This is a genomic window from Nonomuraea sp. NPDC003560 (genome assembly GCF_042878785.1).
Classification (GTDB): domain Bacteria; phylum Actinomycetota; class Actinomycetes; order Streptosporangiales; family Streptosporangiaceae; genus Nonomuraea.
Genome location: NZ_JBIAOF010000018.1, coordinates 1 through 111,243 on the forward strand (window position 1 = coordinate 1; position 111,243 = coordinate 111,243).

The following is a 111,243-nucleotide window of genomic DNA, read 5'->3' on the forward strand; positions in this document are numbered from 1 at the left end:
TTTCAGCCGTTCAAGTCTCTGTCAAATTGACCGGACTTGCTCGACCTGCTGGAATTAAGTCGCGCCCCGCTTCCGGGACAACCCCTCTAACTTACCAGCCTGTCGCTCGGTTAGCGAACCGATCTTCAAACCCGCGAGCCAGAAGGGATTGCCGACGTTACGCGTCGCAACGCACCAAAGTCACCGGAGTGAAGGGAGTGGGTTGCGCCGCACCTCGTCGGCTTCTAAAGATTAGCAGCGCTCCCGACCACTCGGGACGCGTTCCGCAGCTCTCCCGGCCACAGAACGATCACGGCCGAACATAGACTCCCCCCGTGAGCAGCAACACGCCGCCAGTGGCGAAGAAGGTACCGACTGAGCGCATCCATCACGGCGACACGTTCATCGACGAGTACGCCTGGCTAAGCAACAAGGACGACCCGGACACAACGGCGTACCTGGAGGCAGAGAACGACTTTCTCAAAGAGCACACCGCGCATCTCGCCGAGCTCCAGGAGCAGGTCTTCCAGGAGATCAAGGGGCGCACCCAGGAGACCGACCTGTCGGTGCCGAGCCGCAAGGGGGCGTGGTGGTACTTCACGCGTACCGAGGAGGGCAAGCAGTACGCGGTGTCCTGCCGGGTGCCGGCCGACAGTGACGCGCCGCCGCAGATCACGCCGGGCGAGCGCCTTGAGCGCGAGCAGGTCGTGCTCGACGGCAACGAGCTCGCCGGCGACAGCGCGTTCTTCTCCGTCGGCACCAGCGCCGTCACGCCCGACGGGACGATGCTGGCCTACTCGACCGACTACAAGGGCGACGAGCGTTTCACGCTGAGGTTCAGGAACCTTGAGACGGGCGAGGTGCTGCCCGACGAGATCAAGGACATCTTCTACGGCGGCGCCTGGTCGGCCGACGGGTCGGCGTTCTTCTACACGCGGGTGGACGACGCCTGGCGTCCCTACCAGGTCTACCGGCACACCCTCGGGACGGAAGAGGACGTCCTGGTCTACGAGGAGACCGACGAGCGCTACTGGGTGGGCATCGGGCTGACCCGCAGCGAGCGGTACCTCGTGCTGGGCGCGGGCAGCAAGATCACCAGCGAGGTGCGCATCCTCGACGCCGCCGACCCCACCGGCGAGTTCCAGGTCGTCCGGCCCAGGAAGACCGGCGTGGAGTACGGCGTCGAGCACGCGGGCGACTTCTTCTACGTCCTGCACAACGAGAACGCCGAGAACTTCGAGCTGGCCACGGCCCCCATCGACGAGCCCGGCACCTGGACCCCGCTGATCGGGCACCGCGAGGACACCCGGCTGCTGGAGATCGACGCCTTCTCCGACCACGCCGTCGTGCACTTCCGCCGTGACGGCCTGACCGGCCTGCGGGTGCTGCCCTACAGCGCCGCGGGCGCGGGCTGGCGGGAGCGGATCGAGGCCGCCGAGCGGAACGCGTACGAGATCGACTTCCCCGAGCCCCTGTACGACGTCGGCCCGGCGGGCAACCCCGAGTTCACGACGACGCGGCTGCGGCTGGCGTACACGAGCATGGTGACGCCGCCGAGCGTCTACGACTACGAGCTGGACTCGCACGAGCTGATCCTGCTCAAGCAGCGTCCGGTGCTGGGCGGCTACGACGCGGGCGACTACGAGCAGTTCCGGGAGTGGGCCACGGCCGAGGACGGCACGCGCGTGCCGATCTCGATCGTCAAGCGCAAGGACACCACGACGCCGGCCCCGACCCTGCTCTACGGCTACGGCAGCTACGAGACCTCGATCGACCCCGCGTTCTCGGTGCCCCGGCTGTCGCTGCTCGACCGCGGGTTCGTCTTCGCCGTCGCGCATGTCAGGGGCGGCGGCGAGATGGGCCGTCACTGGTACGAGGACGGCAAGCTGACCAGGAAGCGGAACACGTTCACCGACTTCGTGGCGGCGGCCCGGCATCTCAAAGCGGGCGGCTGGAGCGGGCGGATCGTCGCGCGCGGCGGCTCGGCGGGCGGGCTGCTGATGGGCGCGGTGACGAACCTGGCTCCCGAGGAGTTCGCCGGGGTGGTGGCCGAGGTGCCGTTCGTGGACGCGCTCAACACGATCCTCGACCCGTCGTTGCCGCTGACGGTGATCGAATGGGACGAGTGGGGCGACCCGCTGCACAACCCGGACGTCTACGCGTACATGAAGAGCTATTCGCCGTACGAGAACGTGGACGGCAGGGTGTACCCGCCGATTCTGGCGATCACCAGCCTGAACGACACGCGGGTGCTCTACCACGAGCCGGCCAAGTGGATCGCGCGGCTGCGGGCGACCGCGTCCGGCGGGCCGTTCCTGCTCAAGACGGAGATGGGCGCGGGACACGGCGGGCGCAGCGGCCGGTACGACGCCTGGCGCGAGGAGGCGTTCGCGCTGTCCTGGATCATCGAGAGGGGGACGGCGTGAGCTTCGTGGCCGACGAGCGGCGTTACGAGCGTCAGCCGTACAACCGCAGCGGGCGCAGCGGGCTGCGGTTGCCGGCGGTGTCGCTGGGGTTGTGGCACAACTTCGGCGACGACCGGCCGATCGAGAGCTCGCGGGCGGTGCTGCGGCGCGCGTTCGACCTCGGGGTGACGCATTTCGACCTGGCCAACAACTACGGCGTGCCGTACGGGTCGGCGGAGCGGAACTTCGGGCGGATCCTGCGGGAGGACTTCGCGGCGTACCGGGACGAGCTGGTCATCTCGACCAAGGCCGGGTACGACATGTGGCCGGGGCCGTACGGGGAGTGGGGGTCGCGCAAGTACGTGCTGGCCAGCCTCGACCAGTCGCTCGCCCGCATGGGCCTGGAGTACGTGGACGTGTTCTACAGCCACCGTCCGGACCCGGAGACGCCGCTGGAGGAGACGATGGGGGCGCTGGACCGGGCGGTGCGCTCGGGCAAGGCGCTCTACGCGGGCGTCTCCAACTACTCGGCCGAGCAGACCGCCCAGGCCGCGCGGATCATGCGCGAGCTGGGCACGCCGCTGCTCATCCACCAGCCGTCGTACTCGATGATCAACCGCTGGATCGAGGACGACGGGCTGCTCGACGTGCTGGAGGAGGCGGGCATGGGCTGCATCGTGTACTCGCCGCTGGCGCAGGGGCTGCTCACCGACCGCTACCTGGAGGGCGTGCCCGAGGGCTCGCGGGCGGCGACGAGCCGGTTCCTGAGCGCCGAGCAGATCGACCGGGACCTGGCCCGCGACCTCAACGAGATCGCCAGGGGCCGGGGTCAGACGCTGGCCCAGATGGCGCTGTCGTGGACGCTGCGCGACCCGCGGGTGACGAGCGTGCTGATCGGGGCGAGCAGCGTCCGGCAGCTGGAGGACAACGTGGCGTGCGTGGACGGCCCGGTGTTCACCGAGAGCGAGCTGGCGGCGATCGACAAGGTCACCGAGGCGGTCACGTCGGCCCGCTGATCATCCGCGGCGCACGGGGTCCTGTGCCGCCCGAGGGCGGGTCACAGGGCCTCGTGCCGCTGGAGGTAGGTGAAGGCGGCCCAGCCCGGCAGCACCGGCAGCCAGAACGTGAGCAGCCGGTGCAGCAGCACGGCCGAGGCCGCCAGGTCCCATTCGAGGCCGGCCGCGACCAGGCCGAGGGTGAGCGCGTACTCGACGGCGCCGAGGCCGCCCGGCGTGGGGGCGGCCGAGCCGATGGCGTTGGCCGTGAGGTAGACGACGGCGACGGCGGTGAAGCTCAGCTGACCGCCGAACGCCGCGACGCAGGCGTCGAGGCAGGCCACGAAGGCGATCGTGATCATGAGCGTGCCGAAGGCGGCCTCGATCATCTTGGCCGGCGACTGGAGCACGTCGAGCAGGCGGGGCAGCACGTTCGAGAACAGCCTGCGCATCCGCACGGTCACCATCCTGCGCAGCGGCGGCACGCCGAGCACCACCGCGACCAGCAGCGCGATGGCGAGCATCGCCACGACCAGGCCGCGCGAGGGGGTGAAGGAGGTGGCGGCGTCGGAGCCGGTGATGTAGGCGAACAGCAGCAGCAGGGCGATGTGGAAGACCAGCATGATGAGCTGCGAGGCGCCCACGCTGGCCACCGCGAGCGCCGGCGCGATGCCGCGCTTCTGCAGGTAGCGGGTGTTGATCGCGACGCCGCCGACCGCGGCGGGCGCGACCAGCTTGACGAATGACGACGCGAACTGCACCAGGACGGTACGCCACAGCGGCAGGCGTTCCGGGACGAACCCGCGCAGCATGAGGGCGGCGGCGACGAAGCTGGTGAACGAGGCGATCAGCGCCAGGCCGGACCACCCCCAGTTGGCCGTGGTCACCACCTTGTAGAGGTCGACCTTGCTGAGCTGGGACAGCACGACGTAGGCGGCGACCGTGCTGGCGATGATCGTGATCAGGGTGCGCGGGCGGAAGCGCTCCAGGCGTACCTCTTCGACCTTGCCCTGGGGCTTGAGGGCGACGATGTGGTCGCGCAGGCTCGTGAGCACGTTCTTGGCCTTGGACAGGGCCGAACGGGTCTCCCTGGTCAGGGCGATGCGCTGGAGCAGCGGCATGGCGGCGGCGAGGGCGTCGGGGCCCATCACGGCGGCGGCGGCCCGGACCGAGCGCTCGGCGCCGACGCGCAACGCCAGGTAGGTGAGGAGCTGGGCGATGTCGAGCCGGAGCAGCAGGTCGCCGGCGGCGATCTCGCCGCTGCGGGCGTCGGTCAGCACGACCCGGCCGGCGCGGTCGAGGTGGATGCTGTCGCCGGTGAGCCGCCGGTGTGCCAGCCGCTGGATCTGCAGCAGCTCGACCTGCTCCCAGATCTGGGCGAGCAGGGCGTCGTCGATCTCGGCGTCGGGCACCTCGTCGAGCGGGCGGGTCTCGATGTGCTCGTAGGCGAGCAGGGCGGCCTCGGTGCCGATCTCGCTGGTGCCGAGCAGGCGCGGCGTGCTGGCGCCGGCGGCCTGGGCCGCGTACGCCATCAGGGCCTCGCGTTCCAGCTCGGCCCGGAGCGAGCGGATGGCCCGGCGCCTGGTCTCGGAGTTGAGCCTGATGCGCCGCCACAGCCGGTACGGCAGCCCGGCCACCTGGCGGTCGCGGTCGAGGACGGTGACGTCGAGGCTGGTGCCGTCCTTGAGGCCGATGGCGTAGCGGCGGCTGCCCTGGTGGTCGTCCTCGATGCGGCGGGCGGAGACGGGCGAGAAGGACAGCTTGCGCAGCGCGGCGACCACGGCGCTGCCGGGCGGTCGGGTGTTGGGGCTGCCGACGCCGTAGAGGGTGGCGTAGCCGATGGCCATGCCGACCAGGACGGTCACGATGGCGCTGGGCAGGGTGATCTGCCTACCGGAGAAGTAGGTGAGGATGTAGAGGGCGATCGAGGTCCACATGAGCATGCGCCACGTGGGGCGGCGGGCGATGCGCACCGCGGTGGTGTAGGCGATCACCGAGGTGAGCAGCGTGTTCAGCGGCTCGATCGCGCGGTCGCCGGTGAGCAGGATGCGCAGGTCGGTCAGGCTGCTGGCCTCGATCCACTGGCCGAGCAGGAACGACCCGGCCATGCCGATGATGGCCGCGATCAGCCCTTCCGCGACGCGCAGGCCGTCGCGGTGGAAGACCCGCTCGACGGCGAACGCGGCGGGCACGATCAGCACGGCCGCGCTGCCGATGAAGGCCGCGACCCGGCTGAGCAGCGGGACCATCTCGGCGCCGACCTTGACGTCCTGCTCCAGGCCGTTGAGCGTCTGCTTGGCGACGAGGGCGAGCAGGATCACCGCCGCGAGCACCGCCAGCGTCGCGAAGAAGCGCAGCAGGTCGGACGGCCGCCGCAGCCGCTGGGGAAGGAGCGGCTCGACTACGTAGACGCCGCCGTCGGCGCGTGGCTCGGACACGGCTGGATCCCCTTCCGCGAGGTCCTCCGTGTCATCGTCTCGTTCCCTGATTTCGGCCACCGACAGTGATTCTGCACCTTCCCGGCCGGACCGTACGATCTCTGTTCTCCAGTGTCCTCGTTCGCCGCTCCGGCGCGCGCATCGGGTGAGGACCCGACCGGCATTGACCTGCCCGCGTGTCTGGCATGTTCACTCTCGCGATGCCGGTGCCGGCCCTCGTCGCCCCCGACGCCCGGCGCCCACGGGTGGAACCGCGCGGCCGGGCGGCCCGGTCACGACGCGTCGGCCGAGAACGCCGCGGCCAGGCTGCGCGAGGCAGGGTACACGGTGGAACTCCAACCGTTCACCTTTGGCTTCTTTCACGAGGTCGGCTCGGCGGTGTCGCGGGGACGGCGGGCGCGGGCCTCTCGACGTAGGCTGTGCGTATGTCGGGTGATTTGAGGGTTTTGGGGGCATGTCCGCTTGACTGCCCGGACACCTGCTCCTGGGTCGTGACCGTACGGGACGGGCAGGCCGTCAAGATGCGCGGCAACCCCGACCACCCCTACACCCGCGGCGCGCTGTGCGTGAAGGTCAACCGGTACCTGGAGCACACTCAGGCGGACGACCGCATCCTGTACCCGATGCGGCGCACCGGGCCGAAGGGATCGGGGCAGTTCGAGCGCATCACCTGGGACGAGGCGCTCGACGAGATCTCGACCCGGCTGCGCGCCATCGTGGACGAGCACGGCGGCGAGGCGATCTGGCCCTACCTCGGCACCGGCTCGCTGGGTTACCTCCAGGGCTGCGAGGGCGTGGCGGGCCGCCGGTTCTGGAACGTGCTGGGGGCGTCCAAGCACTGGCTGAACATCTGCTCGGCGGCCGGCAGCAGCGGGCTGTTGAAGGCCAACGGCACCGCCGGCGGCATGGACCCGGAGAACTTCGCCCAGGCCAGGCTGATCCTGCTCTGGGGCACGAACACGCTGACCAGCGGCCACCACCTGTGGAAGTTCATCCAGGACGCCCGCGCGGACGGCGCGCACGTGGTCGCCATCGACCCCATCCGCACCAGGACCGCCGACCAGGCCGACCAGCACCTGGCGATCAGGCCGGGCACGGACGCCGCGCTCGCGCTCGGGCTGCTCAACGTCGTGCTCGCGGAGAACGCCCAGGACGAGGAGTTCCTGGCCGAGCACACCGAGGGCTGGGCGGACTTCCGCAAGGAAATCCTGGAGTACCCGGTGGAGCGGGTGGCGGAGATCACCGGCATCCCGGCCGAGGACGTCCACGGCCTGGGGATGCGTCTGGCCCACACCCGGCCGACCGCGATCCGCGCCACCATGGGCATCCAGCGGCACGCCGGCGGCGGCGCCGCGATGCGCACGATCGCCGCGATCCCCGGCGTGACCGGCGACTGGCGGCATCCGGGCGGCGGCGTGGCGTACTCGACGAGCGGTCACGTGCGCGTGACCGTCGACACCCGCGACGACCTGCTGGCCAAGCCGGTGCGCACGCTGGTCATGACCAAGCTCGGCTCCCAGCTCGACGACGTCAAGTGTCTGTGGGTGTACGCCGCCAACCCGCTCGGCTCGACCCCCGACGCCAACACGATCAGGCGGCAGCTCGCCCGCGAGGACCTGTTCACGGTCGTCATGGAGCAGTTCCCGACCGACACCGTGGACTACGCCGACATCGTGCTGCCCGCGACCATGCAGACCGAGCACATGGACCTGCACGCCGGCTACGGCCACATGTACCTGCTGTGGAACGAGCCCGCCGTGCCGCCGCCGGGCGAGTGCCTGTCCACGACCGAGACCTTCCGCCGGCTGGCCGCGCACATGGGGCTGACCGAGCCGTCCCTGTACGACTCCGACCTGGAGCTGGCCGAGTCGCTGCTGTCGGGCGGGCACCCGTCGCTCGAAGGCGTCACGCTGGACCGGCTGCGCAAGGAGGGGTGGGTGCGGATGAACTACCCCAAGCCGTTCGCGCCGTTCGCCGAGGGCTTCCCGACGCCTTCCGGACGGCTGCGCTTCCCGCCCGCGGGGAAGGCGTACGTGCCCTCGCACACGGCGGTCGCCGACCGGTCGGCGTACCCGCTGACGCTGGTCACGCCGGCCTCGCACACGTTCCTGAACACGATCTTCGCCAACAATCCGGAGCTGCGGCGGCGGGCCAAGGGGCCGGCCGTACTGGTCAACCCGGCCGACGCGGCGGCCCGGGGGCTGGTGGCCGGGCAGCGCGTACGGGTGCACAACGACGGCGGCGAGTTCCTGGCCGACGTGGAGATCAGCGACCGGGTCGCGCCCGGCGTGGTGGCCTCGCCCAAGGGCCGGTGGCCGAAGCTGACCCCAGGCGGCGCGAACGCCAACGCGGTCGTGGCCGAGCGGGACGGCGACATGGGCCGGGGCCCGGCCTTCCACGACAACCTGGTCGAGATCAGCCCTTGTGCCGGTCCATGAACGCCACGACCGCGTCGAGCACCTTGGCGGAGTAGGGGCTGCCGAGCAGGGCCGAGGCGTGCAGCGACTCGCCGGGGATGACCAGCACCTGGTTGTCCGGGGACCTGGTCGCGGCGGCCTCGGCCGCGCGCATCGACTCGGCGCCGCCGTAGGAGTCGTGCTCGGAGCCGATCTGCAGCAGCGGCACGGTGAGCGCGGCGGCGTCGCCCTCGTCGATCTCGCCTGACAGGGCGACGACGCCGGCCACCTCGGCGCCCAGCCGCTCGGCCGCCGGGACCGAGGCCGTGGCGCCGATCGAGCCGCCGACCAGGAACAGCCGCTCGACGCCCTTCTCCTTGGCCAGGCGCTTGCCCATGGCGACCGCGCCGTCCTCGGGGAGGAGGCCGGCGTCCCTGGCGTACAGCAGGACGCGGTATCCGGCGGCGACCAGGCGGTCCGACAGCGGGCGCCAGGAGCACACGGTGCCGCGGCGCTCGTAACTGATCACCACGCCCACCGGGCCGTCGCCGGCGATTACGCCGGGCAGGCCGCGGACGTGGGTGAAGATCTTGCCGTCCTGCTCGGTGAAGCAGCCCGAGACGTTGGGGCCGGTGGGCGGCGCGCTCGGGGCGGGGGTTGTCTCGCTGACATGGGCGGGGGACTCGGCGGCCGTCGTGCGGACGGCGGTGGTGCCGGTGCCGACCGTGCCCCCGCAGCCGGTCAGCCCCATGGTGAGGAGTGCCATCCATCCGACGATCTTTCGCATGGCCGCCGCGCCCTTCTCCTGACTATGTCTGAACTGACATAGTGCCGCAAGCACCATATCCTTGGACCCACCATGACCTCAACGCTCGGATACGCGATCCTGGCCGTGCTGGCGCGCGGCGATCGCACCGGTTACGACCTCGCGGCGGCCATGCGGCGCCCGGTCGGCTACTTCTGGACGGCCGGCCACAGCCAGATCCACGCCGAGTTGCAGAAACTGCGGGCGGCCGGGCTGGTCGGGTTCGAGAGCGCGCACGGGCCCGGCCCGCAGGCCAAGAAGGTCTACCACCTGACCGCCGAGGGCCTGGCGGCGCTGCGGGCATGGGTCACCGAGCCGCCGCGCGAGCGGCCGGAGCGCGACGAGCTGGTGCTGAAGACGTACGCGGCGTGGCTGGCCGAGCCGGAGCTGCTGCGGCGGCTGTTCGCCGGCCAGCTCGCCGCGCACGAGGAGCGGCTGGCCGACTACGAGCGGCAGGAGGCGTCGTTCGGCGGGCGGCCGGCCTTCGGCGACCCCGGGTTCGGCGGCTACGCGACGCTGCGCTGCGGGCTGAGCTACGAGCGGCACCGGGCCGAGTGGTGCCGCTGGATGCTGACCCAGCTCGCCGACGGCCAATCAGCCGAGTGAGAGCTTGTAGCCCTCGTGGGAGGCGGTGAAGCCGAGCGCGTCGTAGAAGCGGTGGGCGTCGGTACGCGACTTGTCGGAGGTGAGCTGGACGACGGCGCACCCCCGGGCCCGCGCCCGGTCGACGGCCCACTGGATCATCTTGCCGCCGAGCCCCTGGCCGCGCGTCGAGGCGGCCACCCTGACGCCCTCGATCTGGCACCGCTCGGAGCCCAGCCGCGACAGCCCGGCCAGGTACGTGAGCTGCATCGTGCCGACCACCTCGCCCTCCCGCTCGGCCACGATCAGCTCGTCGTGCGGGTTGGCCTCGATGCGGTCGAAGGCCATCAGGTAGCGGGTGTCGTCGGGGGCTCCCTCGCGGGCCGCGCCGAGCGGGTCGTCGGCCAGCAGCCGGACGATGGCCGGGACGTCCTCCTTGCGCGCCTGGCGGAACAGCAGGGACAACACGTAGTGGGACTCCATCAGGGACGGGTTGGAGGGCAGGGCCATGACCTTGCCGCTGCGCACGAAGCCCTTGGCCGCGTAGAGCGCGCGGGCGGCGTGGTTGCCGTCGACGGCCCAGAGCTGCACCTGCTCGGCCCCGGCCGAACGGGCCCACTCCACGGACCGGTCGACCAGCCGGGAGGCGAGCCCGCGTCCCCTGGCCTCGGGGGCGACCCACATGGACAGCAGGTGGGCGCCGGACTCCTCCATGAGCATGCACACCAGTCCGACGTCGCCCAGGACATCGTCCTCGGCCACCCACCAGCGCGAGTGCGGGTTCTTCAGCCGCTCGGCCCAGTCCTCGGCGGAGAACGCGACCTCGCGCGCGTATGAGGAGCCGAACGCGTCCGGTGACTCCTGGAGCGCCCGCAGCCGGACGTCCCTCAGCCGTTCCCCTTCGTCCGGCCCCAACTGCACAATGGCGATTTCCGTCATATGGGAATCATGTCAGGGACAGGTCAGGGTCCGTCCCCGATGCCTCATGGGGGCCCGCGGCGGCACCATGAGGACATGAACGAAATCAGTAGACGCGACGAGGTCTCACTGTCCGCGGCGGCCCTGCGGGGCGCCCCTTGGAAGACCGCCGCCATCGGCGGCGTCGTGGTGTCGGCCACCAGTTTCGGGATGGGCCTGGTCACCGGCGGCGGTGACCTGGTCTGGGCCCTGGGCCTCGGCATCAGCCTGTTCGCGCTGATCGCCGCGATCGGCGCGGTCGCCAAGCCGCACGAGGGCGACCGCGTCACCCGCCAGGCCCGGCTCTGGTCGCTGCGGCACCCGTGGAAGTTCGCGCTCCTGCCCGCCGCGATCACGGCGGTGCTCGACTACCCGGTGCAGCTCGTGCTCGACGACGAGGGCGTGTTCGGCTCGGCCGTGCAGGCGATGTGGCACGGCGCGCTGGTCTACCTGATCGCCGCGATCCTGACCCTCACGATGAAGGGACGAGCACGATCTTCCCAGTGACCCGCCGCTCCAGCAGGTCGTCCATGGCCCGGCCCGCCTCCGCCGGCGGCCTTACCTCCGGCGCCGCCGGGACGATGCCCGGCATCGCCGGCAGACCTTCGAGCACGGCCCGGTGCTCCATGGCGTGGCGCAACCCGCGAAGGGCCTGCTCGGACAGCTCGCCGCCGACCGGGTCGACGGCCACGTCCACGGCCCACGCCCTGGCCGCTTCCTTCAGCCCGTCGTAGCCGATCACGTCGTCGGCTCCCGCCCGCCGGGCGCGCTCCCTCTTCTCGCCGGTGGACGCCGCCGCCAGCAGACGACGGCCCTCCACGCTCATGGCGCCGGCATCACCGACGGAACATCATTCCGGCAAGGCCCTCTCCGCCTCGCTCCGGCACACGCAGAACTCGTTCCCCTCGGGGTCGAGCATGGTCACCCAGCCCGTGCCGTCGGGCCTGCGCTGGTCCTGGAAGACGGTCGCGCCGAGGCCGAGCAGCCGCTCGACCTCCTCGTCACGCGTACGGCCCTCGGTGCCGTTGACGTCGAAATGCACCCGGTTCTTGCCGGCCTTGCCCTCGGGCACGCGGATGAACAGCAGGAACGGGTCCTGCGGCGTACGCAGCATCACCTCGTCGGCTCCCGGCTTGTCGCCCTCGGCCAGCGGCCACCCGGTGGCCTGGCTCCACCAGCTCGCGATCTCGTAGGGGTCGGTGGCGTCGACGGTGATGGCATGGATCTCAATCATCGCACTAGTGTCCACCAGCCAGATTGAGCCCCACGACACCGGCCAGGATGAGCGCGATCGAGGTCAGGCGCAGCGGCGACACGTCGTCGCCCATGGCGACCATGCCGAGGATCGCGGTGCCGACGGCCCCGATGCCGGTCCACACTGCGTACGCGGTGCCGACCTCCAGGGACTTGAGCGCGTAGGCGAGCAGGCCGAAGCTGAGGGCGGCCGTGGCCAGGAAGGACAGGGTCCACCCCAGGTTGCTGAGGCCGTTGCTGAGCTTGAGCGACAGTGCCATGGCCACCTCGAACAGGCCGGCCAGCACGATGAGGATCCACGCCATGATCAGTACTCCTGAGGACGAGACGTACAGGTACGTGCGTCGTCTTGGCGTTTCCGGGTACGGCGCGTCTCGTCCGGGAGCGGTCAGCTCAATGCGTACAACGGCTCAGTGAAACGGATCATTCCCACCAGACGGTGACCCACCGGTCACGCGGCACCGGCCACATGCCCAGCTCGACGGCGGTCTCGGCCACCTCCTCCACCCTGGACGGGTCGAGGCACACCCGGCGGCAGGCGCTCTCGGCCAGCTCCTCGACGGTCGTGAAACGTTCCAGGGGCGCCTCCCGCTCCTCCACGCGCACGGGGAAGCCCAGCGCCGCGGCCAGGGCCACGCAGTCTTCGGCGATGGGCCGGACCGGACGGTCGACGCCGTGGAAGTGCCGCCAGAGCGGCGTCATCCAGCTCATGGGATGGCGGTGGGGCAGTTCGAGCACCACCCGGCCGCGGGTGCGGCGGTCGAGCGCCTGGAGGAACTCCGCCAGGTCGGGCACGTTGTAGACCACGTGCGCGGCGACGGACACGTCGACCACCGGCACCTGGTCGGCCACGTCGGGCCAGCGCCCCTCGACGGTGGTGGCGGGCACGCCGAGGTCCATCGCGCGGACCTTCAGGCCCTCCAGCATGGGCGCGGATGTGTCGACCGCATAAAGGTGGCCGATGCGCTCGCGCAGCGGCAGCGACGCGGCGCCGGGGCCCGAGCCGACGTCGAGCAGCGTGCCCTTGTCGGGCAGCGCCTCGGCCAGCCGGGTCATGGTCGGGCCGTCGTCGGGCTCGGCCAGCGCCCGGTCGGTCCGCGTGGCGAACCGGGCCGGCGAGTGGCTCCACGGATCGGCCGGAACCTTGGCCAGGATCTCCTCGGGGATGGCCCAGGATTCCAGTCGCTCCCGCCATCTTGTGGCGAGTTCTTCGGCGTCCATGGAGTCGAGCATGCCACGCATGGGCGGGGTTACCCGCGGGTAGCATTGCAGGTAAGGTTACTGGCCAGTACATGAAGACCTCGGTTCAAGGAGATCTGCACCCATGGGCCACTACAAGAGCAACGTGCGTGACCTGGAATTCAACCTCTTCGAGGTGTTCGGTCGACGCGAGATCCTCGGCACCGGGCCCTTCGGCGAAGTGGACGAGGACGTCGCGCGGAGCATCCTGGACGAGGTCAACAGGCTGGCGACCGGCGTGCTCGCCGACTCCTTCGAGGAGGGCGACCGCACCCCGCCGGTGTTCGACCCGGCGACGAGCACGGTGACCGTCCCGGACGGCGTCAAGAAGTCGTTCAAGGCGCTGGTGGACGGCGGCTGGGCGCACCTCGACCTGCCCGCCGAGCTGGGCGGCCCCGGCATCCCGCGCAGCCTCGCCTGGGCGACGGCCGAGATGGTGCTCGGCTCCAACCCGGCCCTGTACATGTACGCCGCCGGCCCCAACTTCGCCTACACCCTGTGGAAGCTGGGCACGCCGGAGCAGAAGCGCTTCGCCGAGCTGGCCATCGAGAAGAACTGGGGCGCCACCATGGTGCTCACCGAGCCGGACGCCGGCTCGGACGTCGGCGCCGGGCGGGCCAGGGCGGTCCAGCAGCCCGACGGCACCTGGCACATCGAGGGCGTCAAGCGCTTCATCACCAGCGCCGAGCACGACATGGCCGACAACATCTTCCACCTGGTCCTGGCCCGTCCCGAGGGCCACGGTCCGGGCACCAAGGGCCTGTCGATGTTCCTGGTGCCCAAGTTCCACGTGGACCTGGAGACCGGCGAGCTGGGCGAGCGCAACGGCGCCTACGTCACCAACGTCGAGAAGAAGATGGGCCTGAAGGTCTCCACGACCTGCGAGCTCACCTTCGGCGACAAGCACCCGGCGATCGGCTGGCTGGTCGGCGACGTGCACGAGGGCATCAAGCAGATGTTCATGGTGATCGAGCACGCCCGCATGATGGTCGGCACCAAGGCCATCGCCACGCTCTCCACCGGCTACCTGAACGCCCTCGACTACGCCAAGTCCCGCTACCAGGGCGCAGACCTGACCAAGATGGCCGACAAGTCCGCCCCCCGGGTGACCATCACCCACCACCCGGACGTGCGCCGCGAGCTGATGCTGCAGAAGGCGTACGCCGAGGGCATGCGCGCCCTGGTCCTCTACACGGCGACCTTCCAGGACGCCCTCCTGATCGACCCGGCGGACCGGCACGCGGAGGCCATGAACGACCTGCTGCTGCCCCTGGTCAAGGGCGTCGGCTCGGAGCGCTCGTACGAGCTGCTGGCCCGCTCGCTGCAGACCCTGGGCGGCTCGGGCTACCTGCAGGACTACCCGATCGAGCAGTACATCCGCGACGCCAAGATCGACTCCCTGTACGAGGGCACCACCGCGATCCAGGGCCTGGACCTGTTCTTCCGGAAGATCCTGCGCAACCAGGGCGCCGCGGTCGGCGCGCTGCTCGCCGAGATCAACGAGTTCGCCGCCTCCGAGGCGGGCAACGGCCGGCTCAAGGAGGAGCGCAAGCTGCTCGCCGAGGCCGCCGCCGAGGTCAAGGTCATGGGCGACACCATGGCCGGCTGGGCGCTCGGCTCGCTGGAGAAGCCGGAGGAGGTCTACAAGGTCGGCCTGAACAGCACCCGGTTCCTGCTCTCGCTGGGCGACCTGGTGATCGGCTGGCTGCTGCTGCGCCAGGCCGAGGTGGCCCTGGCCCGGCTGGCGGAGTCGGAGGACCCGTTCTACCAGGGCAAGGTGGCCGCGGCGTCGTTCTTCGCCACGACCGTGCTGCCCAGGCTGACGGCCGAGCGGCGCGTCCTCGCCGCCACCGGCCAGGACCTCATGGAGCTTCCCGAAGAGGCCTTCTGAGCCACCGCTCGTGACGCCCGCCTCCCGTCCGGGGGGCGGGCGTCGCTGTTAGGTTCCGGGCATGAGCTCCTCACCTCATGACCACCCCCTGCCCCCGCCGCGCGTCGAAGAGGTCTCCGAGGGCGTCTACGCCTACGTCCAGCCCGACGGGAGCTGGTGGATCAACAACACCGGCTTCCTGGCCGGGCGGCGCGGCGTGATCTGCGTGGACGCCTGCTCGACCGAGCGCCGCACCCGCGACCTGCGGGCGGCCGTCGGCAAGGTCAGCGGCGGGCCGATCACCACGCTGGTCAACACCCACCACCACGGCGACCACACCTTCGGCAACTGGCTGTTCCCCGAGGCCACGATCGTCGGGCACGAGGGCGTACGCGCCCAGATCCTGGCCGACGGGGTCCCGGCGTACCGGGGGGCCTGGTCGCCGGAGGTGGTGTGGGGGGCGATGGAGGTCGCGCCGCCGTTCCTGACGTACACCGAGGGGGTCACCCTCCACTCCGACGACCTGCGCTGCGAGGTGCGGCACGTCGGGCCGGCCGCGCACACGACCAGCGACTCGATCGTGTGGATCCCGGAGCGGCGGGTGCTGTTCTCCGGCGACCTGGTCTTCAACGGCGGCACGCCGTTCGTCCTGATGGGCTCGGTGGCCGGGACGATCGCCGCCCTGGACACGCTCAGGGCGCTGGGCGCGGAGACGATCGTCCCCGGGCACGGCGAGGTGTGCGGGCCCGAGGTCTACGACCGGGTCGAGGGCTACCTGCGGTTCGTCCAGGAGACCGCCCGGCGGGGCCACGCGGCGGACCGGACGCCCCTGGAGGCGGCGCGGGAGACCGACCTCGGCGAGTGGGGCGCGCTGCTCGACCCCGAACGGATCGTGGGCAATCTCCACCGCGCCTACGCCGAGCTGGACGGCCGCCCGCCGGGCGCGCCGATCGACGTCGGCGCGGCCGTCCAGGACATGATCGCCTACAACGGCGGGCGGCCACTGTCCTGTCTCGCCTGACGCGGCGGGGGTGTGATCACCGATACCCGGGTATGACCGTGGGCACATCTCGCCTTTGCCTGGAGGTCGTCATGGGTGTCGGGGTCAGCATCTTCTTCCTCACGCTCGGCGCCATCCTGCGGTTCGCCATCGAACCCGACGTGTTCGGCCAGAGCGTGCACATGGACATCGTCGGCGTCATCTTCATGATCGTCGGAGGCGTGGGCGTCGTGCTCAGCATCGTGCTCGCGCCCCGGCGCGGGCGCACCTCCGAGGACCGGCTGATGCACCGCGAGAACCACCCGCCCGAGCTCTAGAGGCTGAGCTGCACGGCGGCGCGCGTGGCCAGGATCGGCTTGATGTACTCCGCGATCACGGCCTGGTGCCGGGGATGGTCGCGGTAGATCACGAAGTCGTCCACGCTGTCGAGGTCGGCGACCACGGCGAACTCGTGGTTGCCGGGGGTGATGCCGGCGTCGGGCCCCACCGTGTACGCCCGTAGCTGCGGGATCTCGCCCGGCAGCTTGCGCAGCTCGGTCGCGACCGCGGCCTTCTGCTCGTCGGTGGCGTCGTCGGCCCAGGTGAACAGCACAATGTGACGGATCATGCGCCAACCCTATCGACACACACCCGTCGGCGGAGTTATTCTCAAGTCGAGATTGACTCGAACTGAGAAGGACTTGGGGATGGAAGAGTTCCTGGCCGGCTACAACCCCCGGCTCTACGCGCCGGTCGCGGTCACCGTCGACGTCGTGGCGCTGACCATCCGCGACCGGCGGCTGCACGTCCTGATCGTCGAGCGCGGCGTGGAGCCGTACGCGGGCCGCTGGGCCCTGCCCGGCGGTTTCATCAAGCCGGACGAGGACCTGGCCGAGGCGGCGGTGCGCGAGCTGGCCGAGGAGACCGGCGTGGCCACCCGCCCGGCGCACATCGAGCAGCTCGCCAGCTACGGCGGCCCCGGCCGCGACCCCCGCATGCGGGTGGTGTCGATCTCCTACCTCGCCTTCGCCCCCGACCTGCCCGACCCCCGGCCCGGCACGGACGCCGCCGCGGCCGTCTGGCACCCGGTCGACGACGTGCCGCCGCTCGCCTTCGACCACGCCCGCATCCTGGCCGACGGCGTCGAGCGGGCCCGGTCGAAGCTGGAGTACACGCCGCTGGCCACGGCCTTCGCCGGGGCCGAGTTCACCGTCTCCGAGCTGCGGCTGATCTACGAGACCGTGTGGGGCACGCCGCTGCACGCGGGCAACTTCCACCGCAAGGTCCTGTCCGTCCCCGGGTTCGTCGAGAGCACCGGCCAGACCACCGAGACCGGCGGCCCCAGAGGCGGCCCGCGGGCCAAGCTCTACCGCGCGGGCGACGCCCGGCTGCTCCACCCCGCGCTGCTGCGGCCCGCACGGGAGGAGGAGGTGCGATGAACACCGAGCGGGCGGCGGCGATCGTCATGGGGGCGCGATCGGCCCAGGAGCTCTTCGCCGGCGGGTCCGCGGCCCGCGTCTACCGGCGGCTGGCCAGGGCGCTGCATCCCGACCTCGCGCCGGGCGGCGAGGAGGCGTTCAAGCGGCTGGTCGCGCTCTGGGAGATCTACCACCGGGGCCGGCGGGTCGGCGACTTCCTGGTCGGGCCGCCGCTGCACAAGGGCGGCACCGCCGTGCTCTACCCGGCCGGGCGCGGCGCCGAGCGCGACTCGCTGCTCAAGGTGGCCCGCGCACCGGCCGCCGACCGGCTGCTGGTCCGCGAGGCCGCCGCGCTGCGGAAGATCGCCGCTGACGGCGACCCGCGTTTCCTGCCGTACGTCCCCCGCCTCGTCGCGAGCTTCCGCTACCGCGCCGGCGAGGTGGTCCGGCAGGCGAACGTGGTCAGCCGGGCGCCCGCCGGGTTCGTCACCCTCGACCGCGCCGGCACCGGCCTCGACCCGCGCGACGTGGCGTGGATCTGGCGGCGGCTGCTCGTGGCCGCCGGGCTCGCCCACCGGGCCGGCGTCGCGCACGGCGCCGTGCTCCCCCGCCACGTCCTCATCCATCCGCTCGACCATGGGCTCGTGCTGGTCGACTGGTGCCACGGCGACCGGCTCGACGAACGCGCCGACATCGCCGCCCTGACCCGGTGCGTCGACCACCTGATGGGCGAGTGCCCGCGCCGGATGCGCGCCTTCGTCCGCGGCTGCCTGCTGCGGCCGCCGTCCGACGCGTGGGAGCTGCTGCGCGAGCTCGACGACCTGCTCGACGATCTCTACGGGCCCCGTACGTACCGTCCGCTCCACCTTTGAGGGAGGCTGCCATGGGCAGCGGAATCTGGTCCACGAACGTCTACGACTCCGCCGCGCGCTACCGCGCGGCCACCGGCTCCAGCGCCTTCGCCTACAGCGACGGCGGAGCCCGGCGCGTCCACCCCGACCTCGACCCCTTCGGCGTGACGCGGGAGAGCCGCGACTCGGCCGAGCACCCCGACTCGCTGGCCATCGCCGTGCTCTTCGACGTGACCGGCTCGATGCGCGCGGTCCCCCGCACGCTGCAGACCCGCCTGCCCGACCTGCTCGGGCTGCTGCTGCGCAAGGGCTACGCCACCGACCCGCAGATCATGTTCGGCGCGATCGGCGACGCCACCTGCGACCGGGCGCCGCTGCAGGTCGGCCAGTTCGAGTCCGACAACCGCATGGACGACCAGCTCGGCCTGATCCTGCTGGAGGGCGGCGGCGGCGGGCAGAAGCGCGAGTCCTACGAGCTGGCCATGTACTTCATGGCCAGGCACACCTCCATCGACTGCCACGACAAGCGCGGCAAGCGCGGCTACCTGTTCGTCATCGGCGACGAGATGCCCTACCAGCGGGTGTCCAGGAACCACGTCAAGGACCTCGTCGGCGACCGGCTGACCGCGCCCCTCGGGGTGGACGACGTCGTGGCCGAGCTGACCCGCAAGTACGACGTCTACTTCATCCTCCCGCAGGGGGCCAGCTACGCCGGCGACCCCGAGGTGCTGGACTCCTGGCGCCGTCTGCTCGGCCAGAACGTGCTGGAGCTGGACGACCTCGACGCCGTGTGCGAGACGATCGCGCTCACCGTCGGGCTCGGCGAGGACGCGATCGGCCTGGACGAGGGCCTTGAGGACCTGGCCGAGCTGGGCTCGACGGCCGGCGCGTCGGTGTCGCGGGCCCTGGCCAGGCTCGACCGCGGCACGGTCGTCACCGCCGAGCCGCTCGACGGGCTCGACGGGTTCGGCGGGTTCGGCGGGTTCGGCGGGCTCCGGGCGTGAACGAGCACCTGGTCGTCGTCGACCTCGGGTACGGCGACGCCGGCAAGGGCACGGTCGTGGACTGGGCGTGCGCCACGCTGCCCGTCCACGCCGTGGTCCGGTTCAACGGGGGCGCCCAGGCGGGGCACAACGTCGTCCTGGACGACGGGCGGCACCACACGTTCGCGCAGTTCGGCGCCGGGACGTTCCGGGGGGTTCGCACGCATCTCTCGCGGTTCGTGGTGGTCGATCCGCTGGCGTTGTCGGCCGAGGCGGAGCACCTGGCCCGGCTCGGCGTGCCCGACCCCTTCGGGCTGCTCACGGTGGACCGGGACTGCCTGCTGGCGACGCCGTACCACGTCGAGGCCGGGCGCAGGCGGGAGCTGGCGCGCGGGGAGGCGCGGCACGGGTCCTGCGGGATGGGCGTCGGGGAGACGATGGCGTACCACCTGGAGCACGGCGCGCTCGCGCCCCGGGCGGGCGACCCGCCGCGCGAGCTGACGCGGAAACTGACCGTGCTGCGGGAGGCGCTGGGGGTCGAGGGGCCGCCGGTGGCGGACTGCGTGGCCGTCTACCGGGCGTTCGCCGAGCGGGTGCGGCTGGTGGACTCGTCGTACACCGTCGGGCTGGTCAGGCGGGGGCCGGTGGTGTTCGAGGGCGCGCAGGGCGTGCTGCTGGACGAGCGATGGGGGTTCGACCCGTACACGACGTGGAGCACGACGACCTTCGCCAACGCGCTGGAACTGCTGGACGGGTCCGGGGCGGCGCGGCTCGGCGTGCTGCGGACCTACACCACCCGGCACGGCCCCGGCCCGCTGGTGACCGAGGACCCCGGCCTGGAGCTGCCCGAGCCGCACAACGTGACCGGGCCGTGGCAGGGGGCCTTCCGCCGCGGGCACTTCGACGCGGTCGCCCACCGGTACGCGGCCGAGGCGGCCGGCGGCGTGGACGGTCTCGCGCTGACCCACCTCGACGCGGACGTCACCCGCATGTGCGTGCGCTACGACCGGCCCGTCACGTTCGCCGAGCCGGACCGTACGGCCCGGCTGCTGCGGGCGACGCCGGTCTACGAGGAGGGTGTATCAGACTGGCCCGCGGCGGTCTCTCATGTCGTGGGCGCGCCCGTGTGGCTGGAGTCGTACGGCCCCCGCGCGCGGGACAAGAAGGCGCCCTGGCCGAGCCTGCGGTGACCGCCGGGGAGAGGGGTCCTCCCGGCGGTCGCCGCCCGGCTTCGGCTCGCTTCGGCTCGGCTTCGGCTCGGCTTCGGCTCGGCTTCGGCTCGGCTTCGGCTCGGCTTCGGCCCGGTTTCAGCTCCAGGCGAGCATGCGGAGCGGGTCCTCCAGCATCGCGCCGACGTCGCGCAGGAACATCGAGCCCAGCTCGCCGTCGACGATCCGGTGGTCGAAGCTGAGCGCGAGGGTGGTCACCTTGCGCACCGCCAGCTCGCCGTCCACCACCCACGGCATGTCCCTGACCTGGCCGAAGGCCAGGATGGCGGACTCGCCCGGGTTGAGGATGGGGGTGCCGGCGTCGACGCCGAACACGCCCACGTTGGTGATGGTGATCGTCCCCCCGGCCATCTCGGCCGGCTGGGTGCGGCCCGCCCTGGCCGTCTCCGCCAGCGCGCCCAGTTGCCTGGCCAGCTCGGGGAGCGGGAGGGCGTGGGCGTCCTTGATGTTGGGCACGACGAGGCCGCGCGGGGTGGCGGCGGCGATGCCCAGGTTCACGTAGTGCTTGACCACGATCTCCTGGGCCGCCTCGTCCCAGGACGAGTTGATCATCGGGTAGCGCCTGACCCCGGTGAGCAGGGCCCGGCAGACCAGCAGCAGCGGGGAGACCTTGACCTCGGCGAAGTCGGGCAGGGTCCGCAGCCGCCGGACCGCCTCCATGGTCTCCGTCACGTCGACCTGGAGGAACTCGGTGACGTGCGGGGCCGTGAAGGCGCTGGCCACCATCGCCTGGGCGGTCATCTTGCGCACGCCCTTGACGGGGACGCGCTCCTCCCGCCGCTGGGGCTCGGCCTGCCGGACGGGCTCGGGCGCCGCCTGAAGACCACCCTGGAGGCCGCCCTGCGCGGCGGCGTGCACGTCGTCGCGGGTGATGGAGCCCTGGGGGCCGGTGCCGGTGAGCGTGGCGAGGTCGACGCCCAGGTCCTTGGCCAGCTTGCGGACCGGCGGCTTGGCCAGCACGGCCACGCGGCCCCGGCCGACGGCCGCGACGACGGGCGGGGGGCCGGCCGGCTCGGCCGGGCGGGCCGTCGGGGCCGGGCCGGGCACCTCCACGCGGGCCGGGTTGGCCACCGGCGCGGCCGGGATCGGCTCCGCCGGCTGCTTGCGGGGACGGCGCTTGGAGGCGCCGGTCTTGACCCCGTAGCCCACCAGGACCGCCTGCCGCTCCTCCTTGGGCGCGGGGCTGCCGTGGGCGCCGGGCTCGACCGCGCCCTCCTCCGGCGGCTTGGGAACCATGTCGTCGGCCAGCGCCTTGAGGCCCTGGTCAACGGGGCCCTGGTCGGCGCGGCCCTGATCAGCGGGGCCCTGGTCGGCGCCGCCCGCCTCGCCGCCGGTGTCCACGGCGACGATCGGCGTGCCCACGTCGACCGTGCGGCCCTCCTCGACCAGCACGCCCGCGACCACGCCGTCCCAGGGGATCGGCAGCTCGACGATGGACTTGGCGGTCTCGATCTCCACCACGATCTGGTTGACCTTGACCTCGTCGCCCGGCCGCACGTGCCAGCGGACGATCTCGGCCTCGGTCAGCCCCTCCCCGACGTCGGGAAGCTTGAACTCGCGTCGCATGGAAGCGCGTCCCCCTTTCAGAACCCGAAGGCGCGGTCGACGGCGTGCAGCACCCGGTCCAGGTCGGGCAGGTAGTGCTCTTCGAGCTTCGACGGCGGGTAGGGGGTGGAGAAGCCGCCGACCCGCAGGACGGGCGACTCCAGGTGGTAGAAGCACTGCTCGGTGATCCGGGCCGCCAGCTCGGCGCCGAAGCCGCTGTAGACGGGCGCCTCGTGGACCACGACCACCCGGCCGGTGCGGCGGACGGACTCCATGACCAGCGGCTCGTCCAGCGGATTGAGCGAGCGCAGGTCGATCACCTCCAGCGAGCGGCCGTCGTCCTCGGCGGCCGCGGCGGCCTCCAGGCAGGTCTTGACCATCGGGCCATAGGCCAGCAGCGTGAGGTCGGAGCCGGGCCGTACGACCGTGGCCTTGTCGAACGGCGTCCACCAGTCGGTCGAAGCCGTGTCGATGTCGGCCTTCTCCCAGTAGCGGCGCTTGGGCTCGAAGAAGATGACCGGGTCGTCGCTCCGGATGGCCTGCTGGATCATGGTGTAGGCGTCGGCCGGGTTGGAGCAGGCGACCACGCGCAGGCCGGCCGTGTGCGCGAAGTACGCCTCGGGCGACTCGCTGTGGTGCTCGACCGCGCCGATGCCGCCGCCGCACGGGATGCGCACGACGACGGGCAACTTGATCGCGCCGAGCGAGCGCATCGGCATCTTGGCGAGCTGCGTGATGATCTGGTCGGCCGCCGGGAAGACGAACCCGTCGAACTGGATCTCGCACACCGGCCGGTAGCCGCGCAGCGCCAGGCCGATCGCGGTGCCGATGATGCCGGACTCGGCGAGCGGCGTGTCGATGACCCGGTCTTCGCCGAAGTCCTTCTGCAGGCCGTCGGTGACGCGGAACACGCCGCCGAGCTTGCCGACGTCCTCGCCCATGATGAGGACCTTGGGGTCGTCCTCCATGGCGCGGCGCATGCCCTCGTTAAGCGCCTTGGACAGGCTCAACACCGTCATTTCTCGAAGCCCTCCAAGTAGGCGGCGAACTGAGCGCGCTCTCCGTCGATGAGCGCGTGGGGCTCGCGATAGACGTGGTCGAAGATATCGAGCGGCTCGGGGTCGGGCATCGCCAGGCACCGCCTGCGCAGGTCGGCGCCGAGCTGGTCGGCCTCGGCGGTCACGGCGTCGAAGAAGCCCTGGTCGGCCAGCTCGTTGCGGAACAGGTACGACTTGACCCGCTCGATCGGGTCCTTCAGCTTCCACGCCTCCAGCTCGCTGGCCACCCGGTAGCGGGTCGGGTCGTCGGTCGTGGTGTGGGCGCCCATCCGGTACGTGAACGCCTCGATCAGCGTCGGCCCCTGGCCCGTACGGGCGGCTTCGAGCGCCTTCCTGGTCACCGCGAGGCAGGCGAAGACGTCGTTGCCGTCGACCCTGATGCCCGGGAAGCCGAAGCCCGAGGCCCGGCGGTAGAGGGGGATGCGGCTCTGCTTCTCCAGCGGCTCGGAGATGGCCCACTGGTTGTTCTGGCAGAAGAAGACGACGGGCGCGTTGAACACGCTGGCCCAGATGAACGACTCGTTCACGTCGCCCTGGCTGGTGGCGCCGTCGCCGAAGTAGACGATCGTGGCGGCGGAGGCGTCGTCGCGCTGGATGCCCATGGCGTAGCCGACCGCGTGCAGGGTCTGGCTGCCGATCACGATCGTGTACAGGTGGAAGTTGTGCTCCTCGGGGTCCCAGCCCCCGTGGTTGACGCCCCTGAACAGGCCGAGCAGCTTCACCGGGTCGACGTCGCGGCACCAGGCGACGCCGTGCTCGCGGTAGGTGGGGAAGGCCATGTCGGAGTCGGTGAGCGCGCGGCCGGAGCCGATCTGGGCGGCCTCCTGGCCGAGCAGCGAGGCCCAGATGCCCAGCTCGCCCTGGCGTTGCAGCGCCACGGCCTCCAGGTCGATGCGCCGGACGAGCACCAGGTCGCGGTAGAGCGACCTGACCTCTTCGGGCGTCAGGTCTATGTCGTAGTCGGGATGCTCGACCCTCACTCCTTCGGGAGTGAGCAACTGCACGAGCTCAGGGGGTGCTTCGGCACCACGAGAGGCGTCGACTGTCACGTGCCGCTCCTGTGCGATCGGGGCCGGTGTCGATGGGGTCGCCACCTGAGGCCAGCCGTGTGTGCGTGCGAACCATGTGGTGGTGGTTCATACGCGTTTGGGGACATCGTGGCAGACGTCACAGCCCTCCGCGCAAGCCCCATGTCCTCCCCGTTCCCGTTGTGTTGACGGCCATGCGCGCCGGTAGGCTTGCTTTCCCAAGCACCCACTCCACCCAGGAGGAACGTAGTGGCGCGCGTCATCGTCGACGTCATGCTCAAGCCCGAGATCCTCGACCCGCAGGGCCAGGCCATCGCCAGGGCGCTGCCCAGGCTCGGTTTCTCCGGCGTCTCGGCGGTCCGTCAGGGCAAGCGGTTCGAGGTCGAGCTGGAGGGCCCGGCCGACGAGGCGGCCCTCGACGAGGTACGGAAGATGGCCGAGACACTCCTGGCCAACACCGTGATCGAGGACTACAGCGTCCGGGTTGAGGGGTAGAAGGCACATTTGATGCCTGGTTTTACCCCTGGTGAGTTAAAGTCGCGTTCGGGCATGCCACAATGCCACGGGCGTGCCAACACTAAATAACAACAACGTGATTTTGCGGTTAGCCCCGATTTCACAGGGAAACCTACTCCAGGTGACATTCCGGAGCCCGGAGGAGTCCGGTGGATATTGAGTTCTCGTTGGCGCTGCCTCGGGATGCGATCGGCATACCGATGGTCAGGCGAGTGCTTGGCGACGCGATGCGGTCACTCAACGTGAGTGAGACCTGCATCGCCGACATGCTGCTCGCCGTCTCCGAGGCGTGCTCCAACGCGGTGCGACACGGCGGCCCCGCCAACCGTTACGAGGTCTCGGCGTCGATCGGCTACGGCCGCTGCGACGTGCGCGTCGCCGACAACGGCGACGGCCTCCCGTCGATGCCGCTGCACTTCCCTCCGCCGGACACCGAGAACGGCCGCGGGCTGCTCATCATGCGGTCCGTGGTGGACGAGATCTCCTTCGGCACCACGCCCGGCCGCGGCACGACGGTCCACCTGCGCAAGATGCTCGCCTGGGACGACGAGGCCGAGGGCGCCCGTCACCGCGAGCTGGCCGCCGTCTGACCGCCGTCCGACCCGCTGCCCGGAACACAGCCGCGCACCCGATAATCTGAGTACACCGCCGTAGACCGCCGTCCGACCCCAAGGAGACGGTGGCACGCGCGTGCGCATTCCTCGGAGGGGACGACTGTCATGAGCGCTGCCCGTGTGGGCGTAGTCACGTTTCCAGGAACTCTCGACGACCAGGACGCCGCCAGAGCCGTGCGCCTCGTGGGCGCGCAGGCGGTCCCGCTGTGGCACGCCGACCACGACCTGAAGGGAGTCGACGCCGTCTTCCTGCCCGGCGGCTTCTCCTACGGCGACTACCTGCGGTGCGGCGCGATCTCCAAGTTCGCCCCGCTGATGGACGAGCTCGTCCCGGCCGCCAAGGCCGGTCTGCCGGTCATCGGCACCTGCAACGGCTTCCAGATCCTCTGCGAGGCCCACCTGCTGCCCGGCGCGCTCACCCGCAACGCCTCGCTCCACTACGTCTGCCGCGACCAGCGGCTCACGGTGGAGCAGACCGCCACCGCCTGGACCGGCTCCTTCGAGCGCGGCCAGGAGATCGTGCTGCCGGTCAAGCACGGCGAGGGCCGTTACGTCGCCTCCGCGGAGACGCTGGCCGAGCTGGAGTCCGGCGGCCACGTCGTCGTGCGTTACGCCGGGGGCAACCCCAACGGCTCGCTCAACGACATCGCCGGCATCCGCAACGAGGCGGGCAACGTGGTCGGCCTCATGCCGCACCCCGAGCACGCCGTGGAGGAGCTGGTCGGAGCGCCGAGCACCGACGGGCTCGGCTTCTTCACGTCCATCCTGAAGAATCTGGTGAACGCATGAGCACCGACAACGTCAAGCGGGCCGCCGAGACCCCCGACGAGCCGATGCCCTTCGCCGAGCTGGGGATGAAGCAGGACGAGTACGACCGGGTCAAGCAGATCCTGGGTCGCCGTCCCACCGGCTCCGAGCTGGCCATCTACAGCGTCATGTGGTCCGAGCACTGCTCGTACAAGTCGTCCAAGGTGCATCTGCGGCAGTTCGCCACCAAGGCGCCCAAGTCCGAGGCGCTGCTCGTGGGCATGGGCGAGAACGCGGGCGTCGTCGACATCGGCGACGGCTGGGCGGCCACGTTCAAGATCGAGTCGCACAACCACCCGTCCTACGTCGAGCCGCACCAGGGCGCGGCCACCGGCGTCGGCGGGATCGTGCGCGACATCATGTCGATGGGCGCCCGCCCGATCGCCGTCATGGACGCGCTGCGCTTCGGCGGCGCCGACGCCGTGGACACCCGGCGGGTGCTGCCCGGCGTGGTCGAGGGCATCAGCCACTACGGCAACTGCCTGGGCCTGCCCAACATCGGCGGCGAGGTCGTCTTCGACCCCTGCTACATCGGCAACCCCCTGGTCAACGCGCTGTGCGTCGGCCTGCTGCGCAAAGACCAGATCAAGCTGGCCACCGCGCCGGGGCCGGGCAACCAGGTCGTGCTGTTCGGCGCGTCCACGGGTCCCGACGGCATCGGCGGCGCGTCCGTGCTGGCCTCGGCGACGTTCGAGGACGAGTCGCAGGCCAAGCGGCCCGCCGTGCAGGTGGGCGACCCGTTCATGGAGAAGCTGCTCATCGAGTGCTGCCTGGAGCTCTACGCGGCCGACGTGGTCGTCGGCATCCAGGACCTCGGCGCGGCCGGCGTCTCCTGCGCCACGACCGAGCTGGCCGCCAAGGGCACCGGCGGCATGAAGGTCGACCTCAACCTGGTCCCGCTCCGCGACTCCTCGCTCAAGCCCGAGGAGATCCTGATGAGCGAGTCCCAGGAGCGGATGATGGCCGTGGTCCGGCCCGACGACATCCCCGCGTTCATGGCGATCTGCGCCAAGTGGGACGTCCCGGCCACCGTCATCGGCGAGGTCACCGACACCGGCCGCCTGGTCATGACCTGGGACGGCGAGGTCATCGTGGACATCCCGCCGGGCACCGCCGCCGACGAGGGCCCGGTCTACGAGCGTCCCTACCACGAGCCGGCCGGGCAGGCCGCGCTCAACGCCGACGCCCCCGACCGGCTGGCGCGCCCCGACGACCTGCGGGCCACCCTGCTGCAGCTCCTCGGCTCGCCCAACCTGGCCTCCAAGGAGTGGGTGACCTCCCAGTACGACCGCTACGTCCGCTCCAACACCGTGCTGGCCCAGCCCGCCGACGCCGGGATGCTGCGCATCTCCGAGGTCATCGCCGGAGCCGAGCCGACGACCCGGGGCATCGCGCTGTCCACCGACGGCAACGGCCGTTACGCCAAGCTCGACCCCTACGCGGGGGCGCAGCTGGCGCTGGCCGAGGCGTACCGGAACGTGGCCGTGACCGGCGCCAAGCCGCTGGCCGTCACCAACTGCCTCAACTTCGGCTCGCCGGAGGACCCCGAGGTGATGTGGCAGTTCGCCGAGGCCGTACGCGGGCTCGCCGACGCCTGCCGCACCCTCGGCGTGCCGGTGACCGGCGGGAACGTCTCCTTCTACAACCAGACGGGCTCGACGGCCATCAACCCCACGCCGGTCGTGGGCGTGCTCGGCGTCATCGACGACGTGGCCAAGCGGGTGCCGTCCGGCTTCACCGCCGAGGGGCTGCGGGTGGTGCTGCTCGGCGACACCGCCGAGGAGTTCGGCGGCTCGGAGTGGGCGCACGTGGCCCACCGCCACCTGGGCGGCCTGCCGCCGCACGCCGACCTGGAGGCCGAGCAGGCGCTGGCGACGGTGCTGGTCGAGGCCGCTGCCCGTGGGCTGCTGGAGGGGTCGCACGACCTGTCCGACGGCGGGCTGGCCGTGGCCCTGGCCGAGTCGTGCCTGGCCCGCGGCATCGGGGCCACGGTGGCACTGAGCGGCGAGCCGTTCACCGACCTGTTCAGCGAGTCGGCGGCGCGGGCCCTGGTCGCGGTGCGGCCGGAGGCGTTCGAGGAGTTCGCGGCGCTGTGCGGGCGGCACGAGGTGCCGTGCTACGGGCTCGGCGTCACCGGCGGGGCGTCGCTGGTGGTCGAGGGCGTGTTCGAGGTGGGGGTCGAGGAGATCCGCGAGACCCACTCGGCGACGCTGCCGGCGCTGTTCGGCTGACGTTCAACGAAAGGGGCCGGTGCGGGGTGATCCCCCGAACCGGCCCTTTCCGCTTTGTCAGACCTTCTTGATGCAGATGACGTACACCTTGCCGGAGACACTGGTGCCGTTGTTGCCGCCACCGTGGCTCTGGGTGCTCTGGGTGGTCTGCGTGTCGGCGGTGAGGTTGTTGCCGCCGCCGTTGTCGTCCTTGGCGACGGTCACCGTCCAGCCGCCGGCGCCGGGGTAGCTGCCCAGGACTTCGGCGTTCTTCAGGGTGCCGAAGGAGAAGCCGCCGCCGGTGGGGGTGCCGCCGTTGTTGCAGGTGGCGGTCTCCGAGCCGAGGCCGGTGATGGACACGCTGTTGGTGTAGGTGGTGTAGGCGGCGCCGGCGCCGTCCTTGCCGGGCTCACCCTTGGGGCCCTGCGGGCCCTGGGGGCCGGCCGGGCCGCGCTCGCCGTCCTTGCCGTCCTTGCCGGGGAGGCCGTTCTTGCCGTCCTGGCCGTTCTTGCCGGGGAGGCCGTCCTTGCCGTCCTGGCCGTCCTTGCCGGGGAGGCCCTGCTTGCCGTCGTCGCCCTTCGGGCCCTGGGGGCCCGCCGGGCCGCGCTCGCCGTCCTTGCCGTCCTGACCGTTCTTGCCGGGGAGGCCGTCCTTGCCGTCCTTGCCGGGGAGGCCGGGCTTGCCCTGGGGGCCCACCGGACCCGTCTCGCCCTGCGGGCCCTGCTTGCCCTGGGGGCCCTGGTCGCCCTTGGGGCCGGACGTGCCGCCGTTCAGCTGCGTCGTGCTGCCGCCGATCACGATGCGCTCTTCGGTCTTGCGGCACGGCGTGGTCGGGTTGACGATGCGGACGTACCGCGTCTTCTTGTGCACGCAGGCGTACACCTCGCTCGCCGCCGACGAGGCGGTGGCCACGCCACCGACGGCGAGGAGCGAGGCGGCGAGCGCTCCGACAGTGGCGAGGGTGAGCGTACGCCCACCGCGAACGTTGATAGCCACGGCTTTCCTTCCAGGAAACAAGTGATGCTCATGTGGTGCATGAGATTCACGTTTCGACCGTTCCAAAGGTTGACAGAAACTACATAACGTATTTGTCACGAAACGGAGGGTTACTGACCGGATTGACCGACTGTCGCCCTCGCAGTGGGTAAAAGGACGCATTGGCGGCGGCGATCCCGCGTGCATAATCGGGTCTGTGCCCAGCACCTACCTGCCGCCGGCCACGCAGCCCGTCCGAGGCGTGGTCTGGGTCATCCACCTCGCCCTTCCCCTGCTGGGGCTCTGGTTGCTGCTCGCCCAGCCACACCTCAACGTCGTCTGGCAGCACAACGCGAGCCACTTCTGGATGATCGTCGCGGTGGCCGGGATCAACGTGGCGCTCGGCGGGCTGATCACCGAGGCCGCGCGCCGCCGTCAGGACGCCCGGCTGTTCCTGGTCTCCATGGTGTTCCTCAGCAGCGCGGGCTTCTTCCTCCTGCACGGCCTGGCCACGCCGGGCATCATCCTGCCGACCGGCTCGCTGGGCTTCGACCTGGGGCAGCAGGTGGGGCTCACGATCGCCTCGATGTTCGCGTTCGCCTCGGCCCTGCCGCTGGGCGAGCGGGCGGCCAGGAGCGTGCTCGCGGGGCAGCACTTCGTCCGGGCGGTGTTGTTCGGGTTCATGCTGCTGTGGGCGCTGGTCTCGCTGGTGCCCGAGCTGACCGAGCTCAGTCAGCCGCCGCCGGTCGCTCCGGTGAGCTGGCTGGGCGCGGCCTCGATCCCCGGCGTCCTGCTGTACGGCGCGGCCGGCGTGCTGATGTTCCTGCTCCACCGCCGCCGCCCCTCGGCCATGCTGGTCAGCCTGATCACCGCGTACGCGCTGCTGGCCGAGGCGATGGTCGCCGGGATGTCGCAGCTCAACTGGCACCTGACGTGGTGGGAGTGGCACGCGCTGCTCACCCTCGCCTTCGTGTTCGTGGCCTACAGCGCCTACCTGCAGTTCCGGCGCGAGGGGTCGAGCGCGGGGCTGTTCGACTCGGTGACGCTGGCGGCGACCGTCGCCCGCCTCCAGCAGGACTACGACCAGGCCCTGGAGGAACTGGTCGAGCACGTACGCCGGGGCGAGCCGCTGGCCGCGGCCCGGTTGTCGGGCAAGTTCCGGCTGAACGAGAGCCAGACCGCCGTGCTCGACCGGGCCGGGACGGCGCTGGCCCACGAGCGGGAGCTGTCGGAGCGGCTGGCCGCGCTGGTGGCGGTGAGCGCGCAGACCCGCGTGGGCCTGCCGGAGGGCGAGCTGCTGACCACCGCGCTCGACCGGGTCAGGCAGGCGTACGGCGACGTCAAGATCGCACTGGTGTCGGAGGGGAAGACCCAGATCGGCTCGCGCGCGTACGAGTTCGAGGGCGACGGCCCGATCCGCCGCGACCACCGGCTGGCCTACCCGCTCACGGTCAGGGGCCACCTCGCCGGCGTGCTGGAGGTGCCGGTGGGCCGCGGCGGCCACGACGAGGCGCTGGCCGCCACGCTCGCCGGCCAGTTGTCCATCTCGCTGGAGAACGCCCGCCTCTACCAGGAGCTGGACACCCTCTTCCGCCAGTACATGTCGCCCGACGTGGCCAACGCCCTGCTCGCCGACCCGGCGCGGGCGGCGCTCGGCGGCGAGCTGCGGGAGCTGACCGCGCTCTTCGCCGACCTCAAGGGGTTCACCACCTTCTCCGAGCAGGTCGCGCCCGGCGAGATCGTCGAGATGCTCAACCGCTACCACACGGCCGCCGTCCCGTGCGTGCTGAACAACGGCGGCACGATCGTGCAGTTCGTCGGCGACGCGATGCTGGCCCTGTTCAACGCGCCCGCCCCGCAGGCCGGTCACGCCAGGGCGGCCTGCCGGGCCGCGCTGGAGATGCAGCGGGCCGCCGCCGAGGTGGCCGAGGAGATGGCCTGGAAACGCGTCGGCGAGGTGGAGTGGCCGACCTTCCGGGTGGGCGTCAACACCGGCCCCGCGCTGGTCGGCAACATCGGCAGCCCCGAGTTACGCGGCTTCAACGCGATGGGCGACTGCGTCAACGTGGCCGCCAGGCTCCAGGCCCTGGCCGAGCCGGGGACGGTGGTGATCGGCGAGACGACCCTCAGGCAGCTCGGCCGCGACGCCTCGGTGAACGCCCTCGGCCGGCTCAGCCTGAAGGGCAGGGAAGAACTCGTGGCCGCGTACGTTCTGACTGGAATGCCATAGAACGGCAATAGCCGTACGTACATAATCGGCGCATGGATCCAGAGCCCGGCGAGTTCCTTTCCCTGCTCACCGCCGAGGAGGTCGAGGCGCTGCGAGCCGCCGGGCGCCCGCGCCGATGGGACCGCGGCACGACGGTGATCACCGAGGGCGACGCGGCCGACTGGGTGCTCGTGCTGACGCAGGGCCGGGTCAAGGTGTCCTCGCACACGAGCAGCGGCACCGAGGTGGTCCTCGCGGTCCGCGGCCCGGGGGCGCTGCTGGGCGACATGTCGGCCGTGGACGGCTCACCGCGCTCGGCCACCGTGACCGCGCTGGAGCCGATCCAGGGCATCGTGGTCCGCGACTTCAGCGGTTTCCTGGCCGCGCACGGCCGCATCGCCGTCCTGCTGCTGCAGCTCCTCGTCGGCCGGCTGCGCGACGCCGACCGCAAGCGGGTCGAGTACGGCGCGTTCGACACCACCGGCCGGGTGGCGACCCGGCTGCTCGAACTGGCCGACCGGTACGGCGAGCCCACCAGCACCGGCGTGCGGGTGGCCCTGCCGCTCAGCCAGGACGAGCTGGCCGGCTGGACGGGTTCCTCGCGGGAGGCGGTCAGCAAGGCGCTGCGGACCCTGCGCGACCGCGGTCTCATCGAGACCGGCCGGCGGCGGGTGGTCATCCACGACGTCGAGGGGTTACGCAGGCGAGCCAGGTGACCCCTGGTACAAAACGGACGTACGACGTACGTCATAGTGGGAGGCATGGTCGCGGTCACCCCCGAAGCCGGCACCCGCATGCGCTACGCCTGGCGCGTGTGCTCGGTCACCAGCCTGGGCCTCGTCCTCATCGGCATCGCCGGCAGCACGCTCAACGTCGCGCTGCCGACCGTCGTGCGGCACTTCCACGCCGACGCGACGCAGTCGGGATGGATCCTGCTGGCGTTCCTGCTGGTCAACACCGCGAGCCTGGTGTTCTTCGGGCGGGTCGCCGACCTGCTCGGCCGGCGCGAGGTGTACCTGGCGGGTTTCGCCCTGTTCACGGTGGCCTCGCTGCTGGCCGGGCTGTCGCCGGACGTCTGGTTCCTGGTCGGCATGCGCGTGCTCCAGGCGATCGGCTCGGCCATGATCCTGGCCAACGGCACGGTGATCATTACCGACGCGTTCCCGCCCGAACGGCTCAGCCAGGGCATGGGCGTCTACATCGGCACGCTGTCGGTGGCCCAGCTCGCCGGTCCGACGCTCGGCGGCCTGATCGCCGAGACCGCCGGCTGGCAGTGGATCTTCTGGGTGAACGTGCCCGCCGGGCTGATCGCGCTCGGCTGGGGCGCGGTGATCTTACGCAAGATGCCGAAGAGGCCCAGGCAGCCGGTGGACGCGCTCGGCAACGTGCTGGTGTTCGCCGCGCTGTCGGCCGTGCTGCTGGCGGTCAACGAGGCCGGGTCGGGCGGCCTGACCAGCCCGGTCGTCCTGACGGGGGCGGCGCTGTTCGTGCTGCTGGTGCCGCTGATCGTGCTGGCCGAGCGGCGCTCGACCAACCCGGTGCTGGACCTGCGGCTGTTCGGCGGCCGGCTGCTGGCCTACGCCAACCTGGCCTCCTTCTGCAACGCGCTCGCGCGTTCCGCGCTGATCCTGGTGGTCGCGCTCTACTTCCAGGCGGCGCGCGGGCTCGACGCGTTCTCGGCCGGCCTGAGCGTGCTGCCGGTGCCGGTGGGCATCGGGCTGGCCTCGCCGATCGCGGGGCTGCTCGGGCCGCGGGTCTCGCCGTACGGGCTGTCGATCGGCGGCGCGGCGATGAGCGCGCTGGGGCTGGGCGCGCTCATGCTGACGGCCGACCCGGCGACGCCGTACTGGGTGACGGGGATCGCCCTGTTCGTGGCCGGCTGCGGCAGCGGGACGTTCCTGACCGGCAACACCACCCAGGTCATGGCCGCCCTGCCGAGCGGCAGCCTGGGCGTGGTCAACGGCTTCCGAGTCATGATCATGAACGTCGGCATCGTGATCAGCGTGGGCCTGTCGCTCAGCGTCGTGACCAGCTCCGTGGGCCCGGAGCTGCGCGCCCAGGTGTACGCGGGCACGCTGTCCACGCTCTCCCCGGTGGCCGTCGGGCAGCTCATGGACGGCTTCCAGCGGGCGTACGCGGTGCTGTTCGCCGTGGCGCTGGCCGGCGCGGTGCTGGCCGCGCTCGCCCGGTCTCAGAGGGCTCCGGCGAGCCTCGACTCCACGTCGCGGTAGCGCGAGACCGGGATGAGGTGCACGCCGTCGAACGCGCCCGAGTCGCGCAGCGCGAACACCTGCTCGCAGGCCGCATCGACGCCCGCCATGCGGTCGGCGGCCACCCGCTCGACCAGCTCGCCGGGCAGGGCGATGTCGGGGATGGCGGCGGCCAGCGTACGGGCGTGGCGCTCGCTGGCCAGCACCATGACGCCCGCGTAGACCGGCACGTCGACCTGGTTGGCCTCGCGCCACCGGACCTGCGCCTCGACCGAGAAGCTGACCTGGGCGAACAGGAAGTCGGCCGCGCGCTTCCAGGCGGGCAGCGGGCGCAGACCGGCCGCCGCGCCGACGCGGAAGGCCGGTGAGAAGCCCCTGGCCTCCTCGATCATCGAGCGGACCGTCAGGTCGCTGGTCCGGCTGCCGCTGGCGGGCTTGTCGCCGTGGACGAACAGGAACTGGTCGACGCCGTACGCCGCGGCCGTCAGCAGGTCGCGGTGGAAGCCGAGCAGGTTGCGGTCGCGGGAGTTGAGACAGGCGATGCTGCGCCCGCCCATCGCCTCGACCTCGTGGGCCACGGCCACGCTGGAGACGGTGGCCCGGCCGATGTGGTTGTCGGGGATCAGGAAGGAATGGGCGACCTGGCTGAGCGTGCCGATCTGGTGGCGTACGCGCTTCAGATCGGGCTTGGTGGGCGGTTCGATCTCGCAGACCAGCTCGAAAGGCATGATCCCGACCCTAACGCTCGGCGGCCAGCGCCTCGATGCCACGCAGCACGAGATCGACGCCGAAGGAGTCGTAGAAGGCCGGGTCGGCGCCCGCGACCAGCGGTGAGGCCATCTCGACCAGGTACGGGTACCTCTCGGGCGGCAGCGACTGGAGGCCGGCCCGCTTGACCCTGACCATCTCGGCGATCTCCTCGCCGGTCCGGCCGGCCTTGAAGTGCACGGGCGCGTCGGCGATCGACAGGGCGCTCTGCAGCAGGTACTTGGTGATCAGGCAGCTCTCCTCCACGTCGAACCCGGCCGTACGGGCCAGGCCCAGCGCCTTGTCCCAGACGACCAGGAAGTTGGGGACGGAGATCGGGTCGATCTGCTCGATGACGTTCTTGGCGCAGGGATGGGTGCGCAGGGTCCTGATGAGCCCGTGGGTCAGGTCGCGGAGCTGCTCCCGCCAGGGCCGCTCGTCGGCCGGCTGCGGCACGAAGCCGCCGACCAGGTGGTCGGCCATGCCGACCAGGAGCTGGTCCTTGTTCTTGAAGTGCCAGTAGAGAGCCATCGGCGTCACGCCCAGGTCGGTCGCCAGCCGGCGGATCGTCACGGCGTCGAGCCCTTCGGTGTCGCCGATCTCCAGCGCCCGCTCGGCGATGGTCCGCGCGTCCAGTTTTCCCATCACGGTTGACAACTATACGCCGTACAAGTTCAACTGTACGACGTACAAGTACGGCGTATAGGAGGTTGGCGACATGCGATGGTGGGCGCTGGGTGCCGTGACATTGGGCACCTTCATGACCTATCTCGACAACAACGTGGGGAACGTCGCATTGCCGACGATCCAGCGGGAGCTCGGGCTGACGATCTCCGGGCTGGAGTGGATCGTGAGCTCGTACATCCTGGTCTTCGCCGGGCTCATGCTGGTCGGCGGCCGGCTCGCGGACCTGTTCGGGGCCCGCGTGGTGTTCCTCGCCGGGCTCTCCGTCTTCACCGCGGCCTCGCTGGGCGCCGGGCTGGCCACCTCGGGCGGCGCGCTGATCGCGGCGCGGGCCGTCCAGGGCGTGGGGGCGGCGCTGCTCACGCCCACGTCGCTCACCCTGATCAGCCAGATCTTCCCCGAGCCCGCCGAGCGCGGCAGGGCCGTGGGCATCTGGAGCGCGTCCGGGGCGCTGTCCATGGCGCTCGGCCCGGCGGCCGGCGGTTTCATCAGCGAGCACCTGCATTGGGGCTGGATCTACCTGATCAACGTGCCGATCGGGATCGCCACCCTCGGCCTGGCCCTGTGGGCGGTCCGGCCCGACTTCACCCGCCGCCGGCACCGGCTCGACCTGCCCGGCCTGGCCACCTCGGCGCTCGCGCTGGTCTCGCTGACCTACGCGCTCATCGAGGGCGACCGCGCCGGATGGACGTCGGCCGAGATCCTGGCCGCGTTCGGGCTCGCGGCGGCGGCCGCCGTGGCGTTCGCGCTGGTCGAGACGCGGTCCGAGCGCCCGATGATCGACCTGTCGCTCTTCCGCTCGCGGGTGTTCACCGGCGGCGCGCTGACCATGGGCATCTGGTCGTTCGGCGTGTTCGGCATCTACTTCTTCAGCGCCCTGTGGCTGCAGAACGTGCTCGGCTTCTCCCCCACGCAGGCCGGCCTGGCGTTCGTGCCGATGGCCCTGGTCATGGCGGTCGTCGCCATCACCTCGCAGCGGATCTCCGCGCGGCTCGGCACCGGCCGCACGGTGGCCCTCGGCATGGCGCTCATGGGCGCGGCGATCTACCTGATCTCCGGCGTCGGGGCCGACGGCGACTACGCCGACGTCGCCCCCTGGTTCCTGCTCTACGGAATCGGCGGGGGCCTGCTGGTGCCGCTGACCTCGGCGATCCTCGGCGGCCTGCCCAAGGACAGGGCCGGCGTGGCCTCAGGCGTGCTGAACGTCTCGCGCGAGGTGTTCGGCCTGCTCGGCATCACCGTGCTGGGCGCGATCCTCAGCTCCCGCCAGAGCGGGAGCGACCGGCCCCCGCTGGCCGCCTTCCTCGACGCCTACCAGTTCACGCTGGTCATCGCGGCGGTGATCGTGCTGGCCGCCGTCCCGCTCGGCCTGTACGCGCTGCGCCCGTCCCGCCGCCCGCCGGTGCCGGACGAGCCTCAGGCCACCGCCCCGGCGACCGTCGGCTCGTCGAACTGAGTGCGGTACAGCTCCTCGTAGCGGCCGCCCATGGCCAGCAGTTCGGCGTGCGTGCCCCGCTCGGCCACGCGGCCGTCCTCGATCACCAGGATCTGGTCGGCCGCCCGCACGGTCGACAGCCGGTGCGCGATCACCACGGCGGTCCGGCCCGCCAGCGCCTCCCCCAGGGCCTCCTGCACGGCCGCCTCGGAGGTGGAGTCGAGCGCGGCGGTGGCCTCGTCCAGGATCACCACGCGCGGCCTGGCCAGCAGGAGCCGGGCGATCGTCAGCCGCTGGCGCTCGCCGCCGGACAGCCGGTAGCCGCGCTCGCCGACCACGGTGTCCAGGCCGTCGGGCAGCGACTCGATCAGCGTCCGCAGCCGGGCCCTGGACAGGGCGTCCCAGATCTCCTCCTCGCTCGCCGCCGGCCTGGCCAGCAGCAGGTTCTCCCTGATCGTGTCGTGGAAGAGGTGGCCGTCCTGGGTGACCATGCCGAGGGTGTCGCGGATGGCGTCGAAGGTCAGGTCCCGTACGTCCACGCCGCCGAGGCGGACCGCGCCGGAGTCGACGTCGTACAGCCTGGGCAGCAGCTGGGCGATCGTGGACTTGCCGGCCCCCGACGAGCCCACCAGCGCCACCATCTGGCCCGGCAGGGCCGTGAACGAGATGCCGTGCAGCACCTCCTCGCCGCCCCGCGAGTCCAGCGTGGCGACCTCCTCCAGCGAGGCCAGCGACACCTTGTCGGCGGCGGGGTAGGCGAAGCGCACGTCGTCGAACTCGACCGCGACCGGGCCCTCGGGGACGTCGCGGGCGTCCGGGCGCTCCTGGATCAGCGGCTTGAGGTCGAGCACCTCGAAGACGCGCTCGAAGCTGACCAGGGCGCTCATCACGTCCACCCGGGCGCTGGCCAGGGCGGTCAGGGGCGCGTAGAGGCGGGTCAGCAGCAGGGCCAGCGACACCACGGCGCCGGGTTCGAGCTGGTCGCGCAGGGCGTAGAAGCCGCCGAGGCCGTAGACGAGGGCCAGCGCGAGCGCCGAGACCAGGGTCAGGGCCGTGACGAACACCGACTGGTTCATGGCCGAGCGCACGCCGATGTCGCGCACCCGCCGCGCCCGCGCGGCGAACTCGGCCGACTCGCGCGCCGGACGGCCGAACAGCTTCACCAGGGTCGCGCCCGGCGCGGAGAACCGCTCGGTCATCTGGGTGCCCATGGCGGCGTTGTGGTCGGCGGCCTCGCGCCGCAGCCGTGCGATCCGGACGCCCATCCGGCGCGCGGGCAGCACGAACACCGGCAGGAGCAGCAGCGCGAGCAGCGTGATCTGCCACGAGATGCCGATCATCACGGTGAGCGTCAGCACGAGCTGCACCAGGTTGCCCGCCACGCTGGACAAGGTGTCGGTGAAGGCCCGCTGCGCGCCGATCACGTCGTTGTTCAACCGGCTCACCAGCGCCCCGGTGCGCGTCCGCATGAAGAACGCGACCGGCATGCGCTGCACGTGGTCGAAGACCGCCGTGCGCAGGTCGAGGATCAGCCCTTCCCCGATGGTGGCCGACTGCCAGCGGTTCAGCAGGCCGAGCCCGGCCTCGGCGAGCGCCAGGCCGGCGATCAGCAGCGCGACCACGACCACCACGCCGAGCGGCTCACCGTTGAAGATCGCGTCGACCACCCGTCCCGCGAGCAGCGGCGACACCACGGCCAGACCCGCCAGCACCACGCTGAGCACCAGGAACAGCACGATCCTGCGGCGGTGGGGACGGGCGAACCCGCCGATACGCCGAAGCGTCGCCCTGTTCAGCGGGCGACGCTCCGGCCGGTTGTTCATCGAGTAAAGCTGATGCCAGGCGGTCACTTCCATGCTCATGCACGGGAGACTATTTCCTCAAGTTAACTTGAGGTCAACTGGTTTGACCGGGGATCAGCTGCCGATCTTCTTGCCCCTGCCGTGCCAGACCACCGCCACCGACGGGCGCGGCTGGTCGCCGTCGGGCCAGCGGCTGGCCGGGTTCTCCGGGGTCGCGCCGTCGATCTCGCCCGGGTGCTGCACGGCCACGAACACGCTCTTCTGGTCCGCGGTGACCAGCGGGCCGCAGGTCTCGGCACCGAGCGGGACCGTGAGGAACTGGCGCAGGTGGCCGCGGTCGGAGCCGCGCACCGGCATGACGAACAGGCCGTCGTTGCTGCCGAGCTGGTTGCCGTCGGTGGAGATCCACAGGTTGCCGTCGGCGTCGAACGTCACGTTGTCCGGGCACGAGATCGGCGAGACCTTGGTCTTGTCGAAGCCGGCGAAGTAGGTCGCGGGGTCGTTCGGGTCGCCGCAGACGAGCGGGAGCGACCAGGCGAAGGTGGTCTCGCCCGCGTCGTTGTTCCGCTCGGCCACCTCCAGGATGTGACCGTGCTTGTTGGACGGGCGCGGGTTGGCCTCGTCCACCTGGGCGGCGGTGCGGTTGGAGTTGTTGGTCAGGGCCACGTAGACGCCGCCGGTGACCGGGTTGCGCTCCATGTCCTCCGGACGGTCCATCTTGGTCGCGCCGCCCTTGACCCTGTCGGCCGCGCTTCGCGTGTAGATCAGCACCTCGGCGGCGGTCATGCCGTCCACGTACGACTTGTCGCCCGACACCAGCGGGAGCCACTCGCCGGAGCCGTCGAACAGCCCGTCGGAGGGCAGCTTGCCGGAGCCGTCGATCTCGGCGGCCGGGCTGTCCCCGGTGAACCTGGCGACGTACAGGGTGCCCTCGTCCAGCAGGGTGCGGTTGTGGCGGTCGAAGCCCGGGATGTACCGGTCCTTGGAGACGAACTTGTAGATGTACTCGAAGCGCGAGTCGTCACCCATGTAGACGACCAGCCGGCCGTCCGCGGCCAGGGTGGTGTTGGCGGCCTCGTGCTTGAACCTGCCGAGCGCGGTGCGCTTGATCGGCGTGGAGTCGGGGTCGAACGGGTCGATCTCCACGATCCACCCGAACCTGTTGGCCTCGTTCGGGTGCTTGGCCAGGTCGAAGCGCTCCTCGACCCGGTCGAAGCGGCGGTTGCTCGCCGGGGTGCCCGTCGTGATCGTGTAACGCGAGATGTACGGCCGCTGCGCCTCGGGCACCTTGTCGCCGTTGACGAAGTACTGGTCGAAGTTCTCCTCGGCGGTCAGGACCGTGCCCCACGGGGTGGAACCGCCCGAGCAGTTGTTCAGCATGCCGACTGGCGCCAGGCCCTTGGGGTCGGCGGCCGTCCTGAGCAGGGCGTGACCGGCGGCGGGGCCGGAGAAGCGCATCGGCGTCTGCGCGGTGACGCGCCGGTTGTAGCGGCGGCGGCCCTTGGTGGTGAGCTTCCACTCGCCGGTGCCGTGCGCCCGCTCGATCTCCACGACCGAGCCGCCGTGCGCGGCCAGCGCGATCCTGATCTGCTCCTCGGTCGCGGCCGCGCCGCCCGTGTACCCGCGGAACATCAGGTTCTCGTCGGTGTACTCGTGGTTCACCCACAGCAGGCCGCGGTTCTGGCCCATCGGGAAGAACGTCACGTAGTCGCAGTTGTAGCCGAACTGCTTGTTCTGGGCGTCGGCCGTCTGGTGGTCGAAGTCGAAGGCCGGCGCGTCGTGCAGCACCGGGTCGCCCCAGCGCACGACCACGGAGGATTTGTAGCCGTCGGGGATGCGCAGCGCGTCGTCCTTGTTCGGCGGCACCGGGGTGAAGGCGATCTCAACCGGGCCGCGCCCGCCCACCGCGACCGGCGCGGCGGCGGTCTCGGCCACCGGCTCGTCGGCGAGCGCCGGGACCGCGCCCGCCACGCCCACGCCCGCCACCAGCGCGCCGAGCGCGCCCGCGCGCAGCACGCCGCGGCGCGTCAGCGCCTCCTTCACCACGTCGCCGAAGTAGGCGTTGCCCGTCGTGTTGGCCACGTCGTGCGCGCACGCGTTCCCGCAACGGAACTGACAGGTCAGAGCGGATCGGCCACCTTTGTGCGGGGTGGAAAGCAGCGGCAGCAGCCGCCCCGCCTCAGGGTTCGCCACAGGTCCTCCAGATATGTGCGCGGTTGTACGGCGGGGACGTTACGGTCGTCAACGAAACCCGGGGTGAACGACGACCTCCGCCCCGATGAACGCTTGCCGCGAGACAATGGACCCGTGCCACCACGCAAGATGGACCCGGAGAAGCTGCGCGCGGCCCTCGACGGCCAGCTCGTCGCCCTCGACGAACCGCCCTACGACGGCCCCGCCTCCGCCCTGCCCGACGCCCTGGTCGCCGCGGTGCTGACCGCCTACGACCGCGGGCTCGCCCCCGAGCGCGACGCGGCCAGGCAGGCGGTGCGCCACCTGCTGGAGAAGCTGGCCGCCGCGGCTCCCGGCCGCACGGTCGAGGTGCGCGTGCCGCCCTACGCGGCCGTCCAGGCCGTCCCCGGCCCCCGCCACACCCGCGGCACGCCGCCGAACGTGGTGGAGACCGACGCCCGCACCTGGCTGGAGCTCGCGCTCGGCCGGCTGACCTGGGACGAGGCCATGGCCAGGGGCTCGGTGGCGGCGAGCGGCTCCCGCGCCGACCTGTCAGCCCATCTGCCGCTCTAGCGGCCCTTGCCCATCCAGGGGAACCTGCTCTCGAAGCACTCGTCGGCGAGCTGGCCGGGAAGCTGGCCGCACTCCTGGACCACCTTCCAGAACCAGATCGCGACGATCGCGAACAACACCAGCGACAGCGCGCTGATCACGATCCCGGCGATGGCCCGGCCCCTGCCCACCCGCTTGGCGAGCGCCACACAGCCGAAGACGATCGACAGGATCGCCGTGAGCACGCCGGTGAAGCAGACGAACACCAGGAACGGGCTCGCCACGCCCAGCACCAGCGAGGCGGTGGCCAGGCCGCTGCCCGGCGGCGCGGTCGGCTGGGCGCCGTAGGGGCCGTACTGGCCGTAGGCGGGGGCTCCCGGCGGCGGGCCGTAACCGGGCGGGCCGCCGTAGGGGCTGGAGGGCGTGGTGCCGGGAACGGACGCGTCCCGGCCCCCGGCCTCGTACGCCCCCGGAGCCCCCTCATAGGACCCCCCGGCCGCCGGCCCCCCATAGGCCCCCTCGCCGCCGCCAGATCCCGGCCCCCCATGGGGCCCTTCGCCACCGGATCCCGGCCCCCCATAGGGCCCCTCCCCGCCGCCGGACGCAGTCGGCCCGCCATATGCTGTCGGCCCGCCATAGGGGCCCTCGCCGCCTCCGCCGGACGCCGTCGGCCCGCCATACGCTGTGGGCCCGCCGGATGCCGCGGGGCCGCCACCGCCGCCGGGCGCTGAGGGGCCGCCGTAGGCTCCCTCGCCCCCGTACGGCGCCCCCGGCCCGCCGTAAGCTCCTTCGCCCCCGTAAGGCGCCCCAGGTCCTCCTGGCGGCACACCCGCGCCTCCGGGGGTCGGCGTCACGCCTCCCGCGCCGGCTGTGGCACCTGGGCCTACAGCGCCGCCACGGCCTTCCGCATCTCCTGGGCCTACAGCGCCGCCACGGCCTTCCGCACCTTCTGGGGCTTCCGCACCTCCTGGCGCAGGGGTGCCGGTCTGGCCCGGTGTGCCCTCGCCCGGCGGGCGCCGGAAGTCCGGCGCGCCTGCGATGCCCCCGGCCCCCTCAGCCAACTCAGCGCCCTCCGCGCCGCCCGGCTCCTCGGGGCCCCTGGCCGCGCGGGTGCCGGTGGGCGGGGGCTCGAAAGTGGGCACGTCGCCGTATTCGTACCGGGAGGGCGCGGGACGGCTCGGCTCCTCGTCCGGTTGCGTGCCCCAGCCCGGATAGGCCGGGGTGCCGCCGGGCACCGGATAGACCTGCGTCTCCTCGGCGTCCCCGCCGGACCACCGCGTCCTGCCGGCGCCGCCCTCGGCCGGTCCCGGCGTCTCGGGCGAGGTGGGCAGGTCGGGATGGTCGGGACGGCCTCCGGGCCTGGGCTCGTGCGACGGCGGCACATCAGGTGGCGGCGGTGGCACCACGGGCGGCACGGGCGCGATCGGCTCCTCGCCCTCCCGCTCCTCCTCGAACGGCCACTCATCCGCCCACCGCCCACCCCCGGGCTGCCCCCCAGCTCCTTCACCCTCAGACCGCCCACCCTCGTGCCGCCCGCCGCCCGACCGGCCTCCCTCTCCGGGACCGGCTCCTTCGCCGGATGCCGCGCCCTGCGGAGTGTCCGCATGACCAGCGCCGTGCTCGTGTCCAGCGCCGTGCTCGTGTCCAGGGGCGTGTTCGTGGTCGGGGGCGGTCCAGCCCTCCGGGGTGCCCGCGCCGCCGGTCGGCCCGGCGCCGGGCGGGCCGCCGACGGCCCACTCGCTCGGACGCCACTCGTTGCTCGTCGGCCCGCCCTCGTACGGCCCGATCTCCGGCGGCTCCTCCTCAGGCGCAGGCGGCTCCTCCTCGGCCGTTCCCTCCCGCCACCATTCGGGCGTGTGCTGCGGCGGCGCGGATTCGGGCCGGCCCTCGCGGGGGTGGCCTTCGGGGTGCTGCGGGTCCTGCCCCTCGCGGGGTTCGTTGGGGTCCCCAGGTGTGGTCACGTCTGCGTCTCCCGACGGGTCTGCATGCCGGATACTTCACCTTTTCGCGGAGGGCATCGGCTAAAGCGCACGACACGGTAAGACGGGCGCCATCCTTGGGTCACCATGCGCCAAAGCGGCAGGCGGCGGGCAAGATGAGTGCATGCTGGACGAGACCCTGACGTACGCCCTGATCATGGTCATGAAGACCCACCGCAACCGGATGGCCGCCGCCCTGGCGCCACTGGGCCTGCACACGGGCCAGGAGCTGCTGCTCAACCAGCTGTGGCGGCAGGACGGCCTCACCCAGGGCGAGCTGATCGCCCGGCTGGGCGTGGAGCCGCCGACCGTCACCAAGACCCTCCAGCGCCTGGAACGCGCGGGCTTCGTCCACCGCTCCCCCGACCCCGACCGCCCGCGGGTGGGCCGCGTGCACCTGACGGAGGCGGGCAAGGCGCTGCGTGAGCCGGTCGAGGAGATCTGGGCCAGGACCGACGAAGAACTCCAGCACGGCCTGGACGACACCGAACGCGCACTGCTCTCCCGCCTGGTCCGCGCCATCCCCCAGTAACCCTCTTCACCGAGAGCGAAACCCCCTTGCCTCCAGCGCCCAAAAGCCACTTAGCTGGCTAATTAGTCGGCTAATCAAGAGAGGCAACCTCATGCACGCGTTCATCACCGGCGGCTCCTCCGGCATCGGCGCCGCCACCGCGCTCGCCTACGCCAGGGCCGGCGCGCGGGTCACGATCACCTACAACACCGGCCCCGGCCGCGCCGCCGAGGTCGTCAAGCGCATCGAGGAGGCGGGCGGCCAGGCGGCGGCCGTCCACCTGGACCTGGAGGACCACGCCACCATCGCGCCCGCCGCCGCCCAGGCGGGCCCGGTGGACGCCCTCGTGCTCAACGCCGTCCGCTGGGGCACGATCATGCCCAACAGCATGAGCTTCGAGGACGTGCCCGCCGCCGAATGGACGGCCGCCCTGCACGCGAACGTCGTCGGCAACGCCCTGCTCGTCCAGGCCCTCCTGCCCGGGATGCGGAGGAACGGCTTCGGCCGGATCGTCTTCGTCTCCTCGGGCGCCGCCGAGGAGGGCCAGCCGGGCCCCGGCCCGTACGGCACCGCCAAGATGGCCCTGCACGGCATGGCCCGCGCCCTGGCCTGGGAGGCCGGCAGGGACGGCGTGCTGGTCAACGTGGCCGTGGCCGGGCTCACGATCACCGAGGCCGAGCGCCCGGTCACCCAGGAGGCCCTCGACCGCGTCGCGGCCCGCACGCCGAGCCGCCGGCTCTCGACCGCCGACGACATGGCGGCGCTGATCCATTTCCTCGGATCGGCGGCGAACCGCAACGTCACCGGAGAGTTCGTCCGCGACGGATCCAACGCCGGCAGATCGTCCCACGCCGGCTGATGGAGCACCCGGGTGTGCGAGCACGGAAGCCCGCAACCTAAACTGAGGCATGTGCTGAAGGGCGACGGCCGGCTCGGCCATGACCTGGACCCCCACGACCGCGCACCCAAAGACGCCTGTGGCGTCTTCGGCGTCTGGGCGCCAGGCGAGGAAGTTTCCAAACTCACCTACTACGGGCTGTACGCGTTGCAGCACCGCGGCCAGGAGTCCGCGGGCATCGCGGTCAGCGAGGGCAGCCGCATCCTCGTCTACAAGGACATGGGCCTGGTGGCCCAGGTCTTCGACGAGTCGGTGCTGGGCACCCTCCGCGGCCACCTGGCCATCGGCCACTGCCGTTACTCCACCACCGGTTCGAGCGTGTGGGAGAACGCGCAGCCGACCCTCAGCTCCACCGAGGTCGGCGGGCTCGCGCTCGCGCACAACGGCAACCTGATCAACACGCCGGAGCTGGCCGAGCGCCTGGCTCCCGGCTCCACCCGGGCGACCACCGACACGGAGGTCCTGGCCTCGCTGCTCGCCCAGGATCGCACGCGTTCCATCGAAGACTCGGCGGCCGAGCTGCTGCCGCAGGTCAAGGGCGCGTACTCGCTGGTGTTCATGGACGAGAAGACGCTCTACGCGGCCCGCGACCCGCAGGGCATCCGCCCGCTGGTCCTGGGCCGCCTGGAGCGCGGCTGGGTGGTGGCCTCCGAGACGGCGGCCCTCGACATCGTGGGCGCCACGTTCGTCCGCGAGATCGAGCCCGGCGAGCTGCTCACCATCGACGAGGACGGCGTCCGGTCCCGCCGGTTCGCCCTGCCCGACCCCAAGGGCTGCCTGTTCGAGTACGTCTACCTCGCCCGTCCCGACACCACGATCGCGGGCCGCGGCGTGCAGGTCACCCGGGTCGAGGTCGGCCGCGTGCTGGCCCGCGAGCACCCGGTCGAGGCCGACCTGGTCATCCCCACGCCCGAGTCCGGCACCCCGGCCGCCGTCGGCTACGCCGAGGAGAGCGGCATCCCCTACGGCCAGGGCCTGGTGAAGAACTCCTACGTGGGCCGCACGTTCATCCAGCCCTCGCAGACCATCCGCCAGCTCGGCATCCGGCTCAAGCTCAACCCGCTGCGCGAGGTCGTCGCGGGCAAGCGCCTGGTGGTCGTCGACGACTCGATCGTGCGCGGCAACACCCAGCGCGCCATCGTGAAGATGCTGCGCGAGGCGGGGGCGCGCGAGGTGCACGTCCGCATCTCCTCGCCGCCCGTGGCCTGGCCGTGCTTCTACGGCATCGACTTCGCGACCCGCGCCGAGCTGATCGCCGGCTCGCTGTCGGTCGAGGAGATCCGGGCCTCGCTGGGCGCCGACTCGCTGGGGTACATCTCCCTGGAGGGCCTGACCAAGGCCACCACCATCCCCGCCGAGCGGCTCTGCCGGGCCTGCTTCGACGGCTCGTACCCGATCCCCATCGACCAGGACAACGTGGGCAAGTTCGTGTTGGAGAGCAAAGCGTGAGTACCTACGAGGCCGCCGGCGTCGACATCGAGGCGGGCGAGCGCGCCGTCACCCTGATGAAGGACAAGGTGGCGCGGGCCCGCCGGCCGGAGGTGGTCGACGACGCCAGCGGCTTCGCCGGGCTCTTCGACGCCTCGGCGCTGCTGCGTTACCGGCGTCCGCTGCTCGCCTCCTCCACCGACGGCGTCGGCACGAAGGTCATGATCGCCCAGCGCTACGGCAAGCACGACACGATCGGCATCGACCTGGTCGGCATGGTCCTCGACGACCTGGTGGTCTGCGGGGCCGAGCCGCTGTTCATGACCGACTACATCGCCGTCGGCAAGGTCGTGCCCGAGCGCGTCGCCGAGATCGTCGGCGGCGTGGCCGAGGGCTGCCGGCTGGCCGGCGCGGCGCTGGTCGGCGGCGAGACCGCCGAGCACCCGGGCGCCATGGGCCCCGACGAGTACGACCTGGCCGGAGCCGGCACCGGCGTGGTCGAGGCCGACGCCATGCTGGGCCCCGACCGGATCCGCGAGGGCGACGTGGTCCTCGGGCTGGCCTCCTCCGGCATCCACTCCAACGGCTACTCGCTGGTTCGGCACGTGCTGCGCGAGGCGTCGCTGTCGCTCGACGCGGTGCTGCCCGAGCTGGGCCGTCCGCTGGGCGAGGAGCTGCTGGAGCCGACCCGCGTCTACTCGCTCGACTGCCTCCACCTGGCCCGCACGACCGAGGTGCACGCCTTCGCGCACATCACGGGCGGCGGCCTGGAGGCCAACCTGTCGCGGTCGCTGCCCGGCCACCTCGACGCGCTGCTCGACCGGTCGTCCTGGACCCCGCCGGCGATCTTCGGCGTCCTTGCCGGGCACGGGCAGATCGCCCAGAAGGACATGGACCGTACGTTCAACCTCGGCGTGGGCATGGCGGCCGTGGTGGCGCCCGGCTCGGCCGACGAGGCGATCCGGCTGCTCGCCGAGCGCGGTCTGCACGCGTGGGTGCTGGGCGAGATCGTCCAGGGTTCGGGCCAGGCCCGCTACCGCTGACCCGAAGGGGGCCGGCTCGACCCCGGCCCCCCGTTCAGCCGGTCTTGTGCCGCTGGTAGTGGCGGGCGACGCGCACCCGGTTGCCGCACAGCTCCGGTGAGCACCAGCGCCGCCGGGGGTGGGCGGGCAGGAAGATCATGCGGCACCGGGGCCCCTCACAGGCCCTGATCCGGCTCGCCGCCGGATCGGTGAGCAGGTCGGCCGCGGCCTCGGCGAGCTGCGCGAGCAGGCGGGCGAGCCGGTCGCCGTCCCTGCGCGCGCCCTTGGTGAGCCCGCCGTCCGTGACGTCCAGCTGCCCGTACGCGGGCGCGGCGCGCATCGCGTCGTTGATCGCCCCGACCGCCTCGCCGGCCGGCCGCTCGCCCCGGCGCACGGCGTCGACCGCCGCCGCCACGTGCGCCCGCAACTCCCGGACCGCGCCCAGATCGTCCGCCGTGTACGGCCCCCGGACGGAGATCAGCCGGCCCGCCTGACGATCGAGCCAGTTCCCGAACACCTCGGGCGTGTCGAGGACGTCGAAGTCCTCGGCCCGGGTGTTCACCAGGTCCAGCGCGAGCGGCTCACCGATCAGGAACTCCATGGTTCCTAATGCTACATCTCCCCCTTGACGCGTTAGAAGTCTACTCGCTATAACTAACGCATCATTGCGCGAGAAAGGCATTAGGCATGGAGATCCCGGAGATCCGCCACGGTTTCGTGGACGTGGCAGGCGTGCAGGTGTTCTACCGGGAGGCGGGCCCGCGCGACGGCACCCCCGTGCTCCTGCTGCACGGCTTCCCCTCGGCCTCCCACCAGTACAGACGCCTGATGGACGCCCTGGGCACGCGTTACCGCCTGATCGCGCCGGACTATCCCGGCTTCGGCCACACCGAGGCCCCCGGCGACTTCGTCTACTCCTTCGACCGCCTGGCCGACGTGGTCGAGGGTTTCGTGCAGAAGATCGGGCTCGACCGCTTCGTCTGGTACGCCTTCGACTTCGGCGGCCCCGTCGGCTTCCGCCTGGCCACCCGGCACCCCGAATGGATCGCCGGCCTGATCGTCCAGAACGCCAACGCCTACGACGAGGGCCTGTCGGACCTGGCGCGCACCACCATCCACGCGCCCGCGGAGAGCCTGGGCGACCTGTTCACCCTGCCCGTCACGCGCGGCCAGTACGAGGGCGGCGCGTCGGACGTCTCAGCGGTCGCACCCGACGGATGGACCCTCGACCAGCACTTCCTGGACCTGCCCGGACGCCGGGAAGCCCAGCTCGCGCTCGCGCTCGACTACCGCTCCAACCTCGCGCTCTACGCCGACTGGCAGGCATGGCTGCGCCGCCACCGGCCGCCCACGCTGATCGTGTGGGGCCGCAACGACGCCTTCTTCCCGGAACCGGGCGCGCACGCCTACCTGCGGGACCTGCCGGACGCCGAGCTGCACGTGCTCGACACCGGGCACTTCGCGCTGGAGGACAGGCTCCCTGAGATCGCGCCGCTGGTCGCGGGCTTTCTCGACCGCACGCAAGCGTGACGAAAGCCCCACGGTTGCCCGTGGGGCCCGACGCTCATGAACGAGGATCCGGCACACGCCGGACCCTCGGCCACGTCACTCTGAAGAACGGCTATCGGCGGCCGGAAGAACGGCCGTCTTCGTCGTCCCCGGAACCGTAGTCATCGGCGTAATCGGCATAGCGATCCGCCAGCTCATCGTTGAGGTCGTCGGCGTCGTCGTTGCCGGAGTCGCTGACCCCGAGTTCGTCGCGCAGACGGTCAAGATCCGTGCCACCGCTGTTGTACTTCAGCTGGCGAGCAACCTTGACCTGCTTGGCCTTTGCTCGGCCGCGCCCCATTGGCTCGACCCCCTCGTGTGGGGTCGTCCCCGACCCCTCGTCGCTAACGCACCACACACTGACGCCGCCTGACTTTGGACGTCAGCCTATCGTTCGCCTATTACCGTACCTGTTTTGTGCCCAGCTCGGTACGTCGTATGGGCGCGGGGCGTCAGTGGCCCAGCCAAATGGCCCTAATACGCCCGACTTCCGACATTCTGCGCTCAGCTAGCCTATCCGCTGCCACAGCCGGCGGAACGCCCTCGTCCGCCGCGATCCCGAAGATCTTCAGAGTCGTGTCGTAGATCTGGGCCGCCTTCGCCCTGGCCCGGTCCATGCTGAAGCCCTCGATCTCGTCGGCGACCTGGATGACGCCGCCGGAGTTGACCACGTAGTCGGGCGCGTACAGGATCCCGCGGTCGGCCAGCTGCTTCTCGACGCCGGGATGCGCGAGCTGGTTGTTGGCCGCGCCGCAGACGATCTTCGCCCGCAGACCGGCCACCGTGGCGTCGTCGAGCGCGCCGCCCAGCGCGCAGGGCGCGAAGACGTCGATGTCGGACGTGGTGAGCGCCTGGGCGTCGGCGACCACCTCGACCTCCGGATGCCGCTGGCGCACCCGCTCGACGGCCCGCGGGTCGACGTCGCAGATCACGACCTCGGCCCCGTCCTCGCGCAGGAGGTCGACCAGGCGGTGGCCCACCTTCCCGACCCCCTCGACGCCGACCCGCCTGCCGTGCAGCGACGGCGTGCCGAAGACCCGTTCGGCCGAGGCGCGCATGCCCTGGAAGACGCCGAACGAGGTCAGCACCGAGGAGTCGCCGGCGCCGCCGTGGGCCAGGGTGCGGCCGGTGACGTGGCGGGACTCGCGGGCGACGACGTCCATGTCCTCGCTGAAGGTGCCGACGTCGCAGGCGGTGATGTAGCGCCCGCCGAGCGACTCGACGAACCTGCCGTAGGCGCGCAGCAGCGCCTCGCTCTTGACCTTGGCCGGGTCGCCGATGATGACGGCCTTGCCGCCGCCGAGGTCGAGGCCGGCCAGGGCGTTCTTGTAGGACATGCCCTTGGCCAGGTTGAGCACGTCGGCCAGGGCCGCCTGCTCGTTCTCGTACGGATAGAACCTGGTGCCGCCGAGCGCGGGCCCGAGGGCCGTGCTGTGGACGGCGATGATCGCACGCAGGCCGCTCTGCTCGTCGGCGCAGAAGACGACCTGCTCGTGGACGTCCTTGTGGGACGTGCCGAAGACGTCGGTCACGGTAGTGACTCCCTGTCCGGTCCACCGCTCCTTCGCGGCGGAGGTCACTCTCAGACTAGTAAGCCCGACGGTGCGCGCAGGTGCTCTTCGTGACACGATGCCTCCGTGCTGCCCTATGCCGCCTACCTCCGCGTCTATGAGCCACTGACCGCGTTCGCCGAGTCCGAGCGCAAGCTGTGGGCCGACTACGCCGACTCACGCGACCGTCCGCGCCGGGCGAACGCGCTCAACGCGGAGCACAGCGAGTCGGTCATGCGCCTGCTCGGCATGCCCCCTCAGCCCGTTCCCGCCCAGGAGAGCCCCAATGCCTATCTGCGGCGTGTTGAGGACCGTTTGTACGTATGTCCCTGGCAGACCCGTCTGCGGTCGTGGCTGGCCTTCTCAAGGCTTCGTGGCGCCACTCCGGTGAAGCTGATGGACCGGCTCGTGCCCAAGGCCATCGCCGAGCAGACGGCCGACGACTTCGACCGGTTCAAGCGCCGGGCCGGTTCGTCCGCCTTGCGTACGCACATTCGCACCACGGCGTGGCATGTGCCGCCATCGTGGTTCGTGCCGTTTGATGGGAACGAGCGCTGGCTGGTGCTCGGCTCCTCCACCCCGGGACAGGACGTGACGACCACTACGGGCCGTAACCTCATCTACGTCACCTCCATGGCGCAGGCCAGGAGGCGGGCGGCCCGCGCCCTCAACGTGATGCGCCGGCACCTCGGCGACGCGTCCTCCAACTTCGACGTGGAGGACATCGCGCGCTGGCTGGAGGAGTTCCACCCGCACTCGCTGGTCGAGCTCGACTACGGCGGCCTGGTCCACCTGATGAACGACGACGCCCTCCAGGCCGACCAGTCGGTTGCTGAGCTTTCGGCCGCTTTGACCGGTCTGGACACGGGTCAAGAAGAACTTGCCTATGCCATGTACCAGCGCGTCATCCTTCGGTGGAAGTCAATGCAACAGCTGGAATCCGCCAACTGATTCCCAAAACAACCGTCTGACCTGCATGAGTAGGTCACGTCTCGCGGCTGCTCTCTTCTGCGAACTGAGTAGTTTGCCGTTTTCACTGCGATACCACGAACCGTGTCGCTAGAATCACCGAGCGTGACATCGCCATGGGGGCGGGCAGTTGGGTCAAAGAAGGGCTCGCCAATCGCTCTGCGTGGCGGTATGGTCACATCGGGTGATGCCGCATATGGCTCAGAAAAGCCGCACGCTCTGCGCCATAGGGGGACATCCGTGACACGCGCAAAGGCAGTCACAGGATCGCTAAGCCGGTCCACACGGAGGAGAGGCCGCACAAATGTCAGCTCGTACACCCGAGGCCGAGCCACTGCTCACGCCCGCTGAGGTCGCGACCATGTTCAGGGTCGACCCCAAGACCGTTACGCGGTGGGCCAAGGCGGGCAAGTTGACGTCGATTCGTACCCTCGGCGGTCATCGGCGTTACCGGGAGACCGAGGTTCGCGCACTGCTCGCGGGCATTCCGCAGCAGCGTTCCGAGTAGTCGCAAGGGTCGTCACGAACCTCAGGGGGGTTGAGGGTGGACCAGGTACGCTTGCCCGGTCCACCGACGTGACGTCGCACGGGGAAGTTGGCGTCGCCCGCCCGGCGCCACTCTTCCCCCGCTACCCCAGTTGCTCGCCGGTGAGCACGTCGAGCAGCTCGCCGACCTCGCCGTCGTAGGCGGCGGCCACGCCGAGCAGGGCCACCATGTGGTCGACGAGCATCTTCTCCAGGATCGGCCGCTCGACGTCGCGGTGCTCCAGCCAGTCGAGGCCGGCCGTCTCCACGGAGGCGATCCACGAGCGCAGCGTGGTGCGCAGCACCGGGCTCGGCTCCTCGACGCGCATCTGCTTCTGGATGAGGCGGAACAGCCTCCGGCGCACGCCGTCGACGATCTCCCCGACCTCGCCCGCCCGGTTGGCGGGCCCCCCGCGCAGCAGCGCGGCGAAGCCGGCGGCGTGCTCCTCGACGAAGTCGAAGTAACGCCCGAGGCCCGCGGCCAGCTCGTCGAGCGGCCTGCCGCCCTCGGCCGGGCGCAACCGCGACTCCAGCTGCTCGGCCGCGCTCCTCAGCGCGGCCACGTAGAGCTCCTGCTTGCCGCCGAAGTAGTGGTAGACCAGCGCCCGCGAGGCGCCTGCCGCGGAGGCGACGTCGTCGATCGAGACGTCCTCGGCGTCACGGGTGCTGAACAGCTCCAGCGCGGCCGCCATGAGCTCCTCGCGACGGCGGTCCACACTCAGCCTTCGGCGTGCGGGGCGTGCCGTCTCGGCTGACTTCCCGGGTGTCACACCTGCACAGTATCCGACGGCATGCCCAATAGCGGACGTGTGGCGAATGGGTCAATATCAGGCTTCCCTAACCCGAAGCCGTACCCTGCGGCTTACTCGATCGTTTGGTGAGACAGGTGCCCATATCCGCATCGCGGGGGAGACACATGTCAGGACCGCCCGTCAACACTTCAACCATCGCCGAGCTCCGCGAGGTAGAGCCATTGCCTCGGCCACGACCCACCATCCGCAACGTCGCCGAGCGAGCCGGCGTCTCGAAGTCGCTGGTCTCACTCGTGCTGCGCGGATCCCCGCACGTGAGCGAGCATCGGCGGCAGGCAGTGCTCCAGGCGGCGCGCGAGCTCGGCTACCGGCCGAACGCCGTCGCGCGCAGCCTGGTGGAAGGACGTACACATCTGGTCGGGGCGCTCGTCGCCGACCTGCACAACCCGTTCTACGCCGAGTTCCTCGACGGCCTGCAGGAGAGCCTGCACGGCGACGGGCTGCGCATGCTGATCGGGAACAGCCAGTGGGACCCGGCGTTCGAGGACGAGGCCGTCGAGGCCTTCCTGGAGCTCCGGGTCGACGGGCTGGTGCTCTTAGGCATCGCGCCGACCAGCGAGACGCTGATCGAGGCCACCGCCTACACTCCGACCGTCGTCGTAGGGGAACGTGACATCGAGCTCGACGGCGTCGACATCGTGGTCGACGACGACCGGCTCGGCGCCCGCCTGGCCATCGACCACCTGGTGAACCTGGGGCACAAGCGGATCGCGCACATCGAGGGGCCCCGGTCCTCGCGCTGCGAGGGCTACCTCGTGGCGATGCGCAGGCATTCGCTGGCCCCGTACATCATGGTCGAGGCGGCGGACGCGACCGAGGAGGGCGGCCGCGAGGCGGCGATCGCCCTGCTGACCCGCGACCCGCGGCCGACGGCCGTGTTCGCGGCCAACGACGTGGTGGCGCTGGGCGTGCTGGCCGCCGCGGCCGAGCTGGGGCTGCGGGTGCCGGACGACCTGTCCGTGGTCGGCTACGACAACACCCACCTGTCGGCCTCCCGGCACATCTCGCTCACCTCGGTCGACCAGCCGCGCCGTGCCATGGGCAGGTCGGCGGCCGCGCTGCTGAGCGACAGGATAGGCGAGCCGGCCAAGGGCGCCCGGCTGCGCGAGATCCAACCCGAGCTGATCGTGCGCCGCAGCACGGGACCCGCCTGAGGGGATATCTGCCGGTTGCGCTGCCGTTGCGGGCCTTTATGGGCGCCGCAATGGCACGGCGGGCCAATGCGCAGGTCTCTCGTCAGCAAGCCCGCCCAAAGCCTGGGTCAAGCCGTACGGCAGCGTCGCCGGACGGCGGTTTACTCGTCAGGGTCATGCTAATTGTGGCCGAATCTGGTTCGGTCACGATCTGATCCGGGGGACAGTCATGCGTGATCCAGAACTGGTGTCCTGCGCCCAGCGCGCGGCGGCCGAGCTCGAACGCGCCTGGGGGCACTGGCGGGCGGGCAGGGGGCGGGGCACCGACGTCGGCGCCGAGTCCGTCGCCAGCTACGTGGCGCATTCCCTCGACCATCCGTGGGGCCGCCCCCGCGTCGTCCTCGGCCTCGACGCCGAGGACGCGCGGGAGCTGGCCGCCCTGCTCGAACGGCAGGAGGTTGGCGAGCACGTGTGGTGAGGCGGACGGCGAAACCGCCAGGCGGACCGTCGCAGCGGTCCCGGTCCGGCACTTCGGCAGGGTCGCGAGCCGACTCGCAGGATTGCTGTTGATACGGGCCTGAACGCGTGGCTTCACGTAAGTTGGAGCTCATGCGTGCTCTACCAGCCACCGTCCTCGCCGTCTGCGGCCTGATCGCCTCCGCGTGCGGCGGCACCGAGCCTGGTGGCGCCGCGGCAGGTCAGGCCCCCTCCACCGTCCAGGAGACCGGCAAGGCGTCCGTCCAGGACGGGCCGACGGAGACGGCCACGGCGAAGCAGGCACCGCCCGGCGCCAAACCGCTCGCCGGCAAGATCATCGTCATCGACCCCGGGCACAACGGCGCCAACTACCGCCATCCGGCCGAGATCAACCGCAAGGTCAACGTGCTGACCCAGATGAAGGAATGCGACACGACCGGCACGGCCACGAAGAGCGGTTACAGCGAGGCCGCCTTCACCTGGGACGTCTCCAACCGCATGGCGAAGATCCTTGAGCAGCGCGGCGCGACCGTCAAGCTCACCAGGTCGAGCAACGACGGCGTCGGCCCGTGCATCGACAAGCGGGCCGCGATCGGCAACAAGGCCCGTGCCGACGCCGCGATCTCGGTCCACGGCGACGGCTCGGACAACCCCTCGCACCGGGGATTCCACGTGATCCTCCCGAAGAAGATCAACGGGCCGGTCGACAAGGTCGTGGGCGCCTCGACCAAGCTGGGGATCGACGTGCGCGACGCCTACCTCAAGGGCACCGGCATCCCCTACTCCAACTACGTCGGCACCAAGGCGCTGAACTTCCGCAACGACATCGGCGGGCTCAACCTCTCGACCGTGCCGAAGGTCCTCGTCGAGTGCGGCAACATGCGCAACGCCGTCGACGCGGCCAAGTTCCAGGACCCGAAGTTCAGGCAGCGGATCGCCTTGGCACTCGCGAACGGGATGCAGCACTATCTCGAACCATGATTCCTCGCCCCAAGCTGCTCAGTGATCTTTCCGGCTCCTTCGAGCTGACCTCGGGCGCGACCGTCGCCGGTCCGTACGCGGACGCGGTACGTCGCGCGCTGCCCCTCCTCGACCTGCGCCCGGGAGACTCGGGCGAGATCGAGGTACGCCAGGATCCCGCGCTCGGCGCGGAGGCCTACCGGCTGACCACCGGGTCGCGGGGGATCGAGATCGTCGCCGGCGGGGCGGCGGGCGCGTTCTATGCCGCGCAGTCGTTGCACCAGTTGCTGCCGGACGCCTCCTACCGGTTCGCCGAGGGCGCGTCGTGGCCGGTGCCCGGGGTGCGGATCGAGGACGCGCCGCGGTTCGCCTGGCGGGGGCTGCACCTCGACGTGGCCCGGCATTTCTCCCCCAAGCGGGAGGTGCTCCGGCTGATCGACCTGATGGCCGTGCACAAGCTGAACCGGCTGCACCTCCACCTGGTCGACGACCAGGGCTGGCGGGTGGAGAGCCGGGCCTACCCGCTGCTCCACGAGGTCTCCTCGCACCGGCCGCGCACGGCCACCAACTACTACCGGGAGCCGGAGGCGTACGACGACATCCCGCACGGCGGCTACTACACGCTGGAGGACCTGGCCGAGATCGGCGCGTACGCGCGGTCCAGGTTCGTCACGGTGGTGCCCGAGATCGACGTGCCGGGGCACGCCTCGGCGATCCTGGCCGCCTACCCGGCGCTCGGCGCCACCGGCGAGCCCTACGACGTGCTCGACCGGTGGGGCATCTCGCCGGCGATCCTGTCGCCGCTGCCGCCGACCGTCGAGTTCCTGATCACGATCTTCGACGAGATCATCGGCGCGCTGGGCGAGGTGCCCTTCTTCCACATCGGCGGGGACGAGGTCGTGCTCGACCACTGGGCGCAGTCGGCGCAGATCACGGCCTACCGCGAGTCGCTGGGGCTGTCCACGGTGCCCGACCTGCAGGCGTGGTTCCTGCGCAAGCTGGCCGACGCCCTGGCCGAGCGCGGCGCTCGGGCCGTGGTGTGGGACGAGGCGTTCGTCAGCGGCGGGCTGCGCGAGGACACCGTCGTCATGCCCTGGCGCGGCATGGGCGTCGGGCGGCGCGCCGCCGCGGCGGGCCACGACGTGGTCGCCACCCCGGTGTTCCCGCTCTACTTCGACTACGCCGAGGCGGCCTCCGCCGACGAGCCGATGGCCATCGGCGACACCACCACGGTGGCCGACGTGGCCGCGTTCGACCCGGCCCCCGCCGACTGGACGGACGAGGAGCGGGCGCGCGTCCTGGGCGTGCAGGCCCAGCTGTGGACCGAGCGGGTGCCCGACCCCCGGACCGTCGACTACCGGCTCTGGCCGCGGTCGTGCGCGCTGGCGGAGGTCGCCTGGGCCGGCTCGGGCAGCGACGGGTTCGCCGAGCGGCTGGAGAGTCACCTGCGGCGGCTCGACGCCATCGGCGTGGAGTACCGGCCGGCGGCGGGCCCGCATCCGTGGCAGCGGCGGCGTCCGCACCGGCCGAGCGGCGTGAAGGTGAACGAGGTGATGGAGCGCATCGACGCCATGACGCACGACGCGGAGTCGACCAGGCCGAGCGTCTGACCGTCGGTCAGATGGGCGCGGGACGGTCGTTGAGTATGCGCTGGAACAGCACGTGGTCCTGCCACGCGCCGTCGATGCTGACGGCGCGGGGGGCCATGCCGTACTGCTCGAAGCCCGCCTTGCGCAGGACCGCCTGCGAGGCCTTGTTGTGCAGCAGCGTGCCGGCCTCCACCCGGTGCAGGCTCAGGTCCTCGTCGGCGGCCCGGCACGCCTCCAGCACCGCCCTGGTGGCCAGCCCCCGCCCGTTGTAGGCGGCGTCCACCCAGTAGCCCAGCGACGCGCTCTGGGCGGCGCCGCGGATGATGCTGTTCAGGTTCATCCTGCCCACGACGCGGTCGCCGTCCGTGAGCACCCACGGCATCACGAAGCCGGCCGCACGGTCCTCGGCCAGTCGTTCGAGGCGTGCGGCCTGGCCCGCGGGGGTGAAGAAGTCGGCCGGCCTGCGGGGCTCCCAGGGGCGCAGGAAGTCGCGGTTGCGGCGGTAGGCGTCGGCCAGCGCCCGCGCGTCGGACCTGGCGACGGGACGCATGACGACGTCGTCGGTGAGCTTCACCTCGGCATTGATCACGATTCCACGATAGGGGCCCTAGGCGGTGCGGCCGATCGCCTCGGTGACGGAGGACAGGCCGTGGCGGCGGACCCGGCGGGCGAGCTGCCGGTGGATGCGGGCGGCCCACAGCGGGCCGCCGTAGATCCAGCCGGTGTACCCCTGGACCAGGGTGGCCCCGGCCAGCAGGCGCTCCCAGACGTCGTCGACGTCCTCGACGCCGCCCACGGAGACCAGCGTGAGGCGGTCGCCGACCTTGGCGCGCAGCCGGCGCAGCACCTCCAGCGAACGGCCCTTGAGCGGACGCCCGGACAGGCCGCCGGTCTCGCCGCCGTGCCGGATGGTGGTGTTGGTCGCGATGATGCCGTCCAGGCCCAGCTCCACGGCCAGGTCGGCGACCGCGTCGACGTCTTCGTCGGCCAGGTCGGGGGCGATCTTCACCAGCAGCGGCGTACGGCGCGGCGTCGCGTCGGCGACCTCCTTGACCGCGACCAGCAGCGGGCGCAGCAGCTCGACCGCCTGAAGGTTGCGCAGGCCGGGCGTGTTGGGCGAGCTGACGTTGACCACCAGGTAGTCGGCCAGCGGAGCCAGCTCCCTGGCGCCGGTCACGTAGTCGGCCACCGCCTCGGACTCCGGCACCACCTTGGTCTTGCCGATGTTCACCCCGACCACGACCGGCACCCCGCGCGTACGGCGCAGCCGCCGGGCGGCGGCGCGGGCGCCGGAGTTGTTGAAGCCCATCCGGTTGATCACCGCCCGCTCCCCCACCAGCCGGAACAGGCGTGGCTGCGGGTTGCCGGGCTGGGCGTGCGCGGTGATGGTGCCGACCTCGACGTGGCCGAAGCCGAGCGCGGCGATCGCCTCGGCGCAGGCCGCGTCCTTGTCGAACCCGGCGGCCAGGCCGAACGGGCCGGGGAAGTGCACGCCGAACGCGGTCACCCGCAGGACCGGGTCGTGCGGGGCGAACGCTCGGTGGAGCAGCCGCTTGAGCAGGGGCAGCCGGGCGAGCACGGCCAGGCCCTTGACGGTGAGACGGTGCACGGCCTCGGCGTCGAAACGCCGCAAGACCTGCATGAACACGAGGCGATACATCACGGGTCAGGCTACCAATCCCGCCTCGTGGGCGATGATCGCGGCCTGGACGCGGTTGCGCACGTCGAGCCGGGTCAGGATCGTGCTCACGTACGCCTTCACGGTGCCCTCCACGATGTGCAGCCGCTTGGCGATCTCCGCGTTCGACAGGCCCGAGCCGAGCAGCGCGAGGACCTCCCGCTCGCGGTCGGTGAGCACGCCGACGCGGTCGCGGGCCTCGGCCTCGCGGGCCATCCGGCCGCCGGCGAGCTGGGCGATCACGCGCTGGGCCACCTTGGGCGACAGGTACGCCGCGCCGTCGGCGACCGCGTGGATGCCGGCGATCAGCTCGCGCGGGTCGCCGGACTTGAGCAGGAACCCGGCGGCCCCCACCTCCAGCGCCCTGGCGATGTAGTCGTCCTCGCCGAACGTGGTCAACATCACCACGGCCGTGGCGGGCGCGACGCGGCGCAGCTCGGCCGCGGCGGCCAGGCCGTCGAGGCGTGGCATGCGGATGTCGAGCAGCGCGACGTCGGGACGGTGGCCGATGGCCAGGTCGACGGCCTGTCTGCCGTCGCCTGCCTCGGCGACCACCTCCAGGGACGGGTCGGAGTCGAGGATCGCCTTGACCCCGGCCCGGATCATGGCCTCGTCGTCGGCGAGGAGTACGCGGATCACGCCCTCTATATTGCCGACATGGCACAGGTGAAGGTTTACGGGCGTCGTGACGTGTGGGCCGGACGGCAGCGGGAGATCTCCGATCTGCTGCAGTCGTGCCTGGTCAGCGCGTGGGGCGTGCCCGAGGAGAAGCGGTTCCACCGGTTCCTGCTGCTGGACGCCGACGACTTCGTCTGCCCGGGGCGCAGCGCGAACTACCTGATCATCGAGGTCGTGTGCTTCACGGGACGCAGCGACGACGCCAAGCGCGCGCTGATCCGGTCGATCTACGAAAAGTCGGGATACGACCCCGAGGATGTGGAGATCACGATCATTGAGATGCCCAAGGTGAACTGGGGAATCCGGGGCGTTCCGGCCGACGAGCTGACGCTGCCGTACAAGGTGGAGGTCTAGCGTCAAGGGTGGCCTGAGGCGGGCGGTATGGTCCGAGTCATGAGCACTCACTATGACGTCGTCGTTCTCGGCGCGGGTCCGGGAGGATACACGGCCGCCGTCCGCGCCGCCCAGCTCGGGCTGCGTACCGCGGTCATCGAGGAGAAGTACTGGGGTGGCGTCTGCCTGAACGTGGGCTGCATCCCGTCCAAGGCGCTGCTGCGCAACGCCGAGCTGGCCCACATCTTCCACAACGAGGCCAAGACGTTCGGCATCAGCGGCGAGGTGAGCTTCGACTACGGCGCGGCCTTCCAGCGCAGCCGCAAGGTCGCCGACGGCCGGGTCAAGGGCGTTCACTACCTGATGAAGAAGAACGCCATCACCGAGTACGACGGGCGCGGCACCTTCCTCGACGCCAACACCCTGCAGGTCAACGATGAGACGATCACGTTCGACCACTGCATCATCGCGGCCGGGGCCACCACCAGGCTGATCCCGGGCACGCAGTTGTCTGAGCGGGTGGTGACGTACGAGGAGCAGATCCTCACCGAGAACCTGCCGCGCAGCATCATCATCGCGGGCGCGGGCGCGATCGGCGTGGAGTTCGCGTACGTGCTGCACAACTACGGCGTCAAGGTGACGATCGTGGAGTTCCTCGACCGGGTCGTGCCGCTGGAGGACGAAGAGGTCTCGGCCGAGCTGGCCAAGCGCTACAAGCGGCTCGGCATCGAGGTGCTGACCTCGACCCGCGTCGACGGCATCGAGGACACCGGCGGCTCGGTCAAGGTCACCGTCACCCGCGACGGCCAGACCCAGGTGCTCGAGGCCGACAAGGTCATGCAGGCCATCGGCTTCCAGCCGCGCGTCGACGGCTACGGTCTGGAGAAGACCGGCGTGCAGCTCACCGAGCGCGGCGCGATCGCCGTCGACGGCCGCTGCCGCACGAACGTGCCCCACATCTTCGCCATCGGCGACGTCACCGCCAAGCTCATGCTGGCCCACGCCGCCGAGTCGATGGGCATCATCGCCGCCGAGACCATCGGCGACGCCGAGACCATGGAGCTCGACTACGTGATGATCCCGCGGGCCACGTACTGCCAGCCGCAGGTGGCCAGCTTCGGCTACACCGAGGCGCAGGCCCGCGACCTGGGCTACGACGTCAAGGTGGCCAAGTTCCCCTTCACGGCCAACGGCAAGGCCCACGGCCTGGGCGACACCGCCGGGTTCGTCAAGATCATCAGTGACAACACCCACGGCGAGCTGCTCGGCGCCCACCTGATCGGCCCCGAGGTCACCGAGCTGCTGCCCGAGCTCACGCTGGCCCAGCAGTGGGACCTGACCGTGCACGAGGTCGCGCGCAACGTGCACGCGCACCCGACGCTCGGCGAAGCGGTCAAGGAGGCGATCCACGGCCTCGCGGGCCACATGATCAACATGTGATCCCGTCGCGCGGATGCGCATCCCGGTGCTCGTCCATCGGGATGCATCCGGCGGGGTCAGGCCCAGACGTACAGGGCGACGCCCAGCAGCGCCACGGCCAGCGCCGAGGCCCAGCCGCGCAGCGTGTTCCACCGGGTCCAGCGCGGCGCGTACGCCTGCCAGGCCAGGTCACCCGCCTCCAGGGCGTTGTTCATCGGCACGTTGATCGCGGCCGTGACGGCGATCGAGCCCACGAAGTAGACGACGGCCGCCGCGAACGCCAGGACGGCCGGCCCGCCGTCGCCGCCGATCAGCAGGAACACGCCGGCCAGCAGCGAGGCCACGGGCGCCAGCGTGAACGTCGACAGGAACCCCGGGTTCAGGATCTTCCGGTTCATGCTGCGCATGGCGGCCGCCGCGCCCTCCTTCCCCACGGACTCCCCCACGGCGTCCAGGCCGGGCATGACGGAGGTGGAGAAGGCGAAGAACACGCCCGCCATCAGCCCGTTCAGGACGAGGGCGAGCACCGAGGAGACGACCGCGAGTACGCTCACGTCCCTATGATCCCTTAAGTCACAGTTGTCCGGAAACGGCGGACGATCCGCGATTCTCATTGAACGTTCATGTATTCCTGAGATGTCTCTGAGACCGGAAGCACACCGTGGTGCCCGTGCCTCCAACGAACGCGCAAACACAGATCGGACGGCTCGGGGCCGTCACGGTACGCCTGGGGCTCTTCGGGCTGATCGCGCTGGGCATCCTGGGCGCCGGCCTGGAGCTGGCCTTCGAACGCCACTGGCAGTCCTGGCAGCAGTTCGTCCCCTGGGTGGCGCTGCTGGCGCTCGGGGCCGCGCTCGTGCTGCTGGCCCTGGACGCCTCGCCCCTCACGCTCAAGGTCGTCCGCGGGATCGCACTGGTGGTGCTGCTCGCCTCCGCCTACGGCGTGTACGCGCACATCTCGGCCAACCATGACATGGGCGCCTTCGACCCGCGCCACGCCGACACCTGGCAGACCCTCTCGCCCCTCACCCAATGGTGGTACGCGCTGACCAAGTCCGTCGGCCCGGCCCCGCCGCTCGCGCCCGGCATGCTCGCCCAGAGCGCGCTCCTGCTGCTGCTGACCACGCTGGCCCCCGCCAGGGCCAGGGAGAACGCCTGATCACACCCCGCAGGCGGCCCGCACGTCGGCGATGAGCCGTTCGGCGGCGGCCACCGTACGGGTGATCTCCTCCGGCGTGCCGCCGACGGAGGCGAGCAGCGCCTGGGCCCGCTCGCCGAAGCCGGGGGGCGCCGAGGGCAGCCGGTCGGCGGCGGCGACCATGCCCTTCTCGTTGATCAGCCAGGCGCCGTCGGCCGCGTGCAGGGCGTGGCAGGCGACGCCGATCGCGCGGAACAGCGCCCCGGCGGCGTACACCGGGTCGCGCCCGGCGGCGCCGTATTGGGCGATCGTCAGCGAGAAGCCGGCCTCCCACAACCCCTGGACCAGCGCCTCGCGCAGCGCGGGCGGGTACGCGGCCGTCTCGGCGCGCAGGGCCGCCAACTCGCCGGACGGGTCGGCCAGCACCTTGCACAGCGCCACCTCGCCCGCGTAGGCGTGGGAGTAGAAGCCCAGCGGGTGGCCCGGCTGGACGCCGATCTCGTACCGTCCGGCGCGGCAGTCCTGCCAGACGCGGCGCACCCGGTCGAGGTCGCGGTAGATCCAGTCCACCCGCCACCCCTCGACGGTGAGCCAGCCGCCGCCGTCGACCCATGGCCCCCAGCCGCCGGGCCCGGTCACCTCGGTCGGCTCGCCGGTCATCTCCCGGGCGAGGGCGCGCAGGTCGCCGACGGCGAGCGGCCCCCGGTAGTACAGGCCCAGATCGATGTCGGAGTCCGGCCGGTGCGTGCCGCGCGCCCGGCTGCCACCGAGCGCGACCGCCACCACGCCGGGCACCTCGGCCAGCTTCGCCGCGATCTCCCGCAGCCGTTCGTCACGCATGCCGGTCCGCCATCCGTCCAACCTACCGAAGGCCCAAATCGCATATTTCCGAACCACTCCGGCATTTTCCGCGTCACACTCAAGCACAGCCCGGTGTGTGATCCATGAGACTGGAGAGACCGAAGTGGCGTCAGGTCGCAAACTCGTAGCCATGGCCGTGATGACGGCCGCCGCGCTCACCACGGGAGGGGCCGTGGCCCGGGGCGAGGCCCGCCCGGCCGCCGCCGCCGTCCAGGAGCCGGCCCCCGTGACCACCACCGCTCTGACCACCACCCCCGCCGCCGTCGCCGAGCCCGCCTGCATGCGGGTCAAGGGCGCCGAGGTGTGCGTGGGCCCGGACGGCAGCGACCGGCCCGGCATCTGGGTCGAGGACACCCGCAACGACAAGCTGCACGCCGCCGTCGAGTACCACCTGAACGAGTACCTGGGCACCAAGTACGTCATCCACAACCTGGCCGGCAAGGGCGAGATCCGGGGCAACCGCGAGATCGGCAGGACCGTGACGTTCCGGGCCGCCGTGTACGAGGGCAACCACCGCGTCCGGGTGGGCCGTTGGAAGACCGTCCGCAACCTCACCAAATACCCGGTCAAGCGCGACACCGGCGTCACCCCGGCCGCCGCTCGGGGCCGTGCGGAGCTGTGCTCGTACACCAAGGGCGGGGCCAGCGTGTGCTTCCACGAGCGCGACACGTACGTCTTCGCCTGCGACACCAGGGCCGACGAGTACCAGGCACGCGCCGAGTACTTCGTGGCCGGCGACCCGACCGCCCGCTACGAGATCCACCAGCTCGCCGGCCTCAACACCTGCGGCAAGGCCGAGCACGGCGACCAGTCGATCAGCATGTACCGCGCGTCGGTCTACAACGGCTCCCACCGGGTCGCGACGCGGCAGTACAAATACAACTAGCTTGCAAGCGGCCCCGCAAGCCGGTTGAAATCGGGCCAATGCACTGTGTGGTCATCCCAGAGAGGAAGGAACCCCTCGATGACCGCCTCCCGTACCGCCGCCGTCCTGACCGGTGTCGCCGCCGCAGCCCTGGTCGCGCTCGCCTCCTCCCCCGCCCAGGCCGCCTCGGCCGCCCCCTGGGGTCCCTACTACGCCCCCGGGCACGCCGCCAAGGCGACCGGCACGCTGAGCGCGACCGGCGAGGACCACGCCGACCTGCCGACCGCCGACGTGGTGCGGATCTCCGGCAAGCTGACCGACTCGACCCGCAAGGACTCCGCCTGCGGCTGGGCGGTGTTCCGCATCACCTACCGCGACGGGAGCAACCTGCCCAACAAGGAGCGCGGCATCCGCAACTGCTCCGCCGGCTCCGCCAAGCGGTTCTCCTTCGAGTACCACGACGTCTACCAGGTCGAGCTGAAGGTCTGCGCCGAGGGCAAGGGCTCCAAGCCGTCCCTGAACTGCCTGTACGCCGGCACCTGGAAGACCCTCTACCTGTCGAAGTGACCACCCCCGGCGGCGGCGTCCCGCGTGATCCTCGGATCATGACAGTCATCGAGATCGACGACCTGCGCAAGAGCTACCGGCACACCCGGGCCCTCGACGGCCTCTCCCTGACCGTGGAACGCGGCGAGATCTTCGGGCTCGCCGGGCCCAACGGCGCCGGGAAGACGACGGTCGTGGAGTGCGTGTCCGGGCTGCGGCGTCCCGACGGCGGCCGCGTGCGCGTGCTGGGCCTCGACCCGCAGGGCGACCGGCGCGCGCTGCTCCAGCGCGTCGGCGCCCAGTTGCAGGAGGCCGCGCTCCCCGACGGCATCAAGGTCGGCGAGGCCCTGCGGCTCTACGCCTCCCTGTACGACCACCCGGCCGACTGGCGGGCCATCATGGACGAATGGGGCCTCACCGGCCGGAAGGACGCCCGCTTCGGCGGCCTGTCCGGCGGCTGGAAGCAGCGCCTGTTCATCGCGCTGGCCCTGGTCGGCGACCCCGAGGTGGTCCTGCTCGACGAGCTGACCACCGGCCTCGACCCCGACGCCCGCCGCACCACCTGGGGGCTGATCCGGGCCATGCGCGACCGCGGGATCACCGTCGTCCTGGTCACCCACTTCATGGACGAGGCCGAGGCGCTGTGCGACCGGATCGCCGTCGTCGACCGCGGCCGGGTCGTGGCCGAGGGCAGCCCGCGCGAGCTGATCGGCCGGACGCGGGCCGCCTCCCTGGAGGACGCCTACTTCACGCTGACCGGGAGGGCCGAGGCATGAAGGGCTTCACGAGAGTCGTCGCCGTCGAGCTCAGGCTGGGGTTGCGCGACCCGATGTCGGCGTACTTCGCGCTGGGCTTCCCGCTGGTCATGCTCTGGGTCAAGCTGCGCGGCGGCGACCGGCCGCTGCCCGGCGGCGAGCGGCTGGTGGACGCCACCGTGCCGATGCTGACCGTCTTCGTCGTGGGGCTGGCCGCGCTGGTCGTCCTGCCGGCCACGCTGGCCCAGTACCGGGAGCGCCGGGTGCTCAAGCGGCTGCGGGCCACGCCCGCCACACCGTTCATGCTGTGCGGCGCCCAGTGGGCCGCGCACATGCTGCTGGCGGTGCTCGGCAGCGTGCTGCTGGTCGTCCTCGGCGTGGCCGGCTACGGGCTGAGCGCGCCCGCCAGCCTGCCCGGCGTGCTGCTGGCCTGGCTGCTCGGCGCGCTCAGCCTCGGCGCCGTCGGGCTGCTCCTCGGCGCGCTGGCCCCCAGCGGGCGGGCGGCGACGGTGATCGGGCTCGCCCTGTTCTTCCCGATGGTGTTCCTGTCCGGCGCGGTGATCCCGCGCGAGACCATGTCGGGGTCGATGCGGGCGATCGGGGACCTGACGCCCATGGCGCCCGCCGTCCAGGCGATCCGGGACGGCTGGTCGGCCGGCGCGCTCCCGCCGCTCGCTCTCGGGATCATGGTGGCGGTCGGCGCCGTCGCGGGCGGCCTCGCGGTGAAGGCCCTGCGGTGGTGAGCCGGTGGGAGCGGGCCACCGGCTCACCACCGCAGGGGAGCCTGTGGGAGCGGGTCACCGCGGCCCTGCCGTACCTGCTGGTGCTGCTTCCCGCGCTGTTCTCGCTGCTGCGGGTGTGGCGGGTCGAGGTGCTGGCCCTGGCGCTGTTCGCGGCGGCCTGGCACTGGTTCGTGGTGGCCTGCCGTCCCGCCTGGACCGCGCGGGCGTGGGTGGTGGCCGGGTACTTCGTGGTGCTGCTGGCGGTGGTCGCGGCGCTGGTGCGCATCGACCCGGTCTTCACCGTGACCGGGGTGGGGGTGTTCGTCCAGTGCTTCGCGCTGCTGCCGGGGTTGTGGGCGTACGCCGGGGTCGCGGTGACGGTCGGGACGCTGGTCGCCGCCCGTCCGCCGGCCGGTCGCACGCCGGTCGAGCTGCTGGCCTCCTTCGTGGTCGGGGTGCTGGTCGCGTCCATGACCGGGCTGGTCTTCCAGACCGTCTCCGAGCAGAACGCGCAGCTCAAGGAGAAGAGCGCCAGGCTGGCCGCGCTCGCCGAGGAGAACGCCGACCTCCAGGCCCGGCTCCTGGTCCAGGCCCGCGAGGCGGGCGTGCTGGGCGAGCGGCAACGGCTGGCCAGGGAGATCCACGACACCGTGGCCCAGGGGCTGACCGGCATCCTCACCCAGCTGGAGGCCGCCGACGAGGCCGCCGGAGCGACGCCCGCCGTGCGCGCGCGGCTGGCGACCGTACGGGAGCTGGCCAGGGAGAGCCTGACCGAGGCCCGCCGCTCGGTCCAGGCGCTGCGCCCGGCGCCGCTGGCGACGGCGGCGCAGCTCGGGACCGCCCTGTCGGAGGTGGCGGCGGCCTGGTCGCGGGCCTGCGAGGTGCCTGCCTCGGTGTCGGTCACCGGCGACGCCCGGCCGCTGCACACCGAGGTGGAGAGCACGTTGCTGCGGGTGGCCCAGGAGGCGCTGGCCAACGTGGGCAAGCACGCGCGGGCCTCCCGGGTGGGGATCACGCTGTCGTACATGGAGGACGTGGTGGCGCTCGACGTCCGCGACGACGGGTCCGGCTTCACCCCGGGGTCCGGCGGCGGCTCGGGCGGCGGGTTCGGGCTGGTGGCGATGCGGCAGCGGGTCACCCGCCTGGCCGGCAGCCTCGCCGTCGAGAGCGCCCCTGGCCAGGGCACGGCGATCTCCGCTACCGTTCCGGCCATCCCCGCCGACCCGGGAACGTGAGCCCATGCCGGTACGCCTGATCATCGTCGACGACCACCCCGTGGTCCGCGACGGGCTGCGCGGCATCTTCGAGACCGACGGCTTCGAGGTGGTCGGCGAGGCGGCCGACGGCGCCGAGGCGCTCGCGGTGGCCCTGCGCACCGCTCCCGACGTCGTGCTCCTCGACCTGCGCATGCCGGGGCCGAGCGGCGCCGAGCTCATCCGCCGGCTGCGCGAGCAGTGTCCCGGCACGCACGTGCTCGTCCTGACCACCTTCGGCGACGACGCCGACGTGGTGCCCGCGATCGAGCAGGGCGCCACCGGCTACCTGCTCAAGGACACGCCGCGCGCCGAGCTGCGCCGGGCCGTGCTGGCCGCGGCCCGCGGCGAGAGCGTGCTGTCACCGGCCGTGGCCGGGGTGCTGACGCGGCACGCGCACCCCCCGGAGCAGCGCGCGCTGAGCCCGCGGGAGCTCGAAGTGCTCGGCCTCATCGCCCGCGGCGCGACCAACCGCGAGGTGGCCAGGAAGTTGTTCGTCACCGAGGCCACCGTGAAGACCCACCTGCTGCACGTCTTCGCCAAGCTGGAGGTCAAGGACCGGGCGGCGGCCGTCGCGGCGGCCTACGACAGGGGCCTGCTCAAGCCCGCCTGACCGGCCGGGGGCTGCTCAAGCCAGTCTGACCGCCGTGAAAGTTTCAGCGCCGATTGACGGGCCGGAACCCACGTCGCATGATCATGCTTGCCTCCTGGTCAGGAGGGGGCGTCGAGCCATACCGCTACCCACGGCGAGGTACCCCGATGCCTGGCAAGATCCTGCCCAGGGCCGCGACCGCGGCCCTCCTGACCCTCACCACGCTGATCGCTCCCCCGGCGCGCGCCGACGACGCCACCCCCGTCACGGTGACCGTCAACGCCCGCGCCGCCCTGGCCACCGCCCCCGAGACCGGCATCGGTTCCAACCATGCCATCTGGGACGCGAACCTCGGCACCGACCAGACCGCCGACCTCCTCAAGGACGCCGGCGTCAAGCTGCTGCGCTACCCCGGCGGCTCCTACTCCGACATCTACCACTGGGCCGACCACACCGCCCCCGGCGGGTACGTCGCCCCGAACACCGACTTCGACACCTTCATGCGCGGCGTACGGCGTACCGGCGCGCAGGCCATGGTGACCGCCAACTACGGCACCGGCACCGCCGAGGAGGCCGCCGCCTGGGTCCGGCACGCCAACGTCACGAAGGGCTACGGCGTCAAGTACTGGGAGATCGGCAACGAGAACTACGGCAACGGCCACTACGGCAGCGCCTGGGAGGCCGACGACCATGCCGACAAGAGCCCGGCCGAGTACGCCCGCCACGTCGTCGCCTACGCCGACGCCATGAAGGCGGCCGACCCGACGATCAAGATCGGCGCGGTGCTGACCACCCCCGCCAACTGGCCCGACGCCATCACCGCCGAAGGTGACGACGGGAGCTGGAACAAGGTCGTCCTGTCCCTCGCCGGGCCGAAGATCGACTTCGTGATCCTGCACTGGTACCCCGGCGCCCTGGACAGGGCCGGTCAGGTCCCTGACATGATCCGGCTCACCCGGCAGCAGCTCGCCGCGTACGCCGGGCCCGGCTCGGACCGGATCGGCATCGCGATGACCGAGTTCAACACCGGCTCCAGCAGCAACGGCACCAACACCCAGCCCGGCGCCCTGGCCGCCGCCGACGCCTACGCGAGCCTGCTGGCGAACGGCGTGTTCACCGTCGACTGGTGGAACGTGCACAACGGCATCGGCAACGTCACCGAGGTCGAGGGGCACACCGACTACGGCGACTTCGGGCTGCTGTCCAGCGGGGTCTGCAACTCCTCCGGGGTCTGCGAGCCGCCGCTGAACACGCCGTTCGCGCCGTACCACGCGTTGCGGATGGTGAGCGTGTTCGCGCGGGCCGGTGACCAGTTCGTCACGGCGGCGACCGACCAGCCGAAGGTCAGCGCGCACGCCGTCCGGCGGCCGAACGGCGACCTGGCGGTCATGCTGATCAACAGCTCGCCGGACACGTCGTACCCGGTCGCCGTGGACTACGCGGGCTTCACGCCGGCCGCGGGCGCGCCCACCGTGCTGACCCACGTCAACGGCGCGACCGCCATCACCGCCGCGACCACCGGCACCGCCACCAGCCAGACACTGCCGCCGCTCTCGCTGACCACCGTCGTCGTGCGTCCCGCCGCGCTTCAGGCCGGCCTGCCCGGCGCGCCCGGCCGCCCGGCGGCCTCGAACGTCACCGACCGGACCGCCGTCGTCTCCTGGCCCGCCGCCGCCCCCGGCGCCCGCCCGATCGTCAAGTACGAGCTCCACCGCCAGAACGGCGCCGTCAGCGAGCAGCTCGGCGAGACCGCCGGCACCTCCTACACGGTCGGCAACCTCAAGCCCGGCAGCACCTACACGGTCAACGTCATCGCCCGCGACAGCGGCGGCGGCGTCTCCTGGGCCTCACCGCCCCTGACCTTCACCACCGGCACCCCGGCGACCAGCTCCTGCGCCGTGCGATTCACCGACCAGACCGACTGGGCCAGCGGCTACGTCGGCGCCGTCGAGATCACCAACAACGGCGCCCCGGTCAACGGCTGGACCCTGAGCTTCACCTGGCCGAGGCCCTGGCAGAGTCTCGGCAGCGGCTGGAGCGCCACCTGGACCCAGACGGGCTCGAACGTCAAGGCCGTCAGCGAGCCCGGCAACGCCTCCCTGGCCACGGGGGCCTCAACCACGATCGGGTTCGTCGGCAACTACGCCGGCCCGAACCTCCTGCCCACCGTCTTCACCCTCAACGGAACCGTCTGCACCACCCGGCAGTGACCCGGCCTGCCGCGCCCGGCCCCCGATCACGGACGCGTGAGCGGGGGCCGGGTGCGCTGGGAAGAGCTTCGGTTCCGGCCTGGTTGTCACCACAACATCCAGGAGCTCTCCGCGCCCTCCGGCCTGCTTGTCACCACAACTCCCAGGAGCTCTCCGCGCCCTCCGGCCTGGTTGTCACCACAACATCCAGGGGCTCTCCGCGCCGCCGCCGAACGCCGCCGTCCCCGTCCGCCGCCAGCGCTGCCGCACGTCGTGCTTGGCCTGGATGGCCGGCGCGGTGGTGGTGAACGGCCCGCAGGTGGCGACCTCGCCGTCGTTCCGCGGGGACACCCCGGAGCAGGTGAAGGGCTGGGAGACGTTACGGTCCGCGTCGGTGTTGTAGAGCTGGACGTGCACGTCCGAGCGGACCGAGCTCGCCCCTCGGATGCGTCCCATCAGGTAGAAGACGTCGCCCACCATGGCCATGCAGGGCGACATCTCCACGCCCGAACCGTCGCCCGCGGTGATCCACGAGCGGCATTTCCAGTCCGGCTGGGAGTTGCGCGGCGGGGCGCCGTCACCGTCGGTCCCGGGGTCCACGGTGTGCGGGGCCTCCGTCTTCCGGCCGGCCGACGTCCGGCGGGGGTCGGCGGTACCCGTGGGGTCCGTCGTCGCGCCCGGCGTCCGTTTCGGGACGGCCGTGCCCGGCGTGCGGACCGGCTCCTTCGGCGTCTTCTTCGCCGACGACTTGAGCGGTTCGTCCGCGATGCCGGACGTCTCCTCGTCCGCCTCCGACGGAACGGGGCTCTCCTTCGCCGTCCCGGACTCGACGGGCGTCGGTGGGCCGGCCACGTCGGCCGACCTGGACGCCGAGAGCCCGGACGCGTCGTTCACGGCCCCCGCACCCGGCGTCCGCCATGGGGCCATGACGGCCACGGCCGCCGCGGTCAGCGCCACCGCCGTCGTGGTGCTCGCGATGACGACCAGCCGCCGGCGGGACCGTCCGGGCGGCCGCGCAGCCGCCGTGCCCGCCTGGGCGGCGGCGGCCCGTCCGGCGGAAGCAACCATGCCGGACTGGGCGGCACTCCGCCCGGCGGAAGGAACCGTGCCGTCCCCACCGCCGACACCCGAGGCCACCCCGCCCCCTGCGACATCCCCAGAGGCCGCCCGCGAGCCAGGACCCCGAACGGGCTCACCGGACGGCCCAGCGGCGGCGGCCGACGAGGAACCGGGCGGCGACCCCGGCACCGACCCCGAAAGCAACCCCGGCGGCGGCCCCGGAAGCGGCCCCGGCACCGACCCCGAAGGCGGCCCCGGCGGCGACCCCGGGAGCGGCGCAGGCACCGACCCCGGGAGCGGCCCAGACGGCGGTCCCGGAATCGGCTCTGACGTCGCGGACGGGGCGTCGGCCCTGCCCACCCGCGGCAAGGCGGCCAGCCCCGCCACCACCGGCGCCGCCTCCCGCAGCGCCACCGCCACCTGCCCGGCCGCCGGACGCGCCGCCGGATCCTTCGCCGTGCAGGCCGCGATCATCGACCACAGGGCGTCGGGCATCCCGGGCAACCGCCGCGGCATGGCCATCGCATGCTGCCGGAGCAGGGCCATCGGATGCTCGCCTACGAACGGCGGACGCCCGGCCAGCAGCTCGTAGAGGATCAGCCCGGCCGCGTAGACGTCCACCGCCGGCGTGGGGGTGCCGCCGTCGGCCACCTCGGGCGACAGATACGTGGGCGTGCCGATGATCGACGTGGTCTGCGTCAGCCCCGGCCCGAGAACGATCCGGGCGACCCCGAAGTCCGTCAGCCGCACCTGCCCCGTGGGCCCGTCGATCAGCACGTTCCCCGGCTTGACGTCCCGGTGGACGACGCCCGTCGCGTGCGCCGCCGCCAGCGCCTCGGCGACCTGGGCCATGAGCTCGGCGGCCATGGCCGGCGGCAGCGTGCCGTATTGCTGGAGCAGGCCGCGCAGATCCCCGCCCTCGACGAGGTCCATCACCAGCGCGAGCCGCTCCCCCTCGATGACGAAGTCGCGCATCGTGACGATGTGGGGATGGCGAAGGGTGCGCAGCACATTGCGTTCCTGCACGAACCGCAGCACCAGGTCCTGGTCGCCGGCGAGGTTGCTGCGCAACAGCTTGACCGCCACGATCTCGCCGGTCTCCCGGTGCCGCGCCCGCCAGACGGTCCCCATCGCCCCGGCGCCGATCTCGTCGAGCAGCACGTACCGGCTGCCCAGGAACGCCTCGGCCCCACCCTCGTCCATCGCCCGCCTTCCCCCCGAACAGTGGGGATCACAATAGTCAGGATGATCGAGACAAAAAAGATCAGCGCCGCCGCGGCCGCACCGCACACCCCCGGCTGACCAGGCCCGGCCCGGCCCGGACGCAGCCCCGCCAATGCAGCGAAGAGCCGCCAAGGCAGGGAACAGCCGCCGATGCGACGACCAGCCGCCCCAACCCCACCAGAGCCCCCCTCATAAGGCCCCCGATTCACACCTGAGCCGTGAGCAGGGCGTCGGCGAGGCCCGTGCGGGCGTAGAACACCGTGCGGCCCGCCCGATGCGTGCTGGTCAGCCCGGCGGCCCGCAGCGCGGTGAGATGCTGCGACACCCCCGCCGCGGACATCCCCGACCGCTCGGCGAGCTCGGTGGTCGAGACCGGCGAGTCGAGCTCGGCCAGGATCAACGCCCGGGAACGGCCGATCACGGCGGCGAGCGCGTCCATGGGCGCATGCCTGCGCGACTCCCACAACGCGCCGATGCCACGCGCCGGGTAGGCGAGCTGAGGCGGCTCGGACGCGACGGACCGCGTCAGCACCCGCGGCCACGCGAAGACCGACGGCACGAGAAGCAGCCCCGCACCGGTCTCGATCCTGGTGATCGCACAGTGCCGCTGCGCCAGCCGGAGGCCGCCGCTGTCCCAGCGCACGGTGTGGTGGAGCTGGTCGAGCGTGCGCGCCGTGCCGTGCTCGGCCACCTGGCGGCCCCGGTGGAAGACGTCCGCGTCCAGCACCGACCGGATGCGCGCCCAGTAGGGCGCGATCGCGAGCTCCCAGTAGGTCTCGATCTCCGCGACGACCTTGGGCAGGCACGCCCGGGGGTTGCGGTGCAGGTTCCGCAACCGGGGCGGCAATCGGCCGTCCCGCTCGGCGGACAAGAGGTCGAGGTCGCGCCGTACCTGCTCGGGGTCGGTGGCCTCGATGGCCGCCAGCTCGTCGGGCAACTCGTGGGACGCGGTCGTCGGATTGAGGAAGTCGGGGAAATGGCCGACGGGCGCCACCATGTCGGCCAGCCAGCCACGATCGAGCCCCGCCGCCGTGAGCCGGGGACGCACCTGCCCGGCCCACCCACGATGAGGATCGGGCACCGTGGCCCCGGCCAGCGCCCGGCAACTCGTGACGACCTCCCACATGGCCGAGACGGCGAACCGGGTCTCGGCCAGATCGTTCACCGAAAAGGCCAGCCGCGCCTTCATGCCGCCTCCCGCGGGTCCACGATTCGGTCAGAGCTTAATCAATGGACGCCTACCTCGCGGCCCGGCAACATCCCGGACCAGGCGCCCACCGAGCCATGGTGCCGGATTCCGAACACCCCGAAGGCGGTCACCCACATGTCTGTGGACAACTTCCCCTCCACCGATGCGGCGACGACGAAAAAGGCTGATCTGTTCAGAAAGCTCCACGCCGACTCCGTACTGATCCTCCCCAACGCCTGGGACGCCGCCAGCGCCGCCGTGATCGCCGCAGCCGGCGCCACAGCCATCGCCACGACCAGCGGCGGCGTCTCCTGGTCCCTCGGCCGCGGCGACGGCCAGCACCTCACCCGCGACGAGACGCTGCACGCCGCCCGGCGCATCGTGCACACCGTGGACCTCCCCGTGACGGTCGACATCGAGGGCGGCTACGGCCCCGCCCCCGAGGACGTCGCGCACACCGTCCGAGCCGTGGCCGGAGCGGGCGCGGTGGGCGTCAACCTGGAGGACTCCCAGGCCGTCGGCGGCCCGCTGTTCGACCTCGCCGACCAGACCGCCAGACTGCACGCCGCCCGGGAGGCGGCGGCCGCAGCGGGTCTCCCCGAACTCTTCGTCAACGCCCGCACCGACGTCTTCCTCTTCGCCATCGGCCCCTCCGCCGGCCGCCTGGACGAAGTGCTCAAGCGCACGGCCGCGTACGCCGAGGCCGGCGCCGACGGCATCTTCGTCCCCGGCCTCCTCGACCTCGACGCGCTGGCCAGCCTCTGCGCCGAGTCCCCGCTCCCGGTCAACGCGATGGCCGTCGCCGGCGGCCCCACCGTCGCCGAACTCACCCAGGCCGGCGTACGCCGAATCAGCCTCGGCACCGCCCTCGCCCAGACCGCCTACACCGCCGCCCGCAAAGCCGCCGCCGAACTCCTCACCACCGGCACCTTCGAAGCCCTGACCGACTCCCTGGACTTCACCGAACTCAACACCCTCTTCCAGCCCTGATCCCCCGGCGAAGCCCCTCCACGAACACCCACCACCATGCATCTGCCAGACGGTCGCTGAAGCCACCTCGCCGCAGCACGCCAGGAAGCCGGACAAGCACCTGGCGACCCTTGCGACAGCGGGATCGACAAATGCCGGATGGCACCATGCTCGTGCGCGATTTGATCATCTGCTTCTGATCAAGCGGTGCCGTGAGTCGTCCATCACACCGTCGTCCGACGGTTGCCACATCGGCGTTGACGCTCGGAACGATCGTGTTGACCTGGGGCGCGACCATGGCCCGTGGAGTGCCCTGAGCCCCGGCGCCGCCACGGCGGCGGCCTCCGTGGCGAACACCGTGCAGGTGGACATGGGGGGCCTCCCCGGGCGCCTTGCCGACCTGTCCGCTTTACAGGTGTAGTCCCCAGCCGTTCCCCGGAGTCAGCCGGCCCCCGTGATGCCCTTCGTGCGATATAGCGTGATCCTCCGTGAGATTCGCGACGGCCCTCGTCCTCCTGCTCGCGGTCTGCGGCGCGGACGTGCAGGCGACGCGGGTCGCCACGTGGCGGCTCACGTACGCCGTGCGGGGATGGACCGGCACGATAGGCGCCACCGGACAGGGACAGGCCTGGGCCCTCCTCCAGCACGGCCGGCAGCAGATCAGCTCGACGATGCTCCGCTGGGACGGCGCCTCCTGGCGGACCACCGTGCCACCGAAGGGCGTCAGCGCCTACAACGCGCGGTTCGCCGCCTCCCCCTCAGGGGACGACCTGTGGATGTTCTCCGGGGACCGCCCGTTCCAGCTGACCGGCGGCCAGTGGGTGCCCCGCCCGTGGACCAGCAAGTACGAGCGTGGATCCGTCGCCGTCGGAGCCAGGGACGACGTCTGGATCTCCGAACACGGCGGCCCGGACGACTACTCCGGATCCGGACTCAGCCATTGGGACGGCCACTCGTGGAAACCGGTCCCCAAGCCGAGCCCGTACGGCGACCTGGACCAGATCTCGCTCGTCGCCGCCCCCGACGGGGACGAGACATGGGCACTGATCCATCCCCCGGGAGCGACGACGGCGATCCGGCGGAACGGCTCCGGATGGGTCACCGCTCCCCTGCCTCCCGCGCCCGGCTGCCCCCCTTCCCCCGCCGGCGGCTTCTACGGCATGGCGGCCCGCGCCCACGACGACGTGTGGCTGGTGACGCAGGGCGCCTTCGAGCGGTCCGGGCCCTGCGAAGTGCCCGGCCGCGGCATGATCGTGCGTTGGGACGGCACCGCGTGGAGGTGGCTGAACCTGCCGTTGGCCGATGCCTGGCTGCCTGCCGTCCGTGCGGACCGGGTCGGCGGCGTGTGGGGCGCCGCCAACCCCGCCGACGCGCAGTCGTACGTGCTCAACTTCCGCGGCGGCCGCCTGACCAAATCGACGCTGCCCGCCGGAGGGGGATGGGCGGGAATCGTGGACATCGTCCCAGAACCGAACAGCACCCGACTATGGACTCTGGCCCGGCGCGTGGACGGCACCCTCCTCATCTACGAACTGACCTGACCACCCAGCCCCACAGCTCCACAGCCCTGCCGCAGGGACAAGGCCGCTGCTCCTGCTGCCGAAGGCGACGTCGGGAAATGCGGGAACCAGAAGGCGGCCCGGGCGGAGTCGATGACCTGTCCGCCCAGGTCGCCCAATGGCGCTGATCAACCGGTCTGGCCTCGCACCGTGACCGCATGCGTGTCCTGCGCGGCCAGGAACACGCTGTCCCCGGCATATTTGACGGTGTAGGTGTAGTCACCGCCCGTGGGGGCGTGTCGGCGAAGCCGAACGTCCCGTCGGCCGACAGGGTCAACGATGGCAGCGAGGTCGTGGAGGTGCCGTTGCGGTTGGAGACCGTACGGGTCACCGTGATCGCGGTACCGGCCGCGGGCAGCCGGCCGCCGCCGTCCAGCGCACCGCTGAGCTCGAGCTGCTTGCCGGCGTTGCCCGTCCCGGGCCCGGACAGGGTGAGCGCGGTCTGGCGCTTGGCCACCGCGATGGTCTTCAGGCCCGTCGCCGCCTCGTAGGTGAGGTTGCCGCTCCAGCGCACGTCGTACTGGGTGTTCCCGCCGATCGGCGGGATGTCGATGATCGTGAAGGTGCCGTCCGCGCCGGTCGTCACCGCGGGAAGGTACTCGGACGTGCCGTTCGACATGAGCCGGATCGCCACCAGCGGCTGCTCGCCCGGGTCGGCCCCGTTGGCCAGGGCGAGCTTGCCTGACAAGGTGAGCGGTTCGAGAGCGGTCGCCGCGGCCGAAGGAGGGAGGTCGATCAGGCTCGAGACCTTGGACACCCTGACGTTTCGCCACGCCCTGCTCTACCGGTGGTCCGCGGTGCCGTTCCAGAGCACGTCGTACCTGATCTGGCCGCCGATCGGCGGGATGTCGTCCACCGAGTACGTCCCGTCCGCGGCGGTCTTCACACCCTCGACGGGGGTCCGGGCGCCGTCCGACGTCCAGCGGATCAGCGTCAGCGGCTGCTCGCCGGGCGCCGATCCGTCCGACAGAGTGAGCTTGCCGGACAGGGTGAGCGGCTTGAGTGCGGTTCCCGTGGCGGGCGCCGTCAACGTGATGGTCGACGCGGGAAGGGTGACGTCGGGCAGACGTACGAGGTGAAGCCGGCCGGACAGGTCGCGCAGCACGCCGAAGACGGTTCCACCGGAATAGACCAGGCTGCCGGCGACCAGGCCGGAGCCGAGGTTCTCGTACGCGAAGGTCTGCTCACCACCGGCCCTGCCGTACATCACGACGGGTGTTCCAGACGTGCGTCCGCCGATCACGTGACGTCCGTCCGCGCTGGCCGTGACCGCCGTCGGATACCCGCTCAGGAGCCCTCCCCGTAGCTGCGGACGAGGGTCAGGCCGGTGGTGTCCCAAGCGTCGAACCGGTACGGCGCGCCGAAGGCCGAGAACACCGTGGAACCGTCCGCCGTGATGGAGATGTCCTGGAGGTTGGACAGGCGGTGCGTGTTGCCGTTGATGATGCCGCGCATGGTCGGGCCGGTGTCGGTCAAGTCGTAGACGAAGATGTCGCTGGGACTGATCACGGTCTCGCCCACCACGAGCTTCTGCCCTGCGGCGGCCACCAGCGGCGCCGCGTCCAGTTCCAGCGACAGGGTGGCGAACTCCGGCTCCGCCGCCGACACGTCGAAGCCGACCACGCCGGCCTTCCAGTCGCCGCCGCAGCCGTAGCCGACGTAGAGCCGTGTGCCCAGCAGGGCGAGGTGCGACGGACAGGGATACGCGTTCAGGGGAATCCTGCGGATGACGGTGAGAGACCCGGTGTCGATCTCGGCGACCTGGTTCGAACCCCGCAGTGTCGCGTAGAGACGGGTGCCGTCAGCGGTCAGGGCGAGGTCGCCCACGCTCGGCAGGTCCGTGACGGCGCCGGTGAGCCGGGCCTCGTGGTCGGCGAGGAAGTTCGCAGGATTCCCTCATGAGATCCGGAGGCCCCCGCAGAACGGCTCCTCACGGGGTTCTACAACGGCAAGCCGATGGTCAGGGGCAGGCTCGAACTGCCGGCCTTCGCGTGCGGGGACGTTCTGTCACAAGCCGGTCAGGATTCCCAGGATCGTGCAGTTGGGCGGGACCATGTCCTCATGTCAGTGACTGAGTTCGTCGGCGTGACCGAGGACAAGCACCGTGGCGTCACCGCCAACGGAGGACTGTACGAGTTCTGGACCGAGGACTCCGCCCACGTCTACCTGCACGACACGCAATTCAGACGCCTGACCTACCAGCCCGGCAGGCCACCAGTGCTGGAACTGGAGTTTGTCTACGCTGCGCGGTGGACTCCACCGGAACTGTCGAAGACGCCCGTCGTGGTTTTCCGGTTCGAGGACGTCCGCCTCGTCGAATGGCAAGAGGACCAAGAGGGCCATGACTGCGTGACCGCCCACCCCGATTCTCCACCCGGACAGGTCGAACTCTTTGACTGGGACGGCGCCGACCTGTTCACCCTGCACACCTTCACGCTGTACCTGGCCTTCCACGCACCACGAGCGAAAGTGACCGTACGCGCGGAGTTGTAAGCCCCAGCGCTGGCAGGAGATCACATCAGCGTGCCGAGGTGCTTGGAGGGTCGTGATTGCGACCGCGGCTTGCCTCTACAGTCCGGCCGGGTGCGTGGACAGCCAGTCCGCGTTGGGCTTCTTCAAGACGTCACGGTCATGGGCGGTGGAGGCAATGACATCGGCTCCACCGTCGTAGGGGTGATAGAGCCACCGGAGATCCAAGGGAGCGACGATCACGTCGGAGATCTCCCGTCGGCCACGCCTCGCAAGAGCGGATCCAAAGCCTGCCGGACGAAGGAGGCCATGCTGGCATAGAGCCTGGCTGCGACGTCGTATGGGGAGTCGTCGCCAGGCTCGATCGCCAGCCATGGGGCGGCGCCCGGATGACGCGGATCGGGCGAGATTCTCCCCTCCTCGTCCTTGAAGCAGACGGCGATCACATAGAAGTCTTCCTCCGCCTGGAGCTCGGCGAGCACCCGGTGGTGACGATCGAGGATGATCTCGTACTCGTCTTCGGTGTCGGCGTACCGCTTGGACTCGGGAAGGCTGTCGAAGCGTACGCAGCGGTCGGTATGCCGGCCGCGAAGCTGATGGGCGATCGGGCTGCTGCCCCACCGAGTTCGCCACGCGGTGGTGAGCGACTCCACCTCGTCGTCCGTCACGATCATCCCCATCTGAAAGCAACAGTATTCTCAGTCCCAGGAGGCCCATAGATCATCTAGGGGGATCCGTCGCACGGGTCCTGAGAGCCGACATGTGTGCGGCTGACGCTCACCCCAACACGACACGCACATCGCGCTCCGCGAAGATCGTCTGAATGGTGTCGAAAGAGGCCGGAGCATGGTCCACCTGCTCCATGAGCGTCGACAGAGCCCGTCGCGCAACCTGGGAGTCGCTCCAGACCAAGGTGAACGGTGTCATCGCCCCGAACCCCCCGCACAGGCAGTCATTCAGCGCATCGAGATTCCAGCCGAAATAGCCCCCGGGCCCGTTGATGGCTTCTCCGACTGCGAGGTAGAAGGAGGTCACATCAGTGACGTGAAATCCATCGAGGTAATAGACACGTCCTGCCGGACGATCCACTGGACCCGTCTGCCGGAACCTGCTGCGGCCGACAATCGTCAGCCATTCCCGCCTGCCCTCAGGGTCATACACCGCCCACTGGTTGATCTGGTCAGGCCGGGCCGTCCGCCAGCGTTCCCAGATATGCCGTGTGCTGGCCTGCGGGCTGTCGTAGCCCCACTCGGCGATGATGTCCGCCCGTTCCGGGCCCAGCCGTGAGGGCCGCCACTCGATGATCTCGCTCACCCAGAAGTCCGCAAGAGGCTGCCCTGCCACGTCGAGCATCCGAAGCCCTTCCAGCCTAAGAGGATTTCTCAGGCGGTACCGCTTGGACCCATCCAGGTAGTCACGTAACCGCCGAGAAGAAAGGCATCCCAGAATCTCGACCGTCACCGGTCCATCGCCCTCGACCGGCTCGACGAAGACACCCTCGGCATCCAGACATGTTCCGAGTACGTGCCCATCTCCGTCGATCAGCAGGAACTTCGGCTGACTGATATCCACGGGCCCGATCCTCACGCATGGATCCGAGACTTGCTGCCAGGGAATACCAAAAAGCCCCGAACGGTGATCCGCTCAGGGCTTTCTTGATGTTCAAAGCTGGTGGTCAGGGGCAGGGTCGAACTGCCGACCTTCCGCTTTTCAGGCGGACGCTCGTACCAACTGAGCTACCTGACCCAGAGCGGTCCTGACGGGACTTGAACCCGCGACCTCCACCTTGACAGGGTGGCGAGCACTCCAAACTGCTCTACAGGACCTTGCTTTTGTTGCGTTTCTTTCTGTTTGCGCTCGCTTAGCTTACCAGCTTTCCGGTGGCCTTTCGACCAGCCGGTTCGCGGTGCGCCAGGCGCTCGCAAGTGCCCCCAACGGGATTCGAACCCGTGCCGCCGCCTTGAAAGGGCGGTGTCCTAGGCCGCTAGACGATGGGGGCTCAGGATTCCCTGTCGCCTTCCGTCGGAGACCTCTGAAGCATAGGGGACGATTGCCCTTGATGCCAAAGCGGCTGACCGGCGGTCGGTGACGCGGTGCCAGTGACCGTTCCCGTTGGAGACGGGGCGTTCGTTGGCTCCGGAGAAATCATACGTTGTGGGTCGGCCTCCACGTGACGCTGGATGTACACCGACTGCTCCCCCAGGCCGCCCAGCGTGATGTCGTCCCAGGCACGCAGGCGGCGTGTCTCCCGGTCGAAGTACAGGACCGAGGCCTGTACGGGCGTGGGCTGGGCGTGTTCGAGCGCCCGCAGGCCGGCGCCGCCGGTCGAGCCCTGGACGAGCATGCGGGTGCCGGACGGCAGCATGGACGTCGACCGGTCATGCGTGTGACCGGCCAGGATCATGGGCGCGGCCCCGCTGAAGCCGCGGCCGACGACGGGGTCGTGGACGGCCACCAGATCCGCCTTGTCCACCTTGGGCAGGTGCGAGCGGGCGAACTGTTTGAGCGCGTCCGGGTCGGAGTCGACGGCCACCGACTTGTCGGGGGTGAACCGTGGGTCGCCCAGGCCGTAGATGCGCAGGCCGGCGACCTTCTCCACCCTGTCGTCCAGGACCACGGCGTTCTTCTGCCTCTCGACGGCCCGCTGGGTGATCATCGAGTCGTGGTTGCCCCGTACGTACACGTACGGCACGCCGAGGCGGCTGATCTCGTCGACGAACTTGTTCTCCGGTTTGGTCCCGTGGTCGGAGATGTCACCGGTGTCGATGATCATGTCGACGGCGAACTGGTCCTTGAGCGAGCGGATGACGTTCCAGGCGATGGGGTTGATGTGGATGTCCGAGACGTGCAGGACGCGGATGGAATTGGGGTCGGCGTCGTACAGCGGCAGGGTCGAGACGGTGTCGTACAGCTTCGAGACGTTCGTGACGAGCTTGGTGAGCTGCGACCGGTACGACTCGAACTTCGTCACGATCGACTCCGCGCTGCCCACCAGCGACGGCGCCGCGGCGACCAGCCCCGAGTAGCGCGGCTCCACGAGCGAGCTGGGACGGAACGTGAGGGCGGCCAGCGCCCCGGTGGCCGCAAGCCCCACAGAGGCCGCCAGAAGCCCCACCAGAGCCGTCCTGGGCCGCCTGTAGACCATCAGGACGGCGATCAGCGCCCCCGCCCCGGCACAGAGCATGCTGCGGATCGCCAGGGCGCGCACACCGTCCAGGAGGTCGCTCTCGATGAGGCCCGGCAGGCGGTCGGCCAGTTTGGGGTCCTCGATGAGCGCCTTGGCGCGCTCCTGGTCGATGTTCTCCAGGGTGATGCGGAGCCTGAGCGGGGCGTCGTGGGTTCGGAAGGTCAGCGTGCCGAGGGGGCTGGCGTCGACGACCGTCTCGCCGTTCCAGGCGGGTCTGAGCGACATGCCCGTCTCGACGGGGCCGACCTGGGCGTGCACGGTGCCGCTCAGGAAGATGCCCAGCCAGGCGCCGGCGGCGGCCACCAGGAGCACCGCCACGGCCCTCGTTGCGCGTGACCGAATGACTGCTTTCGACCTGTCAACGAACTTCATACAGTTTCTTGCATACCTGACCGACAGGGCAGAATGGCATGCGTGATCGAGGTTTCGCGGGAGAAGTTCGAGGAACTCGTGGCCGAGGCTTTGGACACGATCCCCGCCGAGCTCACCCGCGTCATGAGCAACGTCGTCGTCACGGTCGTCGATGATCCGCCAGAGCCCCACCTGCTCGGCCTGTACACCGGTGTCCCCCTCACGGAGCGCGGCGACTGGTACTCAGGTGTCCTGCCCGACCGGATCGAGATCTACCGCAATCCCATATGTCAGATATGCAAGACAGAAGAGGAAGTCGTTAACGAGGTGCGCATCACCGTTGTCCATGAGGTGGGACACCATTTCGGGATCAGTGATGACAGACTTCACGAACTGGGCTGGTGACCCTTTGCAGCTCGTTGACTTCTTTGGGTTGCGCCTTGCCTCATGATCGGGCACCTTAGGTCACATAGCGAACACGGTGAGTCAGGCGCAGCGGAGTCCAATGGGGGCCATGCAGGCAGGTAGGCCGCCGGGACGGCATCGCCGTGCCGAGACAGACCAGGCCACCTACGGCGAGGTCATCGCCATCCGGGAGTTCCGGGCACTCTGGTACGGCCAGGGCCTCTCCCTCCTCGGTGACCAGCTCGCCCAGGTGGCGCTCGCCGTCCTCGTCTACTCCCGCACCGGGTCGCCCCTGGCCACCGCGGCCGTCTACGCGCTGACGTACCTTCCGTCGATCGTCGGGGGGCCGCTGCTGGCGGGGCTGGCCGACCGGTTCGCGCGCCGGGGCGTCATGATGACCTGCGACGTCGTCCGGGCGGTGCTGGTCGGCGTGATGGCGCTGCCGGTGATGCCGTTCTGGGCGTTGTGCGTGCTGGTGTTCTTCGTGGTGCTGCTCAGCGCCCCGTTCTCGGCGGCGCGCGCGGCGCTGCTGCCCGAGGTGCTCGAAGGCGACCGGTACGTCGTCGGCTCGGCGTTGCAGAACATGACGAACCAGGCCGTGCAGATGCTGGGTTTCGCCGCGGGCGGAGCGATGATCGCCACCCTGGGCCCCTACCGGGCGCTCGCGCTCGACGCGGCCACGTTCCTCGCCTCGGCCCTGATCCTGGTCTCCGGGGTACGCCCGCGGCCGGCCGCCCGCCAGGACGGAGCGAAGCCGTCCATGTGGGCGATGACCAGGGCGGGAGCCCAGCTCGTCTTCGGCTCGCGCAGGCTGCGAACGCTTGTCCTGTTCGCGTGGTTGTGCGGCTTCTACATCCTTCCTGAGGGCATCGCCGTGCCCTATGCCGCCGAACTCGCCACGGGGTCGTTGCCGGTGCCCGTGATCACCGGTCTGCTGATGGCCGCGATGCCGACGGGCACGGTGGTGGGCGCGTTCCTGTTCAGCAGGTTCGTGACCCCGGCGCGGCGGCTGCGGCTGATGGGGTGGATGGCCATGCTGAGCTGCGCGCCCCTGGCCGTGACGGCGCTCCGGCCGCCGCTCGCGGTGGTGCTGGCCGCGTGGGTTCTGTCGGGGATCGGTGGGGCGTACCAGCTCGCGGCGAACGCGGCCTTCGTCCAGAACGTGCCGCCGGAGCGGCGCGGCCAGGCGTTCGGGCTGGTGCAGTCGGGGTTGATGGCCGTGCAGGGGATCGGGATCCTGGTCGGCGGGTTCGCGGCGGAGAGACTCGGTCCAGAGCTGGTGGTCGCGCTCTCCGGCATCACCGGAGTGATCGCGGCGGCCGTGCTCGCCCTGATGTGGACCGAGTCCCGGGACGACCGTGATGCCCAGGAGCTGCCCGCCCAGGCGCCGGCCTGATCACTGCTGCGGCTTGTGCTCGCCGGTCCAGTCGGTGGCGTTCCGCTGCTGCTGCTGCTTGCTGATCAGGTCCTGGACGATCGAGGTGTCCCGCTCCTCGTCCGGCAGCAGGAGCCAGCCGATCGCGTACAGACCGACGCCGGCCCCGCCGAACAGGGTGGCGATGGCGAGGCCGACCCTGATCAGGTTCGGGTCGATGCCGACGTACTCACCGATGCCCGAGCAGACGCCCGCGATCATCCGGCCCTTGTTGGTGCGACGGAGCTTCTTGACGTTGTGCTCGCTGTATTCGTTCATGTCTCAAGACTGCCCCTGGGGCCGGTGTTAGCACATCAGGATTGTCCCTGGTAGAACCCTGGTAACCCCTTACGCGAGGAGAGGACCCGCCATGGACGATCTGCTGCGCCTCGACGACCGCCTCAACGGCGACCAGCGGCTGATCCGCGACACGGTCAGGTCCTTCGTCTCCGACCGCGTCCTTCCGCACGTGGGCGACTGGTTCGAGGAGGCCGTCTTCCCGGCGCGCGAGCTCGCGCCGGAGCTCGGCTCGCTCGGCCTGCTGGGCATGCACCTGGAGGGGTACGGGTGCGCCGGCACCGACGCGACCTCCTACGGCGTGGCCTGCCGCGAGCTGGAGGCGGGCGACTCGGGCCTGCGCTCGTTCGTGTCGGTGCAGGGCTCGCTGGCGATGTTCCCCATCTGGCGGTACGGCTCCGACGAGCAGAAGGAGGAATGGCTCCCGCGCATGGCGGCCGGCACGGCGATCGGCTGCTTCGGCCTGACCGAGCCGGACCACGGGTCCGACCCCGCCAACATGCGCACGTACGCCAAGCGGGACGGCTCCGACTGGGTGCTCAACGGCTCCAAGATGTGGATCACCAACGGCTCGATCGCCGACGTCGCCGTGGTGTGGGCGCAGACGGACGAGGGCGTCCGCGGCTTCGTCGTCCCCACCTCCACGCCGGGCTTCTCCGCCCCTGAGATCCACAAGAAGCTGTCCCTGAGGGCCTCGGTCACCTCGTCCCTGTACTTCGACGACGTCCGCCTGCCCGCCTCCGCCGTGCTGCCCGGCGTCACCGGACTCAAGGGGCCGCTGTCGTGCCTGTCCGAGGCCCGCTTCGGCATCCTCTGGGGGGTCGTCGGGGCCGCCCGCGCCTGCCTGGAGTCGGCGGTCGACTACGCGAAGACCCGCGTCCAGTTCGACAAGCCGATCGGCGCGTTCCAGCTCACCCAGGAGAAACTGGCCTGGATGTACGTCGGCGCCGCCCAGGCCCAGCTCACGGCGCTGCACCTGGGCGCCCTGAAGGACGAGGGACGCCTGGAGCCCCGGCAGATCAGCTTCGGCAAGCTGGCCAACGTACGGGCCGCCCTGGACATCGCCCGGCAGGCCCGTTCCGTCCTGGGGGGAAACGGGATCACCCTGGAGTACCCTGTGATCAGGCACATGAACAATCTGGAGTCTGTGCTGACGTACGAGGGGACCCAGGAGATTCACACACTGGTGCTGGGGGAGGCTCTGACGGGGCTGCCCGCTTACCGGTGATGGATGCGTCGCGGGCGGGGCGGTAATCTCTGTACCCTTGCTCGTGCGAGGGGCGTTAGCTCAATTGGCAGAGCTGCGGACTTTTAATCCGTAGGTTCCGGGTTCGAGCCCCGGGCGCCCTACCACTCCACATTCTGTCTGGCCTGTACTTCTCGACCCTCTTCTGTGCGGCGCGGACGACCGAGTTTCTGCCCGTCCTTCAGTGGGCCGTGCCGGGTGCAAGGCCGATGGTGTCGAACGTGAGCTCGCCCGCGGTCGTGGGGCGGAAGCCTAGTTCGTGGAGTTCGGGAAGGTCGATCGCGGTGACCACGTGGAGAGCGCCGTCCTCGGTCACCATGCGGACCGCGAGACGCGCCAGCGCGCCGCGTACCTCCGTCGGGACGCCGGGTTGGATGTGGACCAGGTCGAGACGTGCGATGGTGTGCCGCGTGTCCTCCCAGGAGGCCACCGCATGGCCGACGTCAGGGTGCCCGCTGTCGTTGTTCACGTACGCCTGCAGCCAGCAGGCGAGCCTGTCCTCGGCGATCAGCCGGTGGGGAACGCGCACGTCCATGCCCGCCTCGGCCAGCCAGGTCCCGGTCTCGGACGCGGGCAGGGGGACCAGTTCCTCTGAAGATCCCCAGGTGACGTACGTCCCGCGCCGGCGCAGCCGCCGTGGGAGGGACGGCGCGCCGACGAGGGGGACCGGGCTGAGGTGGAAGCCGGGGGGACAGACGTCCGGGGCGTTGCGGGCGTCCAGTACGACGTAGCCGTCGCGGACCTTCCGGCGGCTGCGGCTCACCAAGCCGGTCGCGAGTTCCTCCGCGAGGCTGGACAGGGCGTCCGCGGCCCACTCGTCCGCCGAGGTCACCGGTAGGCCGGTCCACGGACTTATGGGTGCGGTCGGAAACCGGACCTCGACGGCGTAGACGTTCGGATCACGCCGCCAGCGGAAGGTCACCAACAGGTTGTCCGGCTCCGCGACGACCTCGGCGGCGGAGAATCCGTCTGTTATCGCGCCGGACCGGAGCAGGTAGGTCCTGACCGCTTCGACGATTTCCTCTCGCGACCATACAATCGCCATCTTTTCAGGCTGCCACACGTTGAAGGCCACGCGGGTACGGGCCGTCAGCCGAAGACGGCGGTCAGCGTGATGTGATCACGGCGCCGGCCCATGTGGAACAGGCCATTGACATCCATTTCTCGTCTGCGGCAGAGGCGGGATTTGTCGCTGTCTCGAAATGGCGGGCCACGGTGATTCGGGCTGCTTCTGCGGGCGTTGGCTCGTCCGTAGAAGCAGCCCCGTGGCGGCGGAGCCTTCTTGATCAGACGCCGGTGGTCGCTCTTGCTGTCACTTGGTTCCCCAGCCGGGCGAGTGGCACGCCGGGCCGTTCGGGCCGGTGTTGCACGACTGGCCTTCGGTGGCCTGGGCCGGCAGGGACATTGCCCCCATGAAGGCCGCGGCCAGCAACGCGGCGGTGAGTGCGGGACGAAGACGGGTCACATGGACTCCTGCGGTGAGGTCGCGGCGTACGCGAGGTGCGGGTCCTGCATCTGCGGCGGCCACCGGATGCCCCGATGATCTCCGGTGCCGTACTGCCGATTGTGGGACGGGGCGGGCGATCCGCACTCCTCCCGGAGAGTGATCCTCCGCGGCCACCGGGAGGACCTGTCTCCGGCCGGAGGGAGGAGGGCGGCCGCCGCACCGCAGGCCCAGGCCCGGCGCCGGGGCCATTGTCCGAGCGTCGAGCCATTGTCCGGACGCCGGTAAAGAAGGCGGGCTCCAGGGACGAATGCCCGGCTTTGTACGGCACGGCGGACGTTACTCAGACACCCCGTGACACTTTTGTTAACAGAAGGTAAACGATCCGGACACCCCTAATCGGGTAAAAAAGGGTGTCGTATGATGCCTTGCGGTATTAGGCGGGTGAAAGGTGCTTCTGTGGCGGACGCGTTCGAGGCGGAGGTCAGTGCGCTCGCGGGCGAGATCAACCAGCAGGTGGCCCGCGTACGCGAAGCGTTCGGCGAGCTCTCCGCCCTGGAGCACACGGCACGGTCGGCGGACGGGATGGTGACCGTGACCGTCGGCCGCCACGGTCAGTTGCGCGGCATCGAGCTGAACCCCCGGGCCTTTCGCAACCTGTCCCCCAGCCAACTGGCCGACGCCATCATGCAGCAGGCCAACGCGGCCACCGCCGCGGTCTCCGAGCAGAGCAGGCAACTGCTGGACCCCCTCATGCCGGACGGCCTGCCCTACGAGGACGTCTTCGGGGAGCGGGCCACGCTCGACGCGTTCTTCCCCGGCCCCGTGGAGCCGGCCCCGTGAGCGGCTACTACGTGCAGCGGGAGGCGCTGTACCGGGAGGCCAGGACGTACGAGCTGGTCGCGGGGAACGTGGAGCAGGTGCGCGCCGACCTCCGCGCGGCCTTCAACCGGGACCGGAACACGCTCGGCGACGACGAGTACGGCGCGGAGCTGGCCAAGAAGCTGCCCGAGATGGAACGCGGCATCTTCGACGCCCTGACGGCGTACATCGACGAGCTTGAGAACGTCGCCCTGGGGCTGAACGCGAACGCCCGCAACTACAAGACGGCGGAACCCCCTCCCGCCGTCACGTGGACCTGATCGTCCATGGGGTTCGACGGGTTCCTGGTGCCCGACTTCGCCAAGCCGTACGTCGGCTGGGTGGTCGGCATGGACTGGCCGGAGGGTGACGAGACCGGCTGCTTCCGGCTGGCCGACGCGTGCGTGATCGCCGCGCACCGGATCGTCGAGGGCACCCGCGCCGACCTGCCGGGCAGCGCGCGCAGGATCGGCAAGGACTGGGACGGGGAGGCCCATCTCGCCTTCGCCGCCCACGTCGACAAGGTGGCGGGCGGTCAGGTCGCCCTCGCGGTCAAGCGGCTGGTGGACGCCGCGGTGGCGCTCAACGGCGTGGGCGTGCAGATCCAGTACGCCAAGTACATGATCGAGGTCACCGTCTGGCTGCTGATCATGCAGCTGGGGTATCTGCTGGCCGCGGCCCTGGCCACCGGCGGGGCGAGTCTGGCGCTCATTCCACCGCGGTTGCAGCTCGCCCGGCTGACGGTCGGGCAGATCGCCCGGCAGTGCCGGCGCAACATCCTGCTGTTCGCCGGGATCGTGGCCGGCATGGACCTGGGCATCCAGGGCACCCAGATGTTGCAGGGCCGCAGGGACGACATCGATGTCCGGCAGCTCGTGATCTCGGCGGTGAGCGGCGGCGTCATGGGCGGGCTCATGGGGGTGGCCTCGGGCGGGCTGAGCCGTCTGGCCACGCCCACGCTGCGGGCCGGGCTGACCAGGGCCGAGATGTCCACGGCCGAGAAGCTGCTGGCGGCGGCGCACTCGTCGTTGTACGGCCAGGCCGCGCAGTTCGCCGTGACCGGCGGCATCACGACGGCCGGCTCCATGCTGGCCCAGGGCAACTTCAGCTGGGACCTGCTGGCCAAGGGCATCACGTCCAGCGCGCTCGGCGCGGACGGCCAACACCTGGCCTCGCCCCTGCCGCACGGCGCCGACGGCCCGTCCGCGCCCCACTCGTCCTCTTCGTCCGGACATCCGCTGTCCGGACCGGACGGCGGGAACGGGCACGGGCCCAAGAGCGGCGCCGACACGCTCCTGGCGGCGGTGAACCACAACCAGCGGACCATCGAGTCCCCCGCCTGGCACAGCCCCGACCTGCCGTCGGAGGTGCTCCAGGGCCTGACGTCCCAGCTGGCGTCCGCCGACCCGGGGCTGCCGAAGCCGGAGATCCATCCGCCTCGCGTCGTCGAGATGGGAGCCCTGGGCGAGACGGCCGTGCACGACGTCAGGGTGCCGGTGGACCCGAGGGCGGCGGCGCACGCCATGACCGCCGGGATCACGGGGATCGTCCCGCGGGAACGAGCCGTGATCCGCCTCTGGCTGGCGGAGGCGCTCGCCAGCAGCGACCGCGAGGTCTGGACCAACCACCTCCAAAGGGGCGTGGCGCTCGGCGTCGGCGACAAGGTGATCTACCTCAAGCTCCGGCCGAACGAGTTCACGCACGTGGAACAGCCGAGTCTGCCCCCGGAGAAGCCGGTCGCCTTCGGCGGGGACGGCGTGGAGGGCAAGTCCTCGCGGGGCTCCTCGCTGGATCGGACCGCGGGGCTGATGAAGGGGCTCTACCACTCGCCGGACGAGGCCGAGGCGAACGCCCTGCCCCGTTCGGGCGTCACCAGCACGGCCCGGACGACCCACACGAACGGCGTGGAGGTCATCAGCGGGCACAAGGCCATCTCCCCCGCCCATGACTACTTCGCCGCGGACATCGTCCTCGACGTCTACCGCGACGGCGAGCGGGTCACGCAGACCGCGGCGGTGCCGGACCTCTCGCTGACCATCCCCTTCCCCAAGCAGTTCACCCGGGAAGGGCCGCTGCTGAGCACCGACCACCCGTCGCCGCTCCCCCGCCACGAGGTGCCGGAGGGGGCGGGGCACAAGTTCCGTGACCACGGGATCGCCATCACCGGGCTGGACGTCACGCCTCTCGTGCTGGAGGTGCAGCGCCGGGGGCTGGCGGCGGGGCTGCCCGCGGGCGAGGTGGTCAAGATCACTGACCATCTCACCTCCACGCTGCTCAGCGAGCAGGGGATGAAGAACCGCAGCCAGTCGATGTTGTCGAGCGGGGTCTCCTCCGAGGCGATCCGGTACAAGACGTCGCTGCTGCGGTCGGAGGAGGACTCCGTCCGGATCAGCGGCGAGATCACGCGGGTCGAGCCGATCGACGGAGGCGGGCGCGCGCCGGTCGAGACGATGTTCCGGGACGACCTGGGGCGGCGCGAGAGCGAGGGCACCTCGCACCGGCAGGGCGCGAGCGTCGGCGTCCACGCGGGCGGCAAGATCGGGTTGCCGCTGGGCGAGCACGCGGAGGTCGTCGCGCGGGCCGTCGGCGGGGTCGGCTACGGGACGGACCACGTCACCTCCACCAACCGGGCGCACGGCAACCACACCGTCCTGACCAGGCTCGGTGACGTCACCATGTACGACGCCCGGATGCGGCTGCAGGTCGAGACCGAAACGCTCGGCGCCTTCGAGGTGGAGGTGAACGCCGAGCTGATCGTCCCGACGCGCGACGCGTCCCGGATGGAGCAGGACGTCTTCGGGCACGATCTGCGTCCGCTGGGCGAGTTCAACGACATCCAGCGCAAGCTCGCCGACCTCCACCGGGAGATCGACGACGTGGGGACGGAGTTCGCGCTGACCGAACCGGTCGGCGAGTACCCGGCCAGGGGCGAGCACCCCAACCGCGGCTACGACCCGCACGTCCTGGAGCCGGAGACGCTCGCCGCCGGTCGGGGCACGGGGCTCGGCAGCGGCGTCCGGGTCCATGGGGAGACGCTGCTCAGCGCGGAGCTCCGCCAGGCCGTCGACCGGGCGCTGCCCGACCTCCCGCCGGAGATCAGACGGCAGGTCGTGCGGGACCTGGAGAGCCGCTTCGGCGCCGTGGCGCTGGAGGCCGACCTGACGCACGCCCTCCACGGCATCAGGTACGACAGGACGATCGGCGGCTACACCATCGAGATCCTGGCCGAGGGCACGCTGGGCCGGCGGCACGAGGTCGGCGCGTCCGACCTGACGGTCAACGAACGCCGGATCACCTCGCGCACCGACACCAGCCAGCGGGAGAGCTCCCGCACCGGCCGTGCGGAGGTGCGTGGGGTCGCGCGCCTCGACGTGACGGAACGGCTCAAGATCGACCCGGTCAACCTGTCGCTCAGCGGGAGCGGCACGAAGTCGGACAGCACCGGCTTCTCCTCGGGCCACACGAGGTACGACCGCACGGAGACCAGCGGCGGCTTCACGATCACGCGGGATCTGTCCTTCGACGTCAGGATGAGGATCTCGCGGGACGGCACGGAGACGCTGAACACCTCGTGGGAGGTGCGCGGCAGCAGGGCGGAGATCCTGGTGCCGGACGTCCACCTGCCGCAGCGGCCGGTGCTCGCGCAGGACGTCGCGCATCTGGGACGGGTCGAGTCGACCACCGAGCGGCCCGCCGACCTGTGGCGGCCCAGTGCCGACGAGTTGTCGGCCATCGTCCGGATGGGGGCCATGCCCGACCTTCCCTCGACGCTGGCCGAGGCCTACAACCGGTGGGCGGGACTGCCGGCGGCCGCGGAGCGGCTGGACGTGCCGCCGGTGTTCGAGACCGCCACCGACGTGATCAACCTGGAGACCATGATCACGTCTCATCCCGACGGCCTGCACTACACCGTGTCGGACCGGGCGGGAACGCGGCACGACCTGCACGTCAAGGCCCACGTGGCCGAGGTGCGGCACGTCAAGTCGGAGAGCGGGGTGGAGCACGAGAGCTACTCCAGCAGCAACTCCAGGGCGCTGGACGGCGAACGCGGCAGGCGTGCGGTCGGCGGCCACGCCAGGACCGGCCTGCGCGTCACCCTGAGCGACGGCGAGGCCGCGGGGGCCGCGCACGGAGCCGGGGAAGCCGGCGGGACCGAGCGCAAGGTCGTGGCGCGAGCGGGGGTGCACGGCGCCGCCAAGCGCAGTGCCGTGGAGAGCTCCTACCTGGGCAGCAGCGACGTCTCGCGGGTCACCTACTCCGACGGCAGCACCTCCCACTGGTACCGCGCGGACCTGGTCCTGGAGGTCACCCCCAGCAGGACCAGCGGAGGAACGGTCGAGCAGGGCCCGACCACGTACGTCCGGGTGGAGGACATCGTGGACCTCGTGCTGCCCGACGAGGTGGCCCGCCGGCACGGGCTCGACGGCCCGCAGGCCGTGGAGCCCGTCAGGCCGGCCGGGGACACGACGCGGGCCTACGCGGCGCCCGAGGCGGCGTTGAACACCGCCTACGTCCAGCACCTCGACGCGGAGGGCGTGCTGCCGCAGATCGTGGAGCTGCTGCGCCGCGACGGCCTCCTCCTCCCCGGCCAGGAGCTCACGAACCACCCGGTGGCCGAGCACCTGCGCGGCAACTACGGCCAGGACGCGCTCGGCACCAAACTGGGCGAGCTGCGCGGGAACGGCGTGTCCTCCTGGTTGTTCGTCACGGACGAGAACGGCCGGGTCACCGAACGCGTGGGCATCCGGGTCACGGCCGAGGTCGGCGACGGCGTACACGTCGGTGAGCGTCCTGACACCGGCCTGATGCTGCGCAACGAGCGCCTGAGCGGCGACCTGAGCGTGCGCGAGGCGGGGACGGACCGTGGCGCCGAGGCGATCGCGCGTTACATGGAGTCCTCGGACGGCGAGCTCAGGGGAGGCGAGGCGGGGTTCGCGAACTCCCGCGACTCCCACACCGTGGACGGGGAGGGGACGATCGCGAAGGCGATCAACCGCTACCAGACGCGCGAGGCCCCGCAGGAGTTCAGGCATCCGGTCCGGTACGAGATCACGCTCGAACACGTCCCGGTCCGCCCGCTCCTGGAGCCCGTGCAGAACGTGGCCCGCAACGTGCTGCTCAAGGTGGGCGAGATGACCGGGCACGACGGCGCCGGAAGGCTGTTCGACCGGCACGCCGGGGTCACCGAGACGTCCCGGGCGGTCGTGGACGGCGAGGTCGGCGTCCTGGTGCCGGGCCATCTCACCACGGAGGTGCCGCAGGGCACGCCGGTCGCGGGGCGCACGCCGGTCGCCGCGGCGGATCCGCGCTGGGCGGACGCGACGGGGCCGAACCGCATGTCCGCCACCCTGGGCGAGGGCGTGCCGAGGGGGGACGTCAGCCAGGTCGCGTTCCCGGCCGCGTCGCTGGTCGAGGAATGGGCGCCGCTGAGCGCGGTGCCGCCGAGGCTGCGGGGCGAGGTCCCGTCCCTGGCCGACCGGCCCGACGGGTTCGAGCTCTCCCGCCCGGCCGGCATGTCGCTCGCCGAGGCCACCAAGGAACGGACCATGCGCGCCCACCTGGACCAGTTGCTCGCGCACGAGTACGAGATCCCCGGGATCGGCAGGGTGGGCATCGACGTCACCGGAGCCCGCGAGATCACCACCGCGCTGGTCAAGCAGCGTGTCTACGCCCAGACCATGAGCACGGTCGGGCACGGCCAGGAGCAGGGCCGGGGCGTGGCGGCCCGCGCGGGCGGGTCCGCCGGGGCGCAGGACGGGGGCCTCGGCTTCGGCGGCGTCGGCGGCAGCGTGAAGACGGCGGACGAGGCCGCGTCGCGGAACGCCAACATCGTCGAACGCAACTTCCTGGAGGAGCAGCACGACAACACCTACCTTGAGCTGGACGTCTCCCTGGTGTTCTACGGCAAGGACAAGCCCCTGACGGTGGACGTCGCCGGCGGCCTTCATCTCCGGCTCACCGCCGACGGACTCGCCGCCTTCGAGGCCGCACACCCCGGCGTGATCGTCCGCTGATTCCCTTCTTCCACGCGGCGACAAACACGGAACCGCCGGAGAATGCAATTCGTTGAATTGACCGGCTAATGGGTGGAAAAGGGTGGTCGCGGGCCGAGGGGAGAGTCATGCGATTGTCGGACTGGTTGCAGATAGCGTCCTTCTCAGGGGTGGTGGTCGCCCTGGTGCTCACGACTCTCCAGCTCCGACTGGTGTCCCGCCAGTCACAGGCTCTCACGCGCTCGATGCAATACGGCGACTACCGCAGTCTCGTCGGCCGGCTGAACGAATTCAGGACCGCGCACCTTCGCCAGGACCCGAAGCTGCTGGCCTGGGTGCTCAGTACGCGAGGCTTCTCCGGCACGAAGTCGCCCGACCTGAACAACCGGCGCATGTACATGATCGGGAAGGTCGACCTCTTCGAGGGCTGCTATTTGAGCCGCAAGAACGGGCTCATGCCGGACGACGTATGGCTCACCTGGCAGCGCATCATGCGGGCGGACGTGAAGATAAAGGAGTTCCAGGAGGTCTGGCCCATCGCGCGGGTGTATTACGATCTCGAATTCGGCCGCTTCATGGACGAGATCATGCGCGCCGAATGCCCCTGACGAGTTCGTCAGAGGGGTGGGTGGGCCACGGATTCCAGGGTTTGGATGATTTCTTCGGCGAACAGCAGGGCGGCGGGGCCTGGGCCGTGTTTCTCGCGGCGGACGAGCGACAGGATGTTGTTGCTGAAGGCGCGGTCGCGCACCGGGCGGAAGGCGAGGGTTCCGTTGTGGTGGTCCTCGGCCATGTCGAACCTGCTGAGAAAGGCGATGGCCTCCCCCGCGGCGGCCAGGCGTTTCATCGTCTCGATCGAATTGGTGTGGAAGGCGGGCTCGACCTTCAGGCCGGCCTCGGCGAAGGTGTCGGCGATGATGCCGTGGATCACCATCGAGCGGTCGGCGAAGATGAGCGGGTAGGCCGCGCACTGGGCCAGGGGGATGGATTCCAGGCGGGCCAGCGGGTGGGCGGGGGCGATGACCGCGCCGAGCCGGGTGTCCATCTGCCAGCACAGTTGGAGCTGCGGCGAGGACGGGACGTTGAATCCGAGGCCCAGGTCGGCCTCGCTGTCGGCCACCGCGCGGAGGATCTCGTGGGTGGACAGTGCGCGGATGGAGATGCGCACCTCGGGGTGGCGGGCGTGGAAGTTCACGGTGGCGGTGGAGACGATGCTGCTGGCCAGGCCGGTCATCGTGGCGATCACCACCTCGCCGCTCGGCAGTGACTGCAGGTCGCGGATCTCGGTCACGGCCTCGCGGTACTCCTGGAGCGTCCTGCGCACGTGGGCGAGCAGGACCTCGCCCGCCGGGGTGGGCCGCATGCCGCGCGGCAGGCGTTCGAACAGGGGCTCGCCGAGCTCTTCCTCAAGGAGCAGGATCTGCCGGTTGATGGCCGACGGGGCGACGTGGAGCCTCGCGCCGGCGGCCCGGATGGAGCCGTACCGCGCCACCTCGTCGATGTAGTGCAGCACGCGTGAGTGAAGCATGGGGGCCTCCCTGGGCTGGAGCGTGCGCAAAAACCGGACCGTGCGCAAAAAGAGTACAGTCCGTGCGAAAACGGCTGCTTGTCAGCAACGGTGCCGTGCCATTTCATAGCCACAGCGCGTACGAGCGACACGGCCACGGCGGCCCTGTGCTGAACTCCGCGACCGGCTGCCGGCATCCCGGAGCCGCGTCCTCGGGTCTCGTTCCGCGAGCGGAATCCAACAGCCCAGCAATGAAGCGAGGAAATCATGCTCCAGCAGGAGAAGACGAGCCAGGCCGGTGGGGCGGACCGGGTCTCGGTCCACTACGACCACGTGCGGGCGGTCTTCGACATCCTGAGCGGGGAGAGGGAGGCGGACCTGCTGCTGCGCAACCTCAGCGTGCTGGATGTGCACAGCGAGAGCGTCTTCCAGGGTTCGATCCTCGTCTACAACGAGCGGATCATCGCGTTGAACCCGGACGAGTCGATCGTGCGGGTCCGCGAGGTGTTCGACGGCCAGGGCCTGTACGCGATCCCGGGGCTGATCGACGCGCACCTGCACTTCGACGCCCAGCTGGCCCACCCGGCGGCGTTCGGGGAGGCGATCGTCCCGAGCGGCACGACCACCATCTTCGCCGAGACCCTGGACTTCGCCAGCGCGGCCGGCGACGAGGCGGTCGAGGCCGCCGCGGCGTTGTTCAAGGACTACGAGAAGCTGCCCTACCGGATCTACGCCTTCGCGCCGGGCAAGAAGACGTCGGTCGAGGTCACCGACGCCATGCTGAAGATGGACCCGGTGATCGGGCTGGGCGAGCTCGCCCACCTGTCCTACATGACGGGCAACGAGGACGACTTCCGCAAGTCCGCCCTGGGCCGCGCCAACGGCGGCTTCGTGAACAGCCACTGGGGCGTGACGGCGCTGCCCGACATGTTGCTGAACTACATGCCCGCGATCGGCGCGCACAACAACCACGATGTCTGGAACGAGGACGACATCGAGAAGAGCATCCGGTACGGCTTCCAGACCCAGATCAAGTTCGGCGTCGGCAGCCCCGAGGTGATCAAGACCATGCTGCGCGCCATCGTCAAGCGCCGCTGGCCGGCCGAGAACTTCCAGATGTGCGCCGACAACATCTCGGTCGACCGGGTGCTGACCAAGGGGCACATCGACTGGGTGATCTCCCTGGCCGTCGAGATGGGCCTGCCCCCGATCCAGGCGATCAAGATGGGCACGCTGTACTCCGCGCGCTCCTTCGGCATGGACCACGACTTCGGCTCCCTCGCCCCGGGCCGCTTCGCCGACATCGTGCTGACCGACAGCCTGTCGAAGATCAACCCGCTGTACGTGTTCAAGGGCGGCGAGCTGGTCGCCAAGGACCGCAAGCTCCTCAAGCCGGTCGATCTGGACTATTCGGTCATGGTGCAGGAGCCCCGGCCCGGCCTCGCCGACCTGGCTCCCGAACAGCTCGACCTCACGCCCATCGAGATCTCCGCCGACGGGAGCCGGGCGAAGGTCCTGCTCTTCGACGTCTACGGACGCGGCCACCTGAAGTTCTCCCAGGAGGTCTGGGTGCCGTTCGCGGACGGCGCCGTCGTGCCCGAGGTGGACGGTGTCAGGCTGAACCGCATCTCCGTCGTCCAGCGGTACGCGGACGGCGCCCGGCACGTCGTCAACGGGCTGTTCAAGGGGGTCTCGATCGACCGGGGCGCCGTGTCGACGTTCTGGCCCGCGCCCTTCGCCTATTTCGTGGTGGTCGGCAGCGACAGCGCCGAGATGTGCGACAACCTCAGGCAGCTCGACGCCTTCGTCGGCGGCTGCCTCGTGACCGAGGACGGGCAGGTGCGGGCCGCGCTGCCGCTCGACATCTACGGCGTGATGGCGGACATGAGCCTGGCCGAGCTGGTGGACGCGACCCGGTCGATCGACGCCGCCCTGGAGAAGCTGGGCAACCACAACGAGGGCGAGCCGGTCGTCAACAAGCTCCTGACCCTGTTCATCTCACTCGACCGCTTCGGGTTCATGGTCTGAGCCGTGCTCTGAGAAGCGGACACCGCGTCGTCCGGCAGGCTCCGGCCGGAACAGCTAACAGCCAAGGAGGCAACTGTGCTACAGCATGAAAAAGAGGCCGGAGTCGTCGACACCGGAAGTCTGGTGCGGCGTTGGATCACCTACGGCGCCGGCATCTACCTGCTGACCCTGGGGGTCAGCCTGGCCATCAGGGCGGGGATCGGCATCTCGCCGCAGAGCAGCCTCACCCGGACGATGACCCTGGTCTTCCCCTCGATCAGCCAGGGGACCTTCAACTTCGCCCTTGAGCTGCTGATGTTGCTGCTGACCTATCTCGTCCTGCCGAAGGACTTCAAACTCAGGAACTTCCTGGCGTTGATCCCGGCCCTGGTGCTGGCCACGTTCCTCGATCTGAACCTGATGCTGACGAGCTGGATCGCGCTGGACGCCTACGCCGCCAAGTTCGTCCTCCTGGTGGTCGCGGACGCGACGCTGGCGTTCGGCCTGTTCCTGATGATCCGGGCCAACCTGGTGCTCATGCCGGTCGACATGTTCGTCAACACGGTCTTCAAGCGGACCGGCTTCAAATGGGGCAACCTCAAGACCGGCTTCGACTGCACGCTGCTGGTGGTCTCCGCGGCGATCGGGCTGATCTTCCTGGGCGGCCCGCAGTTCATCCGCGAGGGGACCATCATCAACGGCATCCTCGTCGGGCAGTACATCAAGCTCTACTTCTTCCTGTTCAAGAAGTTCTCGCGGTCCTGAGCCCGGCGTCCGTCACCGGAGCTCCTCCAGGATCGGACGCCGGCGGGCGGCCGGGACGCCGGCGGCGTCCATCGCGCGGCGCAGCAGGCCGGGATCGAAGCCGTGGGCGCGCAGGTGGCCGACGAGCGGGCCGTACCGGTCGGCGCGGTCACGCAGGAGCTCGGTGGCCAGCCGGATCTCCAGCCGGACCGCCGGCACCTGGTGCGGACCGCACGCGACCAGGACGTGATGCCGCCACGGCCCTTCGCCGACGCATTCCAGGGCGTCCGAACCGGCCTGCCGCTCGACGGTGCTGAGCTCGACCTCCACCCCGTTCACCGCGAATCTGGCGAAGTACTGGTCGCTTTCCGGGATCCAGGCGGGGGCGTGGAGGCAGGGGAACGGCGCCAGGGCCGCGGCGAACGCGTGCAGCTCCGGCCGGCCGGGCATCAGGAGGTCGATGTCCCCGGCCGGCAGCGGGACGCCTTGGAGAAGCGCCGCGCCCGTGCCGCACAGGCGGTAGCGGACGGCGGCGCCCGCGGCGTCGAGGGTCATGGCCAACGCCGTGGTGACGTCCGCCCGGCTCAGTGACCTGTTTCCGTGGCCCATGCCGGGCAACGTAGCAAGACCGCGCCCCGCGTCGTCAGAGACGGCGCGGGGCGTCTGTTCTGTCGGCTCTCATAACGTTTTCTCGGCTACTGACCAAGAAGGGGTGTAATCGACGAAGGGAGCACGGCCGGTGCGTCGCAAACAGCCGGATATCGCCACAGATCCGGACGCTTTCGAAGCCTTCTACCGGCGCCACGTCGATGCGGTCACCTCGTTCCTCGCCCGCCGGGTCGATGATCCCCACACGGCCGCCGACCTGGTGGCGGAGGTGTTCATGGCGGTGCTCGACTCCGCCCACACCTACCGGCCCGGACGCGGCAGTGAGATCGCCTGGTTGTACGGCGTCGCGCGCAACACGCTCTCCGCCGAGCGGCGGCGGGCGTACAAGGAGTCGCGGCTGGTCGATCGCGTCGGCGGCCGACGGCATCTCGACTCCGACGACGTGGCCGAGCTCGTGGCGCGGATCGACGCCGAGAACCTGGCCAGGCGGGCCTTCCAGGCCATGGCCGGACTGCCCGACGGTGACCGCGCGATGCTCGAACTGGTCGTCATCGACCAGCTCTCGATCAGCGAGGCCGCCACCGCCCTGGGCATCCGGCAGGGAGCCGCCCGGGCCAGGTTGCACCGCGCCCGCCACGCGCTCATGGACGTGCCGGAGCTGGCTCCCTTCGTCATGGAAGGAATCCGATGAACTTCAAGGAGCACGTACTGATGGAACTGAAAGCCGAGATCGAGGCCCGCAACGAGGCCCGGCGCCGGCGCACCAGGCGGCGCCTGCTCACCGGCGCGGCGGTGGCCGCCGTCGCGGCCGCCGCGGCGGTCGTGACGCCGTTCCTCAACGGTTCGGACGCCCCCGCCTACGCGCTCACCAAGAACACCGACGGCACGATCACGCTGCGGATCAACGAGTTCCGCGACCCCGGCCAGGTGGAGAAGGACCTGGCGGCGCTCGGCGTGCCCTCCGACGTCTCCTACCTCAAGCCCGGCACCCGCTGCGCCCCCGACCGCGCCCCCGCCGACGCCGGCCCGTCCTTCACCAAGGAAGAGCTCCAGAGCAAGGACCCCGCGGTCCGGAAGAAGATCAGGGAGGCGATCGAGAACAGCCCCAACGCGAAGACGTTCCGGATGGGCGACGGCCAGGTACGGATCGACCCCAAGCGCATCAAGACGGGGCAGACCGCGGTTCTGGAGTTCACCGAGAACGGCGACCAGACCTCCGGCCCCGAGAAGCCCAGGGTGCTGTGGCAGTTCAGCGGCTTCCTGGTCGACGGGCCGGCCAAGCCCTGCAAGGTGATCGACGACCCGTCCTGGGACAAGATGCCCGACCCGAAGGAGCACCCGGAGGCGTACCCGCCGCCCGGCATGTGATCGACCCGCCCCGCAGGCGGCCCGCGCCCGGATCGGGGGCCGGGCCGGGGCGCCTCAGCGGCCGGGAATGCCCAGCAGGATCAGCACGGACTGCTGGATCATGCGGCTCAGGATCTGCTCGTCCAGCTTGACGGCCTGGATCTCGATCTGGTGCCGCCAGACCGTCACCGGCTCGTCGGGGATGCCCGGCGGCACGTCCAGCGAGAACTCCACGCCGTCGAGGTAATCCACGCTGTCTCCTTCCGCTGGAGACCTCATTCTGGGCGCCGCCCCGGTAAGCGCACGGTAAGGGCGTCGCGCGCCTTCGGCGGCGGTCAGGTCTCCCAGTCGAGGGTGCGGCTCACCGCGCGTTTCCAGCCCTCGTACCCCTTCTCGCGCTGCTCGTCGGTCCACTCCGGGTTCCAGCGCCGGTCCTCGGCCCAGTTGGCGCGCAGCTCGTCGGTGTCCTTCCAGTAGCCGACGGCCAGCCCGGCGGCGTACGCGGCGCCCAGCGCGGTCGTCTCGGCCACCACGGGACGGCTGACCGGCACGCCCAGGATGTCGGACTGGAGTTGCATGCACAGGTTGTTCGCGGTGACGCCGCCGTCGACCTTGAGCACGTCCAACACCACGCCGGAGTCCTGCTGCATGGCCTCCACGACGTCCCGGCTCTGGTAGCAGATGGCCTCCAGCGTGGCCCGCGCCAGGTGGGCGTCCCTGTTGTAGCGGGACAGGCCGACGATCGCGCCGCGCGCGTCGGGCCGCCAGTACGGCGCGAACAACCCCGAGAACGCCGGGACGAAGTAGATCCCGCCGTTGTCGGTCACCTGCCGGGCCAGGTCCTCGCTCTGCGCGGAGGACCGGATGATGTGCAACTGGTCGCGCAGCCACTGCACGGCCGACCCGGTCACGGCGATCGAGCCCTCCAGCGCGAACACGGCCGGCTGGCCGGCGAACTTGTAGGCGACGGTGGTGAGCAGGCCGCGCTCGGAGCGTACGAGGTCGGTGCCGGTGTTGAGGAGCATGAAGTTGCCGGTGCCGTAGGTGTTCTTGGCCTCGCCCGGCGAGAAGCACACCTGGCCGACGGTGGCCGCCTGCTGGTCGCCGAGGATGCCGGTGATCGGCACCTCGCCGCCGAACGCGCCGTACCTGCTGGTCGTGCCGTAGGAGGCGGGCTCGGAGGACGGGCGGATCTCCGGCAGCATCTCGCGCGGGATGTCGAAGAAGGAGAGCAGCTCGTCGTCCCACTCCAGCGTCTCCAGGTCCATCAGCATGGTGCGGCTGGCGTTGGTCACGTCGGTGACGTGCACGCCGCCGCGGGCGCCGCCGGTGAGGTTCCACAGGGTCCAGGTGTCGGTGTTGCCGAAGACCGCCTCGCCCCGCCCGGCCGCCTGGCGCACGCCCTCGACGTTCTCCAGGATCCACTGGATCTTGCCGCCGGAGAAGTAGGCGTCCGGCCGCAGGCCCGTCTTCCTGCGGATGACCTCGCCGCGGCCGTCCCGTTCGAGCTGCGCGGCGATCCTGGCGCTGCGGGTGTCCTGCCACACGATGGCGTTGCAGTACGGGCGGCCGGTGCGCGGGTTCCACACGACCGTGGTCTCGCGCTGGTTGGTGATGCCCACGGCGGCCAGGTCGGTGTCGTGCAGCCCGGTGCGCTGGAGCGCGGTCTCGATCACCGCGGAGGTCCTGGTCGAGATCTCGATCGGGTTGTGCTCCACCCAGCCCGCCCTGGGCAGGATCTGCTCGTGTTCGAGCTGGAACTTGCACACCTCCAGGCCGCTGTGATTGAAGATCATGAACCTGGTGCTGGTGGTGCCCTGGTCGACGGCCCCCACGAAATCGGGCATGGTCGTTCTCCTCCGTTCGGGTCAGACGCGGCCCGCGTCCTCGATGTCGGGCTCGGGCTCGGGGAGGAACCGGGCGATCATGAGCTGGTAGAGCCCGGCGCCGGCCAGGCCGCCGAGCAGGGGGCCGACGATGGGCACCCAGAAGTACAGGTCGCCGTACTGGTCGCGCCAGGCGCCGGAGTAGCCGGTGAGGTAGCTGGCCAGGCGCGGCCCGAAGTCGCGCGCCGGGTTGATCGCGTAGCCGGCGTCGGCGCCCCACGCCATGCCGATGCCGACGATGAGCAGGCCGATGACCACCGGGCCGAGGTTGGCGCCGGGCGCGAGGTTGTGCGAGTCGGACAGGGCGTACAGGACGAACATCAGGATGGCGGTGCCGATGATCTGGTCGCGGAACCCGCCCCAGGCGCCGACCGGGAGCGTGCCGTTGCCGGGCAGGGTGGAGAAGACGGTCTGGGTCTTCAGCGTGTGCCCGGGGTCCACCTTGTTCAGCACCTCGGTGTAGTTCCAGCGCACCAGCAGCGCCCCGACGAACGCCCCCACGGTCTGCGCCAGCGAGTACGGCAGCACCTTGGCCCACGGGAACCCGCGGAAGGTCGCGAACGCCAGCGTGACGGCCGGGTTGAGATGGGCGCCGGTGATGCGGCCGGCGACGTAGACGCCGAGCGCGACGCCGATCCCCCATGCCCAGGCGATGCTGTCGTGATCGCCGAGGCCGGCCGCGACCACTTGGGCGACGACGCCCACCCCGAACAGGATGAGCACCATCGTGCCGGCGAACTCGGCGATGAGCTCACCGGCCAGTTCCAGGCGTTTGACACGTTCGACCACCGCTGTCCCCGCTTTCGTGGTGTCGGCGTTGTGTGCCATTCCCTGATCGGGGAAACGTATACGGATCGTGAGCGTTTGAGCACAAAGTGTTGTTCGGGGGATCCATGAACATGACCGGGGCGATGGACGCCAGGAACCGTCAGGCCGCCATCGACCGGCTGGCGGAGCAGTCCTTCGACGTGCTGGTGATCGGCGGCGGCGTGACCGGCGCGGGCGCCGCGCTGGACGCCGCCTCCCGCGGGCTGCGGGTCGCGCTGGTGGAGAGCCGCGACCTGGCCGCCGGCACGTCGAGCAGGTCGAGCAAGCTCATCCACGGCGGGCTGCGCTACCTGGAGCAGTTCGACTTCAAGCTGGTCCGCGAGGCGCTGAAGGAGCGCGACCTGCTGGTCTCGCGGCTGGCCCCGCACCTGGTCAAGCCGGTCACGTTCCTGTATCCGCTGCAGCACGGGCTCATCGAGCGGCCGTACGTGGGGGCCGGGCTGACCCTGTACGACACGTTGGAGGGCATGCGCCGGCCGATGCCCCGGCACCGGTACCTGTCGGTCAAGGAGTCGCGCCGGATGGCGCCCGGCCTGCGCGCGGACGCGGTGTCGGGCAGCATGATCTACTTCGACGCCCAGGTGGACGACGCGCGCTTCACCCTCACCCTGGCCAGGACGGCCGCCGCGCACGGCGCCGTGGTCGCCACCCGGACGCGGGTGGTCGAGATGCTGCGCGACCAGGGCAGCGAGCGCGTCGTCGGCGCCCGTGTGCACGACGAGGAGACCGGCCGCGACCTCGACGTCAGGGCGGACGCCGTGGTGGTGTGCGCGGGCGTGTGGACCGATCCGATCAACGGGTTGCCCGGCTCGGCGCCGGCCGGTTTCAAGGTCAGGATGTCGAAGGGCGTGCACGTCATGGTGCCGGGCGAGGCCATCGACTCGGCCACCGGCATGATCATCCCGACCGAGAAGAGCGTGCTGTTCATCATCCCCTGGACGCGGCGGCGGTGGATCGTCGGCACCACCGACACCGAGTACGACGGCGACCGCGAGGAGCCGGCCGCCACCGGCGAGGACATCGACTACATCCTCGACCGCGCCAACGCCGTGCTGGCCCGGCCGCTGACCCGTGACGACGTGGTGGGCGTCTACGTCGGCCTGCGCCCGCTGGTGGCGGCCGACGAGAGCTCGGCGACCACGAAGCTGTCCCGCGAGCATGTCGTGGACGTGCCGGCGCCGGGCCTGGCCACGATCGCCGGGGGCAAGTTCACCACGTACCGGGTCATGGCCAAGGACGTGGTCGACGCGGCGCTGGAGGGCTTCGACGTGCCGGAGTCGGTGACCGACCGGCTGCCGCTGATCGGCGCGGACGGGCTGCCGGCGGTGCGCGCGTCCGTGCGGCGGCTGGCCGAGGACCACGACGTGGACGCCGACGTGGTGGAGCATCTCGTCCAGCGCTACGGCACGCTCGCGATGGAGGTGCTCGCCCTGGTCGACGACGACCGCTCGCTCGGCGAGGCGCTGGTGGAGGGGTGCCCGTGGATCAGGGCCGAGGTCGTGTACGCCGTCACGCACGAGGGCGCGCTGCACGCCGAGGACGTCCTGTCGCGCCGGACCCGGATGCTCATCGAGGCGATCCCCGCCGCGCTCGACGCGGCCCCGGTGGTGGCGCGGCTGATGGCGGGGCTGCTCGGCTGGGACGAGGCCCGGGTGGAGGCCGAGGCGGCGCGCTGCCGCACCCTGGTCGAGGCCGAGCGCAGGGCCCTGGCCGAGGCCACGGCCCCGCGCCGCGAGCCCGCCGCCGCGTCCTAGCGGCGGGTCACCGGCCGATCGAGGGGCACCGGTCGATCGAGGGTCAGTGGCGTACGAGGGTCAGCGACGGTTCCGGGCCGACCGTCAGGCGGGCCCGGCCGCCGACCGGGAAGGTGGCCAGCGGGTTGGTGTGGCCGACGTCGACGTTGGCCAGGACGGGGACGTCCCGCAACCCCGGCTGCGTCTCGACGATCTGCTCAAGCAGGTCCCGGGTCATCCGGCTGGCCTGCTGGAACCGCCCGATCACCAGGCCGCGGACGGTCTCGGCGCCCGGGAGCTGGAGCAGCGAGGTGAGGTTGCGGGCGAAGATCGCCGGGTGGGACTCCAGGTCGTCCTCCACGATCAGCAGCGCGTCGTCGAGTGACGGCATGTACGGCGTGCCCTGCAGCAGGTTCAGGGTGCAGAGGTTGCCGCCGACGACGCGCCCCTCGGCGGCGCCGGGCCGCAGCGGCCACCAGCCCTCGTTGGGCATCGGCTCGCGCCCGTCCTGGTCGAGGAACCACAGGTCGTCGGTCCAGTACTTCGACGCCCCCAGCTCGACCGGCGCGTCGCCGAACAGGACGGCGGCGAACCACTCCAGGGTCTGCTCGAAGTGGTCGCGCATCCCGAACGTCGACCAGTGGGGCCCCGAGTACGTGACCAGCCCGGCGCGGGCGAGGACGGCGTTCTGCAGGGCGGTGATGTCGGAGTAGCCGCACAGGATCTTGGGGTTGGCCCGGATCAGCTCCCAGTCGAGGTGCGGCAGGAGCTCGTTGCAGTTGTAGCCGCCGATGACCGTCAGGATCGCCGCCACCGACGGGTCGGCGAAGGCGTCGTGCAGGTCGGCGACGCGGGAGGCGACGCTGCTGGAGTGGAAGGCGTCCCGCTCGTCTACGTGGCGGCCGTAGGTGAGCGTCAGGCCGAGCTCGGCGAAGCGGGCGTCGATGTGCGCGGTGTGGTCGTGCTCCATGACCATCGCGCGCGAGCAGGCCGGCGCGACGACGCGGACGATGTCGCCCGCCTTGAGTTTGGGGGGATGGATGACGTCCATCTAGCGAAGCATAGGCGAGCCGCTCTCCGCCTCCGCCCACACGGCGAACGAGGCCGCGTCGGCGCCGTCGCCGCAGACCGGGCAGCCGTCCGGGTCGCGCGGCCACTGGGACATGACCTCCAGCTCGCCGGTCTCGAAGTGCACGTCGAGCTGGCGGCCCAGGGCGATCGGCTCGGCGTGGCCGGTGACCAGCCGGATCGCCTCGCCGGTGATCAGCGAGGCGATCAGTGCGATGTGCGGGGCGAAGGCGAGGGTGACCCGGCCGTGCTCGGCCCGCAGCGCCCCGGCGAGCTGGGCGAGGTAGCTGGGGTCGGCGCGCGAGTAGTACAGGTGCAGGCAGTCCATGCAGCCCGTCTCGTGCGGACGCACCGAGAACAGCCGGCCCCGGGTGACGAACGAGCCGCCGCACACGTACGGCACCCCCTCCTGCACGCAGCCCGCGTTCACCCGGCGCTGGGCGACGAACGGCGGCTCGTCGATCGCGCAGATCGCGACGTCGGCGCCCCGGACGAGCCGGGCGACGTCGGCGGCCGACTCGATCCTGCGCTGCACGGCGGCGAACTCGACGCCGGGGTTCACCTCCCTGGCCGTCCGCGCGGCCACCGCGGTCTTGTACGCGCCGAGGTCGCTCTCCCGGTAGAGGAACTGCCGGTTCAGGTTGCTCAGCTCGACCCGGTCGTAGTCGACGGCCGTGATCCGGCCGAACCCGGCCGCCAGCAGCATGGGCAGGATGTACGAGCCGCCGCCGCCCAGGCCGAGCAGCACGCAGTGGGCGCCGCGCAGCCGGTCCTGCGGCTGCTCGCGGGCGGCGGACAGGCCGGCGTAGTGGCTGAAGTAGTTGACGTTGCCCTGGTAGCGGCGCGCGTCGCCGCCGTCGTACGGGCTGGGGCGGGCGTCCTCCAGGAAGCCGCGGCCGTCCAGGTCGCGTACGGCGCCGAGCACGTCCTCGACGCCGATTCCCGGGTGCGCCCGGCCCACGGCCGCGGCGACCTCGCCGAGCGTCCGGGTGCCGTCGAGCGCCTCGACGAGGGTCCAGAGTTGTCCGTACGGGTCGGTGAAGTCGACGGTGACGCCTGCCTGGGCGCCGATCCGGAACCGAGTGCCGTCCAGCCGGTACACCGGGTAGATGGGTTTGACGCGGATGAGTCTGTCGAGCGAATCGGGCATCTTCCTTCGTCCTTGTCGTCGGGTCGGAAATGGCCGGACGGGCATCCGGGGGGCGGCCGTACCCCCCGGATGCCCTCTTGCTGTCTGCCGCTTTCCGCGGCCTGTCGCCGGGATCAGAAAATGATCCAGCTCACCTCGACCGGCGCCTCAGTGCCCAGGTCGTTCATCTCGTACGTCATGCGATTCACCCCCTCTCGCGAATGTCCGGACCGGCCCGGAGACGAGACCGGCCACGCCTGCCGCGGTCACGAGGGCGGCGCCGAAGAGGAACACCGTCCTCGGTCCGGCCGCGGAAGCCAGGAGTCCCGCGAGCAGCGCGCCCACGGGGAAGAGCCCGAACGAGGCCATCAGCAGCGCCCCGGACACGCGCCCGCGCACCGCCGCGGGCAGCGTGGTGTGCACGACGGTGATCAGCAGCACGTTGCCCGCCGCGTTCGCCGCGCCCGCGCCGAGGAAGAGCGCCGCGGGCCAGACCCGGCCCTCGGCCAGGCCGACCGCGCCGAGCAGCGCGGCCTGCGGGAGCATCAGGAGCACCGCCGCCCGTACCGGGTTGCGCGGGGCGGGCAGCAGGCCCGCCGCGACGCTGCCCGCCAGCGCGCCGAGCCCGAAGGCCCCCAGCACGATCCCGTACGCGGTGGAGAACGTGGCCGGCGCGCTCTCGTGCAGCAGCGCCGGCAACCCGACCTCCAGGATCCCGGCGAACCCGAGATTGCCGACGGCGGCCAGCGTCAGGATGGCCCTGAACAGCGGGAACCCGCGCACGACGGCCCACATGCCGGGCCCGCCGCGCCCCCGCTCCGGACGCACCCGGCCGGGGCGCGGCCGGACGAACCACAGGGTCGCCACCGACACCGCGAACGAGGCCGCGTCCACGGCGAGCGCCGGCCCAGGGCCCAGACGGGCGACGAACACGCCCGCGACCACGGGCCCGGTCAGCGCGACGGCCTGCGCGGTCGCGTAGTTGCGGCTGTTGGCGCTCTGGACCCGCGACTCCTCGACGATGTCGGGGATGACGGAGAAGTTCGCCGGCAGGAAGGCGCCCCCGGCCAGGCCGAGCACCGCCGTGCCCGCCGCCAGCGCCCAGAGCCGGTCCGCGCCGTCCCAGGCCAGGGCGCACAGCAGCCCGGCGGCCGGGGCCCGCACGAGGTCGGCCGCCAGCATGACCGGCCTGGGCGCCCAGCGGTCCGCGAGCGGGCCGCCGAGCATGAGCCCGATCAACCGGAAGACGCCGTAGACGGTCAGCACCGTGCCGAGGGTCGCGGTGCCGTGCCGCAGCAGCACGATCCCCGGGAGGGCGACGACGAAGAACTGGTCGCCGAACCCGGAGAACCCCTGACCGGCGATGAGCAACGCCAACGACGACACCGGAGAACGGCGCCGCCCGCTGACGTGGCCGGTGTGGCCGGCGGGTATCAAGGACTCCGACGAATGACTCACGTAATACAGGGCGTTCCATCCCGTTCCGGACCCGTTCCATTCGCGACCGGCCCGCCCTCACCTGGTCATGAGGCCCTGCGCCTGCCTGGCGTTGAAGCCGGGACCACCACCGTGCCCCGTCATGAACCGCCTCGACCTGGGCCGCGGGAGGACCCTGACGGTACGGGTCCAGGCTCCGGACTCGGTCGAGTGGGCTCTGCGCGTCACTCGGTGAGCACGTGCGGCGGCGCGCCGGGCGAGGCTCCGGGGCCGGGTCCGTCCCGGCGCCTAGGGTGTTTGCCATGGTCAAGTGGCTTGTACTCCTGCTGGCTTGCTCGCTGACCGGATGCGCCGGTCCCGTCGGGACGGCCGGGCGCACGTCGCCGTCCGCGCCCGCGCCGCCCGGATCCGCCGCGTCCGAATCCGCGCCGGACGGGTCCGCGCCGGACGGGTCGTCCTCCGGTGCCGCCGCGGGCGAGGGCGGGCGGGAGGTCGGCGGGTGCGCGGACGCCCGGTGCGAGGTCACCCTCCGGGCGGGCGACGTCCTGAAGTTCGGACAGCGTCACGGGGTCTCCCGGTTCGCCGTCGCGAGCGTCCAGGGCGACAAGGTCACGTGGGAGGCGGACTTCACCGGGGCCGGGGACATGAGCTCCCAGGGCGAGCAGGGCGGCGCGTCCACCTGCAAGTTCGACGAGGGCGGGGGCTGCTCGGGCTACATCCGGGGCGTCACCACGCTCACCCTGAACGACGTCGTCCTGCGCTTCCTCTCCTTCGACCGCGGCCGTGCCGTCGTACGGGTGACACCGAAGCGATGACCGCCGGCCGGGAGGTCGTGCCGTCATGAGCGCGCAGCCCAGCAGCCGGACCAGCGTGATCGTCACGATGGTGGTCGTGGGGGCGCAGGCCGTCGTCCTCGGGGTCCTGGCGGCGGTCACCGGCTCGGCCATCCTGTACGCCGAGGCCATGTTCAGCGTGGCCGACTTCGGGGTGGAGGTGTTCCTGCTCATCGGGCTGTCGCGGGTGGCGCGCCCGCCCGACGAGCGGCACCCGCTCGGCTACGGCCAGGAGATCTTCTTCTGGTCGCTGTTCGCCGCCGTGGGACTGTTCGTGGGCGGGGGCGTCGCCTCGATCGTGGAGGGCCTGGGCGAGCCGTCGGCCTCGGGCGGTTCGTACGCGCTGGGCTACCTGGTGATCGTGCTGATCACGGTCAGCGACGGGTGGGCCCTGGTCGTCTCGGTACGGGCGCTCGGCGCGCGGGCCACGGTCACCGGCCGGTCGTTGTGGGCGGAGCTGCTGGCCGGCAGCGACCCGGCTGCCAAGACCGTGACCCTGGCCAACGCGGCGGCCGTGGTCAGCGGCCCGATCGCGGTGGCCGGCCTCGCGCTGCACCAGGCGACCGGGAACGAGGTCTTCGACTCGCTGGGCAGCGTGCTGATCGGGGTCCTGCTGGTCGCCGTCTCGGGCCTGCTGCTGCGGCTCAACCAGAACCTCATCGCCGCGCCCAGCGTGGACGCCGCCGACCTGGCCCGCATCCGCCGCGCGATCGTCGAGGTGCCGGACGTCACGGGGGTGCGCGGGGTGATCGCTGTGATCGTCGGGCCCCACCAGGTCATGGTGGCCGCCCGGGTGACCCTCGCCTCGGCCACCGACCTTCCCCGGGCCGAGCGGGCCATGGCCGCGGTCGAGGAACGGCTGCGGCGGCGTCCGGAGATCCGCGAGGTCTACGTCACGCCGGTCGCCCCCGAATGAGCCCGGGCCGGCCGCCGCCGCCCTTCGGGATCTCTACGCGAGCCCGCTCACTCCTCCGGGAAGTGGCAGCTCACCTGCCGTCCCCTCACCGTCGTGAGCATGGGCGGCTCGGTCCGGCACAACGGCTGCGCCTTCGGGCAGCGGGGATGGAAGGTGCAGCCGGGCGGCGGCGCGAGTGGGCTGGGCGGGTCGCCGTGCAGGACGATGCGCTCCCGCGTGGCCTCCACCTCCGGATCGGGCACCGGCACGGCCGACAGGAGCGTGCGCGTGTAGGGGTGGGCGGGGTCGGAGTAGACGGTGTCCGACGAGCCGGTCTCCACGATCCGGCCCAGGTACATGACGGCGACCGTCTCGCACATGTGCCGCACCACCGACAGGTCGTGCGCGATGAACAGGTAGCCGAGCCCGAGGTCGGCCCGCAGGTCGGCGAGCAGGTTGACGATCTGGGCCTGGATGGACACGTCCAGCGCCGAGACCGGCTCGTCGCAGACCACCAGACGGGGCCTGGAGGCGAGCGCGCGGGCGATGCCGATCCGCTGCGCCTGGCCGCCGGAGAACTCGTGGGGGTAGCGGTCGGCGTGCTCGGCGTCCAGGCCGACGAGCCGGAGCAGCTCGACCACGCCGTCCCGGTCCACCGTCCGGCGCGGCCCGGCGACGATCTGCCGGACGGTGTGGCGCGGGTTGAGCGACGCGTACGGGTCCTGGAAGATCATCTGGAGCCGGCCGCGCATCGGCAGCAGGGCCCGGGGGCCCAGATGGGTGATGTCGTGGCCGTCGAAGGTGACGGTCCCGCCGGTGGGCTCCAGCAGCCGCACGATCATGCGCCCGGTGGTGGACTTGCCGCAGCCCGACTCCCCGACCAGGCCGAGCGCCTGGCCTTCCGGCACGTCGAAGCTCACGCCGTCCACCGCCCGGACCCGTTGCCCGCGGCGTCCGGAGAAGGTCATCCGCAGGTCGCGCACGGAGAGCATCAGTGGTCGGCTCCTTCCAGGTGGCACGCGACCCGGTGGGGGTCGCCGGTGAGCGGCGGGCGCGTGGTCGCGCAGACGTCCAGGGCGGCCGGGCAGCGCGGGTGGAACCGGCAGCCCGGCGGCGGCGCGAGCAGCGAGGGCGGCGCCCCCGCGATCGCCCGCAGCCGCGCCCGGCCGGGGGCCGCCGCCGCGCCGGTCAGCGCGTCCGGCGGCGGCGCGCCCGGCACCGAGTCCAGCAGGGCCCGCGTGTACGGGTGCAGCGGCCGTTTGAAGATCTCCCTGGCGGGGGCGTGCTCCACGGTCCGGCCGCCGTACATGACCAGGACGTCGTCGGCCATGCGCGCCACCACGCCCAGGTCGTGGGTGATCAGGACGACCGCGAGCCCCCGCTCCCGCTGGATGCGCGCGATCAGGTCGAGGATCTGCGCCTGGACGGTCACGTCGAGCGCCGTCGTCGGCTCGTCGGCGATCAGCACGCCCGGCTCGCAGGCCAGCGCCATCGCGATCATCGCGCGCTGCCGCATGCCGCCCGAGAAGCGGTGCGGATGCTCCCCGGCGCGCCGCCGCGGCTCCGGGATGCCCACCTCGGCCAGCATCTCGACCGCCCGCTCGCGGGCCGCCCGCCGGCCGGCCCCGCGATGCAGCCGGTACGCCTCGGCGATCTGCTCCCCCACGGTGAAGAAGGGGTGCAACGACGACAGCGGATCCTGGAAGATCATCGACACCGCGCTGCCGCGCAGCCGGCGCAGCCGTTCGGCCGGGGCCCCGACGAGCTCCTCCCCGTCGAGCTCGATCGACCCGGCGACGGTCGCCCGGCGGTGCAGCCCCAGCAGCGACAGCGCGGTCACGGACTTGCCGGAGCCGGACTCGCCGACGACGCCCAGGGTCCGTCCCCGCTCGACGCCGAACGACACGCCGTCCACGATCCGGACGTCGCCGAAGCTCACCGACAGGTCGCGCACGGAAAGGATCACGAGTACCTCACCCTGGGGTCGATGACCGCGTAGACCAGGTCCACCAGCAGGTTGGCCAGCACGATGAAGAAGGCCGCGAGCAGCGTCGTGCCGAGGATCACGGGCTGGTCGGACTTGACGATGCCGTCGTAGGCGAGCCGGCCGACGCCGGGCAGGCCGTACACGGTCTCGGTGATCATCGCGCCGGCCAGCAGGCCGCCCAGGTCCATGCCG

General features: G+C 71.1%; 107 protein-coding genes, 4 tRNA genes and 1 riboswitch (1 of these 112 only partly in view). Of the genes, 60 read left to right on the plus strand and 51 right to left on the minus strand.

Annotated elements, in window-relative coordinates; genetic code table 11:
* Window positions 1-314 precede the first annotated feature (314 nt).
* Window positions 315-2,405: a S9 family peptidase gene (locus ACFYUV_RS46505; RefSeq protein ID WP_387681411.1), complete on the plus strand. Its 2,091-nt coding sequence runs from the start codon at window positions 315-317 to the stop codon at window positions 2,403-2,405.
* Window positions 2,402-3,400 carry an L-glyceraldehyde 3-phosphate reductase gene (gene mgrA / locus ACFYUV_RS46510; protein ID WP_387681414.1) on the plus strand — a complete coding sequence of 333 codons (999 nt, stop codon included), beginning with the start codon at window positions 2,402-2,404 and terminating at the stop codon, window positions 3,398-3,400. The genes ACFYUV_RS46505 and mgrA overlap by 4 nt, the downstream gene beginning before the upstream one ends.
* A 41-nt stretch (window positions 3,401-3,441) precedes the next feature.
* Here the strand turns inward: mgrA and ACFYUV_RS46515 are convergent, their stop codons facing one another.
* Window positions 3,442-5,817 (minus strand): YbhN family protein, encoded by a 2,376-nt coding sequence (locus ACFYUV_RS46515; protein WP_387681417.1) that lies wholly within the window; start codon window positions 5,815-5,817, stop codon window positions 3,442-3,444.
* Window positions 5,818-6,242: 425 nt separating this feature from the next.
* Here ACFYUV_RS46515 and ACFYUV_RS46520 point away from each other — a divergent pair, with 425 nt between their 5' ends.
* Window positions 6,243-8,255 carry a molybdopterin-dependent oxidoreductase gene (locus tag ACFYUV_RS46520; protein WP_387681420.1) on the plus strand — a complete coding sequence of 671 codons (2,013 nt, stop codon included), beginning with the start codon at window positions 6,243-6,245 and terminating at the stop codon, window positions 8,253-8,255.
* Here ACFYUV_RS46520 and ACFYUV_RS46525 read toward each other — a convergent pair.
* Complete coding sequence (locus ACFYUV_RS46525; RefSeq protein ID WP_387681423.1) at window positions 8,233-8,979, minus strand: alpha/beta hydrolase; 747 nt, start codon at window positions 8,977-8,979, stop codon at window positions 8,233-8,235. The genes ACFYUV_RS46520 and ACFYUV_RS46525 overlap by 23 nt on opposite strands.
* A 93-nt stretch (window positions 8,980-9,072) precedes the next feature.
* On the opposite strand from ACFYUV_RS46525, the gene ACFYUV_RS46530 reads away from it, so the two are divergent.
* A complete protein-coding gene (locus ACFYUV_RS46530; RefSeq protein WP_387681426.1) occupies window positions 9,073-9,624 on the plus strand; it encodes a PadR family transcriptional regulator in 552 nt (183 codons plus the stop codon).
* On the opposite strand, the gene ACFYUV_RS46535 is transcribed toward ACFYUV_RS46530, so the two are convergent.
* Complete coding sequence (locus ACFYUV_RS46535; RefSeq protein ID WP_387681429.1) at window positions 9,613-10,539, minus strand: GNAT family N-acetyltransferase; 927 nt, start codon at window positions 10,537-10,539, stop codon at window positions 9,613-9,615. The two genes, ACFYUV_RS46530 and ACFYUV_RS46535, sit on opposite strands and share 12 nt — an antisense overlap.
* A 75-nt stretch (window positions 10,540-10,614) precedes the next feature.
* On the opposite strand from ACFYUV_RS46535, the gene ACFYUV_RS46540 reads away from it, so the two are divergent.
* Window positions 10,615-11,064, plus strand: coding sequence for a hypothetical protein (locus tag ACFYUV_RS46540; RefSeq protein ID WP_387681432.1), 450 nt, complete (start codon window positions 10,615-10,617; stop codon window positions 11,062-11,064).
* On the opposite strand, the gene ACFYUV_RS46545 is transcribed toward ACFYUV_RS46540, so the two are convergent.
* From ACFYUV_RS46545 to ACFYUV_RS46560, 4 genes are all read right to left on the minus strand, one after another.
* Entirely contained in the window at window positions 11,030-11,383 is a 354-nt protein-coding gene (locus tag ACFYUV_RS46545; RefSeq protein ID WP_387681435.1) for a hypothetical protein, read from the minus strand. The genes ACFYUV_RS46540 and ACFYUV_RS46545 overlap by 35 nt on opposite strands.
* Before the next feature lie 24 nt (window positions 11,384-11,407).
* Window positions 11,408-11,791: a VOC family protein gene (locus ACFYUV_RS46550; RefSeq protein WP_387681438.1), complete on the minus strand. Its 384-nt coding sequence runs from the start codon at window positions 11,789-11,791 to the stop codon at window positions 11,408-11,410.
* Between the two features lie 4 nt (window positions 11,792-11,795).
* The gene (locus ACFYUV_RS46555) at window positions 11,796-12,116 is read right to left on the minus strand and encodes a DMT family transporter (protein WP_387681441.1); all 321 of its coding nucleotides are present in this window, start codon (window positions 12,114-12,116) and stop codon (window positions 11,796-11,798) included.
* Between the two features lie 33 nt (window positions 12,117-12,149).
* Window positions 12,150-12,211: riboswitch (guanidine-III (ykkC-III) riboswitch) on the minus strand.
* 23 nt (window positions 12,212-12,234) lie between these two features.
* Window positions 12,235-13,032 carry a class I SAM-dependent methyltransferase gene (locus ACFYUV_RS46560; RefSeq protein WP_387681443.1) on the minus strand — a complete coding sequence of 266 codons (798 nt, stop codon included), beginning with the start codon at window positions 13,030-13,032 and terminating at the stop codon, window positions 12,235-12,237.
* 103 nt (window positions 13,033-13,135) lie between these two features.
* On the opposite strand from ACFYUV_RS46560, the gene ACFYUV_RS46565 reads away from it, so the two are divergent.
* From ACFYUV_RS46565 to ACFYUV_RS46575, 3 genes are all read left to right on the plus strand, one after another.
* Window positions 13,136-14,941, plus strand: a complete 1,806-nt coding sequence (locus tag ACFYUV_RS46565; RefSeq protein WP_387681446.1) for an acyl-CoA dehydrogenase — start codon at window positions 13,136-13,138, stop codon at window positions 14,939-14,941.
* 61 nt (window positions 14,942-15,002) lie between these two features.
* The gene (locus ACFYUV_RS46570; RefSeq protein ID WP_387681449.1) at window positions 15,003-15,941 is read left to right on the plus strand and encodes an MBL fold metallo-hydrolase; all 939 of its coding nucleotides are present in this window, start codon (window positions 15,003-15,005) and stop codon (window positions 15,939-15,941) included.
* A 71-nt stretch (window positions 15,942-16,012) separates the two neighbouring features.
* The gene (locus tag ACFYUV_RS46575) at window positions 16,013-16,237 is read left to right on the plus strand and encodes a hypothetical protein (protein WP_358302033.1); all 225 of its coding nucleotides are present in this window, start codon (window positions 16,013-16,015) and stop codon (window positions 16,235-16,237) included.
* Here ACFYUV_RS46575 and ACFYUV_RS46580 read toward each other — a convergent pair.
* Window positions 16,234-16,527: a Dabb family protein gene (locus ACFYUV_RS46580; RefSeq protein ID WP_358302030.1), complete on the minus strand. Its 294-nt coding sequence runs from the start codon at window positions 16,525-16,527 to the stop codon at window positions 16,234-16,236. The two genes, ACFYUV_RS46575 and ACFYUV_RS46580, sit on opposite strands and share 4 nt — an antisense overlap.
* Before the next feature lie 79 nt (window positions 16,528-16,606).
* Here ACFYUV_RS46580 and ACFYUV_RS46585 point away from each other — a divergent pair, with 79 nt between their 5' ends.
* Genes ACFYUV_RS46585 through ACFYUV_RS46600 form a run of 4 tightly spaced genes read left to right on the plus strand, consistent with a single transcriptional unit; the run spans window position 16,607 to window position 20,341 of the window.
* Entirely contained in the window at window positions 16,607-17,338 is a 732-nt protein-coding gene (locus tag ACFYUV_RS46585) for an NUDIX hydrolase (protein ID WP_358302027.1), read from the plus strand.
* Entirely contained in the window at window positions 17,335-18,189 is an 855-nt protein-coding gene (locus tag ACFYUV_RS46590) for a molecular chaperone DnaJ (protein WP_387681454.1), read from the plus strand. Before ACFYUV_RS46585 ends, ACFYUV_RS46590 begins: the two co-directional genes overlap by 4 nt.
* A gap of 11 nt (window positions 18,190-18,200) precedes the next feature.
* On the plus strand, window positions 18,201-19,172 hold the full coding sequence (locus ACFYUV_RS46595) for a hypothetical protein (RefSeq protein WP_387681456.1): 972 nt from the start codon (window positions 18,201-18,203) through the stop codon (window positions 19,170-19,172).
* Window positions 19,169-20,341 carry an adenylosuccinate synthetase gene (locus ACFYUV_RS46600; RefSeq protein WP_387681459.1) on the plus strand — a complete coding sequence of 391 codons (1,173 nt, stop codon included), beginning with the start codon at window positions 19,169-19,171 and terminating at the stop codon, window positions 20,339-20,341. The genes ACFYUV_RS46595 and ACFYUV_RS46600 overlap by 4 nt, the downstream gene beginning before the upstream one ends.
* A 117-nt stretch (window positions 20,342-20,458) precedes the next feature.
* On the opposite strand, the gene ACFYUV_RS46605 is transcribed toward ACFYUV_RS46600, so the two are convergent.
* Genes ACFYUV_RS46605 through pdhA form a run of 3 tightly spaced genes read right to left on the minus strand, consistent with a single transcriptional unit; the run spans window position 20,459 to window position 24,032 of the window.
* Window positions 20,459-21,946 carry a 2-oxo acid dehydrogenase subunit E2 gene (locus tag ACFYUV_RS46605; RefSeq protein WP_387681462.1) on the minus strand — a complete coding sequence of 496 codons (1,488 nt, stop codon included), beginning with the start codon at window positions 21,944-21,946 and terminating at the stop codon, window positions 20,459-20,461.
* 17 nt (window positions 21,947-21,963) lie between these two features.
* On the minus strand, window positions 21,964-22,944 hold the full coding sequence (locus tag ACFYUV_RS46610) for an alpha-ketoacid dehydrogenase subunit beta (protein WP_387681464.1): 981 nt from the start codon (window positions 22,942-22,944) through the stop codon (window positions 21,964-21,966).
* Window positions 22,941-24,032, minus strand: a complete 1,092-nt coding sequence (gene pdhA / locus ACFYUV_RS46615; protein ID WP_352361056.1) for a pyruvate dehydrogenase (acetyl-transferring) E1 component subunit alpha — start codon at window positions 24,030-24,032, stop codon at window positions 22,941-22,943. The genes ACFYUV_RS46610 and pdhA overlap by 4 nt, the downstream gene beginning before the upstream one ends.
* 228 nt (window positions 24,033-24,260) lie before the next feature.
* Between pdhA and purS the strand changes: the two genes are divergently transcribed.
* The 4 genes from purS to purL all read left to right on the plus strand — a co-directional run bounded on the left by purS (window position 24,261) and on the right by purL (window position 28,179).
* On the plus strand, window positions 24,261-24,506 hold the full coding sequence (gene purS / locus ACFYUV_RS46620; RefSeq protein ID WP_352320496.1) for a phosphoribosylformylglycinamidine synthase subunit PurS: 246 nt from the start codon (window positions 24,261-24,263) through the stop codon (window positions 24,504-24,506).
* 221 nt (window positions 24,507-24,727) lie between these two features.
* The gene (locus tag ACFYUV_RS46625) at window positions 24,728-25,117 is read left to right on the plus strand and encodes an ATP-binding protein (protein WP_364342904.1); all 390 of its coding nucleotides are present in this window, start codon (window positions 24,728-24,730) and stop codon (window positions 25,115-25,117) included.
* Between the two features lie 129 nt (window positions 25,118-25,246).
* Window positions 25,247-25,930 carry a phosphoribosylformylglycinamidine synthase subunit PurQ gene (gene purQ / locus ACFYUV_RS46630; RefSeq protein WP_358302006.1) on the plus strand — a complete coding sequence of 228 codons (684 nt, stop codon included), beginning with the start codon at window positions 25,247-25,249 and terminating at the stop codon, window positions 25,928-25,930.
* Window positions 25,927-28,179, plus strand: coding sequence for a phosphoribosylformylglycinamidine synthase subunit PurL (gene purL / locus ACFYUV_RS46635; protein ID WP_387681469.1), 2,253 nt, complete (start codon window positions 25,927-25,929; stop codon window positions 28,177-28,179). Before purQ ends, purL begins: the two co-directional genes overlap by 4 nt.
* A 57-nt stretch (window positions 28,180-28,236) precedes the next feature.
* Here purL and ACFYUV_RS46640 read toward each other — a convergent pair whose 3' ends face one another.
* Window positions 28,237-29,154 (minus strand): hypothetical protein, encoded by a 918-nt coding sequence (locus ACFYUV_RS46640; RefSeq protein WP_387681472.1) that lies wholly within the window; start codon window positions 29,152-29,154, stop codon window positions 28,237-28,239.
* 196 nt (window positions 29,155-29,350) lie between these two features.
* Between ACFYUV_RS46640 and ACFYUV_RS46645 the strand changes: the two genes are divergently transcribed.
* From ACFYUV_RS46645 to ACFYUV_RS46655, 3 genes are read left to right on the plus strand one after another with little or no spacing between them, the layout of a single operon-like run.
* Complete coding sequence (locus ACFYUV_RS46645) at window positions 29,351-31,363, plus strand: adenylate/guanylate cyclase domain-containing protein (protein WP_387681475.1); 2,013 nt, start codon at window positions 29,351-29,353, stop codon at window positions 31,361-31,363.
* A 32-nt stretch (window positions 31,364-31,395) separates the two neighbouring features.
* On the plus strand, window positions 31,396-32,058 hold the full coding sequence (locus ACFYUV_RS46650) for a Crp/Fnr family transcriptional regulator (RefSeq protein ID WP_387681478.1): 663 nt from the start codon (window positions 31,396-31,398) through the stop codon (window positions 32,056-32,058).
* A 45-nt stretch (window positions 32,059-32,103) separates the two neighbouring features.
* Window positions 32,104-33,573, plus strand: a complete 1,470-nt coding sequence (locus ACFYUV_RS46655) for an MFS transporter (protein WP_387681481.1) — start codon at window positions 32,104-32,106, stop codon at window positions 33,571-33,573.
* On the opposite strand, the gene ACFYUV_RS46660 is transcribed toward ACFYUV_RS46655, so the two are convergent.
* Window positions 33,534-34,280 (minus strand): methylenetetrahydrofolate reductase, encoded by a 747-nt coding sequence (locus ACFYUV_RS46660; RefSeq protein WP_387681483.1) that lies wholly within the window; start codon window positions 34,278-34,280, stop codon window positions 33,534-33,536. The two genes, ACFYUV_RS46655 and ACFYUV_RS46660, sit on opposite strands and share 40 nt — an antisense overlap.
* Window positions 34,281-34,290: 10 nt before the next feature.
* Entirely contained in the window at window positions 34,291-34,944 is a 654-nt protein-coding gene (locus ACFYUV_RS46665; RefSeq protein WP_387681760.1) for a TetR/AcrR family transcriptional regulator, read from the minus strand.
* 73 nt (window positions 34,945-35,017) lie between these two features.
* On the opposite strand from ACFYUV_RS46665, the gene ACFYUV_RS46670 reads away from it, so the two are divergent.
* Window positions 35,018-36,439 carry an MFS transporter gene (locus tag ACFYUV_RS46670; RefSeq protein ID WP_387681486.1) on the plus strand — a complete coding sequence of 474 codons (1,422 nt, stop codon included), beginning with the start codon at window positions 35,018-35,020 and terminating at the stop codon, window positions 36,437-36,439.
* Here ACFYUV_RS46670 and ACFYUV_RS46675 read toward each other — a convergent pair.
* Entirely contained in the window at window positions 36,400-38,280 is a 1,881-nt protein-coding gene (locus ACFYUV_RS46675; protein ID WP_352320477.1) for an ABC transporter ATP-binding protein, read from the minus strand. The two genes, ACFYUV_RS46670 and ACFYUV_RS46675, sit on opposite strands and share 40 nt — an antisense overlap.
* A 54-nt stretch (window positions 38,281-38,334) precedes the next feature.
* A complete protein-coding gene (locus tag ACFYUV_RS46680) occupies window positions 38,335-40,413 on the minus strand; it encodes a PhoX family protein (protein ID WP_387681489.1) in 2,079 nt (692 codons plus the stop codon).
* A gap of 129 nt (window positions 40,414-40,542) precedes the next feature.
* Between ACFYUV_RS46680 and ACFYUV_RS46685 the strand changes: the two genes are divergently transcribed.
* Window positions 40,543-40,965 carry a sterol carrier family protein gene (locus tag ACFYUV_RS46685; protein WP_352361113.1) on the plus strand — a complete coding sequence of 141 codons (423 nt, stop codon included), beginning with the start codon at window positions 40,543-40,545 and terminating at the stop codon, window positions 40,963-40,965.
* Here the strand turns inward: ACFYUV_RS46685 and ACFYUV_RS46690 are convergent.
* A complete protein-coding gene (locus ACFYUV_RS46690; RefSeq protein WP_387681492.1) occupies window positions 40,962-41,228 on the minus strand; it encodes a DUF4190 domain-containing protein in 267 nt (88 codons plus the stop codon). The two genes, ACFYUV_RS46685 and ACFYUV_RS46690, sit on opposite strands and share 4 nt — an antisense overlap.
* 1,819 nt (window positions 41,229-43,047) lie before the next feature.
* On the opposite strand from ACFYUV_RS46690, the gene ACFYUV_RS46695 reads away from it, so the two are divergent.
* The 4 genes from ACFYUV_RS46695 to purM all read left to right on the plus strand — a co-directional run bounded on the left by ACFYUV_RS46695 (window position 43,048) and on the right by purM (window position 46,803).
* A complete protein-coding gene (locus tag ACFYUV_RS46695) occupies window positions 43,048-43,455 on the plus strand; it encodes a MarR family winged helix-turn-helix transcriptional regulator (protein WP_387660719.1) in 408 nt (135 codons plus the stop codon).
* Between the two features lie 91 nt (window positions 43,456-43,546).
* On the plus strand, window positions 43,547-44,293 hold the full coding sequence (locus ACFYUV_RS46700; RefSeq protein ID WP_358301974.1) for an SDR family NAD(P)-dependent oxidoreductase: 747 nt from the start codon (window positions 43,547-43,549) through the stop codon (window positions 44,291-44,293).
* Between the two features lie 51 nt (window positions 44,294-44,344).
* Window positions 44,345-45,781 carry an amidophosphoribosyltransferase gene (gene purF, locus ACFYUV_RS46705; protein ID WP_352361025.1) on the plus strand — a complete coding sequence of 479 codons (1,437 nt, stop codon included), beginning with the start codon at window positions 44,345-44,347 and terminating at the stop codon, window positions 45,779-45,781.
* Complete coding sequence (gene purM / locus ACFYUV_RS46710) at window positions 45,778-46,803, plus strand: phosphoribosylformylglycinamidine cyclo-ligase (RefSeq protein WP_352361023.1); 1,026 nt, start codon at window positions 45,778-45,780, stop codon at window positions 46,801-46,803. Before purF ends, purM begins: the two co-directional genes overlap by 4 nt.
* Before the next feature lie 34 nt (window positions 46,804-46,837).
* On the opposite strand, the gene ACFYUV_RS46715 is transcribed toward purM, so the two are convergent.
* Window positions 46,838-47,383, minus strand: a complete 546-nt coding sequence (locus ACFYUV_RS46715) for a CGNR zinc finger domain-containing protein (RefSeq protein WP_387681497.1) — start codon at window positions 47,381-47,383, stop codon at window positions 46,838-46,840.
* 86 nt (window positions 47,384-47,469) lie between these two features.
* On the opposite strand from ACFYUV_RS46715, the gene ACFYUV_RS46720 reads away from it, so the two are divergent.
* Complete coding sequence (locus ACFYUV_RS46720) at window positions 47,470-48,312, plus strand: alpha/beta fold hydrolase (protein WP_387681500.1); 843 nt, start codon at window positions 47,470-47,472, stop codon at window positions 48,310-48,312.
* Window positions 48,313-48,403: 91 nt separating this feature from the next.
* On the opposite strand, the gene ACFYUV_RS46725 is transcribed toward ACFYUV_RS46720, so the two are convergent.
* Together ACFYUV_RS46725 and ACFYUV_RS46730 are read right to left on the minus strand one after the other, a co-directional pair.
* Window positions 48,404-48,631, minus strand: coding sequence for a DUF3073 domain-containing protein (locus ACFYUV_RS46725; RefSeq protein ID WP_357986890.1), 228 nt, complete (start codon window positions 48,629-48,631; stop codon window positions 48,404-48,406).
* A 151-nt stretch (window positions 48,632-48,782) separates the two neighbouring features.
* A complete protein-coding gene (locus tag ACFYUV_RS46730) occupies window positions 48,783-49,862 on the minus strand; it encodes a Glu/Leu/Phe/Val dehydrogenase dimerization domain-containing protein (protein ID WP_352320458.1) in 1,080 nt (359 codons plus the stop codon).
* A gap of 105 nt (window positions 49,863-49,967) precedes the next feature.
* On the opposite strand from ACFYUV_RS46730, the gene ACFYUV_RS46735 reads away from it, so the two are divergent.
* Window positions 49,968-50,831, plus strand: a complete 864-nt coding sequence (locus ACFYUV_RS46735; RefSeq protein WP_352320456.1) for a hypothetical protein — start codon at window positions 49,968-49,970, stop codon at window positions 50,829-50,831.
* A gap of 322 nt (window positions 50,832-51,153) precedes the next feature.
* Complete coding sequence (bldC, locus tag ACFYUV_RS46740; RefSeq protein ID WP_013133571.1) at window positions 51,154-51,357, plus strand: developmental transcriptional regulator BldC; 204 nt, start codon at window positions 51,154-51,156, stop codon at window positions 51,355-51,357.
* Between the two features lie 121 nt (window positions 51,358-51,478).
* Here the strand turns inward: bldC and ACFYUV_RS46745 are convergent, their stop codons facing one another.
* Complete coding sequence (locus ACFYUV_RS46745) at window positions 51,479-52,090, minus strand: TetR/AcrR family transcriptional regulator (protein ID WP_358301955.1); 612 nt, start codon at window positions 52,088-52,090, stop codon at window positions 51,479-51,481.
* A 257-nt stretch (window positions 52,091-52,347) separates the two neighbouring features.
* Here ACFYUV_RS46745 and ACFYUV_RS46750 point away from each other — a divergent pair, with 257 nt between their 5' ends.
* From ACFYUV_RS46750 to ACFYUV_RS46765, 4 genes are all read left to right on the plus strand, one after another.
* Entirely contained in the window at window positions 52,348-53,340 is a 993-nt protein-coding gene (locus ACFYUV_RS46750; protein ID WP_358301952.1) for a LacI family DNA-binding transcriptional regulator, read from the plus strand.
* 208 nt (window positions 53,341-53,548) lie between these two features.
* Window positions 53,549-53,797 (plus strand): hypothetical protein, encoded by a 249-nt coding sequence (locus tag ACFYUV_RS46755; RefSeq protein WP_125645653.1) that lies wholly within the window; start codon window positions 53,549-53,551, stop codon window positions 53,795-53,797.
* 131 nt (window positions 53,798-53,928) lie between these two features.
* Window positions 53,929-54,777, plus strand: a complete 849-nt coding sequence (locus ACFYUV_RS46760) for an N-acetylmuramoyl-L-alanine amidase (protein ID WP_387681506.1) — start codon at window positions 53,929-53,931, stop codon at window positions 54,775-54,777.
* Complete coding sequence (locus tag ACFYUV_RS46765) at window positions 54,774-56,366, plus strand: beta-N-acetylhexosaminidase (protein ID WP_387681508.1); 1,593 nt, start codon at window positions 54,774-54,776, stop codon at window positions 56,364-56,366. The genes ACFYUV_RS46760 and ACFYUV_RS46765 overlap by 4 nt, the downstream gene beginning before the upstream one ends.
* Before the next feature lie 7 nt (window positions 56,367-56,373).
* Here the strand turns inward: ACFYUV_RS46765 and ACFYUV_RS46770 are convergent, their stop codons facing one another.
* The 3 genes from ACFYUV_RS46770 to ACFYUV_RS46780 are packed head-to-tail and all read right to left on the minus strand — an operon-like array spanning window position 56,374 to window position 58,662.
* Window positions 56,374-56,934, minus strand: a complete 561-nt coding sequence (locus ACFYUV_RS46770; RefSeq protein WP_387681511.1) for a GNAT family N-acetyltransferase — start codon at window positions 56,932-56,934, stop codon at window positions 56,374-56,376.
* 18 nt (window positions 56,935-56,952) lie between these two features.
* On the minus strand, window positions 56,953-58,005 hold the full coding sequence (locus ACFYUV_RS46775; protein ID WP_387681514.1) for a quinone-dependent dihydroorotate dehydrogenase: 1,053 nt from the start codon (window positions 58,003-58,005) through the stop codon (window positions 56,953-56,955).
* A gap of 6 nt (window positions 58,006-58,011) precedes the next feature.
* Window positions 58,012-58,662: a response regulator gene (locus tag ACFYUV_RS46780; RefSeq protein WP_387681517.1), complete on the minus strand. Its 651-nt coding sequence runs from the start codon at window positions 58,660-58,662 to the stop codon at window positions 58,012-58,014.
* Window positions 58,663-58,680: 18 nt separating this feature from the next.
* On the opposite strand from ACFYUV_RS46780, the gene ACFYUV_RS46785 reads away from it, so the two are divergent.
* On the plus strand, window positions 58,681-59,055 hold the full coding sequence (locus ACFYUV_RS46785) for a tautomerase family protein (RefSeq protein WP_387681520.1): 375 nt from the start codon (window positions 58,681-58,683) through the stop codon (window positions 59,053-59,055).
* Between the two features lie 39 nt (window positions 59,056-59,094).
* Window positions 59,095-60,474: a dihydrolipoyl dehydrogenase gene (gene lpdA, locus ACFYUV_RS46790; protein WP_352361000.1), complete on the plus strand. Its 1,380-nt coding sequence runs from the start codon at window positions 59,095-59,097 to the stop codon at window positions 60,472-60,474.
* A 56-nt stretch (window positions 60,475-60,530) separates the two neighbouring features.
* On the opposite strand, the gene ACFYUV_RS46795 is transcribed toward lpdA, so the two are convergent.
* Entirely contained in the window at window positions 60,531-61,007 is a 477-nt protein-coding gene (locus ACFYUV_RS46795; protein WP_387681523.1) for a DUF1772 domain-containing protein, read from the minus strand.
* A gap of 116 nt (window positions 61,008-61,123) precedes the next feature.
* Here ACFYUV_RS46795 and ACFYUV_RS46800 point away from each other — a divergent pair, with 116 nt between their 5' ends.
* Window positions 61,124-61,612 (plus strand): hypothetical protein, encoded by a 489-nt coding sequence (locus ACFYUV_RS46800; RefSeq protein ID WP_387681526.1) that lies wholly within the window; start codon window positions 61,124-61,126, stop codon window positions 61,610-61,612.
* Here the strand turns inward: ACFYUV_RS46800 and ACFYUV_RS46805 are convergent, their stop codons facing one another.
* Window positions 61,613-62,431, minus strand: coding sequence for a nucleotidyltransferase domain-containing protein (locus ACFYUV_RS46805; protein ID WP_387681529.1), 819 nt, complete (start codon window positions 62,429-62,431; stop codon window positions 61,613-61,615).
* A 151-nt stretch (window positions 62,432-62,582) separates the two neighbouring features.
* Between ACFYUV_RS46805 and ACFYUV_RS46810 the strand changes: the two genes are divergently transcribed.
* The 7 genes from ACFYUV_RS46810 to ACFYUV_RS46840 all read left to right on the plus strand — a co-directional run bounded on the left by ACFYUV_RS46810 (window position 62,583) and on the right by ACFYUV_RS46840 (window position 69,395).
* Complete coding sequence (locus ACFYUV_RS46810; RefSeq protein ID WP_364342823.1) at window positions 62,583-63,338, plus strand: hypothetical protein; 756 nt, start codon at window positions 62,583-62,585, stop codon at window positions 63,336-63,338.
* Window positions 63,339-63,416: 78 nt separating this feature from the next.
* Window positions 63,417-63,884: a hypothetical protein gene (locus tag ACFYUV_RS46815; RefSeq protein WP_387681532.1), complete on the plus strand. Its 468-nt coding sequence runs from the start codon at window positions 63,417-63,419 to the stop codon at window positions 63,882-63,884.
* Window positions 63,885-63,922: 38 nt separating this feature from the next.
* On the plus strand, window positions 63,923-64,639 hold the full coding sequence (locus tag ACFYUV_RS46820; protein ID WP_387681535.1) for an ABC transporter ATP-binding protein: 717 nt from the start codon (window positions 63,923-63,925) through the stop codon (window positions 64,637-64,639).
* Window positions 64,636-65,361: an ABC transporter permease gene (locus ACFYUV_RS46825; protein WP_387681538.1), complete on the plus strand. Its 726-nt coding sequence runs from the start codon at window positions 64,636-64,638 to the stop codon at window positions 65,359-65,361. The genes ACFYUV_RS46820 and ACFYUV_RS46825 overlap by 4 nt, the downstream gene beginning before the upstream one ends.
* Window positions 65,358-66,575 (plus strand): sensor histidine kinase, encoded by a 1,218-nt coding sequence (locus tag ACFYUV_RS46830; RefSeq protein WP_387681541.1) that lies wholly within the window; start codon window positions 65,358-65,360, stop codon window positions 66,573-66,575. The genes ACFYUV_RS46825 and ACFYUV_RS46830 overlap by 4 nt, the downstream gene beginning before the upstream one ends.
* A 4-nt stretch (window positions 66,576-66,579) precedes the next feature.
* Entirely contained in the window at window positions 66,580-67,206 is a 627-nt protein-coding gene (locus tag ACFYUV_RS46835) for a response regulator transcription factor (protein ID WP_352360982.1), read from the plus strand.
* A 146-nt stretch (window positions 67,207-67,352) separates the two neighbouring features.
* Entirely contained in the window at window positions 67,353-69,395 is a 2,043-nt protein-coding gene (locus tag ACFYUV_RS46840) for a cellulose binding domain-containing protein (RefSeq protein ID WP_387681544.1), read from the plus strand.
* Between the two features lie 174 nt (window positions 69,396-69,569).
* Here the strand turns inward: ACFYUV_RS46840 and ACFYUV_RS46845 are convergent, their stop codons facing one another.
* Window positions 69,570-71,636, minus strand: a complete 2,067-nt coding sequence (locus ACFYUV_RS46845; RefSeq protein ID WP_387681547.1) for a serine/threonine-protein kinase — start codon at window positions 71,634-71,636, stop codon at window positions 69,570-69,572.
* Between the two features lie 226 nt (window positions 71,637-71,862).
* Window positions 71,863-72,846: a DUF5937 family protein gene (locus tag ACFYUV_RS46850; RefSeq protein ID WP_387681550.1), complete on the minus strand. Its 984-nt coding sequence runs from the start codon at window positions 72,844-72,846 to the stop codon at window positions 71,863-71,865.
* Between the two features lie 135 nt (window positions 72,847-72,981).
* On the opposite strand from ACFYUV_RS46850, the gene ACFYUV_RS46855 reads away from it, so the two are divergent.
* Entirely contained in the window at window positions 72,982-73,836 is an 855-nt protein-coding gene (locus ACFYUV_RS46855; RefSeq protein WP_387681553.1) for an isocitrate lyase/phosphoenolpyruvate mutase family protein, read from the plus strand.
* 467 nt (window positions 73,837-74,303) lie between these two features.
* Window positions 74,304-75,356: a hypothetical protein gene (locus tag ACFYUV_RS46860; RefSeq protein ID WP_387681556.1), complete on the plus strand. Its 1,053-nt coding sequence runs from the start codon at window positions 74,304-74,306 to the stop codon at window positions 75,354-75,356.
* Here the strand turns inward: ACFYUV_RS46860 and ACFYUV_RS46865 are convergent.
* The 3 genes from ACFYUV_RS46865 to ACFYUV_RS46875 are packed head-to-tail and all read right to left on the minus strand — an operon-like array spanning window position 75,337 to window position 77,201.
* Complete coding sequence (locus ACFYUV_RS46865; protein ID WP_387681558.1) at window positions 75,337-76,131, minus strand: hypothetical protein; 795 nt, start codon at window positions 76,129-76,131, stop codon at window positions 75,337-75,339. The two genes, ACFYUV_RS46860 and ACFYUV_RS46865, sit on opposite strands and share 20 nt — an antisense overlap.
* A gap of 24 nt (window positions 76,132-76,155) precedes the next feature.
* Window positions 76,156-76,617 carry a hypothetical protein gene (locus ACFYUV_RS46870; RefSeq protein WP_387681561.1) on the minus strand — a complete coding sequence of 154 codons (462 nt, stop codon included), beginning with the start codon at window positions 76,615-76,617 and terminating at the stop codon, window positions 76,156-76,158.
* A gap of 44 nt (window positions 76,618-76,661) precedes the next feature.
* Window positions 76,662-77,201 (minus strand): YncE family protein, encoded by a 540-nt coding sequence (locus tag ACFYUV_RS46875; protein ID WP_387681564.1) that lies wholly within the window; start codon window positions 77,199-77,201, stop codon window positions 76,662-76,664.
* Window positions 77,202-77,435: 234 nt separating this feature from the next.
* Between ACFYUV_RS46875 and ACFYUV_RS46880 the strand changes: the two genes are divergently transcribed.
* Window positions 77,436-77,867: a hypothetical protein gene (locus ACFYUV_RS46880; RefSeq protein WP_387681567.1), complete on the plus strand. Its 432-nt coding sequence runs from the start codon at window positions 77,436-77,438 to the stop codon at window positions 77,865-77,867.
* 215 nt (window positions 77,868-78,082) lie between these two features.
* Here ACFYUV_RS46880 and ACFYUV_RS46885 read toward each other — a convergent pair whose 3' ends face one another.
* The 6 genes from ACFYUV_RS46885 to ACFYUV_RS46910 all read right to left on the minus strand — a co-directional run bounded on the left by ACFYUV_RS46885 (window position 78,083) and on the right by ACFYUV_RS46910 (window position 81,348).
* Window positions 78,083-78,523 (minus strand): hypothetical protein, encoded by a 441-nt coding sequence (locus ACFYUV_RS46885; protein WP_387681571.1) that lies wholly within the window; start codon window positions 78,521-78,523, stop codon window positions 78,083-78,085.
* Between the two features lie 97 nt (window positions 78,524-78,620).
* Complete coding sequence (locus ACFYUV_RS46890) at window positions 78,621-79,415, minus strand: barstar family protein (protein ID WP_387681574.1); 795 nt, start codon at window positions 79,413-79,415, stop codon at window positions 78,621-78,623.
* Window positions 79,416-79,512: 97 nt separating this feature from the next.
* Window positions 79,513-79,589, minus strand: a tRNA-Phe gene (locus ACFYUV_RS46895).
* Window positions 79,590-79,594: 5 nt separating this feature from the next.
* A tRNA-Asp gene (locus ACFYUV_RS46900) sits at window positions 79,595-79,669 on the minus strand.
* Between the two features lie 100 nt (window positions 79,670-79,769).
* Window positions 79,770-79,842: transfer RNA gene (locus tag ACFYUV_RS46905), tRNA-Glu, on the minus strand.
* Window positions 79,843-81,348: a metallophosphoesterase gene (locus ACFYUV_RS46910; protein WP_387681576.1), complete on the minus strand. Its 1,506-nt coding sequence runs from the start codon at window positions 81,346-81,348 to the stop codon at window positions 79,843-79,845. It abuts the tRNA gene before it with no gap.
* Window positions 81,349-81,435: 87 nt separating this feature from the next.
* Between ACFYUV_RS46910 and ACFYUV_RS46915 the strand changes: the two genes are divergently transcribed.
* Window positions 81,436-81,786 (plus strand): metallopeptidase family protein, encoded by a 351-nt coding sequence (locus ACFYUV_RS46915; RefSeq protein ID WP_387681579.1) that lies wholly within the window; start codon window positions 81,436-81,438, stop codon window positions 81,784-81,786.
* Between the two features lie 109 nt (window positions 81,787-81,895).
* Window positions 81,896-83,182, plus strand: coding sequence for an MFS transporter (locus ACFYUV_RS46920; protein WP_358296775.1), 1,287 nt, complete (start codon window positions 81,896-81,898; stop codon window positions 83,180-83,182).
* On the opposite strand, the gene ACFYUV_RS46925 is transcribed toward ACFYUV_RS46920, so the two are convergent.
* Complete coding sequence (locus ACFYUV_RS46925; protein WP_387681582.1) at window positions 83,183-83,479, minus strand: PspC domain-containing protein; 297 nt, start codon at window positions 83,477-83,479, stop codon at window positions 83,183-83,185. It lies immediately after the preceding gene.
* A 91-nt stretch (window positions 83,480-83,570) separates the two neighbouring features.
* Between ACFYUV_RS46925 and ACFYUV_RS46930 the strand changes: the two genes are divergently transcribed.
* Both ACFYUV_RS46930 and ACFYUV_RS46935 read left to right on the plus strand, forming a co-directional pair.
* Window positions 83,571-84,725, plus strand: a complete 1,155-nt coding sequence (locus ACFYUV_RS46930; protein ID WP_352360961.1) for an acyl-CoA dehydrogenase family protein — start codon at window positions 83,571-83,573, stop codon at window positions 84,723-84,725.
* A 49-nt stretch (window positions 84,726-84,774) separates the two neighbouring features.
* Window positions 84,775-84,850: transfer RNA gene (locus tag ACFYUV_RS46935), tRNA-Lys, on the plus strand.
* A 74-nt stretch (window positions 84,851-84,924) separates the two neighbouring features.
* On the opposite strand, the gene ACFYUV_RS46940 is transcribed toward ACFYUV_RS46935, so the two are convergent.
* On the minus strand, window positions 84,925-85,788 hold the full coding sequence (locus ACFYUV_RS46940; protein ID WP_387681585.1) for a hypothetical protein: 864 nt from the start codon (window positions 85,786-85,788) through the stop codon (window positions 84,925-84,927).
* 267 nt (window positions 85,789-86,055) lie between these two features.
* Window positions 86,056-86,208 (minus strand): hypothetical protein, encoded by a 153-nt coding sequence (locus tag ACFYUV_RS46945; protein WP_352360905.1) that lies wholly within the window; start codon window positions 86,206-86,208, stop codon window positions 86,056-86,058.
* A gap of 438 nt (window positions 86,209-86,646) precedes the next feature.
* Here ACFYUV_RS46945 and ACFYUV_RS46950 point away from each other — a divergent pair, with 438 nt between their 5' ends.
* From ACFYUV_RS46950 to ACFYUV_RS46965, 4 genes are all read left to right on the plus strand, one after another.
* Window positions 86,647-87,030, plus strand: a complete 384-nt coding sequence (locus ACFYUV_RS46950; protein WP_387681588.1) for a YbaB/EbfC family nucleoid-associated protein — start codon at window positions 86,647-86,649, stop codon at window positions 87,028-87,030.
* A complete protein-coding gene (locus ACFYUV_RS46955; RefSeq protein ID WP_387681591.1) occupies window positions 87,027-87,329 on the plus strand; it encodes a hypothetical protein in 303 nt (100 codons plus the stop codon). The genes ACFYUV_RS46950 and ACFYUV_RS46955 overlap by 4 nt, the downstream gene beginning before the upstream one ends.
* Window positions 87,330-87,335: 6 nt before the next feature.
* On the plus strand, window positions 87,336-93,062 hold the full coding sequence (locus tag ACFYUV_RS46960) for a hypothetical protein (RefSeq protein WP_387681593.1): 5,727 nt from the start codon (window positions 87,336-87,338) through the stop codon (window positions 93,060-93,062).
* Window positions 93,063-93,169: 107 nt separating this feature from the next.
* Window positions 93,170-93,649, plus strand: coding sequence for a hypothetical protein (locus ACFYUV_RS46965; RefSeq protein ID WP_387681596.1), 480 nt, complete (start codon window positions 93,170-93,172; stop codon window positions 93,647-93,649).
* An 8-nt stretch (window positions 93,650-93,657) separates the two neighbouring features.
* Here the strand turns inward: ACFYUV_RS46965 and ACFYUV_RS46970 are convergent, their stop codons facing one another.
* Window positions 93,658-94,569: a LysR substrate-binding domain-containing protein gene (locus tag ACFYUV_RS46970; protein ID WP_352360897.1), complete on the minus strand. Its 912-nt coding sequence runs from the start codon at window positions 94,567-94,569 to the stop codon at window positions 93,658-93,660.
* A gap of 246 nt (window positions 94,570-94,815) precedes the next feature.
* Here ACFYUV_RS46970 and ACFYUV_RS46975 point away from each other — a divergent pair, with 246 nt between their 5' ends.
* Entirely contained in the window at window positions 94,816-96,576 is a 1,761-nt protein-coding gene (locus ACFYUV_RS46975; protein ID WP_387681600.1) for an adenine deaminase C-terminal domain-containing protein, read from the plus strand.
* 75 nt (window positions 96,577-96,651) lie between these two features.
* A complete protein-coding gene (locus tag ACFYUV_RS46980; RefSeq protein ID WP_387681603.1) occupies window positions 96,652-97,320 on the plus strand; it encodes a YitT family protein in 669 nt (222 codons plus the stop codon).
* Window positions 97,321-97,332: 12 nt separating this feature from the next.
* On the opposite strand, the gene ACFYUV_RS46985 is transcribed toward ACFYUV_RS46980, so the two are convergent.
* A complete protein-coding gene (locus tag ACFYUV_RS46985; RefSeq protein ID WP_387681606.1) occupies window positions 97,333-97,908 on the minus strand; it encodes a hypothetical protein in 576 nt (191 codons plus the stop codon).
* Window positions 97,909-98,038: 130 nt separating this feature from the next.
* Between ACFYUV_RS46985 and ACFYUV_RS46990 the strand changes: the two genes are divergently transcribed.
* Entirely contained in the window at window positions 98,039-98,599 is a 561-nt protein-coding gene (locus ACFYUV_RS46990; RefSeq protein WP_387681609.1) for an RNA polymerase sigma factor, read from the plus strand.
* A 20-nt stretch (window positions 98,600-98,619) separates the two neighbouring features.
* A complete protein-coding gene (locus ACFYUV_RS46995) occupies window positions 98,620-99,276 on the plus strand; it encodes a hypothetical protein (RefSeq protein ID WP_387681611.1) in 657 nt (218 codons plus the stop codon).
* A 54-nt stretch (window positions 99,277-99,330) separates the two neighbouring features.
* Here ACFYUV_RS46995 and ACFYUV_RS47000 read toward each other — a convergent pair whose 3' ends face one another.
* The 3 genes from ACFYUV_RS47000 to ACFYUV_RS47010 all read right to left on the minus strand — a co-directional run bounded on the left by ACFYUV_RS47000 (window position 99,331) and on the right by ACFYUV_RS47010 (window position 101,930).
* Complete coding sequence (locus ACFYUV_RS47000; RefSeq protein ID WP_387681614.1) at window positions 99,331-99,507, minus strand: hypothetical protein; 177 nt, start codon at window positions 99,505-99,507, stop codon at window positions 99,331-99,333.
* Window positions 99,508-99,590: 83 nt separating this feature from the next.
* Window positions 99,591-101,102: a glycerol kinase GlpK gene (glpK, locus tag ACFYUV_RS47005; RefSeq protein WP_387681617.1), complete on the minus strand. Its 1,512-nt coding sequence runs from the start codon at window positions 101,100-101,102 to the stop codon at window positions 99,591-99,593.
* Between the two features lie 21 nt (window positions 101,103-101,123).
* Window positions 101,124-101,930 carry an MIP/aquaporin family protein gene (locus ACFYUV_RS47010; RefSeq protein ID WP_387681620.1) on the minus strand — a complete coding sequence of 269 codons (807 nt, stop codon included), beginning with the start codon at window positions 101,928-101,930 and terminating at the stop codon, window positions 101,124-101,126.
* Window positions 101,931-102,034: 104 nt separating this feature from the next.
* On the opposite strand from ACFYUV_RS47010, the gene glpD reads away from it, so the two are divergent.
* Window positions 102,035-103,723, plus strand: coding sequence for a glycerol-3-phosphate dehydrogenase (glpD, locus tag ACFYUV_RS47015; RefSeq protein WP_387681622.1), 1,689 nt, complete (start codon window positions 102,035-102,037; stop codon window positions 103,721-103,723).
* A 43-nt stretch (window positions 103,724-103,766) separates the two neighbouring features.
* On the opposite strand, the gene ACFYUV_RS47020 is transcribed toward glpD, so the two are convergent.
* The 3 genes from ACFYUV_RS47020 to ACFYUV_RS47030 all read right to left on the minus strand — a co-directional run bounded on the left by ACFYUV_RS47020 (window position 103,767) and on the right by ACFYUV_RS47030 (window position 107,276).
* The gene (locus ACFYUV_RS47020; protein ID WP_387681623.1) at window positions 103,767-104,753 is read right to left on the minus strand and encodes a S66 peptidase family protein; all 987 of its coding nucleotides are present in this window, start codon (window positions 104,751-104,753) and stop codon (window positions 103,767-103,769) included.
* Window positions 104,754-105,920: a HesA/MoeB/ThiF family protein gene (locus tag ACFYUV_RS47025; protein WP_387681625.1), complete on the minus strand. Its 1,167-nt coding sequence runs from the start codon at window positions 105,918-105,920 to the stop codon at window positions 104,754-104,756.
* Between the two features lie 147 nt (window positions 105,921-106,067).
* On the minus strand, window positions 106,068-107,276 hold the full coding sequence (locus tag ACFYUV_RS47030; protein ID WP_387681628.1) for an MFS transporter: 1,209 nt from the start codon (window positions 107,274-107,276) through the stop codon (window positions 106,068-106,070).
* A 362-nt stretch (window positions 107,277-107,638) separates the two neighbouring features.
* On the opposite strand from ACFYUV_RS47030, the gene ACFYUV_RS47035 reads away from it, so the two are divergent.
* Window positions 107,639-108,151 (plus strand): hypothetical protein, encoded by a 513-nt coding sequence (locus ACFYUV_RS47035; RefSeq protein ID WP_387681631.1) that lies wholly within the window; start codon window positions 107,639-107,641, stop codon window positions 108,149-108,151.
* Between the two features lie 25 nt (window positions 108,152-108,176).
* Entirely contained in the window at window positions 108,177-109,085 is a 909-nt protein-coding gene (locus ACFYUV_RS47040) for a cation diffusion facilitator family transporter (protein ID WP_387681634.1), read from the plus strand.
* Window positions 109,086-109,132: 47 nt separating this feature from the next.
* On the opposite strand, the gene ACFYUV_RS47045 is transcribed toward ACFYUV_RS47040, so the two are convergent.
* The 3 genes in view from ACFYUV_RS47045 to ACFYUV_RS47055 are tightly spaced (each overlapping or abutting the next) and all read right to left on the minus strand, a layout consistent with a single transcriptional unit that may run on beyond the window.
* Window positions 109,133-110,056: an ABC transporter ATP-binding protein gene (locus ACFYUV_RS47045; protein WP_387681636.1), complete on the minus strand. Its 924-nt coding sequence runs from the start codon at window positions 110,054-110,056 to the stop codon at window positions 109,133-109,135.
* Window positions 110,056-111,030, minus strand: a complete 975-nt coding sequence (locus ACFYUV_RS47050; RefSeq protein WP_387681639.1) for an ABC transporter ATP-binding protein — start codon at window positions 111,028-111,030, stop codon at window positions 110,056-110,058. Before ACFYUV_RS47050 ends, ACFYUV_RS47045 begins: the two co-directional genes overlap by 1 nt.
* Window positions 111,027-111,243, minus strand: the end of a protein-coding gene (locus ACFYUV_RS47055) for an ABC transporter permease (protein WP_358296429.1). Its footprint extends 749 nt past the window's final position; 217 of the gene's 966 nt are visible here — the last part of the coding sequence; its start codon lies beyond the right edge, outside the window; its stop codon occupies window positions 111,027-111,029. Before ACFYUV_RS47055 ends, ACFYUV_RS47050 begins: the two co-directional genes overlap by 4 nt.

What these genes read in the sequence shown, in the direction of transcription:
- ACFYUV_RS46520 (WP_387681420.1), top strand. Translation starts at nt 6,243, where the DNA reads ATGTCGGGTGATTTGAGGGTTTTGGGGGCATGTCCGCTTGACTGCCCG.
- ACFYUV_RS46525 (WP_387681423.1), bottom strand. Translation starts at nt 8,979, where the DNA reads ATGGCACTCCTCACCATGGGGCTGACCGGCTGCGGGGGCACGGTCGGC.
- ACFYUV_RS46530 (WP_387681426.1), top strand. Translation starts at nt 9,073, where the DNA reads ATGACCTCAACGCTCGGATACGCGATCCTGGCCGTGCTGGCGCGCGGC.
- ACFYUV_RS46535 (WP_387681429.1), bottom strand. Translation starts at nt 10,539, where the DNA reads ATGACGGAAATCGCCATTGTGCAGTTGGGGCCGGACGAAGGGGAACGG.
- ACFYUV_RS46540 (WP_387681432.1), top strand. Translation starts at nt 10,615, where the DNA reads ATGAACGAAATCAGTAGACGCGACGAGGTCTCACTGTCCGCGGCGGCC.
- ACFYUV_RS46545 (WP_387681435.1), bottom strand. Translation starts at nt 11,383, where the DNA reads ATGAGCGTGGAGGGCCGTCGTCTGCTGGCGGCGGCGTCCACCGGCGAG.
- ACFYUV_RS46550 (WP_387681438.1), bottom strand. Translation starts at nt 11,791, where the DNA reads ATGATTGAGATCCATGCCATCACCGTCGACGCCACCGACCCCTACGAG.
- ACFYUV_RS46555 (WP_387681441.1), bottom strand. Translation starts at nt 12,116, where the DNA reads ATGGCGTGGATCCTCATCGTGCTGGCCGGCCTGTTCGAGGTGGCCATG.
- ACFYUV_RS46560 (WP_387681443.1), bottom strand. Translation starts at nt 13,032, where the DNA reads ATGGACGCCGAAGAACTCGCCACAAGATGGCGGGAGCGACTGGAATCC.
- ACFYUV_RS46565 (WP_387681446.1), top strand. Translation starts at nt 13,136, where the DNA reads ATGGGCCACTACAAGAGCAACGTGCGTGACCTGGAATTCAACCTCTTC.
- ACFYUV_RS46570 (WP_387681449.1), top strand. Translation starts at nt 15,003, where the DNA reads ATGAGCTCCTCACCTCATGACCACCCCCTGCCCCCGCCGCGCGTCGAA.
- ACFYUV_RS46575 (WP_358302033.1), top strand. Translation starts at nt 16,013, where the DNA reads ATGGGTGTCGGGGTCAGCATCTTCTTCCTCACGCTCGGCGCCATCCTG.
- ACFYUV_RS46580 (WP_358302030.1), bottom strand. Translation starts at nt 16,527, where the DNA reads ATGATCCGTCACATTGTGCTGTTCACCTGGGCCGACGACGCCACCGAC.
- ACFYUV_RS46585 (WP_358302027.1), top strand. Translation starts at nt 16,607, where the DNA reads ATGGAAGAGTTCCTGGCCGGCTACAACCCCCGGCTCTACGCGCCGGTC.
- ACFYUV_RS46590 (WP_387681454.1), top strand. Translation starts at nt 17,335, where the DNA reads ATGAACACCGAGCGGGCGGCGGCGATCGTCATGGGGGCGCGATCGGCC.
- ACFYUV_RS46595 (WP_387681456.1), top strand. Translation starts at nt 18,201, where the DNA reads ATGGGCAGCGGAATCTGGTCCACGAACGTCTACGACTCCGCCGCGCGC.
- ACFYUV_RS46605 (WP_387681462.1), bottom strand. Translation starts at nt 21,946, where the DNA reads ATGCGACGCGAGTTCAAGCTTCCCGACGTCGGGGAGGGGCTGACCGAG.
- ACFYUV_RS46610 (WP_387681464.1), bottom strand. Translation starts at nt 22,944, where the DNA reads ATGACGGTGTTGAGCCTGTCCAAGGCGCTTAACGAGGGCATGCGCCGC.
- ACFYUV_RS46625 (WP_364342904.1), top strand. Translation starts at nt 24,728, where the DNA reads ATGGTCAGGCGAGTGCTTGGCGACGCGATGCGGTCACTCAACGTGAGT.
- purQ (WP_358302006.1), top strand. Translation starts at nt 25,247, where the DNA reads ATGAGCGCTGCCCGTGTGGGCGTAGTCACGTTTCCAGGAACTCTCGAC.
- purL (WP_387681469.1), top strand. Translation starts at nt 25,927, where the DNA reads ATGAGCACCGACAACGTCAAGCGGGCCGCCGAGACCCCCGACGAGCCG.
- ACFYUV_RS46650 (WP_387681478.1), top strand. Translation starts at nt 31,396, where the DNA reads ATGGATCCAGAGCCCGGCGAGTTCCTTTCCCTGCTCACCGCCGAGGAG.
- ACFYUV_RS46655 (WP_387681481.1), top strand. Translation starts at nt 32,104, where the DNA reads ATGGTCGCGGTCACCCCCGAAGCCGGCACCCGCATGCGCTACGCCTGG.
- ACFYUV_RS46660 (WP_387681483.1), bottom strand. Translation starts at nt 34,280, where the DNA reads ATGCCTTTCGAGCTGGTCTGCGAGATCGAACCGCCCACCAAGCCCGAT.
- ACFYUV_RS46665 (WP_387681760.1), bottom strand. Translation starts at nt 34,944, where the DNA reads ATGGGAAAACTGGACGCGCGGACCATCGCCGAGCGGGCGCTGGAGATC.
- ACFYUV_RS46670 (WP_387681486.1), top strand. Translation starts at nt 35,018, where the DNA reads ATGCGATGGTGGGCGCTGGGTGCCGTGACATTGGGCACCTTCATGACC.
- ACFYUV_RS46675 (WP_352320477.1), bottom strand. Translation starts at nt 38,280, where the DNA reads ATGAGCATGGAAGTGACCGCCTGGCATCAGCTTTACTCGATGAACAAC.
- ACFYUV_RS46685 (WP_352361113.1), top strand. Translation starts at nt 40,543, where the DNA reads ATGGACCCGGAGAAGCTGCGCGCGGCCCTCGACGGCCAGCTCGTCGCC.
- ACFYUV_RS46695 (WP_387660719.1), top strand. Translation starts at nt 43,048, where the DNA reads ATGCTGGACGAGACCCTGACGTACGCCCTGATCATGGTCATGAAGACC.
- ACFYUV_RS46700 (WP_358301974.1), top strand. Translation starts at nt 43,547, where the DNA reads ATGCACGCGTTCATCACCGGCGGCTCCTCCGGCATCGGCGCCGCCACC.
- ACFYUV_RS46715 (WP_387681497.1), bottom strand. Translation starts at nt 47,383, where the DNA reads ATGGAGTTCCTGATCGGTGAGCCGCTCGCGCTGGACCTGGTGAACACC.
- ACFYUV_RS46720 (WP_387681500.1), top strand. Translation starts at nt 47,470, where the DNA reads ATGGAGATCCCGGAGATCCGCCACGGTTTCGTGGACGTGGCAGGCGTG.
- ACFYUV_RS46725 (WP_357986890.1), bottom strand. Translation starts at nt 48,631, where the DNA reads ATGGGGCGCGGCCGAGCAAAGGCCAAGCAGGTCAAGGTTGCTCGCCAG.
- bldC (WP_013133571.1), top strand. Translation starts at nt 51,154, where the DNA reads ATGTCAGCTCGTACACCCGAGGCCGAGCCACTGCTCACGCCCGCTGAG.
- ACFYUV_RS46755 (WP_125645653.1), top strand. Translation starts at nt 53,549, where the DNA reads ATGCGTGATCCAGAACTGGTGTCCTGCGCCCAGCGCGCGGCGGCCGAG.
- ACFYUV_RS46760 (WP_387681506.1), top strand. Translation starts at nt 53,929, where the DNA reads ATGCGTGCTCTACCAGCCACCGTCCTCGCCGTCTGCGGCCTGATCGCC.
- ACFYUV_RS46765 (WP_387681508.1), top strand. Translation starts at nt 54,774, where the DNA reads ATGATTCCTCGCCCCAAGCTGCTCAGTGATCTTTCCGGCTCCTTCGAG.
- ACFYUV_RS46775 (WP_387681514.1), bottom strand. Translation starts at nt 58,005, where the DNA reads ATGTATCGCCTCGTGTTCATGCAGGTCTTGCGGCGTTTCGACGCCGAG.
- ACFYUV_RS46785 (WP_387681520.1), top strand. Translation starts at nt 58,681, where the DNA reads ATGGCACAGGTGAAGGTTTACGGGCGTCGTGACGTGTGGGCCGGACGG.
- lpdA (WP_352361000.1), top strand. Translation starts at nt 59,095, where the DNA reads ATGAGCACTCACTATGACGTCGTCGTTCTCGGCGCGGGTCCGGGAGGA.
- ACFYUV_RS46805 (WP_387681529.1), bottom strand. Translation starts at nt 62,431, where the DNA reads ATGCGTGACGAACGGCTGCGGGAGATCGCGGCGAAGCTGGCCGAGGTG.
- ACFYUV_RS46810 (WP_364342823.1), top strand. Translation starts at nt 62,583, where the DNA reads ATGGCCGTGATGACGGCCGCCGCGCTCACCACGGGAGGGGCCGTGGCC.
- ACFYUV_RS46815 (WP_387681532.1), top strand. Translation starts at nt 63,417, where the DNA reads ATGACCGCCTCCCGTACCGCCGCCGTCCTGACCGGTGTCGCCGCCGCA.
- ACFYUV_RS46820 (WP_387681535.1), top strand. Translation starts at nt 63,923, where the DNA reads ATGACAGTCATCGAGATCGACGACCTGCGCAAGAGCTACCGGCACACC.
- ACFYUV_RS46825 (WP_387681538.1), top strand. Translation starts at nt 64,636, where the DNA reads ATGAAGGGCTTCACGAGAGTCGTCGCCGTCGAGCTCAGGCTGGGGTTG.
- ACFYUV_RS46835 (WP_352360982.1), top strand. Translation starts at nt 66,580, where the DNA reads ATGCCGGTACGCCTGATCATCGTCGACGACCACCCCGTGGTCCGCGAC.
- ACFYUV_RS46840 (WP_387681544.1), top strand. Translation starts at nt 67,353, where the DNA reads ATGCCTGGCAAGATCCTGCCCAGGGCCGCGACCGCGGCCCTCCTGACC.
- ACFYUV_RS46845 (WP_387681547.1), bottom strand. Translation starts at nt 71,636, where the DNA reads ATGGACGAGGGTGGGGCCGAGGCGTTCCTGGGCAGCCGGTACGTGCTG.
- ACFYUV_RS46850 (WP_387681550.1), bottom strand. Translation starts at nt 72,846, where the DNA reads ATGAAGGCGCGGCTGGCCTTTTCGGTGAACGATCTGGCCGAGACCCGG.
- ACFYUV_RS46855 (WP_387681553.1), top strand. Translation starts at nt 72,982, where the DNA reads ATGTCTGTGGACAACTTCCCCTCCACCGATGCGGCGACGACGAAAAAG.
- ACFYUV_RS46880 (WP_387681567.1), top strand. Translation starts at nt 77,436, where the DNA reads ATGTCAGTGACTGAGTTCGTCGGCGTGACCGAGGACAAGCACCGTGGC.
- ACFYUV_RS46885 (WP_387681571.1), bottom strand. Translation starts at nt 78,523, where the DNA reads ATGGGGATGATCGTGACGGACGACGAGGTGGAGTCGCTCACCACCGCG.
- ACFYUV_RS46915 (WP_387681579.1), top strand. Translation starts at nt 81,436, where the DNA reads ATGGCATGCGTGATCGAGGTTTCGCGGGAGAAGTTCGAGGAACTCGTG.
- ACFYUV_RS46920 (WP_358296775.1), top strand. Translation starts at nt 81,896, where the DNA reads ATGCAGGCAGGTAGGCCGCCGGGACGGCATCGCCGTGCCGAGACAGAC.
- ACFYUV_RS46925 (WP_387681582.1), bottom strand. Translation starts at nt 83,479, where the DNA reads ATGAACGAATACAGCGAGCACAACGTCAAGAAGCTCCGTCGCACCAAC.
- ACFYUV_RS46930 (WP_352360961.1), top strand. Translation starts at nt 83,571, where the DNA reads ATGGACGATCTGCTGCGCCTCGACGACCGCCTCAACGGCGACCAGCGG.
- ACFYUV_RS46940 (WP_387681585.1), bottom strand. Translation starts at nt 85,788, where the DNA reads ATGGCGATTGTATGGTCGCGAGAGGAAATCGTCGAAGCGGTCAGGACC.
- ACFYUV_RS46960 (WP_387681593.1), top strand. Translation starts at nt 87,336, where the DNA reads ATGGGGTTCGACGGGTTCCTGGTGCCCGACTTCGCCAAGCCGTACGTC.
- ACFYUV_RS46965 (WP_387681596.1), top strand. Translation starts at nt 93,170, where the DNA reads ATGCGATTGTCGGACTGGTTGCAGATAGCGTCCTTCTCAGGGGTGGTG.
- ACFYUV_RS46970 (WP_352360897.1), bottom strand. Translation starts at nt 94,569, where the DNA reads ATGCTTCACTCACGCGTGCTGCACTACATCGACGAGGTGGCGCGGTAC.
- ACFYUV_RS46975 (WP_387681600.1), top strand. Translation starts at nt 94,816, where the DNA reads ATGCTCCAGCAGGAGAAGACGAGCCAGGCCGGTGGGGCGGACCGGGTC.
- ACFYUV_RS46985 (WP_387681606.1), bottom strand. Translation starts at nt 97,908, where the DNA reads ATGGGCCACGGAAACAGGTCACTGAGCCGGGCGGACGTCACCACGGCG.
- ACFYUV_RS46995 (WP_387681611.1), top strand. Translation starts at nt 98,620, where the DNA reads ATGGAACTGAAAGCCGAGATCGAGGCCCGCAACGAGGCCCGGCGCCGG.
- glpK (WP_387681617.1), bottom strand. Translation starts at nt 101,102, where the DNA reads ATGCCCGATTTCGTGGGGGCCGTCGACCAGGGCACCACCAGCACCAGG.
- glpD (WP_387681622.1), top strand. Translation starts at nt 102,035, where the DNA reads ATGAACATGACCGGGGCGATGGACGCCAGGAACCGTCAGGCCGCCATC.
- ACFYUV_RS47020 (WP_387681623.1), bottom strand. Translation starts at nt 104,753, where the DNA reads ATGGACGTCATCCATCCCCCCAAACTCAAGGCGGGCGACATCGTCCGC.
- ACFYUV_RS47025 (WP_387681625.1), bottom strand. Translation starts at nt 105,920, where the DNA reads ATGCCCGATTCGCTCGACAGACTCATCCGCGTCAAACCCATCTACCCG.
- ACFYUV_RS47035 (WP_387681631.1), top strand. Translation starts at nt 107,639, where the DNA reads ATGGTCAAGTGGCTTGTACTCCTGCTGGCTTGCTCGCTGACCGGATGC.
- ACFYUV_RS47040 (WP_387681634.1), top strand. Translation starts at nt 108,177, where the DNA reads ATGAGCGCGCAGCCCAGCAGCCGGACCAGCGTGATCGTCACGATGGTG.
- ACFYUV_RS47045 (WP_387681636.1), bottom strand. Translation starts at nt 110,056, where the DNA reads ATGCTCTCCGTGCGCGACCTGCGGATGACCTTCTCCGGACGCCGCGGG.